This is a genomic window from Flaviaesturariibacter aridisoli (assembly GCF_004343705.1).
In the GTDB taxonomy this organism is placed as follows: domain Bacteria; phylum Bacteroidota; class Bacteroidia; order Chitinophagales; family Chitinophagaceae; genus Flavisolibacter; species Flavisolibacter aridisoli.
Genome location: NZ_SKFH01000003.1, coordinates 57672 through 173014 on the forward strand (window position 1 = coordinate 57672; position 115343 = coordinate 173014).

The window sequence follows — 115343 nt, forward strand, 5'->3', positions numbered from 1 at the left end:
TTCGGGGCGGCTCCGGTCGAGCACTTCGGCGAAAGCGGCTTCCACCTCGCCCGTGGACAGGATGCCCAGGCGGTGGGCGTCTTCCATATCCACGATCGAATAGCAGATGTCGTCAGCGGCCTCCACCAGGTATACGAAGGGATGGCGGCGGAAGATCACGGGGTCCTCCCCTTCGCGGATCATCCCGCAGCCTTCGGCGATCTGCAGTACCGTTTCCTTCTCACTTTGGAAGAAACCGTACTTCTTGCGGTGCTTGAAGGCTTTGTCCACGCACACCGATTCGCAGGGATATTTCAGGATGGCGGCGATCGTGGTGTAGGTCAGCCCGAAGCCGCCCGTAAAGCGGCCTTTGAACGTATGGGTCAGGATGCGGATGGCGTTGGCGTTGCCTTCGAAGGCGGTAAGGTCCTGCCACTCGCGGTCGTTGAAGAAGGAGCGCAGCGGGCGGCCCTCGATGAGTGTTTGCTCGTTGTCGACAAAGTAGGCGGAGATCGCTTTCTCGCCCGAATGGCCGAAGGCGGGGTTGCCGATATCGTGGGCGAGGCAGGCCGCGGCGATGACGTTGGCCAGCTCGTAGCGGTAGAATTCGTAGGCTTCGTCGTTGGTCCCCTTGTAGCGGTTGGAGAGCTCCTCCCCGATCATCTTGCCCAGCGAGCGGCCCACGGAAGCCACCTCCAGCGAGTGCGTGAGGCGGTTGTGCACGAAGGCCGTCCCCGGCAGCGGGAACACCTGCGTCTTGTTCTGCAGGCGCCGGAATGCCGACGAAAAGATCAGGCGGTCGAAGTCGCGCTGAAAGCCCGAGCGCGGCCCCTCCGGTATTTTATCGGACCCGACGCGGCGGTGGGTGAAGATGGAGTCGAAAGACATCGCCATGGGGCGAAGGTAAGTTTGTAGTTTGGAGTTTGGGGTTTGTAGTTATTGAAGACTCTGCCAGCAGCATATTTCCTAAATAGGCTGCCGCGCCTCGCGCAACTACAAACTATAAACCCCAAACTACAAACTTTCTAGAGGAGGCTATCATCCTCCACCCCGTAATCCTTGCGGATCTTGCGCAGCACTTCATCCATGCTGGCGCGGTGGTCTTTCGGACTCCACTCGCCGCGCTCCCACTTGTCTAGTTCGTCGTCGATGTGTTTTTTCTGCAGCTCCGTGAGCTTGTCCACCAGCTCGCCCGACACTTCGCGCTGGCGCTCGTAGAATTTCTTTTTCTTGTCAAACAGCAGGTCGCGGCCCTTGAACAGGTCGTTCTCGGAGGCGGCCATCTGGAGCAGCTCCTCGCGGGCCAGGGCGATATCGTAGGGGCCCACGGGCATGATCAGCTTGGAGAGGATGGGGCCGGTTTCGAGCAGGATGATGAGCAGCGATACGAGCAGGGTGCTCCACCACACGCTCGGCTCTTCGTCGGCGAGGTCGGACAGGGCCTTGTTGCGCTCGAGGAAGCCCAGGTTGGCGCCCGCGGTGCCTTCGTAGCCGCGGCGCTTTTCTTCCAGCGCGGCGCGGGCAGCGGCAATGGTGCTGTCCTGCGTGCGGAGCGCAGCGGCCAGCTGCGCCTGCTCGGGCGCGTATTGCGCCTGCGCGGCCTGCCAGGCGCCCATCTTGAGGCGGGTGAGTTGCTCGATGCCGCGGCGGCCCGAGCCGCCGGTGCCGTCGGCTTCCTGCACGTAGGCGCTCTGCAGGCGGGCCAGCGAATCCTCGATCGTAGCCCTACGGGCCGTGATGCGGGCGCGCTCCGCTTCGGCGGCGGCAATCTGCGTCTTCGTTTCGAGCTGCAGCAGCGAGTCGTTGCGCTGGATCTTGCGGTGGGTGTTCTCCACCATCTTCACGTTGATCTCCTTCTCGAAGATCTTCAGCTCCAGCGGCCGCGCGATGGTGACGCCGATGAGCAGGGCCAGCGCGATCCGCGGCAGGGCCAGCAGCAGCTGCCGGCGCTTCGATACACCATATTTGCGCATCGTGCTCACCAGGAAGCGGTCGAAGTTGAAGATGATCACGCCCCACACGAGCGCGAAGGCCACGGCGTAGCCGAGGTGCCCGAAGATGCTGTACAGCGCGTAGCCCGACGAGAGGGCTGCCAGCACAAAGGTGGCCAGCAGCACGCCGCCGAGGCCGCTGTACTTGATGCCCTCCGAAGGGTACTGCCGCAGCAGCGGTGCATGCGCGCCGGCGCACCACCAGAGAAAATTGGAGTTCGAGCCGGCCGACCGGCCTTCGAAGCTGTCGTAGGTATACGCCGGCTCCTTCGTGTTGTTGTTTTCCGCCATAGGTTTCCGTTGTTGAAATAGGGTCGTTGTGGTTGAAGTTGAAACCTGCCAACAGGGAAACGTACCGGGAATCTTCCTTCGTATTTAAAGGTCGGGGTTTAACAGTTCGGCTAAGCGGGGCTATGGGATGAAAGGGTTGATAAATGGGGTGAATAAGGTTCGCTGGAATCGCGAAGGTGGCCTGAGATGAACGGGAGGGAACGGCGGCAGCTTTTGTTGCGCGGATCGGGCGGTCTATTGGCGGCAACGGCCACGGCGACGGACAAAAAAATAATCCGTTGAAAACGCACTTATGCCCAATCGTTAGTAAATTAGTATCCGTACACCTTTACTAACTTCTAAAACGCTATTCCATGGCAAATCTGACGACCAACCTGATTGACGACCGGCTGACGGCGCAAGAGGTTTCCGGCATCAACGATTTCATGACCCAGCTCGAAGCCCAATTCAACGGCAAGCTCCGCACCCTTACCAAGACCCAACGCATCGGCCTGCCGAAGATCAACGAGGCCAACGTGCCCTTCGTGAAGGATGCCATCAATGCGGGCCAGACGGCCAGCTTCCTGCCCGCTTATTTTTCGGTGGCCCGGGTGGAAAACGATTACGCCCTCTACGACCAGTACGCCGCGATCCTGCTGCGCCTGAATCAACTGCGCGAAAAGGTGCAGGACACGATGATGCTCGCCGGCTCCGAGGCCTACCAGAATGCCCTGGCCATCTACCGCATGGCGCAGGAGGCGGCCCGCAACGGCGAGCCCGGCGCCGACGCCATCGCCGACAAGCTGAAGACCCGCTTCCAGCAGGCCAGCAGCCCCGCGGAGCCGGAAGCACCCGCCACCGGTTTTACCAATGCCTGAATCCGCCATCCGTACCCTTTGTCCCCAGCGGCGCCCGAAAAGGCGCCGCTGCTTCATTATCAAGGAGTTAGCACAAAAAACGAAGTCCCGGGCAGCGCCACCGGACCTGCCGGGGTGCGCCGGCCCTCCCCCGGACAGCTTTTGCCAGGCCCGGGGGCTGCCCCGCCGGTGCCGGGAGCTTCCGCCCGCGAGCCGGGAGGGTCCGCGGACGCAGCTCCGGGGTTCGCGGGGGTACCTATAGGGGTTCGCGGGGGTACCTATCGGGGTACCCCCTTCCACCTTTTGGGCTGCGCCGGCGCGGCCCCAGGGGTGAAGTCGTCCCCCTTCCCCCCGGGAAGGGGTTAGGGGTTGGGCCCGGCGGCACCCGCCTTCGCTAAAGCTCCGGCGGGCGGGGAACGAAAAGAGGGCGGAACTCACGTCCCGCCCTCTTTTCTTAATCACCACGAAAAACCAACACGCCTCTTTGTACTGTTCCGTCAAATGTTTTGTACGCCACTCCCGAAACAGTCCAGTGTAAGCCGCGTTCTGATTCTTCTATCCGAAAATGATACCAGTTTATCCACAAGGCGGCAGGCTCGTCTGTGTAAGCTTTGCGCGGGGCAGGGCCGCCTCGTTCAACAACGACAGTTGTAGATTTACGGCTACAGGCGTTGCCATACCGCGTAGCCCCAGGGGCTTAAGTGGCGCGGCCCCGCGAGGCTGTCGGTGGAAAAGCCGTCCAGCACTTCCGTCCAGCGACCGGCCGGAAGCCCTTCGGTCACTTCAAACAGCTGCGCCTCGGCGCTGAGGTTGAGCAGCACCAGTACCGGTGCCTCCTCCGTTCCGCGGAGGTAGGCCAGCACGGCGTCGCCGGCCGTAGTGGACAGCGGGCGGCAGGGGGCGTCGGAAGCCAGCGCCGGTGCTTCACTCCGCAGCCGCAGCAGGGCGCGGTAAAAGCCGTGAAGGGCCGGTCCTTTCGTCCAGTCGAGCGGATCTTTTTCAAAAAACTGCAGCCGCTTCCGGTTCGGAAGCTCCTGCCCCGAGTAAAGCAGCGGCAGGCCGGGCCAGGTGCAGCTGAACACGGCCAGCAGCGCGGCCATCGGGCCGTATTTTTCATACTCGGTGCCGTTCCAGCTGTTTTCGTCGTGGTTGGCGGTAAACCAGGCCGGGATGCCGGGCGCAGCGCGGTAGCGGTCCAGCAGGGCGATCCATTCGGCGCGCGGCAGGCGGCCCTGGAAGAACTCCTGGGCGGCGTGCATCCAGCTCCAGGTATAGGCGGCGTCGAACACGTCCATGTACTCGGGGTGCGTCAGCGGGTCGAGCTCGCCGAGCCAGAGCAGGGGCTTTTCGTCGGCCAGCGCGGCCTTTACCTCGATCCAGAAGTCCACCTCCACCCAAAAGGCCAGGTCGCAGCGAAAGCCGTCGATACCCGTTTCGCGGATCCAGAAGCGCATCGCGTCGATCTGCGCCCGGCGCATGTCGTGGTTCGCGAAGTCGAGCTCGATGATGTCGTCCATGCCGTGGGCGGGCACAAAGCCGCCGTCGGGGCCGTGCTCGTACCAGTCGGGGTGCTCGCGTGTCCAGCGGTGGTCCCAGCCGGTATGGTTGGCCACCCAGTCGATCAGCACGCGGAAGCCCATGGCGTGGGCCTCGGCCACGAAGGCGCGAAACTCGTCGATTGTCCCGAACTCGGGCGAAAAAGCGGTAAAGTCGGAACAAGCGTAGTACGAGCCGAGGGAGCCCTTTTTGCGTTCCTGCGCGATGGGGGTCAGCGGCATGAACCAGAGTGTTTCCACCCCCATTTCCCGCAGCCGGGGCAGGTGGGCCCGGAAGGCGGCCAGCGTGCCCTCGGGCGTATACTGGCGGAGGTTTACTTCATAGACGTTCGTCCGGAGGATCCAATCTTTTGGGGACATGCGTCAAAACTAAGGTTTCGGAAGGTTCCGGAGGGTTACGGGGGTTGGAAGGCGCCGGTCATCCTTCGGCTGCGCTCAGGATGACAGGCGGCCCTTCTCACGCTGAGCGCAGCCGAAGGATGACAGACGGCCGTTGTCACGCTGAGCGCAGCCGAAGCGCCAACTACAAACCATAAACTACAAACTACAAACCTCTCTCAAAAGGCTATCTTTGCGCCGGCCGCAAGGCCTTTAAACCACCTGACGCAGTATGCAGTCCATCCACAATTACATGGGGAATTACGCCGGATTCCTCCAGCGCTTTTTAGACCAGGGATACGAATTCGTATTCTTCAGCGAGCTCAACAACCCCAACGGCCAGATCGCCCTGCGTCACGATATCGACTTCGACACGGAGTATGCGCTCCGCAGTGCCGAGGTAGAGCATGCGCTGGGGATCAAAAGCGTGTACTTCTTCCTGCTGCGCCACGAGTTTTACAACCCCTTTGCCGGTGAGGCCTACCGCCACATCACCGCTATCCGCGACATGGGCCACCAGGTGAGCGTCCATTTCGACCCTACCCTTTACGAAGACTTCGAAACGGGCCTGGCCGAAGAGTGCCGCTTCTTTGAAAACGTGTTCGGCAGCAAGGTGTCCCTCATCTCCTTCCATCGCCCCGCCCCTGCCTTCCAGAACCTCGACGCCCCCATCGGCGGCGTGGACCATACCTACCGGAGCAAGTGGTTCAGGGACATTAAGTACTTCGCCGATTCCACCGGCGCCTGGCGCTTCGGTCACCCGCACGATTCCGAGGAATTCGCCGTGGGCAAAACGATGCAGATCGTGACGCACCCCATCTGGTGGTTCGTGGAAGGTTCCAGCAATCTCGAAGTGCTCAAATCCTACTACTACCGCAAGCAGACCCTGCTGAAGGAGCTCTGCGCCCAGAACTCGATCCCCTTCAAGAGCATCGTTGCGGAAATCTAAGGCAACGTTTTTAAGGTTCTTGTAGTTCTGAAGGTTTTCAGGGGGATGCTTTCGTCTCGCGAAAACCCAAGAACCTTAAGAACCCTTAAAACCTTAAGAACCCTGCGAACCCCAGCCCCGCTTTGTATCTTTGCTCCCGCATGAAGACCTTCGATGTACCCGTCAATTACCGGAGTCCGCTCATCTCGGCCATCAAGAAGCAACGCAAAGAAGCCGACCGGATGAAAAAGGATTTCACCCCCACGCTGCTCGATTTCGGGCCGCTGCGGGTGTACCTGGCCCGCCACTTCGGGTTTTGCTACGGCGTGGAAAACGCCATCGACATCGCCTTCCGCACCGTGGCCGAAAATCCCGGCAAGCGCATCTTCCTGCTCAGCGAGATGATCCACAACCCGCAGGTCAACGCCGACCTGCTCGCGGCGGGCGTCCGCTTCCTGCAGGATACGAAAGGCAACTCCATCGTTTCTTTTGATGACCTGACTGCCGACGACGTCGTGCTCATTCCCGCCTTCGGCACCACGCTCGCCATCGAGCAGCGCCTTGCCGGTATCGGCATCCGCACCGAGCTGTACAACACCACCTGCCCCTTCGTGGAAAAGGTCTGGAACCGCAGCGAAGGCATCGCTCAGAAAGGCTACAGTATTGTCATCCACGGCAAGCCCCGGCACGAGGAAACCCGCGCCACCTTCTCGCACGCCGCCAAAGACGCGCCTTCGGTGGTGGTGGAAGACATGGAGCAGACCATCGAGCTGGCGAAATACATCACGGGGGAAAAAGACGCCCCGTATTTCTACGAGGAATTCAAAGGCCAATACTCCGAAGGCTTCGATGTGGCGCGCGACCTGCAACGCATCGGCGTGGTCAACCAAACCACGATGCTCGCTTCCGACACGCAGGCCATCGCCGACTACCTGAAATCCGTAATGGTGAAGAAGTACGGGCTGACCGAAGCGGATACGCGCGAGCGCTTTGCCGACACGCGCGACACGCTTTGCTACGCCACCAACGACAACCAGACGGCCGTCACCGGCATGCTGGGCGTCAACGCCGACCTCGCCATTGTAGTGGGCGGCTACAACTCCTCCAACACCTCGCACCTCGTGGAGCTCTGCGAAGAGGCGCTGCCCACCTACTTCATCAACGAAGAGGCGAAGCTGCTGTCGAAGAACACGATCCTGCACTACAACTTCCACACGGGCCTCGAGCTCGTTACCGAGGGCTACCTGCCCACAACCGAACCCGCCACGGTGCTCCTCACCAGCGGCGCCTCCTGCCCCGATGCACTGGTGGAAGGCGTTATCCGGCGGTTGCTGTCATTCTACCCGGGCAGTAAATCGATCGAAGAAGTGGCGGCGCTGTTTCAGTGACGGCTTTCCCGAGAATAAGAACGCTGATCCGCAGGCGGGATACGCAGATCAGTTAAGATTTGTTATGATTTTCTGACGCACTGAAGTATATCTGCGTCAATCATAAAAGATCCTATAGAATCTGCGTTCTTTCTCTTCCCGCGCGCTTGCGCGTCTAAATGAAAAAGCCCCTGCATCACAGGGGCTGTTCTCTATTCATTACTGATTACTCATTTGTGTGCCTTCGTATACAGCAGGTTGTAGTACTCCTCTGCCATGCGGTTGGAGTCGAACTGCAGCTGCACGTCGCGCATGCCGTTCTTCACAATCTGGCGCCAGGTGTCGTAGTCTTCGTAGTACAGCGGCAGGATCTGCTTCGTCAGCACTTCGTAGAGCTGGTCGAGGTCGTATTGATCCTGCTCGGGCGTGCTCATCTTCGTGTAGTCGACGGGCGGCACGATAAAGCCGTTGTTGCCAGGGTGTACAAATTCGGGAATCCAGCCGTCGTTGGTGGAGAAGTTGACGGCGCCGTTCATGGCGGCGGTCATGCCCGAGGTGCCGGATGCTTCGCGGGGCACGCGGGGGTTGTTGAGCCAGCAGTCGGCGGCCTGCTTCATCCGCTTCGACAGGGCCAGCTCGTAGCCGATCAGCACAGCCATGTTCTTGTAATTCTTGCTCAGGTGCACCAGCTCGTTGAACTCCGAGATGGCGGGATAGTCGGCCGGGTAGGGCTTGCCCGCCCAGATGATCTGGATGGGATACTTCGTGTCGGCCATCAGCTTGTTGAATCGCTCGATGTCGCGCGTGATGAGGTTGGCGCGCTTGTAGCCGGCGAAGCGGCGGGCCCACACGATCGTGAATACGTTCGGGTCGAAGATCTTGCCGGTCTGGTCGGCCACGAGCTCGAAGGCGCGCTTCTTCATCCAGGTCTTGCGGTCGTCGAAGCCGGCGTCGTTGCCGTCCTCGCGGAAGCGGTACAGGGCCTTGTCGGCCCAGTAGCGCCAGTTCTGTGCGTTGGTGATGGCGAGGATCTCGCAGATGTTGTCATACTTGGCCCACATGTGCCGGCTCACTTCGCCGTGTAGCTGCGACACGCCGTTGGCGATGCGCGCAAAGCGGAGGGCGGCGAGCGAGTGGTTGAACTGGTCGTCGGGCATGCCCGTCAGGTGCTTCACCTCTTCGACGGTGAGGCCGCAGAAGTAGCTCATTTTATGACAGAGGTAGATGTCGTGCTTCTCGTTGCCGGCCTCTTCGGGCGTGTGCGTGGTAAACACGAGGCGCTTCTTCACCTCTTCGGCCTTGCGTCCGAATTTATTATACAGGTAGAAAGCGGCGGACAGGCCGTGTGCTTCATTGAGGTGGTATACTTCGGGGTGGAAGCCGATCTCGTCGAGCAGCTTGGCGCCGCCTACACCGAGCAGGATGAACTGCGCCACCTTCGTGGCCACGTTGGCATCGTAGAGGCGGTGCGTGATCGTCTGCGATACGTAGTCGTTCTCGGGAATGTCGGTGGTCATCAGGAACATCGGTGCCGACTGGAACACGTTCGGCGGGAGGTACATGACCTTCACCCATACCGGGTGCTCGTGTACCGTGATCTCGAACTTGATGCCCGTTTCTTCCAGGAAGCCGTAGATCTTCTCCATCCAGGTCACCTGCAGGGTCTGGTCCTGGTTGCGGGCCTGGTCGTAGTAACCGTATTTCCACAGGATGCCGATGCCGACCAGGTTCTGACGCAATTCAAAGGCCGAGCGCATGTGCGAGCCGGCGAGGAAGCCAAGGCCGCCGCTATAGATCTTCAGCGGCTGGTGAATGGCGAATTCCATCGAGAAATAAGCCACGCGTTTTTTGAAGCGGTCGTCAACAGGATAAGGGACCTGGAAAGATCGGAAGTTCATGTTCTTATTCATGGATTTAGCTGCGCAAGATAAGGAAAACGAAAGATCGTGTATTCAAGACACAATTGTACGGCGGTAATCTACTTTTTGGACTTTTTCTTTGCCGTTGTTTTCGGTGAAACCGGCTTTTTCCGCGGGAAGGATCCTTCAAAGACGCACTGAACGCCGCGGCGCGAACCGCAGCCTTCCATTTCGCGCAGCGTCACGTTATTGCCCTGGAAGGTGAGCTCCAGCACGCAGGGATCGCCCCCCTGGCGGTACACCGCCGTCTTCGAGGAAGTGAGCAGCGCCGTGCCTTTGAGCTCGCCAACACACGTATTGTCTTCTTCGCCGGTTTCAAAGTGTACGAAGAAGTTGAGTTCGCTGGGGTTGCGCGCGTCGCGGATGGAGACGAAGTTGCGCGCGTTCTTGACATAGTCGCCGGCCAGCGGGTGCGTGCGGGCAAAGGTGTCGAGCGGGTTGAGCACGTCCTGGTTGTCTTCGAGCGGGTCGGCGCCGATGAGGGTGAAATTCTTTCCCTCGGTATTGTACATAAATACTTCCTTGCCTTCGGCAGTTTGCTCTTTGGGCAGCTTTTTGGTGATGCCGCGCGTGATGGCCCCGGCGCGGTCGATGGTGGATACCTGCGCGGTGGCCGGGTCGGCATCGGGCACGAGCAGCGGAAAGACGCCGGCGGGATTGCCTTTCTCGAAGCGGTACAAAAGCGCGGCACGGTGGCTACCGCTGCTGGCGCGCACGCTGAGGTAACGCACCTCCTGCGCTCCTTCGATGCGGGCAAGCGGAGTAAAGCGCACTTTGCCGCCGCCGAGCAATTGGGTGCGCAGCGAATCGGGCAGCAGGGAGGAGAATTCGGCCGCGCTGAGCGCAGCGGTGTCCTTCGTATTCCATACCGACGAATCGTTGAGACTATAGGGCAGCGGCGCGGCGGAGAAGGGCGCCGACAGGGCTGCGAACGAACCGCCGGCGGGCTCCGCTCCTTTCGCACCGGGCTCCTTTTTCGGATCACCCGAGCAGGCAACAAATCCGAGCCACAACAAGACACATCCGGGCAGGCGCATAGTCGGTTTTTGCGGTAAATAAACGACAATCCCGTCAATAGTATCCGGCCGGGGTTGGGTGCCGCCCCCTATTTTTGTTCCATGACCTCTTCTTCCACCGACTCCTCGCTGAGTGAAGTGCATGGCAGTGTGGATACGACCGCCGGCGCCGGAAAGCCGCTCTGGCGCCGGGCGCTGGTGTATTTCGGGCCGGCCTACTTAGTCTCGGTCGGGTATATGGACCCGGGCAACTGGGCTTCCGACCTCGCGGGCGGCAGCCGCTTCGGTTACCAGCTGGTGTGGGTGCTGCTGATGAGCAACCTGATGGCACTGCTGCTTCAAAGCCTCGCCGCCCGCCTCGGCATCGTGCGCGGCCGCGACCTCGCACAAGCCAACCGCGAAGCCTTCCCGAGATCGCTCAACCTCGTACTCTATATTCTCGCCGAGATCGCCATCGCCGCAACCGATTTGGCGGAAGTGTTGGGCATGGCCATCGGCATTCAGCTGCTTACCGGCATCCCGCTGCTCTGGGCGGTGCTCATCACCCTTTGCGATACGTTCCTGCTCCTGCTGCTCCAACGCCTGGGCATGCGTAAGATGGAGGCGTTTATCATCGGGCTCATCGCCGTCATCGGCATTTCGTTTCTCGTGCAGCTCGTCATGGCGAAGCCCGACCTGGGGCAGGTAGCCCGGGGCCTCGTGCCGACGATCCCCTCTTCCGCAGCGTTGTTCATCATCACCTCCATCATCGGCGCCACCGTGATGCCGCACAACCTGTACCTTCATTCGGCGCTGGTGCAAACGCGCAAGATCCGTCGCGACGATGCCGGCATCCGGCGGGCGCTGAAGCTCAATTTCATCGACAGCACCATCGCCCTCAATGCCGCTTTTTTCGTCAACGCCGCCATCCTCGTGCTGGCCGCATCTGCCTTCTATTATAAAGGCATTCCCGTGGAAGGCATCAAGGAAGCCCACCGGCTCCTCGACGGGATGCTGGGCAGTAAGCTCGCACCGATCCTCTTTGCCGTGGCGCTCATTGCGGCGGGGCAAAGCAGCACCATCACCGGCACCCTGGCCGGGCAGATCGTGATGGAAGGCTACCTCAAACTCCGCATCGACCCCTGGGTGCGCCGCCTGCTCACGCGCCTGCTGGCCATCGTGCCCGCGGTGATCGTGATCCTTGTCAGCGGCGAGCACGGCACCGAGCAGCTGCTGCTGTTCAGCCAGGTGCTGCTCAGCCTGCAACTGGGCTTCGCCATCATCCCGCTGATCCACTTCGTGAGCGACAAAACCACGATGGGCATCTTCGCCATCCCGCGCTGGGTGCAGGTGCTGGCCTGGATCATCACCATCATCCTCGTATACCTCAATGGCCGCATGGTAGCCGAGCAACTCCTCGAATATTTCCGCGGCGGCAGCAACCTGCTGCTGATCCTGCTGGCGTCGGCGGCGGCCCTGTTCTTCGCCGGCCTGCTCGTATATATTACCATCTACCCGATGCTGCGTCGCCGCAAGGCGATGCCCGCGCCGGCACTCGTGGTGCACCCGCAGGCGGTGGAAGCCATCGGCCTGCCCATCGTGCCCGCCTATTCGGCCATCGCGCTGGCACTCGATTTCAGCCGCTTCGACCAGACGCTGCTCGCCCACGCGCTCGGCCATGCCCGCGCCGACACGCGCTTCGTGCTGATCCACGTGGTGGAAAGCGCTTCGGCCCGCATCCACGGGCAGGAGTCGGACGACCTCGAAACCCGCAAGGACCTCGAGCAACTGGAAGCCTACGCCACGCAGCTTCGTACCCTGGGCTTCGAAGCGGGTACGCTGCTCGGCTACCACAGCCGCGCCAAGGAGATCGTGCGCCTCGTGAAAGAATCCGGCGCCGACCTGCTCATTATCGGGGCACATGGACACAAGGGCATGCTGGACTGGATCTACGGGCAGACCATCGACAGCGTACGGCACGCGTTGAAGATCCCGGTGCTGATTGTCAGCGCGTAGGGAGATGTCGGATGTCTGATGTCTGATGTCGGATATCTGATTTAAATACAAAATTTGCTTACGATATGAGGTTTCCCATCCTGTTCCTGGTTTCCTTACTTTCCGTTTTTGCGTCGGCTCAGGTTCCCAAAGTTTCCACGGGACGCATCGTACGGATCGATTCGTTCCGGTCGAAGTTTGTGACGGCGCGCAACGTCGACGTGTGGCTGCCGCCGGACTATCCTTCCGCGGGGCGTTACGACGTATTATATATGCACGATGGCCAGATGCTGTTCGACAGCACGATCACCTGGAACCGGCAGGAATGGCGGGCAGATGAGACCGCGGGCGCGCTGATCGCCCACCAAACAAGGCCCTTTATCATCGTAGGGATCCACAACAACGCGCGCCTGCGCCTGGCGGAATATTTCCCGGAAAAGGCAGCCCAAAATCTCCCCCCTTCGGAACGCGATTCGCTGCTGAAAGAGGTCGGCGGGCAACTGCTGGCGGACGAATACCTGGCGTTTGTTACCAAAGAGGTGAAGCCCTATATCGATTCGGCATTCGCCACCAACCCGGCACCGGCCCACACCTTCATCGCCGGATCGAGCATGGGCGGACTCATCTCGCTGTACGCGGTTTGCGAATACCCGCGCGTTTTTGGCGGCGCGGCCTGCCTGTCAACCCACTGGCCGGGCTCCTTCCGCGGGCTCAACGATGGCGGGCAACTATTCGGGGCTATACGCGCCTACCTGGAGCGGCAATTGCCCGATCCGCGTGTCCGGAAGAAACCGGCCACAGCGCCCCGCCTCTATATGGACTACGGCAACAAAACCCTCGACTCCTTTTACACCCCGCTGCAGCCGCAGATCGACGCGATCGTTCGGAAAAAAGGCTACCGCGACGAGCAGTTCTCGAGCCGCTTCTTCCCCGGCGCCGACCACTCCGAGCGCTCCTGGGCCGCCCGGCTCAGTGAACCGTTTCGATTCTTATTCCGGAGAGCGCGCTAACCACCCGACCGCTGGAGTCAAGACCTCTTACGCACCGTCCCGGGCCGCGAAGGGGCTATGGTTGTCGCAATAACCGCGTCGGGCTGAAACAAACCCCAAATAATCGCTATTGTGCAACCGAATTGTCCCTGGCAGGATAAAAAACAGTTGTTTTTGGAGCGTCACGGCTCGTTTTCGGATAAAAACACTTGTTTTTGGGGTAGCAGCCGGACCGGAAGGCTCAAAAACAGGTGCTTTCGGTCTTTCCAAGCATCCTTCCGGGTCAAAAACAGCTGTTTTTGGCTTTTGCCGGCTACTTCCGCTTCGAAAACAACTGTTTTACGTTTGGAAGCTTTTTAATTGATTGCCCGTGCAAAAAAAACGGATCGCGATGCGATCCGTTTTCCATATCAGACATCAGCCATCAGCCATCAGACATCGCTCCCCAGCTCGTGCCCGAGCTTGTCGCGCTTTGTCTGCAGGTACCGTTCGTTGTGCGGGTTCGCGGTGATCTTGAGGGGAACGTTGTCCACCACCTCGAGGCCGTAGCCAATGAGCCCGACGCGCTTGCGGGGGTTGTTGGAGATGAGCTGCAGCTTTTGGATGCCCAGGTGGCGCAGGATCTGGGCGCCCACGCCGTAGTCGCGCTGGTCCATCTGGAAGCCGAGGTGGAGGTTGGCCTCTACGGTATCCATTCCTTCTTCCTGCAGGCGGTAGGCCTTCAACTTGTTGACGAGCCCGATGCCGCGGCCTTCCTGGTTCATATACAGGATGGCGCCCTTGCCGGCCTCCTCCACCATTTTCATGGCGCCGTGCAGCTGCTCGCCGCAATCGCAGCGGAGCGAGCCGAGGATATCGCCGGTAAAGCAGGAGGAATGCACGCGCACGAGCACGGGCTCTTCCTTTTCCCAGCTGCCCTTGATGAGGGCGAGGTGCTCGTTGGACGAGCCTTTCTCCTGGAAGGCGACCAGCTTGAAATGGCCGTAGCGGGTGGGCATGTCTACCCGTACAATCTCTTCGATGAGCGAATCGCGCTGCACGCGGTACTCGATAAGGTCTTTTATGGAGATGATCTTGAAGTCGAATTTCTCGGCCAGCTCGAGCAGTTGCGGCAGGCGGGCCATGGTGCCGTCCTCATTAAGGATCTCCACCAGCACACCGGACGGTTCGAAGCCGGCGAGGCGGGCGAGGTCGGCGGCGGCCTCGGTGTGGCCGGCGCGGCGGAGAACGCCGCCCCGCTTGGCGCGGAGGGGGAAGATGTGGCCCGGGCGGCCCAGTTCTTCGGTACGGGTATCGGGATTGATCAGGGCTTGCACGGTGGCGGACCGGTCGTGGGCCGAGATGCCCGTGGTGCAGCCGTGGCCGAGGAGGTCCACCGACACGGTAAAGGCCGTTTCGTGGAGGGCGGTGTTGTTGTTGACCATCAGCTCCAGTCCGAGCTCGTCGCAGCGGTCTTCCAGCAGGGCGATGCAAATGAGGCCGCGGCCGTGCTTGCTCATAAAGTTGATCACTTCGGGGGTCACGTTGCGGGAGGCCGTGATGAAGTCGCCTTCGTTCTCGCGGTCTTCGTCGTCGACAACGATCACGATCTTACCCTGGCGGATGTCTTCAATGGCGCTTTCAATGGAATGGAGCATAAGAAAGGTTCTCGTGCAAAGGTACGGCGCGAACAGGGTTCCGGTTGTCTGTGGCATCAGCAACGTCGCAGGCGGCCGGTGCTAACGGGGTGTCGTTGACGGTCGTTGCAACACCCGGAGTCCGGGGCGTGGCAGCGGCCTGCGCAACCGGCTTAACAGGCTTCATTTTGTGTTAATATCCTGCTAATAAATGTTGGCCTTTTTTTCTTTCCTTTGCACTCGAAAACCTATAATACTTAGTTTATGCTCAAGAGATTATTGTGTCTGCTTACAATCGCCTTGCTAGCATCGCCCGTGCTCTTCGCCCAGGTTACCACGAGTAGCCTTACCGGCGTGGTGCGCGACGCTGCCGGTAATGCCACGTTGTCGGGGGCTACGATCACGGCTACCCACACACCGTCGGGCACCCGTTATTCCACCAGCTCCCAGGCCAACGGCAACTACCGCATCGACAACATGCGCAGCGGCGGCCCCTACCTGGTTGTATTCACCTATGTGGGCTACGACCAGCAACGCTTTGACGACATCAGCCTGCAGCTGGCCGAGGCCACCGTGCTCAACGCCAACCTCGCCAAGGCGAATACCACGCTTGAAAACGTGGTGGTTGTCGGCGCCGGCCGCAACCGTGTGCTGAACGCCAGCCGTTCGGGCGCCGTGACCAACATCGGCCGCACCGAGATCCAGCGCATGCCGTCGATCACCCGCTCCATCAACGACCTGACCCGCGTTACCCCGCAGGCCAACGGTACGTCGATCGGCGGCGGCAACTACCGTTCGAACTTCATCACGGTGGACGGTTCCGACTTCAACAACCAGTTCGGCATCGGCACCAACCTGCCGGCCAACGGCTCGCCGATCTCCCTCGACGCCCTCGGCGAGGTGTCGGTGAACGTAACGCCTTTCGACATCCGCCAGTCGGGCTTCACCGGCGCTTCGGTGAACGCCGTGACCCGCTCGGGCACCAACAACTTCGAAGGCTCGGTATACCGCTACTGGCGCACCGAGCGCCAGCAGGGCAACAAGGCCGGCAGCGTCACCTTCGCCCCCGTTCCCTTTACGTTCGACCAGTACGGCGCCCGCTTCGGTGGCCCGATCGTACGCAACAAGCTGTTCTTCTTCCTCAGCTACGAGCAGGACAACCAGCCCAAGATCGTACAGAGCCGGGTTGCCTCCACGCCCAACGCTCCCTTCGGCAGCGCGCCCAATATCGCCCGCCCGACGCGTGAAGACCTGGACTCTTTCAGCTCCTACCTCTTTAACAAGTATGGCTACGTAACCGGCCCGTACGACAACTACAGCACCTCCATCGAGCGCAAGAAGTTCCTTGCCCGCGTGGACTGGAACATCAACCGCAACCACCGCTTCAACGTGCGTTACAACCAGGTAGAGGGCGGTGAGCCCAACCCGCCGAGCACCTCCCGCTCGCCTCTTTCGGGCTTCGGCGGCGGCAACCGCACCGACATCAACGCGATGTGGTACCAGAACTCCAACTACTTCCAGGGCGCCAATTTCTACTCCCTCGCCGCCGAGCTCAACTCGAACCTCGGTAACCGGATGACGAATACCCTGCGCGGAACGTATACCTACCAGAACGATTCCCGCACCACCACGAGCACCGACTTCCCCTTCGTGGACATCCTGAAGGACCCGGGTAACCAGCCCGAGACGCCTTATGTTTCCTTCGGCCACGAGCCCTTCTCGAAGGGTAACCTCCGCCAGGTAAAGACCTATTCTTTTGTGGATAACTTCACCTGGACCGTCGGCAAGCACAACCTGCTGGCGGGTGTTCAGTACGACCACAGCACCACGGTGAACGGCTTCCAGCGCTTTGCCACGAGCTACTACACCTTTGCTTCCTGGAACGATTTCGTAACGGGCCAGCGCCCGGTTGCCTTCGCCCAGACCTATACCCTGAACAAAGACTTCTCGCAGGTGTTCCCCACCTTCGAGTTCAACCAGTTCTCGGCCTACCTGCAGGATGAAATGACCCTGTCGCCGCACTTCCGCCTCACGGTGGGTCTGCGTGCCGACCTGCCCACCTACCCCAGCGTTCCGGAGATCCAGACGCACCCGCTGGTGGACAGCCTGACCTTTATCGGCGGTGAGAAGATCAACACCGGCAACCTGCCGAAGTCGACCGTTATGTTCTCGCCCCGCATCGGCTTCAACTGGGACGTGAACGGCGACCGTTCCTTCCAGGTCCGTGGCGGTACGGGTATCTTCACCGGCCGTATTCCTTTCGTGTGGATCGTGAGCCAGTCGGGTGATGCCGGCCTGCTCCAGATCACGGAAGCTTACTCGGGCTCGCAGGTTCCGGCCAACATTACGGCCTTCAACCCCGACCCCGCTGCTTACCGCCCGACGGTAGCACCCACGCCCGGTACGTCGATCCCCACTTCGGTGACGGCGATGGACCCCAACTTCAAATTCCCCCAGACCTGGAAAACGACCCTCGGTTTCGACCGTCGCCTCGGCAAAGGCTTCGTGCTGTCGGTAGAAGGTATCTTCAACAAAGACCTGAACACCGCCATCTTCCGCAACCCGAACCTGGTGGCTCCGCAGAACCTGAACGTTGCCGGTTACCCCGACAGCCGTCCGATCTACCCGTCGAACATTCGTGACCGCTTCCTGTATACCCTGACGCCCGGTGGCAACCCCACGCCGACCAACCCGCGTCCGAACTACCCGATTGCCAACGGTGTGAGCGTTGCCAACCAGCAGGCTTTCAACCCGATCGTGATCGCCAACGGCAGCAAAGGCTACAGCGCTTACTTCACGATGAACCTGCAAAAGCAGTTCAGCAACAACTGGTACGCTACCGTAGCCTACACCAAGGCCTGGGGCGCTAACCAGTACGACGGTTCCGGCGACCAGCCCCTGTCGGCCTGGCAGGCTACAGCGCAGGTGTACGGTCCGAACGACTACCGCCTGGACTACAACGGCAACATTCTCTCCGACCGCCTCATCGCCTCGGTATCTTATAAGAAAGAATACCTGAAGCATCTCGGAACGACGCTCTCGCTGTTCTACGAAGGATCCACCGGCAGCCGTTACAGCTACACCTACAGCGGCGACTTCAACCGCGATGGTGTATCGGGCAACGACCTGATCTACATCCCCAAAGACGCTACCGAGATCGACTTCGTTTCGCAGACGATCAATGGCGTTACCTATTCGCCCGCACAGCAGTCGGAACTGTTCTTCCGCTTTGTGGACCAAGACCCCTACCTGCGCAAGCACAAGGGTCAATATGCCGAGCGCAACGGCGCCCGCTTCCCCTGGCGCAACCAGTTCGACGTGAAACTGCTCCAGGATGTGTTCGTGAACGTGGGCAAGCACCGCAACACGATCCAGCTTAGCCTCGACATCTTCAACTTCGCCAACCTGCTGAACGCCGACTGGGGCCTGATCCGTACCCAGAATTCGTTCTCGCCGCTGGTACCCACCAACCAGAACAACCTGGTTTCCGGTGGCACCACGCGCCCGACCTTCCGCCTGGCGATCGACCGCAACGCCCCGCTGACGGAAACGTTCCGCGACAACACCACGATCACGTCTACCTATTACATGCAGATGGGGATTCGTTATATCTTCGGAAACTGATAATGTGAAGCGTGAGGCGTGAACCGTGAGTTCGCGATACACGATAACAGAAAAGGCAGCCATTGGCTGCCTTTTCTCATTTAGAATCGCCTCTCAAGGGCTGACGCTTGACGCCTCACGCCTCACGACCCGAACGCCCACTCCAGGAAATGCGGGAAGGCCCGCCCCCAGGTTTCCACGTCGTGCCGGCCGTCTTCGTAGTTGACGTAGCAGATATCGTCGTCGGTGTAGCCTTTTCCCTTCAGTTCCCCGATGAGCGACAGTGTGTCGTCGATCGAGTCGATAACGCCGTTGTGGTTGCGGTCGGAGGTTTCGTCGAGTGAACCCGTGGTGAAGTAAAAGCGTTGTCCTTTGTGAAACTTGCCTTTGCGCACCTGGCTGTGCATGATGCGGTCGGTTTCTTCCACGTAGCCATCTTCGAGGTCGCGGGTGCGCCACCAGAGCGATCCGGAAAAAACACCCGCAATGCGAAACTGCTCGGGGTGGCTCCAGGCGAGGTCGATGGCACTGAGGCCGCCGAGCGAAAAGCCGGCGATCGCCTTCTGGCGAAAGGCGGGAATGCAATAATCGCGGTGCAGGTGTGGGATCAGTTGTTCCCGCAGGAAGCGGTCGTAGGCGGCCGCCTTGGCGCCGCGGCCCTTGAAATCGAGCACCTTGGCGGTGCCGTATTCCATCTTGCGGTCGGGGCCGCCGTGCACACCTACACAGAGCAGCGGCCGGAGGCGGCGCTCCTCCATCAGCCCGTTGAGGAGCGTATCGAAACGCATCTTGTCCAGGTCCTGCCCGTCGTTAATCAGCAGCAGCGATAGCGATGACGGATCGGCGATGAATTTCGGAAGATAAAAATCCACCGTCACGTACCGGCGCAGGTCGGGTGAGTAAAGCAGTTTGCGCTCCACGATCAGGCAGTTGAGATCGGCTAATTGCATGGCGTCAAAAATAGCGGAAAGGGCCGCCAACAGGCTTGCTAAAAACTTTTTGGCAGAAAGGTTTATGTCGTACTTTAAGGCTTCTGGAACGCAAACCAACCATTATGAAAAAAATCGGAATTCTATTCGGCAAGGAACGCTCTTTTCCTACGGCAATCATTGAACGGATCAACAGCAAGGGCATTGAGGACATCGTAGCCGAACCGGTACGGATCGACAAGGCCATGCAGGGCGAGCCCTCGGGCTATGCCGTCATCATCGACCGCATTTCGCAGGATGTTCCCTTTTACCGCACCTGGCTTAAGAACGCCGCCCTGCGCGGCACGGCGGTCATCAACAACCCCTTTTGGTGGAGCGCCGACGAGAAGTATTTCAACAACTGCCTCATGACGCAGATCGGCGTGCCCGTGCCCAAGACGGCCATCATTCCCTCGTACGAAAAGCCGACCGACACTTCCGATGAATCCTTTTCCAACCTCGCCTACCCGCTCGACTGGGAAGGCATCTTCAGCTACGTGGGCTTCCCGGCGTACATGAAGCCTTTCGAAGGCGGCGGCTGGAAGAATGTATACAAGCTGCGGAACAGCGAGGAGTTTTTCCAGAAGCACGCCGAGACCGAGCAGCTCGTGATGCTGTTGCAGGAAGAGATCGTGTTCACCGAATACTACCGCTGCTACTGCATCGGCCGCAAGTATGTCAAGATCATGGGCTACGAGCCCCGCAACCCGCACCATCTTCGTTACCAGCACGACTTCAGCCCGAGCCCCGAGCGCCTGAAGCAAATGGAGGACATCGTGCTGCGGATCAACAATTACCTGGGCTACGACTTCAACACCGTGGAACTCGCCATCCGCGACGGCGTTCCTTATGCCATCGACTTCTGCAACCCCGCTCCCGACGCCGACCTCGCATCGGTAGGCGAAGAGAACTTCAACTGGGTGGTGGAAAACGCCGCGAACTACGCCATCGAGCGCGCCCTCGCCCAGAAAGACGGTCAGGACAACCTGAGCTGGGGCGAATATATCAAGCGCAGTACCGCCAGGCAGAAACTCGTATAGAGGGTTTGTGGTTTGTAGTCGGTTGTTTGTAGTTAAGCAAACCACGATGCACCTTCTAACCACAAACTACAAATCACAAACTACTAACTAACTGACCCACATGCTACTTGAAACAAGCGAACGAATTACGATCAACAAACCCGCATCCATGGCGCATTTGAATTTCAAGACCTTTACGCTTGGCGTGGAGGAAGAATATATGGTTCTGGACCCGGCGACACGCGAGCTCAAAAGCCATGAGCAGAAGATCGTGCACGAGGGCCAGAAGATGATCAAGGACAAGGTGAAGGCCGAGATGCACCAGGCCGTGGTGGAAGTGGGCACCGACATCTGTGCCGATGCCGATGAAGCCTGGACCGACATCAGTACCCTGCGCCGCACGATCTCCGACATCGCCCGCGGTCTCGGCTTTGCAATGGGCGCTTCGGGTACCCACCCGTTCAGCCACTGGGAAAGCCAGCTGATTACCGACCACGTTCGCTACAATGAGATCGTGAACGAGCTCCAGGAAGCAGCGCGCAGCAACCTCATTTTCGGGCTACACGTACACGTGGGTATGCAGTCGCGCGAGATGGCCAACCACATCGCCAACAGCACCCGCTACTTCCTGCCGCACGTCTACGCACTCAGCACCAACTCGCCCTTCTGGGAGGGCCGCAGCACGGGGTACAAGTCGTTTCGCACCAAGGTATTCGACAAGTTCCCGCGCACCGGCATCCCCGAAACCTTCGAGAACATCGAGGATTACGACAACTACGTCAAGATCCTGATGAAGACGAACTGCATCGACAACGCCAAGAAGATCTGGTGGGACCTGCGTGTGCACCCGTTCTTCAACACCGTGGAATTCCGCATCTGCGATATCCCGATGACGGTCGACGAAACGATCTGTATTGCGTCGTTGTTCCAGGCCATCTGCGCAAAGATCTATAAGCTGCGCTCGCAAAACATGAACTTCATCCAGTACTCACGCGCGCTGATCAACGAAAACAAATGGCGCGCGAGCCGCTACGGCATCGATGGTTACCTGATCGACTTCGGCAAGCAGGAAGAGATCAACACCCGCGTGCTGATCTACGAGCTGCTCGACTTTGTGGACGACGTAGTAGACGAACTGGGCAGCCGGCACCGCCTGCAGTACGTGCACCAGATGCTCGAGCAGGGCACTGGCGCCGACCGGCAACTGGCCGTATACGGCCGCAACAAGAGCATGACCGACGTGGTGGACTATGTGCAGTCGCAGTTCCTGCACGGTATCTAATGCCGGTCTAATGCCGCCATTGCAGATATAAATGAATTGTCGTATATTTAGGGTAGAAACGCCACCGCGCTTCTACCCTTTTTTTTATGGCCCGCATCTTTACCATCGAATTCGCCTACGAAGGAATCCTGTACAACGCCCTGGTCACCGAGCGCGCGCAGCCTTTTGCCACCGAGTACCGCCTGTCGATGCTCTCTGGCGAGCTGGAGGATTTGCTGAGCGCACGTAAAGTACTCCTGTCACCTACCGGCGTCCTGGCCTTTTCCCAAAGAGAGGGCCTGCCCGGCCGCCTTATGGAAAGCGTCCTGCAGGCCATCGCCCTTCATGTAGGCACACCCGCCTGACGGCCAGCACCGTCCCGGCCGCGCCTTTCCGATTACGGAAAGAAGTCCCTTTTTTTCTTGCCGGAACCCGGCTCAGTAGTATTCGTAAACGCGGGTATACTGCGTGTAAATGTGGTCTTCCTCATCCTCGCCCGGGGCATAGGACACGCTCGAGCACTTTGTCCAGTTGTTCTGGCTGCCGTAGGTATACGTGTAGTTGCTGATGTCGTCGAGCGCCCCTTCGTTATTGTACCGTTCTTTTTTCTGCCGGTCGCCGCTGCGGTTGTATTGATAGGCTTCCGATGAATAATACTTCCGGTGGGCTTCGGCGTCGTCCTTGTAAAAGCGCTTCTGCACCTGTCCATCCCCGTTGTATTCATATACATACCGGTTGCGGTACGTTGAATGCCCGGCGCCATAATATTTCGTCTCCGTTACCCGCCCGTTGCTGAGCGTTCGTGCTTCCAGCAGGTCGCCATCCCCGTTCCGGACGAACACCTGTGACGCTGAGTAGCTGAAGACATTCGTATAGGGATTTACATACGCCTCCTTGGTATTTATCCGGCTCACTTTGTCGCCGACATAAGTGTAAGTAGACGTCCGTTCGAGTTCCTCGCCCGATTTCAGCTCGAACACCTGAACAGAAGTAAGTCGCCCGCTAGCATCGAAATCGTAGACGTACTTCATTTTCTGCTCGCCATTATTCACGCGGCCTTTTTTGTCAGTGTACACCCGGACTTCGGTGATCCGTTTTACTTTACCCTTCACATTCATGTCACTGGCCGAATAGGTGTCGATCGGGTAGTCGTATTGCGCCTGCCCGGATTCAGCAAGCAAAAGCGATAAGATCGCGAGGATGACCGTTTTCATAATTACCTTTTTGATTTTCGTTTCGGGGTTTAAGCCAGGCCATCATTTCCTGAAGCCTGGACCGCAATACTACCCCGTCGCAACCGCCTGCGAAATACTCTGTTTTAGGTAATTACGAGGAACGGGGCTATTTCCCCGCGTCCACCTTCCGGATCCAATCGATGACCCCGGTCATGAACACTTTCTGGTCGTCCCACATCGCCATATGGCTGCCGTTGGGACAGTATAAATACGAGCCGTTTTTCACTTGTTTGCTTTGCTCCTCCATCACCTTCGGGTCCATCGTGTCGTACCTGGCACCCACCATCAACGTGGGCACGTTGATATTTTTCAGATCAGCCTTGCGGTCCCAGTTGGCGAGGCGGCCGGATGCCCCGAACTCAGATGGTCCCTGCATCATCGTATAGATCTCCTTGTTGTGATGCCTGAATGAACGCAGTACCGGCTCGGGCATCGGGTTGATGCGGCAGATATGCTGCGCGTAAAAATTCGGCCCCAGCAGTTCTTCGTAGCGCGGGTTATCGAAATCGTGCTTCGCTTCGATGGCGCGGATCTCCGCGAGCACTCCGGAGTCCATCTGGGGCGCCAGTACATTGTTGGCGTATTGCACATAATCGGGTATCGACGCCACCATGTTGGCCACGATGAGGCCCTTCATATGCTGTTGGTATTTGAGCGCATACTCCATTCCGAGCATACCGCCCCAGGAGTTTCCGAGCACGTAAAAATTGGAACTATCGGCGCCGATGGCTTTCCGCACCTGCTCCACTTCTTCCACGAAACGCTCCGTGGTCCACAGCGACGAGTCTTTGGGCTGGTCGGAATAGTACGAGCCGAGCTGGTCGTATTCGTAAAATTCGAAACCCTCCCTGGGGAAAAAGCTCTCGAAGCACTCCATGTATTCGTGCGTGAACGAAGGGCCGCCGTGCAGCAGGAGCACTTTGATGCGCGGGTTGTTGCCGAAGCGTTTCGTCCAAACGTTGAACGTACCTCCCGGTGTCTGGATCGGAATGAGCCGGATGCCCGCGGTTTGCACACCGGTGTCTCCGTAGTTGAAATATTCGCGGACTGTGGGGCCATCGCTTTCGTTCCGATCACCGGCAGTGATGGTCGGCGTGCACGCATACAGTAGCAGGGCAAGGACGAAAAAATAACAGTGGCGCATAAGGTTAAGTTGTCCGGAAAAGATACGTGTTAATGCCCTAATTTGGCGCTTCACCCCTAACCTTCCGCTATGAAAAAACTATGCTGCGCACTGCTGTTGGTGGCCGGGGCCGCCTCAGCGCAAACGCGCCCCGATTCGATTCGCCTTGCACGGCAAATCGCACAGTGGTACGACCTCCGGTTCACCGATGCCGAAGCCGACTCCCTGCTTGAAAGCCTGCAGGAGTACGGCGAAACCTACCGGTCGATGCACGTGCCATTGCCTCCCAACAGCCTCCCCTACCCGTTTGCTTTTACACCGGGCGCCTTCGGCACCACCGTACCGCAAGGCCAAAAGACCATCAACTGGGTATTACCCGACCAGCAACTGCCCGCCAACCGGGTCGAACTCGCGTTCTACTCGATACCGCAATTGGCTTCGTTGCTCAGGAGCAAGAAGATCAGTTCCCTGGAACTGACGCAATTTTTCATGGCACGCCTCCGGAAATGGGGCGACACGCTGCAAAGCGTGATTACGCTCACCGAAGAGCGGGCACTGGAAGAGGCCCGGCAGGCCGACGCCGAGATCCGCGCCGGCAAGTGGCGGGGACCATTGCACGGCATTCCTTATGGCCTGAAAGACCTGTTTGCCGTTAAAGGGTATAAGACCACGTGGGGCTCCGCGCCGTATAAGGAACAGGTGCTCGAAGAAGACGCGTTTGCCTACACACAACTCAGGAAAGCCGGTGCCGTCCTGTGCGCAAAGCTGTCGCTCGGCGCGCTGGCGTACAACAACAAATGGTTCGGTGGGGAAACGAAGAATCCCTGGGACCTGACGCAGGGCTCCAGCGGATCGTCGGCGGGTTCAGCGGCGTCGGTTGTTGCCGGCTTGCTTCCCTTTACCGTCGGTACCGAAACACTCGGGTCAATCGTGTCGCCGTCGGCACGCTGCGGAGCTACAGGGCTGCGGCCCACGTTTGGCACCATAAGCCGCAGCGGTGCCATGGCACTTTGCTGGAGCCTCGACAAGATCGGGCCCATTTGTCGCAGCGCGGAGGACGACGCGATTGTATACTACTACCTCAAAGGCACCGACGGGCGCGACCCCGGCGCTACCGACCACGCCTTCAACTTCGACCCGAAGGGCGACGTGAAGAAGCTGCGTGTGGCCTATGCCGCCAATTACTTCCGGCGGCTGCCGGCCGGCGCGCCCGAATGGAAAGTGCTCGACACCTACCGCGCGCTGGGCGTGGAGCCTGTTGCCGTTCAGTTTCCCGACTCGGCCGCATACCGCTACGATATGGTGGGATTGATCCTTGCCGCGGAGTCGGCCGCCGCCTTCGACGGGCTCACCCGCAGCGACCGCGACAGCCTCGTGGAGCGGCAGGACAAGGATTTCTGGCCAAACATCTTCCGCGGCGCCCGCTTCATTCCCGCTGTGGAATACATCAATGCGAACCGCTGGCGGTATGAACTGGGACGGCAAGTGCAATCATTCATGAAGGACTGGGACGTAGTGATCACGCCTTCGTTTGCGGGTCGGCAGTTGTCCATTACCAACCTCACGGGGCACCCGGCCCTCTGCATGCCTATTGGCTTTAATAAAGAAGGGCGCCCTCAAAGCATCACGCTGCTGGGCAACCTGTACGACGAAGCCGCTATCTTGCAGGCTGCCAAAGCTTACCAGGAGCGCACCGGCTACCACCGGCAGCACCCGGCGCTCTTCCGGCAGTAAATAAATCGTTATGAAGCAATTCTTCCTGCTGGCTGCGCTTGCCCTAGGCATGACTGCCGACGCCCAGAAGATAAAGACCGACCTGCTGCTGTACAATGCTCGTATTTATACGGTCGACTCCGCCTTCAGCATCGCGTCGGCCATGGCCGTCACCGGCGGCCGCATCAGCGCCGTAGGCAGCAGCGAGGAACTACTGCGCAAATACGACGCTACCGAAAAAATAAATGCGCGGGGACGCTGTGTGTATCCCGGCTTCATCGACGCCCACGCCCATTTCGTCAACTATGGCTTCAGCCTGCAGCGCGTGGACCTCACCGGCACCACCAGCTGGGACGACGTGCTCCAGCGCACCCACGACTTCGTAAAAAAGCAGGGCCTTTCGAAGGGCGCCTGGATCCTCGGCCGCGGCTGGGACCAGAACGACTGGAAAGGAAAGGCCTACCCCAACCGTAAGCGCCTGGATGCACTGTTTCCGGACAACCCGGTGTTGCTCACCCGTGTAGACGGCCACGCGGCTATGGCCAACGCCGCGGCACTACAGGCCGCCGGTGTAGATGGACCAGTTACGCTCACCGGTGGTTCCGTAGAAATACAGGATGGCCGACCGACCGGCATGCTTATCGATAACGCCGTTGGCCTCGTGAGCGCGCGGATACCCGCTCCTACTGCAGCCCAGGCCCGTGCAGCGTTGCTGGCCGCCCAGGCAAAATGCTTCGCCGTTGGCCTTACCACGATCGACGACTGCGGCCTCGACTTCGACGCGGTAGAATTCATCGACTCCCTCCAGCGCGCCGGCGACCTGCGTATGCGGATTTATGCGATGCTGAGCGATGCCCCGAAGAACTACGACTGGGCGTTCCGCCGGGGCCCCTACAAAACCGATCGCCTGAACGTACGTTCGTTTAAAGTGTACGCCGACGGTGCGCTGGGATCGCGCGGCGCCTCGCTTCTGCGGCCGTACAGCGACAAGCCGGGCTGGAGTGGCTTCCTGCTCAGCAGTCCCGCCCATTTCGATTCGGTCGCCGCACTGCTCTATGCCCGAAATTGGCAGATGTGCACCCACGCGATCGGCGATTCCGGCAACCGGACCATCCTGAACATTTACGGCAAATACCTGCGGGGCCCCAACGACCGGCGCTGGCGCATCGAGCACGCACAGGTAGTAGCACCCGGCGACTTCGCACTTTTTCACCAATACACGGTCATACCCTCCGTGCAGCCCACGCATGCCACCTCCGATATGTACTGGGCCGGCGAGCGCCTCGGCGCAGAACGGTTGAAAGGCGCCTATGCTTACGGCCAGCTGCTGCAGCAGAACGGCTGGCTGCCCCTCGGCACCGACTTCCCTGTAGAGGACATCTCCCCCTTCAAGACCTTTTACGCCGCCGTGGTGCGCAAGGACGCGAAGGGCTACCCCCGTAACGGCTTTCAAAAGGAGGCCGCGCTGAGCCGCATCCAGGCGTTGCGCGGAATGACCATATGGGCTGCCCGAAGCAATTTCGAGGAGACGGAGAAAGGTTCGCTGGAGCCCGGCAAGTGGGCAGACTTCATCATTTTGGACCGCGATTTGCTCGCAGAGGGTGAAAACAGGATCCTGTCCACAAGGGTCTTGGCGACCTACGTGGGCGGCACGGCGGTTTTTGCCGCCAATAGATGAGTTTTACCCTTATGTTTGTCACTTGCAATTGAGGATGGAAATGGTACGTATTGCGATTCTGGACCTTTATGAAGGGCAGCCCAACCAGGGCATGCGCTGTATCCGAGAGATCATCAACGCCTGGGGCGAATTCCACGGGCTGAACCTGAGCTGGGATGAGTTCGACGTGCGCCAGAAGATCGAGCTGCCGGACCTTTCCTACGATATCTACCTCTCGAGCGGCGGCCCAGGCTCGCCGCTGGAAAGTGAAGGACAACCCTGGGAGATCGCCTATTTCAACTGGATCGGCGAGGTGCTGGCACACAACGAGAACCCACTCAATGAAGACAAGAAGCACGTCTTCTTTATTTGCCATTCCTTCCAGATGGCTTGCCGCTACTTCGGCATCGGCAAAGTGACGCGCCGTAAGTCGACGGCCTTTGGCGTATTCCCCGTGCACGTGCTCAACGAAGGTCAGCAGGAACCTGTATTTCACGGTCTGAAGGATCCGTTCTACGTAGTGGACAGCCGCGACTGGCAGGTGATCGACCCCGACTTCGACCAGCTCAAATCGATGGGCGCCCAGGTGCTTTGCATCGAAAAATATCGACCCCACGTTCCCTACTCACAGGCCGTGATGGGGCTTCGCTTCAACCCCTGGATGATCGGCACGCAGTTTCACCCCGAGGCGGATGCGTTGGGTATGCGGATGTACCTGCAGCAAGCCGACAAAAAACAGAACGTCGTGGAAAACCACGGCCTCGAAAAATGGGAAAGCATGATCGAGGGGCTTTCCGCCCCCGACAAGATTATGTGGACGTACAGCCATATCGTCCCCAACTTCCTCACCATTGCGGCGCACCGGCGCATTCTGCAGCCAATGTGATCGTGCGGATCGTCAACACAGGTACGACGGCTTTGACGATTGCCCGCTCCTGCTTATCTTGAAGCCAAACGAACCAACGATGATCCCGGCTTTGCGACAGGCATACAATGCAGCTTTTTCCCAGGAGAAGTACCAGGCTTTTATCCAGGAACTTTCGAATGTGCATCCCGGCCAGCTTGACTTCCGGGTAGCCGAAACGCCCATCTTCGTGCCGCGTGCCTTTAAGGAGCAGATGCTGTCTGCCTGCGAAAGCATCATCGACGCGATCCAGGCTCCCGCCTACCCTGCACAGAGCGAGAAGGCCATCCCGCCGAAGCTGCATGTGCCGGATGAAGACGGCCACCCGCAATTCATTGCCTTCGACTTCGGCATTTGCCATAGCGCCAACGGCGGCCTGGAACCTCAGCTGATTGAGATGCAGGGCTTTCCAAGTCTCTTCGCATACCAGGTGCTTTTTCCCGAAGTGCACGAGCGGCATTTCGGCAAGCCGGAAGGATTCAGCACTTACCTGAACGGCTTTGACAAAGCAAGCTATATCGCTGCGCTGCGCCGCCTCATCGTAGCCGATGAAAAACCGGAAAACGTCGTGCTGCTGGAGATATTCCCCGAGCAGCAAAAAACGCGCGTCGACTTCGCCGCCACCAAACAATACCTCGGTATCGAAACCGTTTGCCTGACGAAACTGATCAAGGAAGGAAAGAAGCTGTTTTACGAAAAAGATGGCCGCCGCATTCCGATCCACCGGATCTACAACCGCCTCATCTTCGACGACCTGCACCAGCAGCCGGCCGAAGTGCAGGAAAAAGGCCGGTTATTCCAGGAAGAACTGGACGTTACCTGGGTACCGCATCCGAACTGGTTTTATCGCCTCAGCAAATTCACCCTACCCTTTATCGACCACCCGTTTGTGCCGCAAACGCGCTTCCTCAACGACGTAACCGAGCTGCCGCAAGACCTCGGGAATTACGTGGTAAAGCCGCTGTTTTCGTTTGCGGGCCAGGGCGTGATCATTGATGTGACGGAGGAAGCCATTGCCGCCATTCCCGACCCGGAGGCGTGGATCTTGCAGCGCAAAGTCCCCTACGCTGCTGTCATCGAAACACCCGACGAACCGGCGAAAGCGGAGATCCGGCTTTTCTATTTCTGGGAACCGGGCGCGGCACGTCCTGTTGCCGCCGGCAACCTCGCACGCCTCAGCAAAGGCAAGATGGTTGGTGTGCGCTACAATAAAGACAAGGAATGGGTAGGCGGAACTTTCTGTTACTTTGAAGAATAGCAACGAACACGACGGATACTGACGTTGCCTAACCAACTGCTTCGCGTTGCCCTTCTCCTGTTTGTGATGCCATGGCCCGGGAATACCTGCGGCAGATCGTTCGCGCGTGCAATGAAAACAGGGACTCCTGGCAGCCTAGTCCCACTTCAGACGCACCCCGGCAAACACACGCCGTCCCTGGTTGGGAGCATAAACATACGCCGGGTCGAAGGTCAGCTTGTACGGGTTTTCCGCGGTGGCCTTCACCTGCCCGCCGGCATCGTATTGCACGTTCTTATCGAAAGGATCGTGCGCCCGCGCGATCAGGAAGGGATTTCCCCGGTCGGGTGTCCAGTTGAGCAGGTTCTTGACGCCACCATACACTTCCACTTTCTTAGAGAGCCACTTGGTGACCTGCAGGTTTTGAATGCTCCATACCGGCGAGTACGGCTTGCGGGGATCGAGGTCGGAGATCAGCGGCAGCCGCATCGGCCCGTAGACATTCCCGGTGTAATCGATGCTCAGACCGGCCATAGGAAAGGAATACGTGAGCGACCAGGTGCCGCTGAAACGCTCAGTAAGCACGGGGCGCTCCCGTTCTGCCTTGCCATTGCGCGCACGCACCGTCGCCACGTCCTGCAGGGTCACTCCAATGTTGCCGCGCAGCCGGTTGCGCCAGTTGCCCTCCAGTGCCATGCTGATCCCTCTCGACTCCGCGTGACCGTCGAGGTTGGCATAAATGATCTTGTTGGGATCGCTGTCGTAATCGGGTTGTATGCGGTTGTAGAAATACGTATACCAGGCCGAAACATCAAGTGTAAAAGCACGACCGGCGCGGCCGAAGGGCAGCGTGTAATTGAGACTACCGTTGTAGCTCGTTTCGGGCTTCAGCGCCTCCCGTATTTCTACGGTCCGGGCACCGGTCAGTGCGGCGTGTTCTTCGGTAAAGATGCTGACCACCCGAAACCCGGTGCCGGCATTGAGGCGCAGCACCTGCTGCCGCGGGAGCAGCCACTTCCAGGCGGCGCGGGGCGTGAAGATACTGCGGTGCAGCGGGTGATGGTCCCAGCGCAGGCCGAGCAATACAGTGTGCTTCGCGGCCAGCTTCCACTCGTCCTGCACGAAAAGCCCCGGCAACAGGGTCTTCTCCGGCCGGTTTACCCCGCTCAATGTATCGCGCGTGGCCGTCGAATTATCGTCGTAAACAGTATGCCGGGTAACGGCGCCGGCCAGGAGGCCATGTTTGCCCGCCGCCCAGGCGCCCGTCAGCTGGCCGTATAGGATGCGCTGGTCGCCATCGAACGGCATTGAGCCATAAGCGGCGTCCTGATGGTGGCCCGTGGCGCTGAACGCAAAATGCCATTGGCCCGCGACGGGCAACTGGTACCGGCCGATCAACTCCCACCGGCTGGTGTAAATACTCTCGCCATACACCTCCTTTCCCCCGCGGTACTTGCGCGACCAGCCCAGCTCGCCGCCCCAGCGGTCTTCGTAAAAGTAGCGGGCCGCTAACGTGGCCGTGCGCCCGGCGCCACGCGCCAGCTGCCACTTCTGAAACAACGACACGCGGTGTTGCAGCGTCACATCGGTAAAGCCATCACCGTTACGGTCTTGCGGCGTTTGGTAATTGAAATAGTGCAGGCCCGTCAGCACCGATGCCTTCCCGAGCCGGAAGCGTGCGCCCGCGTCGAGGCTGTGCTCGCTCCAGCTCGTGCTCATCAGGTTCATCGAAAAGCGCGGCGCCTTTGCCGGGTCGCGGGTAATGACATTGATAAGGCCGCCGATCGCTTCCGAGCCGTATAAGCCCGAGGCCGGCCCCTTGATCAACTCTACTTTTTCGAGCAGTTGGCTGGGAATGCCGAATAGCCCGTATACGGAGGAGAGACTGCTCAGGATGGGCATCCCGTCGATGGTGACCATCGTGTAGGGCCCTTCGAGCCCGTTGATGTGAATGTCGCCCGTGTTGCACACGCTGCAGTTGATCTGCGGCCGCACGCCGTTCACCTGCTGCAGCGATTCAAACAGGCTCGGTGCGGGGTTCTTCCGGAAAAATTGCGCGGAATAAACCTCTACCGCCACCGGGCTTTCGAGCCGCCGCACGGGCTTCATGGTACCCGATACCACCACTTCTTCCATGGAAGACTTGAAGAGCGTATCCTGCGCGCCCGCAGCGGCGGGCAGGAAAACAACTAGAGCGACAAGGGTACCACGCATAGGTTTCTTTTATACACCAAAGGTAGTTTATTTGGGATACCAAATATTATTGGTACGGAATACCTGCTATTTTTGGGCCATGTCGCATTTTACCCACCACTACGAGGAGAACTACCTGAAAGCGATCTATAAGCTGCAGCAAAAGGGTGGCAAGGTGAACAATATCGCCCTGTCGCGCTACCTCGACCTGAACCCCGCCTCGGTGCTGGAGATGGTGCGTAAAATGAATGAAAAGGGTCTGGTTCAGGCGCAACCTGACAAGTCAATCGCACTGAGTCGCGGCGGCGAGCGCCGGGCGCTGGCCATTATCCGTCGCCACCGGCTGTGGGAAGTGTTCCTGGTTGACAGGCTCGGCTACCAGTGGCATGAGGTCCATCACCTGGCCGAGCAGCTCGAGCACATCGACTCGGACGACTTGGTAGACCGGCTGGAAGCCTTCCTGAAGTTCCCCCTTGTGGACCCCCATGGCGACCCTATTCCCGATAAGAACGGCCGGGTGCCCGAAAGCAACGCGGTGCCCCTCACCGAAGCGGCCGTCGGCCGGAGCTACGTGATCCGCTCCTTTGCCGACACCGACGATTCCTTCCTGGACTACCTCGGAAAGCTGCAACTAAGGCCGGGTACGCGGATCAAGCTGCTGGAACACCTTGAATACGACGGCTCCTGCCAGGTGCAGGTGCAAAAGGTGACGCTCCAGCTTTCCGAGAAAGTTGCCGGAAATATCCTCGTTTCGCAGCCCTGAGCCGTTTCTGGCACGGCCTTTCGCTCTACAGCTTATAGAGTGCCCCATGAAACAAATACTTGTCTTACTCCTCAGCTTCGGCCTTGTTGGCGCCGCAGCTGCGCAAAGCACGGACTGCGCTTCGAAACTGGATGCGATCAACCGCAGCTACGAGGAACAGGAAAAAGCGATCAGCAATAATCCGAAGGTGAATGCCATCGACCGCGAGTACCGAACGCTCATGCTGTATTTCTACCGCACGGACCGGCTGAGCGCACAGGAAAAGGCCTGTGCGGGCGGATCCCGGTACAAAAGCTGCCTGGCGCAGGCCAACGTGCTGAACGAATCGTTCAACCGGCGCCTGAGCGAACTGCGCAACCGCCGCATGAATATGACAGAGCGCAGCACCGAAACCGACCGATTGAACACCGAACGAAATGAGCGGCTGCGTGACCTACGGGATACCTGCAGCCGTTAGTTAGGTACCTTTTAACGAATACTTGGCCCAAACCCGGCCGTTTGGCACGCATTTTTGAATGGTGCCTGTAAATCGAAGCGTATGAAAAAGCTATTCACTCTTCTCGTCTGCACCGGCCTTGCCTCCGCCTCCTTCGCCCAAAGCGACCGCGATCGCGCAGCCGACGTCATTCTCCGGGGCGGCAACAACAGCAGCACTGCCTCCTACCCCACCGGCGGCAGCAATTGCCAGGATCAGATCAACGCCGTCAACCGCAATTACGATGCTCAGGTGGCAGCCATGCGCGCCAACGGCAACTATACGGCGTCCGAGCGCGACTACAAGATCAGCCAGATCGAGCAGGCCCGACGCACCCGCCTCAATGAAGTGCGCCGCCGCTGTGGCGTTACGCACAGCGGCACCCACGGCCGGACCTATAAAGGCAATAAAGCCAAGGTGAAAGGCAATAACGGCAACCACTATGGTTGGGAAAAAGGGAAAGGCAACCCGCACCGCTCGGGTGGAAAGTGGAAAGGAAAAGAGGACTAAGGCAGTACTTATAACGAAACGGGCCCCGTATTTCTACGGGGCCCGTTTTTTTGCCCGCCTGGGCGGCACTTATTTCATCTGGAAGCCTTCCAGGAACTTCGTGTTGAAGTCACCCGAGCGGAAACGCTCGTCCTGCATCAGTTGCAGGTGGAAGGGAATCGTCGTTTTTACGCCTTCGATCACGTACTCACTCAGGGCGCGGTACATAGTGTCGATGGCCTCTTCGCGGGTTTGCGCCACAGTGATCAGTTTGCCGATCATCGAGTCGTAATAGGGCGGGATCACGTAGCCGGCATATACGTGGCTATCCACGCGTACGCCGTGGCCGCCGGGCTGGTGCAGCACGGTGATCTTGCCGGGCGAAGGACGGAAGTCGTTGTAGGGATCTTCGGCGTTGATGCGGCATTCAATAGCGTGCATCGTAGGCTCGTAGTCGCGTCCCGAAATACGCTCGCCCATAGCGATCTTGATCTGTTCCTTGATCAGGTCGTAGTTGATCACTTCCTCGGTTACGCAGTGCTCTACCTGGATCCGGGTGTTCATCTCCATGAAGTAGAAGTTGCGGTGCTTGTCCACGAGGAATTCGATCGTGCCTACGCTTTCGTAATTGATGGCCCGGGCGGCCTTCTTGGCGGCCTCGCCCATGGCGTGGCGCAGTTCGGGGGTCATGAAGGGGGAAGGCGATTCTTCCACGAGCTTCTGGTGGCGGCGCTGGATGGAGCAGTCGCGCTCGGACAGGTGACAAACCGTTCCGAACTGGTCGCCGGCCACCTGGATCTCGATGTGCCGGGGCTCCTCCACGAACTTCTCCATGTAGATGCCGTCGTTCTTGAACGAAGCGCCGGCCTCGGCCTTGGCCGTGCTGTAGGCGCGCTCCATCTCCTCGTCGCTCCAAACCACACGCATACCCTTGCCACCGCCGCCGGCCGTAGCCTTCAGGATGACAGGGAAGCCCATGTCTTTGGCGAGGCGGCGTGCCTCTTCGAGGCTTTGCAGCAGGCCGTCGGAGCCCGGGATGACCGGTACGCCGGCTTTGATCATTGTTTCCTTCGCCGTGATCTTATCGCCCATGGCGTTGATCATTTCGGGCGTGGGTCCAATGAACTTGATGCCATGGTCGGCGCAGATCTTGGAGAACTTGGCGTTCTCGGCCAGGAAGCCGTAGCCGGGGTGAATGGCGTCGGCGTTGGTGATCTCGGCCGCGGCCATGATGTGGGGGATGTTGAGGTAGGAATCCGCGCTCTGGGGCTTGCCGATGCACACCGCCTCGTCGGCGAACTTCACGTGCAGGCTGTCCTTGTCGGCGGTGGAGTATACAGCAACCGTTTTGATGCCCATTTCGCGGCAGGTGCGGATCACGCGAAGCGCAATCTCGCCGCGGTTGGCAATCAGTATCTTTTTAAACACAATCTTTCTTTTGGTGAAAACAATTAAGCGGGCTCGACCAGGAACAGGGGTTGATCATATTCAACCGGGGAAGCGTCTTCCACCAGGATCTTAACGATCTTGCCTTTCACTTCGCTTTCGATCTCGTTGAACAGCTTCATCGCTTCGATGATGCAGACCACCTTGCCGGGGCTCACGTCGTCGCCTACTTCGCAGAAGTTGGGCTTGTCGGGCGAGGGACGGCGGTAGAACGTACCGATCATCGGGCTCTTGATGGTGATGGTGTTTGCCGGAGCGGCAGCCGCGGGCGTGTGTCCGCCTGCGGGAAGGGCGGCGGGTGCAGCCGGGGCGTGCATTTGCTGCATCGGCAGCTGCATCTGCGGCATCGAGGCGGCCATCACCTGCGTGATCTGCTCTTCCTTCTGACGGATCGTGATCTTGAACTCTTTCTGCTCAATAGTCACTTCACCGATATTAGAGTCGTTGACCAGCTGGATCAACTCCTGAATTTGCTTAAAATCCATGTGCTTCAATTTGAAAAGGTTTTGGTTGAACAGGGGGCTAAGATAGGGCGAAAATAAGGTTTAGACAGGTTTAGAAAGGTTTAAGGGTTTCGGTTTTACGGTTGCAGTTTGCCGTACAATACTAAGGTCAGCTTCCACATTCGCTGGCAGCTCCTTAATCAGCAGGTCCGATTTACCCATAAACGAATAAACCAACAAAGCCTCCTTGCGGAGGCTTTGCGTATTCGGATGTCCGTTATTCTTTCACGCGCTCTACGTATTCACCGGTCTTGGTGTTTACGCGGATGGCATCGCCTTCGTTCACAAACAGGGGCACCATTACCTGGGCGCCGGTTTCGATCGTGGCGGGCTTCAGCGTACGGGTCGCGGTATCGCCTTTCATACCCGGCTCGCTGTAGGTGATCTTGGTAACGATCTTCTCGGGGAGTTCCACGGTCATGGGCAGCTCGGTTTCCGTGTTCACCAGCACGGAGCAAACCATGCCTTCCGTGAGGAACTTAGGGGCGTCTACGAGGTTCTCGGAAACGGCCACCTGCTCGAAGGTCTCGTTGTCCATGAAGTTGTAGCCCGTATCGTCCTGGTAGAGGTACTGGAAATCGCGACGCTCCACGCGTACGGGGAAGATGTTTTCACCGCTGTTCCAGGTTTTTTCGATGGTCCGGTTGTTGTCCACACCCGCGAGCTTCGCCCAAACCTTGGCGGCCGCACGGGCGGTCTTGTTTTCACCGTATTCCACTACTTTGTACAAACTGCCGTCCAGCTTGATGATCAAGCCCCGGCTGATATCTGCGGTCGTTGCCATGGTAATAAATTAAAGAGGCGGCAAATATAAGGGATTAGATGGTTTAAGGGTTTAGGGGGCAGGGGTTCAGGGAGCTCAGCTGATTTGCGGCCTCTCCGACATCCGGGATCCGGCATGCGCCCGCCGGCATCAGGATACCGGGGTCCTGTATCCCTCCTGTGGCATCGTTTTTTTAGCCAGCTTCCGCAGAAACCGGCATTATGGACCTAAGCTCAGCACTCAGCGCGCGCAGCCGCGCCCTTCTCCTCATCGCGGCAACCCTCCTGGGCTTCGCGCCCTCGCTCTCCGCCCAGCAAAGCACGATCACCGAAGGCCCCACGGGGCAACCTCCGCGGGCTCGTGTAATAGCCGGGCCGGAGTATAAGGCCGGCAGTACGAAGCGCGCCTTTCTCGGCCGGCACTACCGCGCCGAATGGACGGAGCCGGTGTGGGTGCCGGTGCTCAACCTCGACACGCTCGGCGGCCTGACACCGGTGCAACAGGGCGGCGGGCGGCAAACGCGAACCCTCCGGCTGAAGGACGCGCAGGGCCGGCAGTATGTGCTGCGCTCTGTGGACAAAGACTATGGCGGCGCCCTTCCCGAAGTGACCCACGGCACCTTTATTGAGAAGCTCGGCAAAGACCAGGTATCAAGCGGCCATCCCTACGCGGCACTCACCGTGCCCCTGATGGCGGAAGCGGCCGGCATTTACCATACCCGCCCTACGATTGTGCTGGTGCCCGACGACCCGCGCCTCGGCGAATACCGGGCGGCATTCGGCAACCTGCTTTGCCTGTTCGAGGAACGGCCCGACGACAACGAGTCGACGGCGCCCAATTTCGGTAATGCGAAAGATGTAATCGGCACCGAAAAGCTCTACGAGCACCTCCGCAGCGATCCTACCCAGCAGGTGGACCAGGAAGCATTTGTCCGCGCCCGCCTCTTCGATATGTTCCTCGGCGACTGGGGCCGCCATGACGACCAGTGGCGTTGGGGCAAATTCACGGAAGGCGGCCATACCGTATACCGGCCCATCCCCCGCGACCGCGACCAGGCCTATGCGCTTTTTGATGGGGTCATTCCCTGGATCGCCACCTCGCCCGAGCCGCTCGAAGTGTTGCAAACGTTTGGGGGAGACATCAAGAACCTGAAGAAATACAATTTCCCCGCACGCTATATCGACCGCCAGCTGACCAACGAAGTGCCGGCCGAACGCTGGGTGGCCATAGCACGCGACCTGCAGCAGCGGCTGACCGACAGCGTGATCGAAACATCGGTGCGGCAGCTGCCGCCGGAAATCTTCCAGCACTCCGGCGAAACGATCATTGCCAAGCTGAAAAGCCGCCGGGGGCACCTCGAAGGCTATGCGCAGAAATATGCCCACTACATCAACGAGCAGGTGGAGATCGTGGGCACCAAGGGCGCCGATCGCTTCGTGGTGCGGCCCGCCGAAGGCCGCCAGCTGGAAGTACAGGTATTTGCGCCGGGCGCAACAGCGCCGCACTACAACCGCCGCTTCGACCCGCACGAAACCAACGAGATCCGGCTCTACGGCCTCAGCGGCGCCGACGCCTTCGACCTGCAGGGCGCGCGCAGCATCAAGGTGCGCATCATCGGTAGCGCCGACCCCGATTCGGTGACGGTTGCTGGCGGTGGACGCAAAGTGATCGTATATGACAACCCGGGCGATGCCATTGCGGGCCCTGCGCGCGTGAAGCTGTCCACCGACACGGCGATCAACCGCTACGAATACCGCGCCTTTATTCCCAATACCGGCCACACCATCAAGTTCCCGAGCTACAGCAACCTGCGCGGCATTTACTTCAACCTCGGTTATATCTACCGCAAATACCAGTTCCGTAAAGTGCCTTTCAGCTGGGAGCAGCGGCTTCGCTTCAACTATTCCTTCTCGCGCGGATCGGTGGGCGGCGACTACTACGGTATTTTCAACCAGGTGATCGGACGCTGGAACCTGCTGCTCAATGCCCGTTACGACCAAAAGCTGAAACACTATTTCTTCGGCATCGGCAACGAGACGGTTGTGGTGAACAAGGCCCGCAATTATTACCAGCTCCTTACCGAGGAAGGATCCGCCAGCGCCGGACTGGAGCGCCCCCTGGGCAAGCACCACCGCGCCGGGTTTACCTTCGGCTACGACAACATCCGCGTGCTCGCCGACACAGGTTACTCGGGCAAAGTGCTGCCGCTGACGCAAAGCCAAACGTTGCAGCACCAGTCGTTCGGCAACGTGGCCCTGTATTACGGCTTCCGCGCCGTCAACAACGACGTGGTACCCACAAAGGGCTTTTCGTTCGACGCCCTCGCGCGGCATACGGTGAATACGAACAGCACCGACCGTTCCTTCCAGCGCTACGAGGCCACCGCTACGGCTTACTTCCCGCTGACAAACGTCATCTCCCTGGTGATCCACGGTGGAGGTGCTACGGTGGAGGGCGATCCCGAATTTTACCAGCTGGCCACACTCGGCGGCGGTGCTTCCCTGCGAGGTTATAAGCGCGAGCGTTTTTATGGAAAGACCGTCGCTTTCAACCAGAACGAGTTGCGTTTTCTCTGGGACCTGCGCAGCTGGCTGTTCAACGGCAAGGCCGGCGTCATCGGCTTCTTCGACCAGGGCCGCGTGTGGAACCCGGGTGAAAAATCCAGCCTCTGGCACACCGGCTTCGGAGGGGGCATTATGATCGCGCCCTTCAACCGTACCGCCATCACCCTCGCATACGGCATCACACCCGAAGACCAGGTATTCAACCTGCGCCTCGGCACCAAGGTTTTCTGATTGCCCACCTGAGCACCAGCATTTTCGAGAACGCCCCGGCGTTAAGGCTCCGTTATTCCGGCCAGGGGCAGGCGCGGCCTGGTTTATATTTGACCGATGAAGCGATTCCTGTCCCTGGTCCTGCCCTTCCTGATCCTGGCCGTTGCCGCAGCGGCGCAACCCGATACCGCCACCCTTCCCTACAAGCGCTTTCCGGAGCTGCCCCCGCTGCAGCTGCTACTCGGCGATAGCAGCACGATGCTGACCAAAGACAAGCTGCCGCGCAAAAAGCCGACACTTATCTTCTTCTTCAGCACCGGCTGCGGACACTGCCAGCATACAACTGAGGAATTGGTGCAATACTGCGACAGCCTGCCCAATATGAACCTCGTGATGGCCACCTTCGCTTCGGTTTCGGAGATGAATGCATTTCGCCAACGGTATCACACGGACAGCCTTCCAAATGCATTTGTAGGTAAAGACGTGCACTTCCTGCTGCCGCCTTTTTATGGCATCGCCAACCTGCCGTTCCTTGCCTATTACAATAAGAAAGGCGAGTTTGTCGACATCATCGACGGTGGGCTACACGTGCCGCAGATCGCGGCGCGCATCCGCGAGCTGGAGAAACGCGGGCGCTGACCGGCGCCCCCGCCGTATGACGCCAGCACCTATCTTCGCAGCGCAAAACCATTTTTGACCCAATAAATCATTCATCCATGAAAATTACGGTGGTAGGCGCCGGCGCTGTAGGCGCAACCGTGGCCGACAACATTGCCCGCAAGGAACTGTGCGAAGAACTGGTACTGCTTGACATCAAGGAAGGTCTCGCTGAAGGCAAAGCCCTCGACATGACGCAAACCGCGGCCCTGCTGGGCTTCGACACCCGCATCACGGGCAGCACCAACGATTACAGCAAGACCGCCGGCTCCAGCGTGGTGGTGATCACCTCGGGCATTCCCCGCAAGCCGGGTATGACCCGCGAAGAACTGATCGGCACCAACGCTAACATCGTAAAAGGGGTGACCGAAAATATATTGAAGCACTCGCCCGACGCCATCATCATCGTCATCTCCAACCCGATGGACACGATGACTATGCTGGCCCTGCAATCGAGCGGACTGCCGAAGAATCGCATCATCGGCATGGGCGGCATCCTCGACAGCGCCCGCTTCAAGTGCTACCTGAGCCAGGCCCTCTCCTGCTCGCCCAACGACCTCAACGCCATCGTGATCGGCGGCCACGGCGACACCACGATGATCCCGCTGATCCGCTACGCCACCTGGAACTCCGCTCCCGTCAGCCAGTTCCTGAGCGAGGAGCAGCAGCAGAAAGTAGTATCCGACACCATGGTGGGCGGCGCTACCCTCACGAAACTCATCGGCACTTCCGCCTGGTACGCTCCCGGTGCTGCCGGGGCCGCTCTCGTGGAAAGCATCGTGCGCGACCAGAAGCGCCTCTTCGCCTGCTGCGTGTCGCTCAACGGCGAATACGGGCAGAACGACATCTGCCTGGGCGTTCCGGTGATCATCGGTAAGAACGGCTGGGAGCAGATCGTGGATTACAAGCTCAACGCCGACGAGCAAGCGCTGTTCAACAAAAGTGCCGATGCCGTGCGCAGTATGAACGACGTGCTGAAGACCCTGTAAGTAGTACAAGGTTCGGAACCGCATCGAAGTGAATAACCGTTTCGCGAAGAGATAACAACGTCCCGCCATTGGCGGGACGTTTTCGTATGAATGACTACTCAGCGCATCAACTTCACTTCTTCCTCTATTAGCGGAGAAAACATACTTACACCTCCCGCGCTTAATACACAACGAGCTTCCGTAGATCTACAACGCCACTCTCGCTGGTGAATCGCACAAAATACAGGCCGGAAGGTAAAGCCGGTAACGGCACCGGCGTGGTCAACGCGTTGAGCGCATTCCTGTATAGCTCACGACCGGTTGCGTCCACCACCTGCACTGTGTAGCGCCCGGGCTCATTGCTGTACACCGTCACCGGACGCCCCTGCGGCACGGGGTTGGGAAACACAAGCACCGGGAGGCCCGGGAAATAGTAGGCGGTAACCAGCTCGCTATAAAACACAGCACCACCGGCGAGTTGCAGTTGCAGGCGATAGCGATTGATCCCCTCGTGCAGCCCGGTATCGGCCAGGAGGAAGTTGGTGCCCGACAACGGCGAAAGCGTTTGGCGTGTTACGTAGGTGGATCCTTCCTGGCGCTGGAGCACCAATGCCGTAACACCGAAGGCGGTGCCGATGCTGGCCGTAAACTCAGCGCGGTTGCCCGCCTGGTTGCTCAGGTAAAAGCTCCGGAAATAACATTCCACGCCCTGCGCGTCGTACTTTAATATAAAGCTGCGTTGTCCCGGGCGGCCAGCCACGAGAGGCGCAACGGCATAGTACAGGGAGGGGTGGTCAGACTTGCGCAACAGGGCGAAGCTATCCGTAGAACTACGGAAACCGGCAAGGTAGCGGTCGGCGAGCTCGTACAGGCGGTAGTTCTGCGGCGGCACATGGTTCCAGAGCAAAAGGAAGGAATCGCTGCAATTAAAACCGGTGCCCAGGTTGATGCGTCGGCTGATGACCGTTTCATCGGAAATGGCGTCAGGGCCGGCCCCACGCAGGCGAAACCGAACAAGCCCCGTGGTATCGGGCGCCTGCCAGGCAAAAAACGACGTCGCCGGATCAACCGAAGAAGCGATCGGCTGCCAGGCACCGCCGTTGAGGCTCCATTCGAGCGTGCCACTGCCGCTGCGGTTGGAAAGCCAGCGGAGCACCGTTCTACTCCCTGCGCTCAGCGGATCACCGGCGCCCGGGAAAGTCCATTGAAAACGGCTGGCGGTATCGAACTGCCAGGCCAGCGAAAAAACCTGGCGGCCAACTACGCGGCTGCCCTGCACCCGTACCGTATAAATACCTGCCGACGGATTGTCTACTGTAACCTGCTCCTGGTTGTTGAGCGTATCGAGGCCGCGCCGGGCAGCCTGCGAAAGTGTAGCAGCGTTGGCTGCGGGTTGGAGTACCCAGGGCTGGGTAATGGCGGAGGCGCCGTCTTCCAGCTGCAGGTCCAGGTCGTTAACGAGTGCTTTCGCAGCACCGGGCGCAGCAGGTGCATCCGTCCAGGCCGCCAGCACACGCAGCCGGCTGAGACTTGCCGGAACATTGATCGTAAAGATCCGCGTTTCCCCCTGCGCCAGCGAGTCGATGCGGTAGCGACCTTCCTGGATCGTTTGCACGGCATCCCAGGCATTGAGGCGCCCGTAACCATATTGATAGTCGACCTGACCAGGGCCGGCATCCTCGGCACTGTTGAGCAGCACGGCCCGGAGCAGCGAAGAAGGCGGAAGGGTTCCCGTGCGCAAGCGATAGGCCTGCTGGAGCAGGAGTGCCGTACCCGAAACCAGTGCCGACGCACCGGAAGACCCGTCTTGCCCGAATGCTGTGAGCTCGGGCTTTACACGCCCGTCGTGCGCGGGACCACGCGAACTGAGGGCTTCCAGCACACCCAGCGAATCGGCGGCACCAACCACCAGTACGTTCTTCGCATTTTTAAAGTTTCCGGTCAGATTGGACCAACCGCTGAGCCCCGCATAGGGTCCACCCGCCGGGGCGGCTGTGCCGGAGTTGCCCGATGAAAACACAAAAGCCAGCGAAGAGTTGCGTACCGCGGCGGAATCATAGGCCGCAGCTTCATTACCATACACACTTTCTACGATCGACCCGTAGGAATGATTTTCCACGGTGATGCTGAGACGGCGGTAAAAACTGTCGGGCTCAGGAAACAGCGTGCCGAAACTGACGGACGTCAGCAATGCGGCGGGCGCTGCGCCGAACGCAAAAGGCGAGCTGTTGCCGCCTCCGGCGATGATCGTGGCCATCAGCGATGCATGCGATGTGGCGGTGGCTGCGGCCCGGCTGCTCGTGAGGATGCGCCCTTTCAGGTCGATGTCGGAGGTATCGAAGGATTGCTCCTTTACTGCTGCGGTGAGCGAATCCCCGCGCAGCGACGGGTAGCGGTCCTGCACGAGGTTGATGCGGTTCAGTGAGCGGTCGAGGAAGCCACTGGTCAGCTCTTCGTTTGGGGGCGGCGGATTCGTTTGTGCATGGGCGTGAGCAGCCGAAATCAGGAGTAGAAGGAGCAGTCTAAGGGCGGGTCGGAGCATAGGGCAGGTTTCGCTTACGAAGGTGGGGATTTTTCCATCGTGCGCCGCGACCCGCTGCTGTGGCCATTTTCTTAGACGAAAAGCCTCGTTGGAAACCTAAGGGGCACTAAGCGTTTCTCAATATTTTTTCTAAAGGCTTAAACTTGATTGCAACGTTGTTTAAAAAATTGTGAAGAAATTGTTAAGCAGGCCGCTCTAACTTGACACTTCTCGTACCCCTCTTCATTTTTTCAAAAAACACACACAAATTCATGAAGAAAATCAGCACCTCGATCCTGCTTGCCGCCATCGCTTCGATGAGCCTTCTGTCCTGCAAAAAGGAAGCAAAAGAAAGCAACGCAATCCCCACGGAAACCCTGAACCAGATCCAGCGCCTGGGCTTTAGCACGGACAATGTGCAACGCAGCAACGGCGGCTTCCTGGTAGAAGGCGACATCGTGCTCCGTGAGTCGGACCTGAGTGCCAACCCGAGCTCGCCCAACATGGTCATTGCTCAGGAAGAGCAGTACCGCACATTCAACCTGGTGAGCCCCTCCAAGCACCCGGTGATCAAGATCGCACTGAACAACAGCTCGGCCGCACACGAAGCAGCCTTCTCGGCCGCCCTTGATGAAACAGTGCGCCGCTACAACGCTGAAGGCCTGACGATCAGCTTCCAGCGTGTAACCACGGGCGCCGACATCTCCATCGTAGCTTTCTACGAAGTGAGCAACACGCTCGGCTCCTCGGGCTTCCCCAACACCACCGGCGACCCGTACAACGAGGTAAAGATGAACACCTACTGGTACAGCTCGGGCACCGATGCCACCAACACCAACTACATCGCGACCATCATCGCGCATGAAGTGGGCCATTGCATTGGCTACCGCCACACCGACTACTTCAACCGTGCCTACAGCTGCGGCGGCCGCAAGTCGAACGAAGGACAGGCCACGAATGGCGTAGGCGCCGTTCAGATCCCGGGCACTCCCTCGGCTGGCGATCCGAACTCCTGGATGCTCGCTTGCATCGGTTCGAACGTCAACCGCTACTTCAACGCCAACGACAAGATCGCCCTGTCGTACGTTTATTAAGACATCAGTGCACATGAGACAAAGCGCCGCCTCCGGGTGGCGCTCTTGTTACCAGTCATGCGCCATCGTATTTTTACGGTCATCCGTAAGCGCATTTACGCATTGCCTGTTGCGTATTTAACGCAAGGCTTTACCGAAAGCGCACACAGATCTCACAGGTTGCGGCACAACTTGCTATATTGAAATTGTCTCACCCCAAAACCCACACACACATGAAACGTTTTGCATGGACGCTGGCAATCGCCGGCATGGCCGTCATCGGCATCACCTCCTGTAAGAAGAACACCAAAGAATCCGCCGGCGCTCCGGCCGTATCGCAGGAAGCACTGGCACAGATCCGCGCGTTGGGCTTCAGCGACCAGAATGTTCAGAAGGTTGCCGAAGGCTACCTGGTAGAAGGCGATATCGTACTGACGCCCTCCGAACTGCAGCAGCGCGCTACATCGCCCGAGCTTATCTATGCCCAGGAAGAGCACTACCGCACCAACAACCTGGTGAACACGGGCTCCTATCCCACCATCAAGGTGGCGCTGAACAACAGTTCGTCGCAGCACCAGGCCGCCTTCTCTGCAGCACTGGATGAGGCCATCCGCCGCTACAACGCGGAAAACCTGACGGTGAAGTTCCAGCGCGTGACTTCGGGCGCCAACACCACAGTGGTAGCCTATTACGAAGTGAGCAACACACTTGGCTCGTCGGGCTTCCCCACTTCTTCCGGCGCTCCGTACAGCCAGGTAAAAATGAATACTTACTGGTACAGCACGGGCACGGGCACGACCAACATCAACTACATCGCTACCATCATGGCGCATGAGCTCGGCCACTGCATCGGCTTCCGCCACACAGACTACATGAACCGCGCTTACAGCTGCGGTGGCTCTGCTGTGAATGAAGGCTCCGCCGGTGTGGGTGCCGTATACATCCCGGGCACGCCTTCCGGTGCCAGCGCCAGCTCCTGGATGCTCGCCTGCGTAGGCAGCAACCAGAACCGCCCCTTCACTTCGGCTGACCGCACTGCTCTGAATTACATTTATTAAGACCGCTTCGCCGCAACCGGAAAGCCGCTGCTTCTGCAGCGGCTTTTTTCGTAATCAACCGGTGGGCTTTTCGATGCGGAAGCAGTAGCGCTGCAGCTTCCCGGCGAAGTCGAAGGGCGTGGTGGCCCTGGTGATGTCTTTGACCAGCGGCGATTCAACGCGGTGGACATCCAGCTGGAAGCGCGTGTAGTTGGTGCTAAAGAAAAGAATGCCGCCCGGGCGAAGCAGGCGCAGGGCGCCGTTGATCATCGCCACATGGTCGCGCTGTACTTCGAGCATATCGTCCATGCGCTTGCTGTTGCTGAACGTAGGCGGATCAAGTACAATAAGGTCATAGGCCGGCTCGCGGGCATCCAGCAGCAGGCGTAACGCATCGGCATGGATGCTTTGGTGCCGGCTGCCGGCGTCGGGGAAGTTGAGTGCTACGTTGCGATCGGTCCAGGCCAGGTAGGTCTTCGAAAGGTCTACCGAATGCACGCTCCGCGCGCCCCCGGCCAGGGCATACACCGAAAAGGAGCCCGTGTAGCAAAACAGGTTTAGCAGGTCCTTGCCGTCGGCGAGATCCCGCACCAGCCCGCGGGTAATGCGATGGTCGAGAAACAATCCTGTATCGAGGTAGTCGGTCAGGTTGACGAGGAACGACAGGCCGCCTTCCGAAACGGCGAACTCGTGACGCTGCTCATCGAGCTTCTGGTATTGACCCTGCCGCCCTTCCTTGCGCTGCCGGAGCTTTACGTGGATCGCCTCCGGGGCCACACCGGTCACTTCCGACACGATCCGGAGGCATTCCTGCAGCCAGGCGGCGTGCGCATCGTCATCGAGGCCGTGGCGGCGCTTGTATTCGGCCACATACAGCCGGTCGCCATAGCGTTCAATCAGCAGCGGCGCCTCGGGCAGGTCGTGGTCGTAAATGCGAAAACAGCTGATCCCCTGCCGTGCCGCGCTTTTGCCCAGGTGCCGGAAAACCTTGTCGAGCCGGTTGCGGAACATTAAAAGTTTGTCAAAGGATTGCTGCATTGCTAAATTTTTTAGAACTTCGGGGCCCTGTTCAAGCGCCAAAAGTACTGAAGTGGAGTATGCGATCGTGGATATCGAAACAACGGGCGGCTATGCGGCCGGCAACGGGATCACCGAGATCTCGATCCAGGTATTTGACGGCCGTCGCGTGATCGACCGCTACGAATCGCTGGTCAACCCCGGTATGTCGATCCCGCGCTACATCCAGGGCTTCACGGGTATCGACGACGAAATGGTGCGCCGGGCGCCCTTCTTCGAGGAGATCGCCGAAGACGTTTACCGCTATCTGGACGGCCGCGTGTTTGTGGCGCACAACGTCAACTTCGACTATTCTTTTGTAAAAAGCCAGCTGGAGCACTGCGGCTATGCCCTGCAGGGCAAAAAGCTGTGTACCGTGCGCCTCGCGCGCCAGATCTTCCCGGGCCATCCTTCCTACAGCCTCGGCAATCTTTGTCACACACTTGGCATCGAGCTCCAGAACCGGCACCGCGCCGGCGGCGACGCCGCCGCTACGGCGGAATTGTTCATCCGGCTCATTGAAGCCGACGAACGCGGCGTCATCGATAAAAGCCTGAAGAAGACCTCCAAGGAGCAAACCCTTCCGCCGCACGTGCCGGTCGAGGACTTCAAGGCCCTGCCCGGCTGCCCAGGCGTTTATTATTTTCACGACAACAAAGGCAAGGTGGTCTACGTGGGCAAGGCTAAGAATATCCGCAGCCGCGTCAACAGCCATTTCAGTAATAATTCGGACAGCCGCCAGAAGCAGAATTTCCTGCGCAGCGTGCACCGCATCACCTGCCAACCAACCGCCACCGAGCTGATGGCGGCCATCCTGGAATCTACCGAGATCAAACGCCTCTGGCCCGCCTTCAACCAGGCGCAGAAAAAGCCGGAAGACACCTTTGGCATTTTCGCGTATGAAGACCAGGCCGGCTACCTGCGACTGGCAATCGAAAAGCGCCGGCGAAACACGAATCCCATCTACACCTTTCATTACAAGGTAGACGGGCAAGGCGCCATCCGCCGGCTGGTGCGCGAATTCAGCCTGTGTCCGAAGCTCTGCTTCCTGCAAACCGACAACGAGGGATGCCATGGAGTAACTGAAGCCTGGTGCCAGGGTGCCTGTGAAAAGCGCGAAGCGCCAACGCCGTACAATGAACGCGTGCGGGAAGCGATTGCCGCGCTGACAAGACGCCCGTCCTATGTCGTGATCGACCAGGGGATGAACGAGGAAGAGTCATCCTGCATCCTGGTAGAGCGCGGTGATTTTTTCGGCATGGGCTACCTGCCCCGCGACCTTCAGCAGATGAGCCTTGAAGCATTAAAGGAATACCTTCAGCCCTACAAAGACAACAGCACCATCCGGACACTGCTCAACAGTTACATCGTGCACAACCCCGCGCAGGTGCATCACCTCGACAGTTGATTTCCTCGCTTTTCTTAACTTTTCGACTACATTTCTGAGCGCCTCCCCGTTTACCGTATTTCTACGGAAGGGCTTCATTTGTTAAATCCGTGCAAACGCAACTCTGCCGTAAGTTTGCGCCGACTACCATTCATCATATTTCACCGGTAAAAACACCGCGGTTGACGATAACGGTAACCAATCCCCTACTGCTAAGAGTATCTTCGGATTCCAAACAGTTAACCATGTCAAACGCCCTTTTTACCAAACCGTCCGCCCTTGCTTTTGTTGCTTTTCTAACCTTTGCCGCCACGTCGTGCAGTAAAAAAGACGTCGCCGCCCCGGCCCCTGTGCAAACCGAAGCGGCCGCGGCTCCTGCTGAAAGCATATCCGCTGCCGAGGTAGATGAGCTGACCACCTTTATCCGTTCTACTACGGGCGAAGAGCATGTAACGTTTGATGCCGCAACGCGAAACTTCGTGATCGCCGGCGACGCGGCGATGAGCCTGGATGAAGCCCGTTCGCACAAAGAAAGCCGCACGGTAGGCGCACAAACCGAGCACCGCAAGGCCTACTACGTGGTGGCCCGCAACAAAGCCAACGTGATCAAGGTGTACGCAGATGCAACTGTTCCCGCCGTATGGCTGACCGCCCTCGACCGTGCCATCGCCAACTGGAACGCTTCCGGCAGCTACCTGCGCGTTTCGCGCGTAACCACCTATGCCACCGGCACCCTGAAAGTAACAGCGGTGAATAACGGCGCCACCGGTGTGATCGCCACCACCTACTACCCCGATTACAGTGGTAACGTAGGTCGCAGCTGCACCATTAACACCAACTATAACTACCTGAGCTCTGGCCAGCAGACCTTCGCTATCACCCACGAGTTGGGTCATGCCTTCGGTTTCGGCCATACCAACAGCACCTACGGAACGCTGGTAACGGGCACGCCCAATACCGACGGCAGTTCGGTCATGAACTCCGTATGCCTTACCTGGAGCGCGTTTACGACGTACGATAAGCTTGCCATTAAAACGGTGTATCCCCTCTAATTGTTTTGCCAAACACACCTGCCAAGCCTGCTCTTCTGAGCGGGCTTTTTTGGCTGCATCCCGCCCTAAACCCTTCCCGAAAGGAAGGGGAAATAGAAAAGTCCTGACCATTGCTTTGGGTCGTATTAGAAACCTACTGCTCTAACGTAAGATTGACGTTGTAAAGACGCTTCGATAGAAATGCCTCCTTGTGGGGACAAGGGGGCGGCCCTATTGCCACTCGAAGTCGCCGGTCTTGGGCATGCTCTCGAAAATGTGGTGCACATTATCGGGCGGCGTACACAGCTTGCGCTGGCGCACGTCCATCCAGGCACCATCCACCACGAGGGTGGCAGCAAGCGTGTCGCCGTTTTTGATGATCTCGTGGCGGAAGCTCCAGCGTGAAAAGTCGCGGCGGCCACGCCACAGGGCGAGGTTGATCTTTACTTCGTCGCCGGAGCGTATCTCGCGGCGAAAGGTGCACTCCTCGCGAAACAGGATCGGTCCGATACCGAGCTGCTGCATCATTTGTGCATTGAGGCCGTGCTCGTTGAGAAACTCTACGCGGCAGTAGGCGCCCCAGTCGTAATAAACAGAGTGTCGCAGGTGAAAATTGGGATCCAGGTCCGACCAGCGCACCTGCAGTATGCGTTCGAATGTGGGCATGTTGCGAATTTGAATTGCTAAAATAAGCCGCACCGGAGGGCGCACGGCCCGAAGACCTTATTTTTGTTACCATTCAAACTCGACGCATGAAAAAAATCTTCCTCGCTACCGTTCTCGTGGCTTCTCTAGCGGCACAGGCCCAGAAAAAGCCCGCTGCCAAGACCGCCGTTAAATCTGCTGCCGGTGGCGCCGTCCTGAAAACCACCACCGACTCGCTGTCGTACGCCATCGGTGTCAATGTGGCGAACTTCTACCGCCAGCAAGGCATGAAAGGCATCAACCCTACGATGGTTGCCAAAGCGATCAACGATATAGTAAACGGTAAAACGCCCCTCCTGAACGACAACCAGGCCAACCAGGTAATGATGCGCTTCATGGCCAAGGTGCAGGAAGAACAAGGCCGCGAGCAGGCACAGAAAGCCGGACCGACCATCGCCGCCGGCGAGCGCTTCCTGGCTGAGAACAAGAACAAGCCCGGTGTCAAAACCACGGCTTCCGGCCTGCAATACGAAGTCATCAAAGAAGGCACCGGCGCCAAGCCCGCCGCTACCGACCAGGTGATCGCCCACTACGCCGGCACGCTCATCGACGGCACCAAATTCGACAACTCTTACGACCGCGGCGAACCGATCACGATCGGCCTCAACCAGGTGATCAAGGGCTGGACGGAAGGCCTGCAGCTGATGTCCGTCGGCTCCAAATACCGCTTCTTCATTCCCTACCAGCTGGGCTACGGCCTCCAGGCAGCCGGCACCATCCCCGCCGGTTCGGCACTGATCTTTGAAGTGGAACTGATCGACATCAAGAAGTAATTTTCACAAACCATAGAAAAGGGGCGTCCGCCAGTATGCGGACGCCCCTTTTTGTTTTCACAGGTAATCATTTATTGCCAGAAGCTACAGCAGCGGCGCAGCAGTGAGCGGGTTCGCGCCGATCCATGCGCAGGCTTGCCCCGCTTACCTAGGGTTAAAAAAGGTGCCAGAAATAAGCCCTCCCGTATTTCTACGAAAGGGCCTTGGATAATAGTATTTGGGAAATGGCTTGCGCGAGGCTTATTTGCCTTTCTTTCCGGCTACGGCAGCTTCTACAAGGTGCAGCGCCTGGCGGAACTGCTCAGATTCGGTGAGACGTGTATTATCGAGCACGACCGCGTCTTCAGCCTGCCGCAGCGGGCTCACTTCGCGGTGCGAATCGATATAGTCGCGCATCTCGAGGTTCGACTTCACTTCCTCGAGCGTTACATTCGGATTCTTCTCATACAACTCTTTAAAGCGGCGCTCCACGCGCACAGCATTGTCGGCCGTCATGAAGATCTTCAGCTCGGCATCGGGAAACACCACGGTACCAATGTCGCGACCGTCCATCACGATGCCCTTTTGCAGCCCCATTTGTTGCTGCTGCGCCACGGCAAAGGAGCGTACTTCTTTGATGGCAGCCACTTCGCTTACTTTTTCAGCCACCACGAGGTCGCGGATCACGTACTCCACATTTTCGCCATTGAGGAAGATCTCCGACTGACCGCTTTTTTCGTTGGGAACAAATTCGAGGGAAATGTCCTGCAGGGCTTGTTCCACCTGCGCCGTTTCCGTCCAGTCCACGTGGTTGCGTAAAAAGAAAAGCGTGATGGCACGGTACATGGCGCCGCTGTCTACATAGATATAGCCGAGGCGGCTCGCCAGTTGCTTGGCCAGTGTGCTTTTGCCGCAGGAGGACCAGCCGTCGATGGTAACAATAATCTTCTTCATGGGAACGCGGCAAATTTGAGCAAGATGCGCCGAACCAACAAAAAAAAGGCGGCTCCCCCGGGGAGCCGCCTAATCGAAAAACAGAACAAGCCTAGTTGCGGAAGTAATTCTGCGTATAGAGCAGGCCTCCTTTCGGATTGCGTACTTCGATGCGGTAGTTGCCGCTTGTCAGCGCATCCACGTTCAGGCGCAGGTTATTGGCACCCTTGCCGGCCGTGACCTGCTGCGTGGCGATCACCTGGCCCACGCCGTTGCGCACGTCAATGAACAGCTGCGCATGCTCAGGCGCGTCTACAGACAGGTAGGCAGCGCCGCGACCGGGGTTGGGATAGACCGGTGTAAAGGTCCAGCCGCTTTGCTGCGCTTCGGCGGTCGCTTCCGGGCTGCGCGTGATGGCCGACGCACGGGCACCCAGCGCGTAGTAGGCACCCACATAATAGGTAAACGTAATCGTATACGAAGCACCTACGCCCGGGATTTCCGTATACACCGGCACATAGCGGCGGGTGTTGGTGGATGTAGCCAGGTTGTACGAGGCCGCATTGACCTGGAATACCTGGAAGTTGGCGCGGTTGGTACCGGTGGCCGTTTCGAGCGCAGCCAGTTGGGCATTCGTATAGAAGAAAGTCACCGTGCTCGACACCACGAGGTTTTCGGCGGGCGTCAGGCGCATCACTTTATCCGAAACCTTCCAGGTGTTCGAAGCATCGCTGTAGAGCGTAAAGGTGCTGTTGCCGCTTTTCTGCAGGCGCGCCGCCACGCATCGGTAGCTCTTGGTGCTGCTGTTGTTTTTAAAGCGTGCCATCACCTGTCCGTCCTGGTAGCTGTAGATATACACATCGGCATTGGGATAGCCGTTCTCGCCGCCGGTAGCGTCCACGTCGTTCTCCAGCGCGCGCGGCGTGCCTTTTACCGCCAGGTTGTCTACTTCCACGCTTACGGGGCCGCCGGCGTTGCCGTCATTCACCCAGCGAAAGGCGAGGTAGAATTGCTTGTTGGCCAGCGAAGGCGGCAGGTTGACACTGTAGGTACCGCTGGCGGGCGTAACCGAAGCAAATTGCCGGTAACCGTTACCACCGAGCTCGGTGTAGTTGACGCCATCGAGCGAGTAAGCCAGTGCCATATAGTCAAACACGGGCAACCGGTCGATGTTCGGGTCGGCGGGATCCACGCTTTGCACATCCACCTCGCCTTGCACGCGGTAGTCGAAGCTCAGGCTCACCTGTCCCAGTCCGCGCGCGTCGATGCGTGGCGAGCGAATCAGCGTGCGGCTTTCGCTGTTTGAATTATACGTGCCGCCCGGAAGCGGTGTATCGGTGAGGCCATCCTTACCGGCGATCGCCAGCTTGTTGTTGAAGATGCCCCATTGGTTCTTTCCCGTCGCCAGCGGATCGCCGCTGGTTTCGGGCGTTTCCAGCGTTTCGGCCCAGCCATCGGGATCGGCAAAGCCATCGGCCCGCGTAAAGGTTTCGCTGAGCAGCGTTTTCTCACCCGTACCGATCACCGGCACGGCGTCGTCGTCGAGGATCGTAACCGTGTATTGATTGTTGATCGGGCTCGCCAATCCTCTCGAGAAGGTAACACTGAGCTGGATCGTCTCGTCGTTTTCCACGGTACCATCGTTGAAGATGCGGATGGTGTAATTCTGCTTGCTGACGCTGTTGGTGCTGTTGGTCAGCTTGAGGATGTTAACCGTCCAGTCTACGTTATACGTAGCAGTACCGCTGTAGTTCAGGTATGCTGTCGTATTGGCGGGAATGAGAACCGGGATGGTCAGGGTACGCTCTTCGTTGCATCCGGTGGCGTTGGTGGCTTCGAGCACCGTTTCGCCGGGCGTATACACAAAGCCGTAGCGTACCACGCAGGGCGCCTGGAAGGCAGCACCGACACCCACCGCATACCAGGCGTTGGTAACGCTGGCTACGAGGCCGCTGCAGGGATCGCCCGTAATGGCGGTGGCCACCTGGATCGATACATCACGGGCTTCCGTATACGTTGCATTGGAGCTGAGGAGCGATTCCATCAGGAAGGTCACCTGCTCGGCCTGGTCGAAGCCCACGCCGTTCACGCGGTAGCTGTTGCCCAGGTCATTGAGTTCGTCGTCAGAGTCGGCCCGGTAGTACCAGTCGGCATTCAGGCCTGCGGGGCGGGTGCCGTTGAGCGAGCCGGCCGTGAGCAGGAAGAACCAGTGGTTGATGACGCCGCTATTGGTATGCACCCCGCACTGGTCGTTGGCCAGCGTGGGCGTACAGGTCGGGTTCACCCAGTTGGTGCCGCCGTAGGTGTCGGGGTTGCCCTGTGCCTTCGGATTGTCCATACGGCGCAGGGGCGCGTCGGCGTTGGCGCCGATCTGCTCGCCGATATAAAACGGACGGTAGGCGCCCGTAGGCACCGTGCTGCCGCTGCGCACCATGGCAAAATGCTCGATACAGGCCGCCCAAATGTCGCTGAGGCCTTCGTTCATAGCACCCGATTCGGAGGCATACACCAGGTCGGAGGTAAAGGAGCAAACGCCGTGACCGATTTCGTGGCCGCATACATCCAGCGAGGTCAGGGCCTTGAAGCCCGTAGCGGTGGGGCCAGAGCCGTCGCCGTAGGTCATCGCCGAGCCGTTCCAGAAGGCGTTGTCGTAGGCCGGACCGTAATGGATGAAGCTTTTGATCTTAGCATTGTTGCCGTCGTAGCTAAGGCGGTTGTGTTTCGCCAGCCAATAGTCGTATACCACTTCGGCGCCCCAATGGGCATCCCAGGCGATGTCGTCATTCTCGGCCTCAAAAGGACCGTCCTGGTTGCTGCCACTGCGCTTGTGCTCGGCCACCGACCAGTTATTATCCATGTCGGTAAAGCTCTTCCCCTGCAGGTAAAGGCTCGGAACCGAGATCGGCAGGCCGCCGAGGCCATTGAGGTCGTACGTTTCGATGCCGCCGCCGCGGGTGTCGTCGATCAGCGCGTAGGTAGCGCCGCCCGGGGTAAACAGCAGCTCCGAAGTGGGGTGGCTGCTCGTGAGCGGCAGACCCGAGTTGGGGTCATTGCCACTGATCATTTTGGTTTTGATCACCTGTGTGCCGGCATAACGCGTTTGTACCGTCGCATCCACCGATGCGGGTGGTGTCGGGTTCTTTCCATCCACGTGCTTGATGATCTTGTCTACTAGCAGCGTGTGGCCGTCCTGTGCGTCGATATACACCCAGGCGCGGAACAGCGGCTCGGCCGCATAGATATTGAATTTCCATGCCAGGCGCGGTTGCGCTTTGCCGGCAGCGGAAAAGTCCTGCACGACCACCAGCTCGCCTCCGGGCTGCACGGCGGCCAGCTCGGCTTCCAACGCCGCACGCTCATGGCTGTTGCTGCTACGCTGCAGGCGTTCCTCGATGGCTTCCCAGGCAAACTTGCGTCCGCCGGAAAGGGTTTTGGCGCGGCCCAGCGCCGTGGAGCGGTCAAGCGCCGGCTGCAGCGACAGACCGGCCGGCACGGGGTACCAGGCGCCGTTGTAAAAGCTTACGAGGCCGTTGCGCACGAGGGCTTTGTAGCCGGCGCGGTCTACCTTGATGCCGCGGTAGTACTGGGCGAACTCGATCACCTCAACGTTGCCGCTGGCGGCCACTGTGCGCCCGGGCTGCAGCGCATCGATGCCGCTGCGAACGCCTAGGTACTGACCCAGCGCCAGTTGCGCCTCGCCGCGCTTGACGCCCTGGCGGGCCTTTAGCACGATCATCGAGGGGCTTTGCCGTTGCTCGCTGAATTTGAATTCCTGGACGCGCGGATCACTTTCGATCCGCTTGCGGCTTTCTTCAAAAGCACGCTCGTCCTGTTGTGAAAAAACCAGTTGGGGGAGGAGTGCCAGGGACAACAGCAAGGTTGCACCCCGGAGTGTGTGTAGAACAGGTTTCATACGGAAAGGGCGGGTTTATGGGGATAATTAAAAAAAGCTAGGTCATGCGCATGGCTTTGTATAGGTAAGGTGTTTCCCCGGGTAGCAGGTTGGCTGTGTTATCTCTTGCGTGTTGGACGATCTGCCCGAAAACTCAACAATTCCTGTGCCACTGTTAAGGAAATGCTAACGAAACGGAATACTACGATCAACATCGCAATTCGGCTCCGGCTGAGCTCAAAAAAAAATTCCCCGCAAGTACTTGCGGGGAATCCGTTATCCGTATTTCTACTTATCAGGCTTTCGTCTCTTCTTCCTTGGTGCTTTCCTTCAGGGTGAATGTCAGCTTGCCGTTGGGCTCGTCGAGGTCGGCCTGCAGCACGTCGCCGTTTTTGATGTTCATATTGAGGATCTCTTCGGCCAGCGGGTCTTCCAGGTACTTTTGGATAGCGCGGTGCAGCGGGCGTGCACCGAACTGCTGGTCGTAGCCCTTGTCGGCGATGAAGCTTTTCGCCGCCTCGGTCAGCTCCAGGGAGAAGCCGAGGTTCTGGAGGCGCTTCATCACGCCTTTCATCAGGATGTCGATGATCTCAAAGATGTTGTCCTTCGACAGCGAGTTGAAGATGATCACGTCGTCGATCCGGTTGAGGAACTCGGGCGAGAACGTCCGCTTGAGCGCTTTTTCGATCACCGCCTTGCCGGCCTCGTCGGCGTTCTGGATGCGGGCCTGGGTGGCAAAGCCGACCCCTTCCCCGAAGTCCTTCAGCTGGCGTACACCGATGTTGGAGGTCATGATGATCATAGTGTTCTTGAAGTCCACCTTGCGGCCGAGGCCGTCGGTAAGCTGTCCGTCGTCGAGCACCTGCAGCAGGATGTTGTAGATATCCGGGTGGGCCTTCTCGATCTCGTCGAGCAGGATCACGCTGTAAGGCTTCCGGCGTACGCGCTCGGTGAGCTGACCGCCTTCTTCATAACCCACGTATCCGGGAGGCGCACCGATAAGGCGCGACACCGTGAATTTCTCCATGTATTCCGACATGTCGATGCGGATCAGCGCATCTTCGGAGTCGAACATATGGCGGGCCAGGGCGCGGGCGAGCTCGGTCTTGCCGACACCCGTGGGACCCAGGAAGATGAACGTACCGATGGGCTTCTTCGGATCTTTCAGACCGACGCGGTTGCGCTGGATGGCCTTCACCACCTTCACGATGGCTTCGTCCTGTCCAACCACCATACCTTTCATCTCGTCGGCCATTTTGCGCAGCTTCTGCGTTTCGGCCTCCACCATGCGCTTCACCGGGATGCCGGTCATCATCGAGATCACTTCAGCGATCTCTTCTTCGCCGATGGGGTAGCGCTTGTGCTTGGATTCCTCCTCCCACTGTGCTTTGGCTTTTTCGAGCTCTTCGCCGAGGCGCTTCTCCGTATCGCGGAGGGCGGCGGCCTCTTCGAACTTCTGGCTCTTCACCACGCGGTTCTTTTCCACCTTGATGTCTTCGATCTTCTGCTCGAGGTCGAGGATGTTCTGCGGCACGTTGATGTTCTTCAGGTGCACGCGGGCACCTACTTCGTCCATGACGTCGATGGCCTTGTCGGGCAGCAGGCGGTCGGTGATGTAGCGGTCGCTGAGCTTCACGCAGGCATCGATGGCCGCATCGTCGTAGTTAACGTTGTGGTAGTCCTCGTATTTCGACTTGATGTTGTTCAGGATCTTGATCGTGTCTTCCACGCTCGGCGGGTCGACCATCACTTTCTGGAAGCGTCGGTCGAGGGCACCGTCTTTTTCGATGTACATGCGGTACTCGTCGAGGGTGGACGCACCGATGCACTGGAGCTCACCGCGGGCAAGGGCCGGCTTGAAGATGTTGGAGGCGTCGAGCGAGCCCGAGGCACCGCCGGCACCCACGATGGTGTGGATCTCGTCGATGAACAGGATCACGTCCCGGTTCTTCTCCAGCTCGTTCATGATGGCCTTCATGCGCTCCTCGAACTGGCCGCGGTACTTCGTACCGGCCACGAGGGCGGCGAGGTCGAGGGAGATGACGCGCTTGTCGAACAGCACGCGGCTCACCTTGCGCTGCACGATGCGGAGGGCCAGGCCTTCCACAATGGCGGTCTTACCCACACCGGGCTCACCGATGAGAATGGGGTTGTTCTTTTTACGACGCGAAAGGATCTGCGACACGCGCTCGATCTCTTTTTCGCGGCCCACGATCGGGTCGAGGGTGCCGCTCTCTGCGAGCTTCGTGATGTCGCGTCCGAAATTGTCCAGCACCGGGGTCTTGCTCTTGGCAGCAGCGCCGCCACGTGATTTGGAGCCGGAGAATTTCTTTTCGTCGTCGAAGTCGTCGTCGTTTTCTTCCTGGTACTCTGCCCGGACATCGTTCGATTTCACAATGCCGAGTTCCTGCCTGAATAGTTCGTAGTCCACGTCAAACTGATTTAGGATTTGTGTTGCAATGTTTTCCTTGTTCTTAAGGATCGACAACATGAGGTGCTCGGTTTCGACCGTAGGGCTTTTCAGCGCCTTCGCTTCCAGGACCGTGACCCGGATCACCTTCTCAGCCTGTTTGGTCAGCGGCAAGCTGTTTATGTTGGCTATGTTTTTACCAGTTTTGTCCTTCACGGCCAGTTCTACTTCCTTGCGCAACTCATAGAGGTCGACGCTGAAACTCTTCAAGATTCGTACCGCGGTATTATCGCCTTCCCGAATGAGTCCCAGTAGCAGGTGTTCCGTGCCAATAAAATCATTTCCTAAACGCAATGCCTCCTCCCGACTGAACGAGATGATCTCTTTTACCTGTGAGGAGAAATTATTGTCCATTTTGTTGATTAAGCGGGTGAAAGATGGTTGTTACAATAATAACGAATAAATATTTGCTAGGTTTACGCCCAAAGTGTTAATAAATACACGAGTTTCCTATGGAGGTCAAAACTAGTACCAAAGAGCGATTTACTGTCATAAGTGGTCTGCCCGGGCAATTACCTGTTACTATGACAGAAGAACTTTGCCGCCACCTGACAACGTACCTCCGGCAACCGGTTAAAAACATCGTGCTTAACATGGAGGGCGTACAAGGCATCGATGAGGCGGCCGCGGAAAACCTCGTACGAACCCAGCAGGAATTTTACGAGGCGGGCGCCTCCTTCGTGATCTGCGGGATGGAACCCTCGCTCGAAGCACAGCTCGACGGGCTGGACCTGCTCGAACTGATGAACGTGACCCCGACGGAAAGCGAGGCCTGGGACATCGTACAGATGGAAGAGATCGAACGCGAGCTCCTCGACGATGAAGAACCTGAATAATTGCGTCTCGTGACCACAGCAGCCATAGCGGCAGCGGTCGCTGAAAGACGCGTCGACCCCGTCGTTGCCGAACCCGTAATGGGCGGCAGCTGCAACAGCATTGGGCGCCTCCGCCTGCCCCACGGAGGCTCCTTCTTTTGCGAACCGAATAGTGCGCCGAAATTTCCCCAATTGCTCAGCCTTGAACGGGATGGCCTGAAATTAATAGGCGCCGCCCAACTCATCCGTACTCCCGCCGTGACCGGTCTCCGGGAGCGCGCGGTGCTTCGCCTGAATGCGGAGTTGTGTACAGGGCACACTTCCGACTCCCGACTTCCGACTTATTGACTGCTCTTACCTATTTTTACGGGGATGTTATCGGTGACGATCCTGGGAAATAATTCTGCCGTGCCTGCCTTTAACCGCCACCCTACCAGCCAGGTGGTGACGCAGGATGGAACCAACTTCCTGGTCGACTGCGGCGAGGGCACACAGATCCAGATGATGCGCTACAAGATCCGGCGGGGAAAGATCACGCACATTTTCATCTCCCACCTGCACGGCGACCACTACTTCGGGCTGATCGGCCTGCTCAACTCGTTCAACCTGCTGTCGCACAAACAGGAGCTGCACGTCTTTGCACCGGCGCCGCTGCAGGAGATCATCGAGCTGCAGCTGAAGGTGGCCGACTCGCAGCTTTGCTATCCCCTGCATTTTCATACGCTGACGGGCCCGGGTGTGCTGGTGGACAATGCCAAGATCCGCATCAGCGCATTCCCCGTTACGCACCGCATCGAGACCTACGGCTTCCTTTTCGAAGAAAAGGAAGGCAAGCGCAAACTGCTCATCGAGCAGGTGCGCAAGCACCGGATCCCGATCTCGTTTTACAGCTCGCTGCAGGCCGGTCTCGATTATATCACCTCGCGCGGCGAAGTGATCCGCAACGAGCGCGTGACGGCGCCACCGGAGCCGGGCAAGCGTTATGCTTTTTGCGCCGACACCCGGTACGACGAAGGGATCATCCCGTACATCTACGGTTGCGACCTGATCTACCACGAAACCACCTACCTCGACAACATGCGCGACAAGGCCGACCTGCGCTTCCACTCCACCACGAAGCAAGCCGGCGAACTTGCCCGGAAGGCCCGCGTCAAGAAGATGCTCATCGGGCACTTCAGCTCCAAGTACGCTGTGCTGGACCAGTTCGAGGAAGAGGCCCGGGAAGTGTTTCCCAATACCGAAGTGGCGCAGGAAGGAAATACCTACGAAGTCCATTGACCGGTTGTCCAATGGCCCTACGAAAAGCCCGGATCGTTCAGCGATCCGGGCTTTTCGTAGGGGGTTGACGCCAGCCGTTATTAAAACTTCGGCCCGTTCTTCTTTGGTTCCCTTTTCGTTACGAAACGGATAAACCCGGGAAACTCCCGGCGCCAGGCCGCTTCGGTATGGCGCGCTTCGGCGCGGATGACCGTCTGCATTTTTGCGTGCGACAATTGGTGGAGGAGCCCGTAGATCTTCATCATGTCGATCACCATCGAATCGCTTTCCGCCTCACCGGCGTAAAAGAACACTTTGCCCGTTACGTAGCTTCCCTGCCGCAGCACGTCTTTGCGGATGTCGGGCGCCACCCAGAAGGCGGGCGAAAAAACACCGCTGCCGCCAAACACCTGCGGGTAGCGCAGGTGCGCATACAGGGAGATCAGTCCGCCCATCGACGAACCGGCGATCCAGGTATTGGCGCGGTCTCGGCGGGTGCGTAGGGCGCTGTCCACAAATGGCTTCAGCGTATGCACCAGGAAGTCGGTGTAGGCCGCTCCTTCGCCCTTGCCGAAACGCTCCATATCGTAAGGGGAATATTCGTTGATTCGCTTGTTGCCACCGTGCTCTACCGCCACGATAATGATCCCGCCCACTTCCTTTTCCAGTGTATCCATCGCTTCGTCGATACCCCACTCGCCGTAGGCGGTAATGCTGTCATCGAAGAGGTTTTGCGCGTCTTGCAGGTACAGCACCGGGTAGCGCTTGTTGCCGGCCTCGTAGTCTTTGGGCAGGCATACCCACACCCGCCGGCTGCGCGCGAGCTGCGGCATCCAGAAGCTGTCGCGAAGCACCCGCACGGTAGGCAGGGCAGTGCGTACTTTGGGTTTGGCCACGTAGCGGTCTTTCCACCCGGCTACGTCCACCACGATCGTAGTATCGCCGTGCACCTTCAGGATGCGGTTGAGGACGTCGCCTCCGGAGGCCGTCGTTTCCACCTTATCCCAGCTGCCGCGGGTAAGCTTGAACGTGAGCATGCCGGCGGGACCGTGCAGCACCAGTTTTCCCGGCCCGGCCCCATCGCTTGTAAAACGCCGGGCGCTGTCGCCCGGCTTCCAGTCGTTGATGTTTCCGGCGAGGTACACCGAATCGGCCGTCGTATTGCCCGGCAGCTTCCCGAGCTGCAGCACGACGGTATATTGCGCGGCGGCCGGCAAGGTGCCGGCCAGCGCGAGGAGTAGGAACAGCTTACGCATGAATGCCCGGTGCGCCATGAATCTTTTTGAGGTAGTTGCGTACCTGTGCGTGAACGCCCTCGCTGAGGGGCACCAGCGGCAGGCGCAGGTAGTTTTGGATAACGCCGAGCTCGGCCAGGAATGCCTTTACGCCGGCCGGATTGTTTTCGGCAAACAGCAGGTCGTAGCCTTCCAGCAGTTTGTTGTTGATCGAGCGCGCCTCGGCGAAGTTGTTTTCGAGGGCAAAAGCGATCATGCGGGTAAAATCTTTGGGGAAGCAGTTGGCGGCTACGGAGATGACGCCGCCCATGCCGCAGGCCACCTGTGCCATCGCCAGGTTGTCGTCGCCGCTCACCACGAGGAAGTCGGGCGAAACGTCGCGCAGGATCTGCATGCACTGTGCGAGGTTGCCGCTGGCTTCCTTGATGCCGTGAATACCGTCCACCTCGTTGGCAAGCCGCACCGTTGTGGCGGCCGCGATGTTGGAACCGGTGCGCCCCGGCACGTTGTACAGGATAATGGGACGCGCCGTGGAGGCGGCGATCGCTTTATAATGCTGGAAGATGCCCTCCTGCGAGGGTTTGTTGTAATAAGGAGAGGCCGAGAGGATGGCCGCCGCCTTCTCGACCGGGAAGGCTTCGATCTCTTTGATTACGGCCGCGGTGTTGTTGCCCCCGGCGCCGATCACCACGGGCACGCGGGCCGATACGGCCGTGAAGGTGCACTGCAGCACCTCGAGCTTTTCTTCGCGGCTCAGCACGGGCGTCTCGCCGGTGGTACCGAGCGACACCACGTAGCTGACGCCGCCTTCGATCACGAAATCGATCAGTTGCTCCAGCGCCTTGAAGTCTACGGCGCCGCTCTTATCGAAGGGAGTGACCAGCGCTACACCGGTGCCCCGTAACAAATCTCTCAGCATGGAGGGTGTTTTAAAATGAAGGGTTAATTACAGGGCTCAAAATGAGTTCCGGAATGCCCGTTCCCAGCAGATTCCTGGCTTTGACGGTAAAATAATCAGCGCGCTCAGGATACAGGCTCGGCCGCCGGCAGCTCTTCCCAGAAGCCCATCTTGCCGAATTTTTCGATGCGGCTTTCCACACGGTCGTTGGCCGGCACCGACTTCACCTCTTCGATGGCTTTAAGAATGGCTGTTTTAAGGAATTGCGCAGCGCCGTCATAGTCCCAATGGGCGCCGCCAGCGGGCTCCTGCACGATCGTGTCCACGAGGCCGAAGGACTTCATATAATCTGCGGTGAGCTTCAGCTGCTCGGCGGCGATCTCTTTCTGGGCCCAGCTGCGCCACAGGATGGTGGAGCAGTTTTCGGGCGAGATCACGGTATACCAGGCATTTTCCATCATCAGGATGCGGTCGCCGACGCCGATGCCCAGGGCTCCGCCCGAGGCGCCTTCGCCGATGATGCATACGATAACGGGCACCTTGAGGCGGATCATTTCGTAGATGTTGCGGGCAATGGCCTCGCCCTGCCCGCGCTCCTCGGCTTCCAGGCCGGGATAGGCGCCGGGGGTGTCGATGAGCGTCACCACGGGCTTGTTGAATTTTTCGGCGAGGCGCATCAGACGGAGCGCCTTGCGGTAGCCTTCCGGGTTGGCCATACCGAAGTTGCGCAGCTGGCGCGTCTTCGTATTGATGCCTTTTTGCTGGCCGATCATCATAACGGTCTGCCCGTTGAGCTGGGCAAAACCGCCCACCATCGCCTTGTCGTCTTTGACGTTGCGGTCTCCGTACAGCTCCACGAAGTTGGTGGTCATCTTCTCGATGTATTTGAGCGTATAGGGGCGATCGGGGTGGCGGCTCAGCTGCACCTTTTGCCAGGAAGTAAGGCTTTGTGTGATGGCCGTACGGCGCTCCAGGATCTGGGCTTCAAGCTTTTCGATCTGGTCGGTATAGTCGATCTTCTTCTGTTCACCGGCATGTCGGAGGCGCTCGATCTCGTCGATCAGGTCTTTGATCGGCTTTTCGAAATCGAGAAACTGGCGGTTCGCATTCTGGGGCATAGTCGGAATATGTGGCGGTAAAAATAGGGAATGGCCCGGAAACGTGAGGCGCGAAGCGTGAGCCGTGGACTCCACCGGCATGGCAAAACGAAAGGAGGCCTGTGGCTCCCGGATTCTTTTCGAGGGATTGGCGCTCCCGGTTGACGGCTCACGGCTGACGATGGCCGCCAGCTATTCAGAATTGACGATTCACGATTGACGTCTATATTTGCCCCAAACTGATTGGCTGATGTCCAAACCAATTGAAGACTTTGATGCGAACCTGGCAGGTGAGGAAGGACCGACTGAAGAAACGAAGAACAGCTGGTTCAAACGCCTGAAAAAAGGCATCACGACGCCTTCTTCGGAGAAAAAAGAAACGCCCGAGGGCCTGTGGGCCAAATGCCCGGAGTGCAACTATATCTGCACCGTCAACGACCTCCGCGAGCAGCTGTTCGTTTGCCCCAAGTGCAACTACCACCACCGCATCAGCAGTCGTGAATACTACGACCTGCTGTTCGATAACGGCGAATTCACCGAGCTGTTCGAAAACATCCGCTCCAAGGATGCCCTCGGCTTCACCGACCTCAAACCCTACGGCAAGCGCCTCGACGAGATCTGGGCCAAGACCGACCTGAAAGACTCGATGCGCGTAGCCACCGGCAAGGTGGACGGCCAGGGTATCGTGGTGGCCTGTATGGACTTCGAGTTCATCGGCGGCTCGCTGGGCTCGGTGATGGGGGAGAAATTCTCCCGCGCCGTTGACTATTGTATTGCGCACAAACTCCCTTATATGGTGATCAGCAAGAGCGGCGGCGCCCGGATGATGGAAAGCGCCTTCTCGCTGATGCAGCTGGCCAAGACCTCCGGCAAGCTCTCGCAGCTGTCCGATGCCGGTCTCCCCTACATCTCGCTGCTCACCGATCCCACCTTCGGCGGTATCTCGGCCTCCTTCGGGATGCTGGGCGACCTCAACATCGCCGAGCCCGGCGCCCTCATCGGTTTCGCCGGCCCGCGTGTGATCAAGGAAACCATCAAGAAAGACCTCCCGGAAGGCTTCCAGCGCTCCGAGTTCATCCTCGAGCACGGCTTCCTCGACTTCATCGTCGACCGCAAAGAACTAAAAGGGAAGCTGGCCAAAGTGGTGAACCTGTTTGCCAACTGACCGGAACGTACGATACGAAGAAGAGCGGCCACCGGCCGCTTTTTTCATTTAATCCCTATCTTACGGAGATCGCACCGCTTATGTCCAGCTGCCTGCGCCTCCTCCTCTGTCTTTTGTATTTCCTGCCCGCCACTGCCCAGCGCCGTGCCGCCCAATACCCTATGTCGGTGCGGCAGGTGCTGAAAGCCGAGATCCTGCCCGCAGGCCGGCAGGGCTTCATCCTCACCTTCGTGGAGCGCGAAGCGGTCAACCGCATCTGGCAGGAGCCCGGCAAGGAACCGGTGTACCTGCTCCACCAGAGCGATGCCACGCAGGTGCCCGATTACCGTGTCAACAGCGACTTGTCGCGGCGGCTGCTCCGACTCTATCGCAATTCGATCTACTGGGGCGGAAGCTATGGCGAACGCCGACTGCAGGAAGTGCTGCGTGACCCGCAAAGCTACCACCTCTATTTCGTGGAAACCGACCTCGCCACCGGCGCCGTGGCGGTGACCGACACGATCCGCAAGCGGCGCGAGGAGGTGAAGGTGGCGGCCTGGCGAAGCGCCGACGGGCTCTGCCTCGTTACCTGCGCGCACCGCGAAAACCGCTTTTTCTTTTACTGTAAAAAGCCGGGACGACGCGTGGAGTGCCACGAATGGAGTATTTCCAACGAAGACATGAAGCGGATGGGCCGCGGCGAGGAGGCCGTGGACTGGTTCCGCGAGTCGAACGACCACTTTTACGAAAGCGGTGCCCGCTACGACGTGCTGAACGCCTTCGAGCGCTGCAAAGTATACCACCGCGGCGACGGACTCCAGCTGCTGGTCACGGCCGACGACCGGAGCAACTGGCGCCTGGCCCTACACCCCGACGGCTATGAACTGAGCCAGCTGGCGCCAGCGCCGGGCCGTGGCCCGGGCCGCATTACCCCCGCCGTGCTGGTCGACAGCCTGCTGGTAGCAGCACAGGTTGACAGCGACGCCCTGCAGCTGCGCTTTTACCGTGCAAGCGATGGTGCCCTGTTGAAGGAAACGCGCATCCACAGCGGCAATCTCGGCGAGTGGAGCAGCGCACCCATCGAAAAGCACGGTTCCTTCTGGTCGCCCTCCGACCTGGACAGCGCCGTCTTCAGTGAATTCTTACGCCGGGCGCGCAGCAACGGCCTCGGGCTTACCGGCTATGGCGAGGACGGCCGCCTTTACCTCGCCTTCGGCGCCCTGCACAAGCCCGTGCTCACCGCCACCCGCCTGCTCGACCTGCTGGTGACCGCCGGCGGCTCCTATGCCCTCAACGCCTCGCCCGGAACCTCGGGCTATATGGTGATGGTGCACTATGGCGGCACGCCCAACCACTTCGAGTTCGGCAGTACCGTGAACAGCCGCTTCGAGCCGTTGCCGGACCTCGCCGATTACAGCGTTTGGGAGCGCCTGCGGCTCTTTTTATCGGCCAACCAGGTGGAAGCCGGCGCACTTTCATTTTTCTATATGGACGGCAGCTTCTATCTTGGCGGTTTTTTCAGCAGCGACCGCTACTCGGTCTTCCGTTTCCCTGAAAAAGCCCCAAAGAATGGAAAGTAAAAACCGATCGGCCTGGCACGACTACTTCATCGACGACAGTTATGTCGCCGGGATCGCCTTGCTGGGTACCGAGGTAAAGGCCCTGCGCGCGGGCCGCGCGTCGTTCAACGACGCGTACTGCCAGTTTCATAAGGGCGAGCTCTGGCTGAAAAGCCTGCACATCTCCGAATACAGCCACGGCACGGTCAACAACCACGACCCGCTGCGCGACCGCAAACTGCTGCTGCAAAAGCGCGAGCTCAAAAAGCTGGAGGCCAAGATGAAGGAAAAAGGCTACACCATCGTGCCCCTGCGGATCTTTACCAGCGAGAAAAACCTCATGAAGGTGGAAATCGGCCTCGCCCGCGGTAAAAAGCTGCACGACAAGCGTGATTCCATCAAACAGCGCGACACCGAGCGCGAAATGAAGCGGTACCTGAAATAAGGTCCCTGCTAAAAACGTTATCCCCCACCATGAAGCACCTGCGAACCACCCTCCTCTTTCTCCTCCTTTGCGGCAGCGCCACCGCCCAGGACCTCAATGGTTACTGGTACGGCTCCGGCAACGTAGCGAACGGCGGCTCTTCCAACAACTATATGTTCGAGCTCCTGCTCGAGCAAAAAGGCACTACGGTGAAGGCCATCGTCAACTACTATTTCAAGAATGCCTTCCGCTCCTTCAAGCTCAATGGCAACTACAACTCGCTGAGCCGCACCGTGACGCTGTTCAACCTCCCGGTTACCTATTACAACTCGCCGGTGAACCTCGAAGTGGATTGCCCCATGGACTTCGTAGGCCAGGTGCGGATAAGCCGCGTGGGCGCCAACATCAAAGGCTCGTTCGCAGCCAAAGGCAGCTACCGCAACACCTGCCCGCCGCTGTACTTCGATCTGAAGCAAAACAAGGACGCCGGCAACCGCGATTCGGTGCTGCAGGCCATCGCCCAATTCAAGGAGCAACGCCAGTACTGGACGCCCGGCGCCGACGATACCCTGGTAGCCGTAAATGTGCAGCAGCGGCCCGTGGTCAACTACGTGGTCAGCAACGAATTCACGAAACGCAGCAGCGAGCTGGTGGAGACCATCGAGGTGGATGCCGATTCGGTGAGCGTGGACTTTTACGACAACGGCGAGATCGACGGCGATTCGATCTCGGTTTTTTACAACCAGCAACTCCTCACCTTCAACCGCCTGCTCAGCACGCGGGCCATTCATTTCACCGTCGGTCTCGACCCGACGCGCGACTACAACGAGGTGAGCATGTTTGCCAACAACCTCGGTCGCTACCCGCCCAACACCGCGCTAATGACGGTTTGGGACGGCAGGCAGCGCCACGAAGTGCGCCTGTCGAGCAACCTCGAAAAGAACGCCATGGTGCGGATCCGGCGAAAGAAGCCGAAACCCAATCCCTGATCGTGCAAAAGGCCCCAAGGGCCTTTTTTTATTCTATGAAAACGAACCGGTTTACACACCGGCCATCGCCCCCTCCCGGACCGCCGGCTTCGGATCGAGTTCGGGGTAATAACTCTTGTATCCCAGCATACGCGCCAGAGGTAGCAGCAGGAAGCCAGTGAGCTTCTGTATCAATGCCGGCGGTCCTTCCACGATGGTGGCGTTGAAGCCACCAGCCTGCAGCAGCGCCATCTGCAGGGCCATCCGCGGTGAATGAGCCAGCGCGGGATCGCGGTCGATGATGCCGTAGATCTGGCACAGGTTGAACGCAAATTTTTCCGGGAAGGCAACAAGGCCTTTTACTTCGATGCGCTCACCGGTTTCGTTGAATGGCTTGTGGGGCACACCGCGCGGAATCAGTACTTCCTGCCCGGGCCGGATTTTTTTCACCTGCCCGTCGATCCACAGACTCAGCTCACCGTTGGCAACGGCGAAGGTCTCTTCGAAGTCAGGATGCACGTGCTTCGGCGGGCCGGGTGCATAGGGTTCGATTTGGGCAGCGCAGTAAACGATCCCGTTCTCCTGGTGATGTACCGTTTGGATGGCGCCCTCCGCTTCGCTGCGAAAGACCTGCCCGGGTTTGAAATAACGGGAGATGTCCGGGCGCTTTTCCGGGAACAATACATAGTGACCCAGATAGCCGAGAATGAGGTAGCTGCCGAGGCAATAAAGGATGATCATGGTTTCGAATTTCCAGCAAAGCTCCCGCGCCGGGCCGGCTGAAAATTGTACGTATCGGACATGTTGCTTAAAAGAGATGGAAGGGCAGCGCGCTGCGACGCCGGCTGTACTCCAGTGGCGTCATTCCCGAATAGGATTTGAAGACCCGGCACCAATGCGCCTGGTCGCAAAAGCCGGCTTCGTAGGCCACGCCGGCAAGCGACCGGTGCGGCCGGTGGAGTGCCCGCACCGACTCCACGAATTTCTTGTAGCCGGTGAGCGTCTCGGCCGGAAGCCCGAACAGTTGCTTGCTCAGCCGCCCCAGTTGCCTGGTGGAATAGCATACTTCGCGCGACAGCGCATCCACGCTCTGGAACGACGACACGTCGCCTTCGGTAAGCAGCCGCGCCAGTTCGGCCGTGCGCGGACTGTCCGATGCCGGCAACACGGGCAGGTCGGTCTGCAGGATGGCGAGGCGTGCTTCGAAATGAGGGGCTTCGGCAAGCCGCTCCCAAAGGGCCCGGAAGCGTGGCTGTACGAGTGTGAGGTCGGTGGCGCAATCGAGAAATTCGGAAGGCCAGTAGCCAAGCAACGCGCGCACGCGGTGTGCCTGCAGCTGCAGGCCCATCAGGTGTTGCCGGCCGGGGTAATAGCCGCGGATGGGATTGGTGTTGAGGCCCTGGATAAAGCAGCGCGGAATGACCACGGCTTCGTCGCGGTGCGGCAGGTACCCCTCCAATGGCTCATCAAACTGGAAGATGATCTCCACGATGCCGCGCGGAAGAATGGTTTCCCGCACACCGGCAGGCGCGTTCACTTCCCAGATGAGAGAAATATATTCGGCCAGGGGCCCCGTTTGCGGAATATGGAAGCGCGGTTCGGTCATGCGGTTCGAAAGTAGCCGACAGCGCCGGCCTGCGTGCCGGGAAAAAGCGTCAACTGTTTTTAGTCCCGCATGGATTGTGCCCGATCAACGGGCAGGGACTTCGTCGAGCCACAAAAGACGCAGGTCTTTGCTGAGTTGCAGGATGTAGCGATGTGCGCCCGCGTCGGCAATGAGCAACGGCTCCTCGATGTCGAAGTTGATCACCGACCAATAGTAGTCGAGCTCCTGGTACGTGGCCTTGCGCAAGGTGTAGGGCTGGTCTTTCACCTCGGCGCGTACCTGGTTCCACACTTTCAAAAAACCATCCTTGTCTTGCGTCATCTTGCCGCTCAGCTTCTCGCCGTCGAAGAGGATCGTCATATTTCCGCCGGGAATGGCCGCAAGCGCCGCAATGCGGCCATAGCGTTGCCAGAGGCCGGGGCCGATGAAGAGCACGCCTTCGGCCAGGCTGTAGTCGGCCGTACCGGACAACTCGCGGCGCAGCTTCGCCTTGGCCTGCTCCACCAGTGCGGGCGCCGAATATTTATACACGACGCGGGCGGGCACCTGGATGCTGTCTATGGCCTGGGCACCGCCGGCAAACGGGAGCGCCAGCGCGAGCAGGAAAAGGACATTTTTCATAACCAAATCTATTCAAAATGACGTGCCAGCCCCGCTAAAGCAAAACGTCAGCGGGGATCTGCAGACTGTTTGTGCCGTTTGGCGGAATGTACGCGCTCTTCAGCAGACCGTCAGCGGCGTTTGGCAGAATGTACGCGGCATTTGTCAGAATGTACGCGGCGTTTGGCAGAATGTACGCGGCGTTTGGCAGACTGTCTGCGGCGTTCAGCAGGATGTCTGCACCGTTCAGCAGACTGTCTGCGGCGTTCTGCAGGATGTAAGCGGCGTTCTGCAGGATGTCTGCGGCGTTCAGCAGACTGTCTGCGGCGTTCTGCAAAGGGTAAATTATCGGTCCAAACAATTGATAATCAACCTGCAAATGTTGTTCGACAGGACCCAAACCTGCCGACGACGCCCGTTAGCGACGTGGGTAGTCTTACCTTGCAGCCCTATGGCATTCCTGGAGGCATTGGAGCTCCGCAAGCGGGTGAGCGCAGACTTTGAATTACAGCCCCTCAGCCTGGCGTTGGAGCCGGGCGAAAAGTGGGTGGTAGCCGGATCTACGGGGTCGGGAAAGAGTACGTTGCTGAAAATGATGGCGGGCCTGGAGCAGCCCGACGGCGGCGAGGTGCGCTTTGAAGGCAAGCGCGTCAAGGGGCCGGCCGAGCGCCTCATTCCCGGGCATGAAAAGATCGCCTACCTGTCGCAGCACTTCGAGTTGCGGCACCATTACCGGGTCGAAGAGTTGCTCGACCGCGTCAATGCCCTCCCCTACCGCGAGGCCCTCTGGATCTACGACCTGTGCCGCATCGCCCCGCTGCTGCACCGCAAGGAGCACGAGCTTTCGGGCGGCGAGCGGCAACGCGTGGCCACGGCCCGCCTGCTGGTGCAACGCCCTTCGGTGCTGCTGCTCGACGAGCCCTTTTCGAACCTCGACCGCCACCACAAAACGATCATGCAAGCCGTCATCGCCGACATCGGCGCCGAGCTGGCCATCACCTGCCTGCTCGTGACCCACGACCCGCTCGACGCGCTTTCCTGGGCCGACCGCATCCTGGTGCTCCGCGCTGGGCAGGAGGTGCAGCGGGGACGGCCCGAAACGCTCTACCGCCAGCCGGGCTCGGAGTATGTGGCGGGTCTTTTTGGTCCGTACAACCTGCTTACCGCCGCTCAGGTGGCGGCTTTTTCCGACAGCATGGCCTTCCGCGTGGGGCGCCACGACATCGGTGTGCGTCCCGAAGGCCTGCGGCTGGCGCCGCCTGCCGAGGTCGGCGCCCGGGGCACTGTGTCGGCGCTGTATTTCTACGGGAGCCACTACGAGGCCGATGTACGTGTGGCCGGCGACCCCGTGCGGGTGCGGATCCACGGCGACACGGCCGCCCCGGGCCAGGAGGTCAGCGTGCAGGTCGACCCGGCGCAGGTGTGGTACGTGTAAGCGTCAGCGCGCGCTTCCTCCGGTTGGCGGCACTTCTTCCGGCAGCCGGTCATAATCCCCCTTCCAGGCATACCACCCGAAAATGGCCAGCCCGATGGCGATGGGCGTAAACACCGCGATGATGATGATCCAGGGCACCGGCTTGTTGATATCCTTGCTTCCCGTTACATCGATATGCGTCACCGCGCCCGACAGCAGCAGGAGTAGCAACGCCGGCGCCAGCAGCAGCCAAAGCAATCCGAAGTATCTTTTGACCGTATTCATGGTTGATTGGTTAATTCGTTTATTGGTTAACTGGTAACCTGTTCGGCGCAAACCTTACTCATTACTCATTATTCATTACTCATTACTCATTACTCATTATTCATTTCCTGGGCAGGTACAACGCGCCGACCAGGAAGCAAAGGGCGGCAACGCCGATGGGATACCAGAGCCCTACCAGCGGGTCGGACGGGTACGACGCACTGAGCAGCAGGCCGATAAAAGGCACGAGTCCGCCGAAGATCCCGTTGCCGATATGGTAGGGCAGCGACATGGACGTGTAGCGGATCCGCGTGGGAAACAATTCCACCAGGAAAGCCGCGATGGGACCGTACACCATCGTTACAAACAGCACCTGTAGAAATACAAGGAAGATGAACAGCCGGTGCGTAGCGGGCGGCAATACCTTGTCCTTATAGGTTGCCCGGGCATAGTGCGCCAAAATGGGGGTCGGATGAAAAGCCGTATCGGAAAGCACGCGCACGCAGCTCAAGCCACTGCCCAGGCGGAGGGTATCGATGGTACTGCGCACGGTACCGCGACCGCCGCTCAACTCCTCTATGTGCGTAACCGCGGCGCTTTGCCGGGCGATGCCTTCTGCGGCGATGCGCCCGGGGCTGACGGCCGCCTCGCGCACCAGCGTATTGTAGATGCCCCACTGCTTGATGCCGGGCAGGTCGCGGTAGCACAGCACCCCCAGCAGCATCCCCGTCAGCATGATCCACTTGCGGCCGATACGGTCGCTGAGCCAGCCGAAAACCACGAAGAAGGGCGTAGCGAAGGCGATGGCCCACAGCAGGATGCTCCGGCTCTCGAGGAAGCCGAGCCGCACGTTGGTTTCCAGGAACGACTGTGCGTAAAACTGGCCGGTGTACCAGATCACCCCCTGCCCCATCACGGCGCCGAACAGCGCCAGCAGCACCATCTTGAAGTTAACGCGATGGCCGAAGCTTTCCTTCAGCGGGTTTTTCGAAGTAGTGCCTTCACTTTTCAGTTGGGCAAACAGCGGCGATTCGGCCATCCGCATCCGTATAAATACGGACACCGCCACGAGCAGCGCCGAGAGCCAGAAGGGATAGCGCCAGCCGCCCCATTCGGCATTGAAGGCCGCATCGCTGCTGCCGCTCTTCACCGCCATGATCACACCCAGCGCTAAAAAGAGGCCGAGGGTGGCCGTCGTCTGGATCCAGCTGGTGAAGTACCCGCGCCGCCCCGGCGGCGCGTGTTCGGCCACATAGGTCGCCGCACCACCGTACTCCCCGCCGAGGGCAAGTCCCTGCAACAGGCGCAACAACAGCACGAGCAAGGGCGCCGCGAGGCCTATGGTCTTGTACCCGGGCACCAGGCCGATGAGAAAGGTGGCGCCGCCCATCAACACGAGCGTGAGCAGGAAGGTATGCTTGCGTCCTACGCGGTCGCCGAGGCGGCCAAAGACGAGGGCGCCGAAGGGACGAACGAGGAAGCCGGCGGCGAAGATGGCCAGCGTGCTCAGCAGCGCCGCCGTTTCGTTGCCCTCGGGAAAGAACTGCGTGGCGATGGTTTTGGCCAGCATGCCGAAGATGTAAAAGTCGTACCATTCGATCATCGTGCCTACCGACGAGGCGGCGATCACGGTAACGAGGGTACGGCCCGAAGCGTTGTTGGGGGTCATGTGTGGAAATTAGGGAAAATAGCGAGCACTCCATTTCATTAACTTGGAGCCTCAATCGACCTTATGGCTTATCCCTACCAGATCACCTCATTGGAACAATACCACAACGACTACCGCCGCAGCGTCGAAGACCCGGAAGGATTCTGGGGAGGCATTGCGGAAAATTTTACGTGGCGCCGCAAATGGGACCGCGTGCTGGAGTGGAACTTCCGGGAGCCGCGCGTGGAATGGTTTGCCGGCGGGCGCCTCAACATCACCGAGAATTGTATCGATCGCCACCTAAAAGACAAAGGGGAACAGGCCGCCTTTATCTGGGAGCCCAACAACCCCGAGGAGCGGGTGCGCGTGGTGACGTACAACCGCCTGCACAAGCGGGTGTGCCAGGTGGCGCAGATGCTGACCAACCTCGGCGTAAAAAAGGGCGACCGCGTGTGTATCTATATGGGCATGGTCCCCGAACTCGCCTACGCGGTGCTCGGCTGCGCGCGCATCGGCGCCATCCATTCGGTCATCTTCGGGGGCTTTTCGGCCCAAAGCATTTCCGATCGCCTCGACGATGCGGGGGCTGAATTCATCATCACCTGCGACGGCGCCTTCCGCGGCGACAAAGTGATCCCCCTCAAAAGCGTGATCGACGACGCGCTTGTTGGCAACAAGACCGTTAAAAAAGTAGTGGTCTATACCCGCACGCGTACCGCCGTGTCGATGCTCAAGGGCCGCGATGTGTGGTGGGAAGACGAAATGGAGTTCGCCGAAGGCCAGGTGGAAAAGGATGGCGTCGTGCACTTCCCCGCTACCGAGCTCGATGCCGAAGACCCGCTGTTCATTCTCTACACCTCCGGGTCCACGGGTAAGCCTAAGGGCGTGGTGCACACGGTGGCCGGTTATATGCTGTGGACGAATTACACCTTCATCAATGTATTTCAATACCGGCCCGGGCAGGTGCATTTTTGCACGGCCGACATCGGCTGGATCACGGGGCACAGCTACATTGTGTACGGCCCGCTCAGCGCCGGCGCCACCTCACTGATGTTCGAAGGCATTCCCACCTGGCCCGACGCCGGCCGCTTTTGGGAGATCGTGCAGAAACACAAGGTCAATATTCTTTATACCGCACCGACCGCCATCCGGTCGCTTATGGGCTTCGGCACCAAACCGCTGGAGGGCAAAGACCTCAGCTCGCTGGAATTGCTCGGCACCGTGGGTGAGCCGATCAACGAAGAAGCCTGGCACTGGTACGACGAGCACATCGGCGGCAAGCGCTGCCCAATCATCGACACCTGGTGGCAGACCGAAACCGGCGGCACCCTCATCTCCAACCTGGCAGGCGTCACCCCCGCGAAGCCCGGCTGGGCCACCCTGCCCATGCCCGGCGTGCAGCCGCTGCTGGTAGACGAGAACGGGCAGGAAGTGACGGGCAACCCCGCATCGGGCAACCTGTGCATCCGGGCGCCGTGGCCCGGGATCCTGCGCACCACCTGGGGCGACCACGAGCGCTGCCGAACCACCTACTTTGCCACCTACGAGAACCTGTACTTCACCGGCGACGGCGCCCTGCGCGACGAGCAGGGCAACTACCGCATTACGGGCCGTGTAGACGATGTGCTTAACGTAAGCGGCCACCGCATCGGCACCGCCGAAGTGGAGAACGCCATCAACATGCACAGCGACGTGGTGGAAAGCGCCGTGGTGGGCTACCCGCACGACATCAAGGGGCAGGGCATCTACGCTTATGTGATCTGTCCCCACTTCCACGGCAGCGAAGAAGAAACCCGCCGCAACATCATCCAAACCGTATCGCGCATCATCGGCCCCATTGCCAAACCCGACAAGATCCAGTTCGTGACGGGCCTGCCAAAGACGCGCTCCGGCAAGATCATGCGCCGCATCCTGCGGAAGATCGCCGAAGGCGAAACGGCCAACCTCGGCGACACGACCACGCTGCTGGACCCCGCCGTTGTGGAAGACATCAAAAACGGACGACTGTAAATGGATATCGGAGGGCAGGTTGAAAATGTACGCTTATGACCATAGAAATGAAGCCGGTGGCCTGGGTACGCAACCGGCGCGAAAGACCGGAGGATGATTATTGGGGCGAAATCATTTCGGAGATCGAGCTTGCGGAAGGGATACCCGAAGCAGCATTCGACGGCATCGACAGCTTTTCGCACCTCGAGATCATTTATTGTTTCAACCAGGTGAACGCTACTGAATTCCCTTTTACCCGTCACCCGCGTGGCAATAAGGACTGGCCGCTTGCAGGCATCTTCGCCCAGCGCAACAAGGACCGGCCCAACCGTATCGGGCTGGCCACCGTAGAACTACGGGAGCGCCGTGGACGCAGCTTGCTGGTCAGTCGCCTCGACGCCATCGATGGTACACCCGTTCTGGATATCAAGCCCGTATTCCGCCAGTTTGGGCCGCAGGGAGCCGTTAAGCAGCCCGAATGGGTGGATGAACTCCTTGAGGATTACTGGAAGTGAAAGGCGGAGGGTTCGCTTTGCGTGCCCTCCGCCAGTGCGAGCGCAGCATCCCGAAGCCCCCGGGGCGCTGCGCTCGCAAAAACAAAAGCCCTTCGCGATGCGAAGGGCTTTTGTATCCATCGGAAACCTGAGCAGATTAAAACAGGTCTGCCTGCTTTGCTTCTTCCTTTACTTCCCAGGCAAGCTCGGTGCTCTTGGCGAAGTCGATGAGCTTGGCGCCTACGGCCTTCCAGCCCATAACCTCCACCAGGTTTCCTACTTTAAACCGGGCTGCGCGCTGCTGGGTGCCCTTGCCGGTATTGACCAGCAGGATCGGGTCGGGCTCGGTGGAAACCGCTTCCAGCTTGTTGTTCTTGCCTTCCTTGATGAAAGTGAACTTGGTCTTCAGCGTTTGCGTTTCGATCCGGAAGCGCTTTACGTTGAACTGCGCCTTGTCGGCATCAAGGTAGACGGCGGTGATGATGCGCTGGGGCTCGAATTTTTCAACCAGCCACACTTCCTCGGGGTTGAAGCGTTGCGTCAGCTCCTGGTCGGTGATCTCGTAGGAGCCGTCGGCATAGATCACGAGAATGCGGTCGTCCGCGTCGAAGTCGCCGAGGTCGATGCCCTTGCCCTCGTGGTTGAGGCGACCGAACTTATCGTCGAACCAAAGGCGGATCGATCCCAGCGTGGCGACGCCGGCCTCTTTGAAGCGCACCTGGCGCACCGGGTATTTCGTTACGATGTTGCCCATCGAACCGCGGCTCTTGATCTCGATCTCCTCGAAGAAGAAGTCCAGCTCTTTCTTTTTGGCTGTGCAGTTGGGGCTCAGCACCACGCGCACCACCTCGGCTTCACCGTTGGGGTTCACGGAAAAGTAGTGCACCTTGCTCTTATCGTGGCCTTTTGTCAGGTCGTATTCCTTGTCGCGGGTGATGCCCGTTACGTTGAAGCGCTTGGCATAAGTGGTACCGCTGTCGCCATCCGTGTACACCATATTGTAGGTGGTGCGCTCGTCGCCCTTGCGGAAAACGGCGGCGTGAATGATGTCTTTACCGATGAACACCTTGTCCTGCACCTTCACCACTTTCATGATACCGCGCTTCGTGAACGCGATGATGTCGTCGAGGTCGGAACACTCCACGAGAAACTCGTCCTTTTTCAGCGACGTACCAATAAAGCCTTCGGCGCGGTTCAGGAAGATGCGGGTGTTGGCGATGGCCACGTGCTTGGCCTCGATCACCTCGAACACCTTGAGCTCGGTCTTTCGCTCGCGGCCCTTGCCGAACTTCTTCAGCAGGTTCTCGTAGTAGGCGATGGCGTATTCGTTGAGGTGCGCCAGGTCGTGGTTCACCTGCTTGATCTCGGCCTCGAGGCCGCGGATCTGCTCTTTCAATTCGTCCACATCCAGCTTATAGATGCGGCGCACGGGCTTCTCGGTCAGCTTCAGGATATCCTCGCGGGTAATGGCGCGGCGAAGCTGCTTTACAAAAGGCTGGAAAGCCTTATCGATGGCGAGAATCACCTTATCCCAGGTCTCGTGCTTCTTCTCGAGCTCTTTATAGATCTGCTCCTCAAAGAAGATCTTTTCCAGCGAGGTGTAGTGCCATTTTTCCTGGAGCTCGCCGAGGCGGATCTCCAGCTCTTTCTGCAGCAGGTCTTTGGTGCGGTCCACCGAAATACGGAGCAGCTCCTGCACACCGATGAACACCGGCTTCTGGTCCACGATCACGCAGGCGTTGGTGGCTACCGACACTTCGCAGTCGGTGAATTTGTACAGCGCATCGATGGTGATGTCGGGCGAAATGCCGGGCGCCAGGTCGATCTGGATCTCCACTTCGGCAGCCGTGTTGTCGGTCACCTTCTTGATCTTGATCTTGCCGGCGTCGTTGGCCTTCACGATCGAGTCCATGAGCGAAGAGGTGGTCACGCCAAAGGGCACGCTCCTGACCGCCAGCGTTTTCTTGTCGATCTCCTCGATGTGGGCACGCACTTTCACGCGACCGCCGCGGAGGCCCTGGTTGTAGTCGGTCACGTCGGCCATGGCGCCGGTGAGGAAGTCGGGGTACAGGTCAAACTTGCGCCCCTTGAGGTATTTAATTGCCGCCTCGCAGAGTTCGCAGAAGTTGTGCGGAAGGATCTTCGTGGCCAGGCCCACCGCGATGCCTTCGGCGCCGTGCGCCAGCAGCAGCGGGAACTTGACGGGCAGGGTCACCGGCTCGTTTTTGCGGCCGTCGTAGGAAAGCTGCCAGTTGGTGGTTTTGGGGTTGAAGACGATCTCGTGGGCCAGCTTGGAAAGGCGTGCCTCGATGTATCGGGAAGCGGCGGCATCGTCGCCGGTGCGCACATCGCCCCAGTTGCCCTGGGTATCGATCAGCAGGCCTTTCTGCCCCATGTTTACCAGCGCGTCGCCGATGGAGGCATCACCGTGGGGATGGTACTGCATCGACTGCCCGATGATGTTGGCCACCTTGTTGAAGCGCCCGTCGTCCATCTCTTTCATGGCGTGCAGAATGCGGCGCTGCACGGGCTTCAGCCCGTCTTCGACCGCCGGCACGGCGCGCTCCAGGATCACGTACGAAGCGTAGTCCAGGAACCAGCTCTTATACTGGCCGTTGATACCGTGGTCGGTCTGAACGTGTTCAAAATTCTTGTTCTTCATAGTATGCGTAGTGCTCGTTAAAAACGTTTATTGGTCTATTGGTTAATTGGTTTATTGGTAACCTGTTACCTACCACCGTCCGCCGTAGCTTTAGCGAAGGCGGACAACCTTAAAAACCCTAAGAACCTTAAGAACCCTGGGAACCCTCCGAACCGGTCCCCGGCTCCTGGGCTACGCCCTCGGCATGGTCCCCTTCGGCTGCAAAAGGCAATCCTCCCCCCGGCAGCCGCACGTCGAATTCTTTCCAGCCCTTCGCCGGGTCGCCGTTCAGATCGAGGGCGCCTTGCCCGGCCAGCGTGCGCATGCGCCAGAGCAGGAACAGGTCGCCGGTCTTGATCTTCATTTTACCGAGGATCGTACTCATGGCCTTGTTGCCCTTTTGGGGGTCCTTCGTCAGGTTTTTGAGTATGTCGTCGTCGTAGAAGTCGTCGCCCTTGCTGGCGATCTTCTTGCCGCCTTCGAGAATGCGCACCAGCGCGTTTTCGGAAACAAGCCGCTTCCACTCGTCGGGGTCCACTTCCAGCTCGCTCAGCGTCACCTTGCGGCAAAGTTTCTTGGCCTTGCGAAACTCGGGCGCCGGGATCTCGAAAAGGTATTGCGGGTAAAAGATCCCACCCTTTTCGTTGATGAAGGGCAGGTTGTTCATATACAGCACAAAAACGCGGCCCTGGTAGTCCTGCAGCTGCGAAATGAGCCAGTAGTAGCCGCACACGTCGTGGGCGTTCTGTCCCATCCAGATCCAGAGCTCTTCTTTCGGCTCTTCGTCGAGGCTGCGCTTCAGCCCGTGCACGGTCATCTTGTCGTCCACCATCGGCAGGGTCTCTGCGGCGCCGTAGGGCGATGCTTCCCAGAGGCCTTTCCACCAGTCGCGGCGTGCCTGCCAGCTTTCCTCGTCGTTGCCATACAGCGGCCCGACGGCGTAGTCGTCTTTTATTTCGACGATCGACCCTTGCAGGCTTTCGTCGAGTTCCATAGCCTTCTGCAGGATGGCTGCATCGGCGGGCTGAAATACTAAATGCGTCATAATCGTATGTCCGTTTGCTATAAAAAAACGACCCTGAAGCGAGGCATCAGGGTCGTCCAAATATCCTAAAAAAATCTGCCTTACTGGTATTCGATCACCAGCTTGGGGCGAAGCGACGCGTTGGCGTGTGCGGAAGAGGCGAACAGGCGGCTTCTCAGCGGGGTTTCGTCCTCAAGCTTCAGGAAGAAGCCGTAGTTGCCGCTTTGCAGCATATCCGACACGAGCGCGGTTACGTTGGCGTCGATGGTGAGGCGCGACAGGGACGTGTGCGGTACTACCGTGCGGTTCACCGTCGTGGTGGCGGGCTGATTGCTCCAGTTGGCGCCGGTTGCCGACCAGGGCGCGGTGATGCGCAGGATGGAAAACGCGTTGTTCCAACCATAGTTTGCATCGGCCAGGTTGCCGTTGTTGGGCGTCGGGGCCGAGTACAAATACAAAACAGCGCTGCGCACCGTGGCGCCGGCCGGGATGCTGCTCATGTCGAACCGGAGGGCCGAGCGGCTCTTGAAGTCTTCCCCTCCCGAGGTCCAGGCAGCCACAATGTTCTCCGGCGACGAAGAGGTGCTCAGGTCGGTGTAGCCGAGGATGCTGATCTGGCGCTCCAAAACCGGCGTAAGCGTTACCGAAGGATAAGCCGGGGCCGGGGCGGGCAGTACGCGCATAGTTACCGTATCGACACCTGTCGCGCCCTTGTTATCGGTTACCGACAGGCGGAACAGGTAGTTGCCCTGCACGAGGCCCGTAACCGGGGTCGTCGGATCGGCCGCGTTGTCGAAATGAGCGTTGTTCGGACCCGACACCTGCGACCAGGCAAAGGTGGCGACATCGCCATCTACGTCCCAGCCGTTGCCTTGCAGCACCAGCTGGTTGGCGGGCAGGGTAATGGTTTGCGATGGGCCGGCTTCGGCTACCGGAGCCTGGTTGAGCGCCTCCTCATTCTTCTTGCTGCAACTCCAGGCAGCTGCGGTGAAGGCAGTGATGACAAAGAACTTTTGGGTGGTCGAAGCGATGCTGCGTGTTTTCATGGGCGCGAATATATAAGTCACTACCTATATATAACCCATTGGAAACTTGCTATTTCAGCGATCTACCCCGAAAATACCTAACCAGCAGCCACGGCCTCTTCATCGACCGTATCGAGCTCCACACGCAGGTTGTTGATGATAAATTCCTGTCGTTCCTGGGTGTTTTTGCCCATGTAGTATTCGAGCAGGTGGTTGATATGGTCGCCGTGCTCGAGGATCACCGGGTCGAGACGCATCTCCTCTCCGATAAAGCGTCCGAACTCGTCGGGCGAGATCTCACCGAGGCCTTTGAAGCGGGTGATCTCGGGCTTGTTGCCCAACTTTTTCACGGCCTTCTGCTTCTCGGATTCCGAGTAGCAATAAATCGTCTCCTGCTTGTTGCGCACGCGGAACAGCGGCGTCTGCAGGATGTATACGTGGTTATTCTTTACGAGGTCGGGGAAGAACTGGAGGAAGAAGGTCATGATCAGCAGGCGGATGTGCATCCCGTCCACGTCGGCGTCGGTGGCAATCACGATGCGGTTGTAGCGCAGGCCGTCCATCCCTTCCTCGATGTTGAGGGCGTGCTGCAGCAGGTTGAGCTCTTCGTTTTCGTATACGATCTTCTTGCTCATGCCGAAGCAGTTGAGCGGCTTGCCGCGCAGCGAGAAAACGGCCTGCGTATCCACGTTGCGAGCCTTGGTAATAGAGCCCGAAGCCGAGTCACCTTCCGTAATAAAGATGGTGGTGTTTGCCTTCGTGGTGAAGTATTCGGGCTTCGCCTTCGGCGGTGTTTCCTCGTTGAGGTGCACCTTACAGTCGCGCAGCTTTTTGTTGTGCAGGTTGGCCTTCTTGGCCCGTTCGTTGGCGAGCTTCTTAATGCCGGCCAGGTCCTTGCGCTCGCGCTCGCTCTGCTCGATCCGCTTCTTCATGGCCTCGGCCACGGCGGGGTTCTTGTGCAGGAAGTTGTCGAGCTCGCGGCCCAGGAAATCGTTGATGAACTGGCGCATCGACGGGCCACCTTCGTCTACGTTGAGCGAGCCCAGCTTTGTTTTCGTTTGCGATTCGAACACCGGTTCCACCACGCGCACCGACACGGCGGCGACGATGGACTGGCGGATGTCGGAGGCATCGTAATCCTTCTTGAAGAATTCGCGGATCGCCTTCACGAAGGCCTCGCGGAAGGCCGCCTGGTGCGTACCGCCCTGGGTGGTATGCTGGCCGTTGACGAAGCTGTAATAGTCCTCGCCATAGTCGTTGTTGTGGGTAATAGCCACTTCAATATCCTCGCCCTTCAGGTGGATGATGGGGTAGCGCAGCTCGTCGGCGTTGGTATTGCGTTCGAGCAGGTCGAGCAGGCCGTTCTTGCTTACGTAGTTCTTGCCGTTGAAGTTGATGCGCATACCCGCGTTGAGGAAGCAATAGTTCCAGATCTGCTTCTCCAGGTATTCGGGAATGAAGTGGTAGTTCTTGAAGATGGTCTCGTCGGGGGTAAAGGTGACAAAGGTGCCGTTGGCCTCGGAGGAGGCGGCTTCTTTGTGCTCTTTCACCAGGTTGCCGCGCTCGAATTCAGCGGTCTTCTGGCGGCCGTCGCGAAAAGCGGTGACCTTAAAGTAGTTGGACAGGGCGTTGACAGCCTTCGTACCCACCCCGTTGAGGCCCACCGATTTCTGGAAGGCTTTGGAGTCGTACTTGGCGCCGGTGTTGATCTTGCTTACCACGTCCACGACCTTTCCCAGCGGAATGCCGCGGCCATAGTCGCGCACGGTCACGATCTTGTCGGAGATGCTTACCTCCACCGACTTGCCGTAGCCCATCGTGTATTCGTCGATACAGTTGTCGATCACTTCTTTCACCAGCACATAGATACCATCGTCGGGGCTGGAGCCGTCGCCCAGTTTGCCGATATACATGCCCGGGCGGAGGCGGATGTGTTCTTTCCAGTCCAGGCTCCGGATACTGTCTTCGGTGTATTCGGCGCCGTTTTTCTTAGGATCTGCCATCAGTTCGTCCATTCACTTTTTTGGTAAAAATAATGGTTACGGACAGGATTGACCCGGCTCAGTGGCAGCAGCGGCCTCCTGGAGGCCCTACCCCTCGTTCGTAACCGCCTGAGGGTTAGTGCAAAGGAGCTTGAAAAGGGAGCAAAAAGATGCGCCTACGAGGGGCAAAACGGTCCGTAAACTCAGCGGTCAAATATACGGTGATTTTTCCGGATATGTGCTAAATATTTTAGTTTTCTAATATGTTCCGCAGGCCGACAAGGGCTTTGTAACTATTTGTTAATCAATTTGTTACAAATAAACACCGGATAAAACAAATTTTTAGTAATTCAAAATTTATTTCGAACCAAAAGCCCCTAATTTTGACCCGTGAAAGGCCCCTGACCCAGGCTTTCACAAACCCACCCCATTAGATTCGGAAGTTCACTTACTGACCCATACATCGTGTAGATTTTAAAAAGAGGAGTTGCGTATGTATTCGTATGGATTACTGGAACCCGGCTGTTATTACCTGATCCAGGAGAAAAAAGAAGATTCGATCCGGCTGATCCGTGTCGCCAGCGAGACGGACCATTGCCTGTATGTATTTTATTACGACGACCAGCTGGCCACCGGCTGGCGCCGGAAGTCCGATGCCATCCACGACATCGTGGAATGCCTGAGCGATGCCCAGGTAGCGGACTGGGACAAGCAGTACAATGACACCAGTTCCACGCAGGAGCAGGACTCGTATCATGAAGACGAGGAGTAAGCCCCCTGTCCCCCCAAAAGGGGCACTTAGGCGGGAGTAACTTCTGTATCATCAATAGGTCGTAGCCGGATTAAGCGGCCCGGATCGCCATGTGATCCGGGCCGCTTTCTTGTTCGCTCAACCAGTACAGGCCGGCCCCAGGGATGCTGTTCGATCTAAATGCCCCCTTAGGGGGACAGGGGGCCTTTTCGAACTCTTCTCAACTCCAGCAGGTTCAAGGCGTTGGCCGGCAACCCCTGCACAGCGGGCTGCACGAGGTGCACCACCATGTCGTACCACAACGGCACCACGGGCGCATCGGCGAGCATAAGGGCGTCGGCCTGCCGGTAGAGGCGGAAGCGCGCCGCCTCGTCGGGCTCGGCCAGGGCCGCCTCGAACAGCGCGTCGAAGGCGGCGCTGCGGTACCGTGTATAGTTCGGCGGCGCGGGATTCTTTGAATAAAAAACGGAAAGATAGTTTTCCGCATCCGGGTAATCGGCGATCCAGGAGCCCCGGAAAAAGAGGGCCTTTCCATTCGCCGTCATGTCGAGGAGCAGCGACTTCTGCACCACGTCCACCTGCACCGGGATGCCTACTTCCTCCAGCTGCCGCGCCACGTAGTTGCCGATCTCCGCGTAGGCAGGGATCGTCTCGAGACGGATCTTCGGCAGCGGCTTGTTGGCAAAGCCCGCTTCGGCCAGCAGCCGCCGCGCCCGCGCCGGGTCATAGCCATAGCCTTTTACGGCCTCCGCATCGAACGATGGCATGCCCACCGGCACGAATCCGCTCTCCGCGGGCGTGCCCAGCGAGTTGCGCAGGTAGCGTACCAGCCCCCGCCGGTCGATGGACCAGTTGATGGCCTGACGCACCAGCCGCTGCGCCGTCGGCGAGCCGTGGAGCACAGTGCTCGCTGTATCCATCAGCAATCCCAGGTATTCGATATTGAGATAAGGCTGCTTGTCCAGCCGCACCCGCCCGGCCCACTCCGGCCGCAGCTCGCCCTTGCGCGACAGCACTTCGTCCTTGAACGAGGCGTCGATGTCGTTGAGAAAATCGAGCTTGCCCTGCCGGAACAACAGGAACTCCGTGGCCTTGTTGTCGGCAAAGGAAACCCGCACGCCGTCGAGGTAGGGCAGCGGGGACCCCTGTGCGTCTCTTTCGAAATAGCGGGGATGCTTTTTCAGAATGAGGGCCTGCCCTTCGTCCCAGGCCACGAAGCGGAAGGGCCCGGTGCCCACGGGATGTTTGCGAAATGTGGTTCCGTAGTGCGCCACCGCCTCCTTCGGCACGATAGAGCAATATTGCATGGAAAGGATGCCCAGCACCGGCCCGTAGGGCTTTTTGAGTCGGAGCTGAAAGGTGCTGTCGTTCACCGCCGTAAACGGCTGCAGCGAATCGACCTTGTCCTGGAAGATCCAGGCGCCCGGCGAAGCCACGGAGGAATCGAGCAGGCGCCTGAAGCTGTAGGCCACATCGGCGGCTCGCAACAGGCGCCCCTGGCCGCCGGGGAAGCAGGCATCATCGTGGAAATACACATCGTTCCGTAAATGAAAGGTGTAGAGAGTCCGGTCTGCGGACAGCTCCCAGGTTCGCGCCAGCGACGGCGCGAGGTGGAGGGCTGAATCGGTTTCCACGAGTGTGTTGTACAACTGGTGCACCGCCCACATAATGCTCTGGTTCTTGGCGAAGGCAGGGTCGAGGGAGGCGATGCCCGTAGCCTCGTTGTAGCGGAACACGTTCGCCGCCTCTTTGCCGCCGGAGTAGCAGCCGGCGCAGAAGAAGAGAATTAGCCAATATTTATGCAAACGGTTCATGGGGAAGCCAAAAGGAGTCTAATTTAGGCGCAGAAGCCCGAAAACAGGCATACTGCATGAAACTATTCACAAAGCTTTTTTGCGCCGCCCTCCTTACCGGCAGCGCCGCCGGCGCCCAGCCGCTCCACGGTCAACGCGAATTCACGCACCAGGATACGCTCCGCGGCACCCTCAACCCCTACCGCACCTGGTGGGATGTACAGCGCTACGAGATCGAAGTCACACCCGACTTTGACAAGCGCAGCATCGCGGGCGTGGTAACGATCGACTTCACGCGGAGTGGCACCAACCCGGGCACGATGCAGATCGACCTGCAGGACCCGATGACAATCGACCGGATCACGGCGTCCAATGCCGGGAGCAAGGTGGTGAACCTTACCTACCAGCACCATGGCAATGCGTGGCTGGTCAATACGGAAGGGTTATCGCCCGAAGCCGGAAGACTGCGGATTGAATACCACGGCATCCCCCGGCCGGCCGTCAACCCGCCCTGGGACGGTGGTTGGATTTGGAAAAAAGACAAGCAGGGCCGCCCCTGGATGACGGTAGCCTGCCAGGGCCTCGGCGCCTCGGTGTGGTATCCCTGCAAAGACCACCAGAGCGACGAGCCCGAAGGCGGCGCCCGCCTGACGATGGTGGTGCCCGACACGCTCGTAGCGGTTGGCAACGGCCGGCAGGTAATGGTCAAGCGGGAGGCCCGCCCCGAATGGGCCGGCAAGCGCGTATTCGACTGGGAGGTCAAAAACCCGATCAACAACTACACGATCATTCCCTACATCGGCAAGTACGTCAACTTCACCGACACGCTGATGGGCGCCGGCGGTAAGCTTGATCTCTCCTACTGGGTGCTCGACTACGACCTCGATAAAGCGAAAAAGCAATTCGAGCAGGTAAAGCCGATGCTCCGCGCCTTCGAATACTGGTTTGGCCCCTACCCTTTCTACGACGATTCGTACAAGCTCGTGCAGGCCCCGCACCTGGGCATGGAGCACCAGAGCGCCGTGGCCTACGGCAACCAGTTCAAAAACGGCTACCTCGGCTCGGATCTTTCCGGCTCGGGTTACGGGAAAACGTGGGACTACATCATCGTGCACGAAAGCGGCCACGAATGGTTCGCCAACAACATCACCACCAAAGACATCGCCGACATGTGGGTGCACGAAGGCTTCACCACCTACTCGGAAGAACTCTTCGTGGAATACTACCAGGGCAAGGAAGCCGGCAATGCCTATGTACAGGGCCTCCGCCGCAACGTGTCGAACGACAAGCCCATTATCGGTCCCTACGGCGTGAACCAGGAAGGCTCCGGCGACATGTATTTCAAGGGCGCCAATATGATCCACACGATCCGCCAGGTGATCAACGACGACAAGCTGTTCCGCGAGATCCTGCAGGGTCTCAACCGCGACTTCGGCAAAAAGACCACCACGAGCGCCGAAGTAGAACAGTACATCATCCAAAAAAGCGGCAAGGACCTCTCGAAGATCTTCGATCAATACCTGCGCACAATAGACATCCCGGTGCTGGAGCTGAAGATCAAGGACGATAAAATGGAATGCCGCTGGACCAATTGCGTGAAAGGCTTCAACATGCCCGTGCGCCTGAGCAACGGGCAGTGGATCCAACCCAGCACCGGCGAAACCAAGATCAAGACCGACGGCGGCAGCTTTGAAGGCGTTACCGTTGACAAGAACTTTTACATAACGGTGAGCAGGTAAGGGAGCAGGTTCCTATGAACATTCCTTTTCAAACCATCGACTGGTCGGCTATCGAAAAGACCGAGCTCCGGGGCGAGCGCGGCACATCGTGGTGGCAGACGCAGCAGTTCGGCGGGCTCCGGCTGCGCCTGGTGGAGTATTCAGCCGGCTACCTCGCCGACCACTGGTGCCGCAAAGGCCATATCGTGCACTGCCTGCAGGGCAGCTTCGTGAGCCAGCTGGAAGGCGGTGGCGAAGTACTGCTGACCGAGGGACAGACCTACGTGGTGAGCGACGAACTAAGCAGCCATCGCTCCCTGGCGGAAGCGGGCGTGCGCCTGCTCATCATCGACGGCGACTTCCTGCGCTGGCAAAGCCCCGGGCACCTCCCCGACTCCGTTGCTACGGCCCGCCTCCGACTCGATGTGCTGCAGACGGCCGACAGCGCCTTCATCCACCGCCTGGTGAACACCGAAGGCTGGCTGCGCTTTATCGGCGACCGCGGCGTGCATTCCGAAACCGACGCGGTGGGTTACATCCAGCGCCTGTTGCATAGCCCGGACGCCACGATTCACGTTATCCGGCTGCGCGACGGGAAAACGCCCATCGGGATCACCACCCTCCTCCAAAGACCTTACCTGCCCGCACCCGATATCGGCTTTGCGCTGCTTCCCGAATTTGAAGGCCAGGGCTATTCGCAGGAAGCGGCCGGCGCCCTCCTCGACGTGCTGGTTTCCGCAGGCACGCTCCCCGAAGTGCTGGCGATCACCCGGCCCGGCAACAACCGCTCCATCCGCCTGCTGGAGCGCCTCGGACTGCGGCAGGACCGCCGCGAAACGGTCAATGACGAGGAGCTGCTGGTCTTCCGCAGGCAATTAGAAAAAGAACGCTGATCCCGCAAGCGGGATACGCAGATGATTATGATTGCTTATGATTTTGCTGACTTTAATAAATGAACACCTGCTTCCATCTTAATCATCATAAAAAATCCGCGTTCCTTCTCTCCCGTCGCTGGCGACGCTATCTTCGCCGCCATGAGCACCATCCGGAAGCAAAGCCTGATCTCGTCGGCCATCGTGTATGCCGGCTTTGCCCTGGGTTTTTTCAACACCTACCTGTTCACCCGCGAAGGCGGCTTCACCAAGGAGCAGTACGGCGTCACGCAAACCTTCCTGGCGGTGGCCGCCGTGCTGTACTCGATGGCCAGCCTCGGCTCCTCGGCCTACATCGGCAAGTTCTTTCCCTACTACGAAGCGCACCTCGAGCGGCGCCGCAACGACCAGCTCTCCTGGGCACTGCTGCTGCCGGTGATCGGCTTCGGCGTCGTCAGCATCCTGGGCCTGCTGTTCAAGGTGCCGGTGGCCAACCGGATGTTCAACAACTCGCCCGAGCTGCTCCGGTATTACTACTGGCTCTTCCCCTTCGGCTTCGGCTTTACGCTCTACCTGATCTTAGAATCCTACGCGTGGATGCTCGGCAAGTCGGTGCTGTCGAACCTGTTCAAGGAACTCATCTTCCGCCTCCTGTTCACCCTGCTTATCGCCCTCACCTACTTCGGGGTGATCCGCAACTTCGACACCTTCATCCACCTCTTTTCGTTCCTGTACCTCGTGCTGGCTCTGGGCCTGCTGATCGTGTTTTACCGGCAGGGACGCCTGAATTTCCACCTGCGCGCCAGCAAGGTCACACGAAGGCTGCGGCAGCGGATCCTGGCGCTGAGCGCCTACTTCTGGGGCAGCGGCATCCTGTCCAACATCGCGCAGCAGTGCGACAAGTTGATGATCGCCGCCATCCTGCCCAACGGGATGGCCATGGCCGGCATCTACTCATTGGGAGAGATCCTGTCGGGGCTGATCCAGGCGCCGCAACGCGCCGTGGTGTCGGCCTCGGTGTCGGCGCTGTCGCACGCCTGGCGCGACAAAGACCTGGAGCGCATCAAACGCATCTACCACCGCTCGGCGCTGAACCAGCTCATTTTCGCGGTGTGCATGTTTGGAATCGTGTGGCTCAACTTCAAAGACGCGCTGCACACCTTTCACATCCAGAAAGATTTTTCGGCCTCGTTCACCGTCTTCTTTTTCCTGGGGCTGACCCGCATCGTCGATATGGGCACGGGTGTTTCGTCGCAGATCATCCTGACCTCCACGCGCTGGCGCTTTGAATTCAACAGCGGGATGCTCCTGCTCGTGGCGTCGCTGGGAATCAACTACCTGCTCACGAGCCGCCTGGGCATCCTCGGCCCGGCCCTGTCGAACCTGATCGCATTCACAGCCTACAATACGGTGCGCTTCGTGTTCCTGTGGCGCCGCTACGGCATGCAGCCCTTTTCGAAAGAATCGCTGTATACCCTGCTGCTCGGCGCCGCCGCCTGCTGCGCGGCCTATTTCCCCTGTAAGGACCACACAGGCTTTGGCTGGCTGATCCTGCGCGGTATGCTGTTCTGTGCCGTGTTCGTTCCGGGCGTCGTTTTGCTGAAGCTCTCCCCCGACGTGGCTCCGATCTGGGCTACCGTGCGGAAGCGGATCGGGTTCGGGAACCGGCAGTAAACAGCCAGGCGGCAGGCACCGGAAAGGGGATGGCAACGGGAAACGAGCACCCGCACGCGCAACTCATTGATTTTGACTGAAAAGAATGATTTCGCTAAACGAGACACGCCAGCTTAGGGGGAGGCCAGGGTGTTCCGCCGGCCGCGACAGGATAGTTTAGGGGTAAGCCGGATGTTTCGCCGGCCGCGACAGGGTAGTTTAGGGGTCAGCCAGGGTGTTCCGGGCAGCGCGGCAGGGTAGTTTACCGGAAAGCTACCTTGTTTCGGCAGGCGCGGCGGGGTAGCGTCCCGGCAAACTACCTTGTTTCGGTAAGCGTAGCGGGCCCCTGTCCCCGGAGAAAGCGGCAGCGCCGCAGGCGATCGTCCACAGCAACGCCGCTTCGAGGCCCCCTCAAACGGTAAAAACCTCAATACCTTATTGCAGCCGTCCCGCCCCGGCAAAGCGCGCCTGCCAGTAGCGGTCGTTCAGGTCGGAGATGGTGACTCCCTCCGATGTGGAAGCGTGCACGAACTTATTGTTCTGCAGGTAAAAGCCGACGTGGGTGATGCTGGTGCCGGTGGTAAAGAATACGAGGTCGCCTTCGCGGAGGTCGGCGGGCTCGATGCTGCGCGTTGCCTGGAATTGCTCGCGGGCGGTGCGGGGTAATTGCGTTTGAAACAGGTTGTTGTACAACATGCAGGTAAAACCGGAACAGTCGACGCCGCTGCGGTCGTTGCCGCCGAGGCGGTAGCGGGTGCCCCACCAGTCGTCGATGAGCACCAGCAGCGGCAACTGCGGCACGCGCTCCACTTCTACGTTGAGCAGCAGGGCGAACTTGAGGTGCAGGGTGCCGGCGTCTTCAATGGACAGGGTGGCGGCGTGCGGAGCGGGCGAGCCGGTGCGGACCGGTTCCGTGGCCCGGCTGACGGCGGGGGCCGTTGTTCCCTGGGCTGGGGCCGTGGTAATGACCGTTCCTGAAACGGCAGGACGTGCCTGCGGCGTTTCGAACCCGACTTCGATATGCTCGATAAAACGAACCGATGTAGCGGCGGGTGCCGTCTTGGGACCGCTCTGGGCGGCCGCTCCGGCGCCGGTGGCGGCAGCCGAGAGAAGCAGGAGCAAATTGCGGATCATAGGACGCGTTTCGGTGGAAAACGAAAATAGGGATTTTTTGCACACCTGTGGATAACAAAGAGCCGGTTAAAGTGCCCCTTCATGCCGCCCGAAGGGTGTAAATTGCGAGCCGGCCCCGGCACTTGCTCCGGGAGCTTTATGGGACCAGACACTATGAAATTTTCGCACCTACACGTTCACACGCAGTACTCGCTCCTTGATGGCGCCGCCTCCATCTCCTCGCTTTATAAAAAGGCGATCGCCGACGAAATGCCCGCCCTGGCCATCTCCGACCACGGCAACATGTTCGGCGTCTTCGAATTCGTGGCGCAGGCCTACAAGCACACCGACGCGGACGGCAAGCCGAAAGTGAAACCCATCGTCGGCTGCGAATTCTACCTCGTGGAGAACCGCTTCGCCAAAACCTTCACCAAGGAGGTCAAAGACCGCCGCTTTCACCAGATCCTGCTGGCCAAGAACGAAGAAGGCTACAAGAACCTCGTGAAGCTCACCTCCCTCGGGTTCATCGAAGGGATGTACTCCAAGTACCCGCGAATCGACAAAGAGCTCATCTTAAAATACCACAAGGGCCTTATCGCCACTACCTGTTGCCTCGGCGCCTCGGTGCCCCAGGCAATCCTGAATAAAACGGAAGCCGAGGCAGAGACCGAATTCAAGTGGTGGCTCGACCTGTTCGGCGACGACTTCTACGTGGAGTTCCAGCGCCACGGCATGGCCGAGCAGGACAAGGTGAACAACGTCCTCGTGAAATTTGCCAAGAAGCACAATGTGAAGGTGATCGCCTCCAACGACTCGCACTACACCGACGTGGAAGACTTCAACGCCCACGACATCCTGTTGTGCATCAACACCGGCGAGAAGGTGGCTACGCCCGCCCTGCGCGAGTTCAACGACGACGACGTGAACACGAAGAACATGCGCTTCGCCTTCCCCAACGACCAGTTCTATTTCAAGAAGACGGAGGAGATGATCAAGGTGTTCCAGGACATTCCCGAGGCTATCGACAACACCAACGAGATCGTGGACAAGGTGGAGCTGCTCAACCTGAAGCGCGACATCCTCCTCCCCGCCTTCCCGCTGCCCAAGGAATTCCAGGTGCACGACGATTCGAACCTGAACCAGTGGGAATACCTGCATCACCTGACCTATGAAGGCGCCCGCGCGCGCTACTCGGAGATCACCGAAGAAATACGGGAACGCCTCGACTTCGAGCTGTTCACCATCCGCACCATGGGCTTCGCCGGTTACTTCCTCATCGTGTCGGACTTCATCAAGGCCGGCCGCGACCTCGGCGTGTTCATCGGCCCCGGCCGCGGCTCCGCGGCGGGCTCGGCGGTGGCCTATTGCATCGGCATCACCAACATCGACCCGATCAAATACAAGCTCCTGTTCGAACGCTTCCTGAACCCCGATCGTAAGTCGATGCCCGATATCGATACGGACTTCGACGACGAAGGCCGGCAGAAAGTGATCGACTACGTGGTGCAGAAATACGGGCAGAACCAGGTGGCCCAGATCGTAACCTACGGTACCATGGCCGCCAAGTCGAGCATCAAGGATGTGGCCCGCGTGATGGACCTGCCCCTCGCCGACTCCAACGCGCTGGCGAAGCTCATTCCGGAAAAACCCGGCACGAAGCTGTACCGCGTGCTCCACGCCCCCATCACTGCTAAGGAAGGCGACAAGCCCCTCGAAGACGAATACGGCCAGGACGATATCGAGAACATCCGCAAGGTGCGCGAGATCTACAACGGCAAAGACATGCCGGCCGACGTGCTGCGCATCGCCGAGAAGCTCGAAGGCTCCGTGCGCAACACGGGTATTCACGCAGCCGGTATCATCATCGCCCCGAAAGACCTGACGGAGCTCATTCCCGTATTTACGGCGAAAGACTCCGACCTGTTCATCACCCAGATCGAAGGCTCCATCATCGAAGACTCGGGCGTTATCAAGATGGACTTCCTGGGTCTGAAGACCCTCTCCATCATCCGCGACGCCCTCCTTATGATCAAGGAGAACCACGGCGTGGACATCGTGATCGACGACGTGCCGCTGGACGATGAAAAGACCTACGAACTGTACCAGCGCGGCGACACCATCGCCACGTTCCAGTTTGAAAGCCCCGGCATGCAGAAGTACCTCAAGGAACTGAAGCCTGACCAGTTTGCCGACCTCATCGCCATGAACGCCCTCTACCGCCCGGGACCGATGGCCTACATCCCCCAATACGTGGACCGCAAGCACGGCCGCGAGGAAGTGGTGTACGACCTGCCCGAGATGGAGGAATACCTCGAAGAAACCTACGGCATTACGGTATATCAGGAACAGGTGATGCTGCTGGCGCAGAAGATCGCCGGCTTCTCTAAGGGCGACGCCGACGTGCTGCGCAAGGCCATGGGTAAAAAAGACCGGAAGACGCTCGACAAGATGAAGAGCAAGTTCGTCGACGGTGCCGTGGCCAAAGGGCACAATGCCAAAGTGCTCGACAAGGTGTGGACCGACTGGGAGGCCTTCGCCCAATACGCCTTCAACAAATCGCACTCTACCTGCTACGCTTTCGTGGCCTACCAGACCGCCTACCTCAAGGCCCACTACCCCGGAGAGTATATGTCGGCGGTGCTCAACCACGCCAACGCCCTCGACAAGCTGACGTTCTTCATGGAAGAATGCAAGCGGATGGGCCTGAAGGTGCTTGGTCCCGATATCAACGAATCGAAGAAAGGCTTTGCCGTGAACGAGCAGGGTGATATCCGCTTCGGGCTCGGCGGCCTCAAAGGCGTGGGTGAGAATGCGGTGGAAAATATTATCGACGAGCGCAAAAAGGACGGCCGCTATGCCGATCCTTATGATTTCATTAAGCGCATCAACAGCCGCACGGTAAACAAGCGCACGCTGGAATGCCTCGTGCAGGCCGGCGCCTTCGACTCCTTCCCGCAGCTCCACCGCGCCCAGTATTTCTGTGTGCCGGAAAATGAGACGCAGAACGGACTGGAAAAGATCATCAAGTTCGGGCAGGTGGTGCAGGCCCAAAGCATCAACACGAGCAACACGCTCTTCGGCGACCTGCCTTCGGTGCTCGACATCAAGCCACCGCAGATACCCAATTGCCCGCCCTGGAGCCTCACCGAGCAACTCGAGCGCGAGAAGGAAGTGGCGGGCATCTACCTCAGCGGCCACCCGCTGGATCACTACAAATTCGAAATGCGGCACTACGGCATTACTTCCGTGGCCGACTTCAACGACAGCAAGGATTCAAAGCTGCTGGCGGCGCAGGGCCGTTCCTTCAAGCTGCTTTGCCTCGTTACGAGCGCGCAGCAGCGGATCTCGCGGCAGGGCAACAAGTTCGGCTCCTACGTGATCGAGGATTATTCGGGCAAGACCGAGCTGGTGCTTTTCGGCGACGACTACATCCGCTTCAGCCCCTACCTGCAGCTCGGCGCGGCTGTGTTGCTGACGGGCTCCTTCCAGAAGCACCGCTTCCGCGACGAGTACGAGTTCAAGCCGGGCTCGATCAACCTCGCCGAGAACATCAAGCGGCAAATGACCCGGAGCCTGCAGCTCGAGCTCGACGTGCGCAACCTCGAGCCCGGGTTCATCGACTTCCTGGACGAGAACATTAAAAAGTTCCCGGGCAGCACGGGCCTCAAGATCCTGGTACGCGAGCCCAAGGAAGCGCTGAAGGCCGGCTTCTCCACGCTCGGCAGCGGCTTCGAGATGAACTGGGACCTCATCCAGTGGCTCGATGGCCGACCCGAGATCGATGTGAAAGTGCAGACGGCCTGACGGAGTAACCTGACCTTATCGACACTACCGATACAGCCATCAAATCTTTCAATAGCCGCGGCGGCTGACGGAATGGCCGGGTAATGGTTCCGGAACTAAATTTGTTCTTTCAATCTGAAACTTTAAACAAACGAATCATGGCACAAGCATTTACGGACGCGAACTTTCAGAACGACGTACTGAGCTCCGATAAACTTACGGTAGTAGACTTTTGGGCAGAATGGTGCGGTCCCTGCCGCGCGATCGGTCCCGTCATCGACGAGCTGTCGAAAGACTATTCGGGCCGCGTCAACATCGGTAAGGTGAACGTGGATGAGAACCCCCAGGTGAGCATGAACTACGGTATTACATCGATTCCCGCCATCCTCTTCATCAAGAACGGCGAAGTGGTGGACAAGCTCGTCGGCGCCCAGCCGAAGGCCAACTTCGTGAAGAAGATCGAAGCGCACATCTAACACAACAATGGACTATTTGAATAAAGGCCTCCCGACCGGGCGGCCTTTTCCTTTGTTGCGGAACCTGCATCCAGGCCTGGAACAAAAAACCCTCCCGCGCTGCGGGAGGGTTTTTGTTTTGAAGCCCTGTTTAATGGGCCACCTGCATCACGGCCTTGGGATCGTGTTTGTGCCGGAAGAGCAGTACGAACAGGAGGGCCACCACGAGCGCATAGGCAGAAAAGGATAGCCAGATCTCGTGCCACTGCTTGTGACCGTCGACGGTGAAGAAGCGGTCGATGACGTAGCCACTCACCGTGCTGCCCAGCCAGGCGCCGGCGCCGTTGGTCATCATCATGAACAAGCCCTGCGCGCTGGACCGGATGCCGGGGTCGGTGGTCGTTTCCACAAACAGCGATCCGGAGATATTGAAGAAGTCGAAGGCCATGCCGTATACGATACAGGAAAGAACGATCATCCACAGCCCATCGGCAGGGTTGCCGTAGGCGAAGAGCCCGAACCGCAGCACCCAGGCCAGCATCGAGAAGAGCATCACGTTCTTGATGCCGTAGCGGCGGAGGAAGAACGGAATCGTAATGATAAAGACCGTCTCGGAGATCTGCGAGATCGACATGATGATCGTAGAGTACTTCACCACGAAAGAATCGGGGCCGTACAGCGGGTTGTTCTTGAAGTCGTCAAGGAAGGTATCACCGTAGGCGTTGGTGAGCTGCAGCGCAGCGCCGAGCAGCATCGAGAACAGGAAGAACAGGGCCATCTTATAATTACCGAACAGCTTGAAGGCCTTCAGTCCGAGTTGCTCAACGAGTGAGGCATCCTTGGCGATCGTGCGCTGGGGTGGGCACTTGGGAAGGGTAAAAGAGAACAGTCCCAGCAGCACCGCGGCAGCGCCGCCGATGAGAAACTGGTTGGTGTTGGCCTTGCTGCCGGTGAGGTTGGTGATCCACATCGCCACGATAAAGCCGATGGTGCCCCAAACGCGGATAGGCGGGAACACCTTCACCACGTCGTATCCTTCGCGTTTCAGGATCGAATAAGCGATGGAATTGGAAAGCGAGATCGTGGGCATGTAGCAGATCATGGCGCCCAGGATCGTGTAGTAAAGCTGGTCGGCGGTTTTGGCCTGCGGCACGAGGAAGAGGAAAGCGCCGTAGAGAATGTGCAGGATGCCGTAAAGCTTTTCAGCGTCCATCCATTTATCGGCAATAATGCCCGTGATGGCCGGCATGAAAAGGGAGGAAAGCGCGAGTGTTCCGAAGATAGCACCGAACTGCGCGCCGGCATTCGGGTTGTTGGCAACGAAGGCCGGGTTGTTGAAATAATAAGTGGCGATGGTGATCAACCAGGCGCCCCACACGAAAAATTGCAGGAAGCTCATCACCGTCAGTCGCATTTTGATATTCATCAGCAAGTCATTTGGTTAGAGGCGGAAAGATAGCCTTTTTCGGCAACGCGCCAAGAAGGCAGGAGCTTGTTTACAGGGCCTGTGGGCAACCCGGAACAGGACGTTTGCGTATTTGAAAAGCGTCGGAAAAAACACTTAAATATTCTTCGGGTTTCGCTAATTTTAGGGGCCTATTCACTTTTTGATAACATAAAACTAAACTGCTTTGAAAAAATTTACCCTCCTGCTTTTAGGGTTAAGCTTTGTGGGCATTGCGCTGCATGCTCAAAAAACGGAGCCCTCAGCCGTAAAACCGATTCGTTGCGGAACCATGGAGGCCATTGAAGAACGCCTCCACGCAGACCCGGCTTTCCGGGCTGAGTGGGAACGTAACCAGCGCGCGGGCGTTGCTCCCGGAACGGCGCGCACCAACGCTACTCTACGCACGACGACCCTGACCGGACCGGTGACGATCCCGGTAGTGGTGCACGTGGTCCTTCCCGATCCCAACCAGATCACCGAAGCGCAGGTCGACTATTTCCTGGACCGTCTCAACCTCGACTTTTCGGGTCTGAACCCGGACAGCGCGAATGCCGGTACGGCTTTCATGCCCCTCCGTGGTCACTCCCTGATCCGCTTTACCCGTGCCCGCCGCACCCCGTCGGGCCAGCTCACCAACGGCCTCGAGCGCCGCGTGGGCAGCGTGCAGATCGGCACCACCACCTACCAGGCCATCAAGCACGCCAGCGCAGGCGGTCTCGATCCCTGGGACGTGACGAAGTATTATAACCTCTGGGTAGGTATCGGTGCCGGTGGCCTGCTCGGCATCGCCCCCAATATCGGTCCCGGCAACGCCACTGAAACGACCGGATCCTCCATCGGTATCGATGGCGTTTGCGTGGACTACCGCGGCTTCTCCAACGGTTGCTTCTCCTTCCCCGAATTCAACCTCGCACGGACGGCCGTACACGAGATCGGTCACAACTTCGGCCTCTACCACAGCTTCACCGGCTGTGCCGCAGGCGCCGACTTTGCCCAGATCACGCCGAACTTCGCCGACGCCAGCCTCTATGGCGCCGCCGCCGACGATACCCCGGGCCAGTCTACGGCTACCTCGGGTTGCCTCACCGGCATTGTCGCCTCCAACTGCGCCGGTGTACCCAACCCTCCGGGCAAAATGTACCAGAACTATATGGACTATACGGATGACCGCTGCTACTCGATGTTTACCATCGGACAGGTGCGCCGTATGCACGCCGTTCTGGAGCTCATGCGCCCCGGTTACCTGACCACCGATGGCGCCACGCCGCCCGCCGGCACACTGGCGCTGGACGTTACGCCGACGGCGCTCATCGCTCCCGGTGGCTCGGAGTTCAACAACACTACATGCGCATCCACGACCTACCCGACGCCTACCTGCGCCGGAGCCGTGGTTCCCCGCGTAATGGTTACCAACGCCGGTACGAGCACCATTACTTCGGTAACGGTAACGGTAAGCAACAACGGCGGCGCCCCTGTCAGCACAACTGTTACGGGCCTGAACATCCTGACGGGCTATGGTGCGTCGGTGGCCCTGCCCTCGATCAACCTCGTAACCGGCACCAACACGCTGGTATTTACGGTATCGAATCCCAATGGCAGCGCCGATCAGAATGCGGCCAACAACACGTTCACCACGAGCGTTGTGATCAACGGCGGCTCTGCGCCCCCGCTGACGGAAAACTTCGTTTCGACGACGTTCCCGCCCGCCAACTGGACGATCTTCAACCCGAACGGCAACTTTACCTGGCAGCGTTCCGCCACCGGTAACGGCAATGCCGGGTCGATGTTCTTCGACAACTTTAACAACAGCGCCGGCGGCCAGATCGACGAGCTGCGCAGCATGCCTGTTTCGGTGGCTCCCACCGACCAGATCAGCGTTGCCTTCGACGTGGCCTACCGCCCCTACAGCCTCACCACCAACCCCGACACGTTCGCCGTGCTCGTCTCGAACGACTGCGGTGTGAACTGGACCGAGATCTATAAGAAGTGGGGCGTTAACCTCGCCACGGTGGCCGGTACGATCACCGCCACGGGTTATGTGCCCACCGGTGCCGCCGACTGGCGCCGGGAGAACATCACGCTGTCGCCCGCCCTGCTCAACGGCGGCAACATCCAGGTAGCGTTCCGCTCGCGCGGCCGCTTCGGCCAAAACGTATACGTAGACAACATCAACGTATCCAAAGTGGTCGCCCGCGACCTGGCGCTCACCACCCTGGTAGCTCCCGGCACGCAATCCTGCGGACGCACCATCACGCCGCAGATCACCGTGCGCAACAACGGTGTTGAAACCGTTACGGCATTCAACGTGAACTACAGCATCGATGGCGGCACCCTCACAACCCAGACCATCACGGCACCCCTCGCTGCCGGCGCCAGCACCACGCTGACCTTTGCCACGCCCACTACGGTGGGAAGCACCGGCAACCACACGATCGCCGCTTACACCAGCGACCCGATCACGGCCGGCGGTATCGGCGACCTGACCCCTGCGAACGACACGGTACGCCGTACGTTCAACATCATCAATCTGGCTGCTACCCCGCTGGTGGAAGGCTTCGAAGGCGCTTCCTTCCCGCCTCCCGGCTGGACGATCAGCAACCCCAACGGCGACATGACCTGGGAAGCCCGCTCCCCCGGCCGTAACAGCCTGAAGTCGATGTTCATCGACAACTGGAACAACACCGACGGCCGCCTCGATGAGATCCGCCTCCCGGCCCTCAACATCGCGGGCGCCGACTCCGTGGCCATCTCCTTCGACGTAGCTTACAAGGCCTACACCGGCTCACCCGACACGCTGGGTGTATACGCTTCGGCCGACTGCGGCAACAGTTTCACCGCTGTGTACAAGAAGCAAGGCACGACGCTGGCCACTGCCGGCACTGCTACCACCGAGTACACCGCACCGGCTTCCGGCGACTGGAGAAGAGAGCGCACGCTGATCAGCAGCCCCGCACAACTGGCCTCGGGCAACATGATCCTTTACTTCCGCAACACAAGCCGCTTCGGCAACAACCTGTTCGTAGACAACGTCAACGTCGAGCCCTACTTCGGCCGTGACCTCTCGATCGTTTCGGCGCTCCCCGCCTTTACGATCTGCGAACCCGCCACGACACCCTCTGTTGTGGTGCGCAACGAAGGCACGCAAACGATCACTTCCTTTAAAGTAGCCTACAGCATCAACAACGGTACGCCTTTGGTGCAGACGGTGAATACCAACCTGGCGCCGAGCAGCACCATGACCGTGACCTTGGCCGGCGCCACCTTCCCGGCCGCAGCCACCACGCCCTTCAAGGTGTGGGTAGCCGACCCGGTTTCCGCCAGCGGCACCGGCGACGCCCGTCGCAGCAACGACACTTTGAACCGTACCGTAACCGTTGCTTCGAAAGTGAACGCACCGCTGGTTGAGAACTTCAGCGCCAGCAGCGCCACTTCCTTCCCGCCCTCCGGTTGGACCGTAGTGAACAGCGACAACGCAACCACCTGGACCTGGAGCGTAGCCGGTAACGGCAACGCCGGTTCGGCCTTGCTGAACTCGTTCAACTACACCGGAACCGGCCACGAAGACGGCCTGGTAACCCCCGTCGTTCAGTACAGCGGCGCTGACTCCGTCACCCTCGCCTTCGACGTAGCCGCCGGCTCCCGCCTCTACCCGGGTTCCACGGTTCAGTCGCTCGACACCCTCGAAGTGCTGGCCACCGCAGACTGCGGCGCCACCTACCAGAGCGTGTACAAGAAATGGGGCCAGGAACTCCAGACCGTTCTGGAGAACGCAGCCGCCAACTTCCCGCAGGGTACCGGCTTCGCACCGAATGCCACGCAGTGGCGCAGTGAGCGTGTTGACGTGAGTGGCTTCACCACGCAGCCGCAGGTACAGTTCCTGTTCCGTGCCCGTTCGAACAACGGCAACAACATCTACATCGACAATGTTAACGTATCGGCCCGCACCCTTCCGGCCAACCTGAAGGCCAATGGCTACGTGATCACGCCGAACCCGACGTCCGGTAACACGTTCCGCATCTGGCACCTGCGCCAGCCGACGACGCTGCGTTATGTTAATGTTTACGATGCGAAAGGCGCCTTGGTATGGACGAAGTCGTACAGCAAGAACGCCGAAAATGTTATTACCGTAGATTTGTCGGGTAAACCGGCAGGCGTGTACATGGTCAGCCTTGGCTATGACGACGACTACCGTAATGTAACCGAACGCGTCATCAAGCAATAATGAACACCACATCTGTCGAAAGATTAATTACCGAACAAACCCGTGAACTGAAAGAAATAGGCGAAAAAGTAATCAATCATACTCGGCTTACAGATGAAGACGGACTGCTCCTTTTTGAAAGGGGCAGTCTTTCTTTTATCGGGGCCCTCGCCAACCACGTACGGGAAGAAAAACACGGCGACAACACGTATTTCAACCGCAACTTCCACATTGAGCCGACGAACGTATGCGTGTTTTCCTGCCACTTCTGCTCCTACTCCCGCCTCTATGCGCACCGCGAGGAAGGCTGGGAGCTGAGCATGGACGACATGCTCCAAATTGTGAAGAAATACGACGGCCGACCGGAGACGGAAGTGCACATCGTAGGCGGCGTGCACCCGAAGATGAACCTGTATTTCTTCGTGGACCTGCTGAAGGCCATCAAGGCACATCGCCCCGACCTCCACATCAAAGGCTTTACGGCCGTGGAGCTCGATTATATGTTCCGCAAGGCCAAACTGTCGGTGGAAGAAGGCATGAAGGTGCTGCACGAAGCCGGCCTCGACTCGCTGCCCGGCGGCGGCGCCGAGATCTTCAATGAAGAAGTACGCCGGAAGATCTGTCCCGACAAGGTAGACGCCGATGGCTGGCTGCACATTCACGAAACGGCGCACAACCTGGGTATGCACAGCAACGCCACGATGCTCTACGGCCACGTGGAGACCTACGCCGACCGCATCGATCACATGAGTCGGCTGCGGGCCCTCCAGGACCGCACAGGCGGCTTTAATACATTCATCCCGCTGAAGTTCCGCAACGGTGGCAACGACATGAGCCACGTGCCCGAGTGCAGCCTTGTGGAGGATTTCAAGACCTACTCGGTAGCGCGCCTGTTCCTGGACAACTTCCCCCACCTGAAGGCTTACTGGCCGATGCTGGGCCGCAAGAATGCCCAGCTCTCCCTGGCCTTCGGCGTCAACGACATCGACGGCACCATCGACGATACCACCAAGATCTACTCGATGGCCGGCTCCGAGGAGCAAACCCCGGCGATGAGCACCGAAGAGATCGTGACCCTGATCAAACAGGTGCGCCGCAAACCGGTGGAGCGGGATACGCTGTACAACGTGATCACCGCGTACTAACAACCGGCCAACCGCTTAATACGGTCATAATAGAAACGCCGCTCCTCCCGGGGCGGCGTTTCTATGATCAGGCCACTAACTTATTAACCGGTCAACCGGTTATTTCGCCATTTTGGCTTTCAGGTTCTCGTCGATCGCATCCAGGAACTCCTCGGTGTAGAGGTAGTCTTTGCCGTGCTCGGCCTTGCCCGGGTTGATGGTGAGGGCGAGGTCCTTGGTCATCTTGCCGCTTTCAACGGTTTCGATGCATACGGCTTCGAGGGCGTTGCAAAAGTCGATCAGCTCCTGGTTGCCATCGAGCTTGCCGCGGAAGGCGAGACCGCGCGTCCAGGCGAAGATGGAGGCGATGGGGTTGGTTGACGTCGGGCGACCCTTCTGGTGCTCACGGTAGTGACGCGTTACGGTGCCGTGGGCAGCCTCGGCTTCCATTGTCTGGCCGTCGGGCGTTACGAGTACCGAAGTCATCAGGCCCAGCGAGCCGAAGCCCTGGGCAACGGTATCGCTCTGCACGTCGCCGTCGTAGTTTTTACAAGCCCATACGAAGTTGCCGTTCCACTTGAGGGCGGAGGCCACCATGTCGTCGATGAGGCGGTGCTCGTAGGTGATACCGGCGGCTTCGAACTTCGACTTATAATCGGCCTGGTAGATCTCTTCAAAAATGTCTTTGAAGCGGCCGTCGTATTTCTTGAGAATGGTGTTCTTGGTCGAGAGGTACAGCGGCCAGCCTTTGCTCAGCGCCATGTTGAAGCAGCTGTGCGCAAAGCCGCGGATCGACTCGTCGGTGTTGTACATAGTGAGGGCTACACCGTCGCCACGGAAGTTGTACACCTCGTGCTCGATCACGGTGCCGTCTTCGCCTTCGAACTTCACTGTCAGCTTGCCTTTACCTTTCGTTACGAAATCCGTAGCGCGGTACTGATCGCCGAAAGCGTGGCGGCCAACGATGATGGGCGCATTCCAGTTGGTTACGAGGCGGGGGATGTTCTTGATCACGATCGGCTCGCGGAACACGGTGCCGTCAAGGATGTTGCGGATGGTGCCGTTGGGGCTCTTCCACATCTGCTTCAGCTTGAATTCCTCCACGCGTGCCTCGTCGGGGGTGATGGTGGCGCACTTGATGCCCACGCCGTATTGCTTAATGGCGTTGGCGGCGTCGATCGTCACCTGGTCGTTGGTCTGGTCGCGGTATTCCACGCCGAGGTCGTAATACTTGATATCCACTTCCACGTAGGGAAGGATGAGTTTATCCTTGATGAATTTCCAGATGATCCGGGTCATTTCGTCGCCGTCCAGTTCTACCACCGGGTTGGCCACTTTGATCTTTTGGGTCATGAAGCAGGGATTTTTAGTCAAAAAATAGGCGCCGAAGGTACGCATTGAACCAATTCCGGCTTGGGAATTAGCGGGAACGTTTGCGCCTTCGCTGCGGTGATACGGACAGCCCCCGGCCCTTCGGCCCATTCCCGGCTTCCACTCCCGCTCCCGCCCCTGACTCCACGGCAGCCTGGAACGACTCCCTCTCCCGCTGCCTCTGGGCCCGCTTCACCTTCGACTCGGCGAACCTGCACGATGTGAGCGGCCACAACCGTCACCTCCGCGGCTTCAACGGGATTGCGACGGGCAGCGACCGCAACGGCGCTGCCGGGAAGGCTCTCGCCTTCAACGGCGTGAACCAGTACGCCCTCCTGGACAGCGGCATCCATTTTCCCGCCGGCGATTTCACGCTGGCCTTCCAGATGAATTCGGAGCTGAACGGCGACCGCCGCATCTTCAACAAGGCCGACATCAACTCGGCTCAAAGCCCCTCGCTTACCGTCGGCTTCAACTCCAACTATGCCAACCAGCTCTCCATGGCCATCGCCAGCCATAACCTGTGCGGCGGCTACGGCGATTTCAACCCTGTAAGGAAAAGCCGGAACATAAAAAAAGGACGCCCTTGGGCGTCCTATTTTAAGTCGGTACCGCTACCCTTAGAATTCCTTCTTCGGTGCGTTGATCGCGTTGCCCACATGGCCCTTATTCACCTGGTCGTTGCCCAGGTTGTCGAGGATCCAGTTGGTCATCTTGCTCCAGATATGGAAGGTGGTATTGTCGGCGCCACCGGAGATGCCGTGGTTCTTGTTGGGATAATACATCGTTTCGAAGTCCACGTTGGCCTTCACCAGCGCCGAGATCATCTGGGTGCTGTTCTGGAAGTGCACGTTGTCGTCGGCGGTGCCGTGGATGAGCAGGAACTTACCCTTGATGCGGTTCACGAAGTTGATGGGCGCATTGTCGTCGTAGCCCGATTTGTTTTCCTGGGGTGTACGCATGTAGCGCTCGGTGTAGATATTATCGTAAAAGCGCCAGGAGGTCACGGGCGCCACGGCCACGGCCGCCGAGAAGGCGTCGTTGCCCTTGGTGATGGCCAGCGAGCTCATAAAGCCGCCGAAGCTCCAGCCCCAGTGCCCGATGTTCTTCGGGTCCACGAACGACTGCTTCGCGAGGTATTTGGCCGCGTCGATCTGGTCTTCGATCTCAAACTTGCCGAGCTGCAGATAGGTCTTTTTCTTGAACTCTTCGCCGCGGAAGCCGGTGCCGGTATTGTCTACCGATACCACGATAAATCCTTTCTGGGCCAGCATCTGGTGCCACATCGAAACAGCACCGAATCGGTTGGCCACCTGCTGCGAACCGGGGCCGCCGTAGTTACAAAACAGCACCGGGTATTTTTTGTTCGGGTCAAAGTTGGCGGGCTTCAGCATCCAGCCATTGAGCGTGTCTCCCTTGCTGTTGGGGATGCGCATGAATTCAGCCTGGCCGATGCCATATTCTTTTATGGTTTGCTTCAGCTTGCTGTTTTCGCCAACCGGTTTAATGAAGGTCGCCTTGTCCTTTTTCAGGTTGTAGAGCGAAACCGTCTGCGGCGTATTGATGTTGGAGTAATAGTCCATGAACTGCGTGTAGCTATCGTTCAGCTCCACACGGTGCCAGCCGGTGCCCTGTGTCAGCTGCTTGGTGTTGCGGCCGTTGAGATCCGAAACAAACAGGTTGCGGTCCATCGGCGTGGGGTAGGCCAGCGTATAATAAACGAGTCCGTTCTTTTCGTCTACACCGTTGATGTCGGCGATGTCGGCCTTCATCTTCGTAATCTGGATCTTTTTCTTTCCGTCGATGCTGTAGCGGTACAGCTGCGTAAAGCCGTTCATCTCGGAGGTGAACAGGTAGCTCTTACCATCCTTCAAAAACTGCCAGTTGTCGTTGATCTCAACGAAGTATTTGTTCTGCTCGCGGTACAGCTCCGTAGCCGTGCCCGTAGCGGGGGCGGTCAGCAGAAGGCGCAGATCGTTCTGGTGGCGGTTGAGCCAGAACACCACGAGCTTCGGGTTCGCGTCGCGCGTCCACTTGATGCGGGGAATGTAAATGTCGCCCTGCTCGTACTGGGCCGCCACGTCGTTGCGGCTGGCTACGTCGTAGAGACGGATCTGCACCTTGGAATTGCTTTCGCCAGCCTTGGGATACTTGTAGCCATACTGGCGGTTGTAGGCGCTGTCGTACATCGTGAACTGGAATTCCTTAACCGCAGCCTCGTCGAACTTGTAGTAAGCGATGTACTTGCCGTCGGGGCTCCATTCAAAGGCGCGGCTGAATTCGAATTCTTCTTCATACACCCAGTCGCAGTTGCCGTTAATGACCTGGTTCCACTTACCGTCGGTGGTGACAGCGGTGGTGGCCGCCGAAGCGATATCGTAGATATACAGGTTATTGTCGAACACGTAGGCGATCTTGCTGCCGTCGGGCGAGAAGGTCGGGTGCAGCACCTTACCGTTGTTGAGGCGCACAGCTTTCTTACCGGCGAGGTCGTACACATAGGCCGTCGCCTTCGAGGAGCGGCGGTAGATAGGCTCGCGGCCGTTGAAGAACAGGACGCGCTTGCGGTCGGAAGAAACCTGGTAGTCGACGCTGCTGACCACCTTGCCGGTTTCGTCCTTTACGTCGGAGGGATTGAACAGCGAGTCGTCGGAAGTGCCGGCAAAGCCTGGAACGAATTCACTGCGGAAGGTGCCTTTCTTGTAAATGTCTTCCATGGTGATCTGCTTCGTCTGGGCGACGGCCAGGAAGGGCAGAAACAGGAACAGAAATAGGATGCGCATGTGCATTTTGAATTTGAGGGCTAAATATAATATAGGAAAACTGCGCGGGGCGCGCCTTTTGAAGAGCGGCAAATACTTTAACGGAGCGGAAAGCGCTTCGGCTGCTCTCAGCGTGACAAGGAGGCTAAGGTGAAAAAGGTTTTTCACCGCTAAGAAAAGAAGGTGGTACGCAACAATGAAAAACAAAATGGACCCGCTGAATGCGGGTCCATGTATTTTCTGCGCGAAACGCTTATTCTCTTTTTTTCTTTCTCCGACCGCCAAAGCTTTAGCGTTGGCGGAGTGGTTCCGATGCTTTTTCCCTAACCTTCTTAAGCTTTCGCATCAGCCATGTCGGGGATGGCCTCTACCTTGTAGGCACCGGCGTCGAGCTTGGCCTTTGTTTCAGAGAAGGCGTTCAGCGTTGCCTCGATGTCGGCTTCGGTGTGCGAAGCAGTCGGAATGAGGCGGTAGATGATGTGGCCCTTCGGGATCACCGGGTATACCACGATCGAGCAGAAGATGCCGTAGTTTTCGCGAAGGTCCATCACCATGGCGGTGGCTTCTTCCACGCCGCCCTTCATGTACACGGGCGTCACCATCGTATCGGTGTTGCCGATGTCGAAGCCGCGCTCCTTGAGGCCGGCCTGGAGTGTACGAGCGTTGTGCCACAGCTTCGCGCGCATTTCGGGCATGTTGCGCAGCATTTCCAGGCGCTTCAGGTTGCCGATCACGATGGGCATAGGCAGGCTCTTGGCGAAGATCTGCGAGCGGATGTTATAGCGGATGTAGTCTACGATCTGGCGGTCGCCGGCCACGAAGGCGCCGATGGAAGCCATCGACTTGGCGAAGGTGGAAAAATACAGGTCGATGCCGTCCTGTACGCCTTGCGCTTCGCCGGCACCAGCGCCGGTGTCGCCGAGGGTGCCGAAGCCGTGGGCATCGTCCACCAGCAGGCGGAAGGAATATTTTTGCTTCAGGTCAACGATCTCTTTAAGCTTGCCCTGGTCGCCGGCCATGCCGAACACGCCTTCGGTGATCACCAGGATACCGCCCTGCTTGTTTTTTTCCACCAGTGCGGTGGCGCGCTCCATCTGCTTTTCGAAGTCTTCCAGGTCGTTGTGCTTGAATACAAAGCGGTGGCCGGCATGAAGACGGAGTCCGTCGATGATGCAGGCGTGGTCTTCGGCGTCGTAAACGATCACGTCGTGGCGGGAGCAAAGCACGTCGATGATGCTCACCATGCCCTGGTAACCGAAGTTGAGTAGGGCGGCGTCTTCCTTACCCACGAACTCGGCGAGTTCGCGCTCGAGCTGCTCGTGGTAGTTGGAGTTGCCGCTCATCATACGGGCGCCCATGGGGTAGGCGAGGCCGAACTCCTCGGAGCCGTCGGCGTCAGCCTTGCGCACATCGGGGTGGTTGGCGAGGCCCAGGTAATTATTGAGGCTCCACACGATCACGTCTTTGCCCCGGAATTTCATGCGGCTGCCGATCTCGCCTTCCAGCTTCGGAAACGCAAAATAGCCGTGGGCGCGCTCGCGGTGCTGACCGAGCGGGCCGTAATTTTTTACCAAACGCTCAAAAATATCTGCCATGTAACGGAGGTTTTAAAATTCGCGCGAAGGTACGGAATTATAAACGAAGCAGCACCACGGCGAGTCTCCAGCCACCGGGCTCGTGGCGCCACAGGCGCACGAACGGCTCGGGTTCGCCCTTGGCATTGGGCGTGGTGCCGTAAACCAGCGCCAGGTCGCCGGAGGGCGAAAGGAGCCGGCCCAGGGTCGTCGCCTCGATGTGCTGGGGCAGGGCTTTGAGCCACTTTTGCTGCTGACCCGGCGTGAGGGCGTACGATTGGCCGGTACGCAGGAGCACGCTGGTGACCGACAGGAAGCTGCGGTGTGCCGCACGGGCGTCGCTACGGAGCACTACCGTAAAGGCACTGTCGGCCAGCTGCAGCGAGGCTTCATCGCCGCGGGACTTGCTGGCCTGGAAGGGATAGAGCACCTGCAGCGGCTCGGGGCCCTCGTCGGTGCCGCAGTCGAAGAGGAACTTCCACTGGTTATCGGCCTGCCGGTGCCAGATGGTAAAAAAGTGCCCGCGAGCCGACACCGAATCGGCTTCGGTGGAACGATAGGTCCAGGGGCCCGTGGAAAAGCCCCAGTCGCCGGAGTTGGCCAGCTCCGCCACCACGGGTTTCCAATGGAGCAAGCCAGGGCGCTTTTCCTTGGCCTGCCATTCGGCGTAGCTCTTTTGAAAGGCGTTCTTGCGGTACATCACAGCGGCCGTATCCATAAAGGCGAGGAAGGCGTCGCGGGTGTTTTCGCGCACCGACTGTGCGGCAAAGCGGTTTTCGGCGGCCACCATGTCCTGCAGCGCGGGCGGCTGCGCGTGGCACCAGCCCCCCGCAAGGAGCGCCGCCACGAGTAAAAGATGCTTCATCGCCCCAAGATATAATGCATTTTTAAAGAGGCGCTGCCGCCGGTCCTTTTTTGAGCCGTAATTTTGCCGCCTTAACCCCGATCCGGATATGAAGCGTTTGGTTTTTGCCTTGTTCTTTTTCAGTTTCCTCATCCCCGCCGGCGCCCAGATGCCCGAGCGGCCCAAGCTGGTGGTAGGCCTTGTGGTGGACCAGATGCGTTGGGACTACCTTTATCGCTACGCCGACCGCTACGGCAAGGACGGCTTCCGCCGCCTGCTGCGCGAGGGCTTTTCCTGCGAGAATACCTTTATCCCCTACACGCCGACTTATACGGCGCCCGGCCACACCTGTATTTATACGGGCAGTGTGCCCTCGCTGCACGGCATCATTTCCAACACCTGGTGGGACCGGCGCACCGACACCACGATGTACTGCACCGAAGACAAGTCGGTAAGCGGCGTCGGCAGCAACAGCGTCTGGGGGCAAATGTCGCCGCGCAACCTCTGGGCCAACACGATCACCGACGAACTGCGGCTCGCCACCAACTTCCGCAACAAGACCATAGCCATCGCCCTCAAGGACCGCGGGGCGATTCTGCCGGGAGGCCACACGGCCAACGGTGCTTTCTGGTTCGACAACGCCTCGCACGGCTGGATCACGAGCACCTATTACGGCAACAGCCTGCCGGGCTGGGTACAGGCGTTCAATGCCAGGGCCCTTCCTGATGCGTACCTGAAACAAAACTGGAACACCCTCTACCCCATCGCCACCTATGCCCAGAGCAGCCCTGACGCGCAGCGCTGGGAGGGCGTTTTGCCGGGCGGCACCAATACCTTTCCACACCGCACCGACACACTGCGCGGCGATGTGGCCATGAACGCCTTCCGTACCTCGCCCTGGGGCAATGCCTATACGTTGGAATTCGCCAAGTCGGCCATTGCCAACGAGCGCCTCGGCAAGACCGCGTTTACCGACTTCCTTGCCGTGTCACTCTCTTCAACTGACTATATTGGCCACACTTTCGGTCCCAATTCGATCGAAGCCGAAGACTGCTTCCTGCGGCTCGACCAGCAGCTGGCCTCCTTCCTCAAATACCTCGACGAGCAGGTGGGCAAGGGCAATTACCTGTTGTTTCTCACCGCCGACCACGGCGCCGCACACACCCCGGGCTTTACTGCCGACCAGAAGATCCCTTCCGGCCGCGTGGACGACCGGGCCCTTCAGGACAGCCTCAATGCCGCCGTGTCGCGTGCCTTCGGGTTCCCGCGCGTGGTGCGCTCCCTGATCAACTACCAGGTGTACCTCGACAACGAGGCCATTCGCCGCGCCGGCGCCGACCGCGTGGCCGTCAAGAACTTCGTAATGGCCGAGCTGATGCGTCACCCGGGCGTGTCGAAGGTGGTGGACCTCGAAAACCTCACCGGGGCCACGCTGCCGCCGCGGATCAAGGATATGGTCATTAACGGCTACAACCAGCAGCGCAGCGGCGATATCCAGTTCGTGTTTCGCCCGCAGTGGTTCGACTGGGGCGGCAATACGGGCACCACCCACGGCGCCCCCTACCCCTACGACGCACATATCCCGCTGCTGTGGTTTGGCTGGAAGCAGAAGCCCGGACGTCTCGTACGCGAAGTGTACATGACCGACATCGCCGCCACGCTGGCCGCCCTCCTGCATATCCAGATGCCCAATGCCAGCCTGGGCAAGCCCATCGAAGAGGTGGTCCGCTAGGGATGGTTTGTATTTTGGGTTTGTGGTTGAAAGTCGGCTATCATCCGGATAATTCACCCGTCTGCCGATTATCCCATCAGCCCATCACCCCATCAGCACATTCGCTCTTTGGCAGTCTGCCCGTTTTTCCGGAATTTCGCGTACTTTATTTAACTACATCTACCCTCATATGTGCGGAATCGTCGCTTACATCGGCCCTCGCGAAGCCTACCCCGTTATTCTGAAAGGTCTCAAAAGGCTGGAGTACCGCGGCTATGACAGCGCCGGCGTGGCTTTGCTGGACAAGGGCCTGAACGTATATAAGAAGAAAGGCAAGGTTGCCGAACTCGAGGAAAGCCTCGTGGGCAAGAACCTGCACTCCCATATCGGCATCGGCCACACCCGGTGGGCTACCCACGGCGAGCCGAACGACCGCAACGCACACCCCCACCTGTCGGCCTCCGGCCGGCTGGCGATGATCCACAACGGCATCATCGAGAACTATGCCCAGCTGAAGGAAGACCTTGCCCGCAAAGGCTACACCTTCAAGAGCGATACCGACACCGAGGTGCTGCTCAACTTCATTGAAGACATCCAGAACAACCTCGGCTGCCCGCTGGAAGAAGCGGTGCGCGTGGCCCTCAAGCGCGTCGTTGGCGCCTACGTGATCGTGCTTATGGACCAGGACAACCCCGACACCATCATCACGGCCCGCAAAGGCTCGCCGCTGGTGATCGGCATCGGCAAGAACGAGCACTTCCTCGCCTCCGACGCCTCCCCCATCATTGAGTATACGAAGGAAGTGGTCTATGTGAACGACTACGAGCTCGCCATCATCAAGGCCGATGAGCTCATTCTGAAGAACCTGGGCAACGAGCGCCAGACGCCGTTTATCCAGAAGCTCGACATGGAGCTCGCCGCCATCGAAAAGGGCGGTTTCGATCACTTCATGCTGAAAGAGATTTTTGAGCAGCCCCAGACCATTAAAGACTGCCTCCGCGGCCGCCTCGACGCCGAAAACGGCACCATCACCATGAGCGGCATCTCCAAGTACGCCGAGCAGCTGATGAACGCCAACCGCATCGTAATGGTCGCCTGCGGCACGAGCTGGCACGCAGGCCTCGTGGCGGAATACATTTTCGAAGAACTGTGCCGCATCAACGTGGAAGTGGAGTACGCCTCCGAGTTCCGCTATCGCAACCCGGTGATCCAGCCCGGCGACGTGATCCTCGCCATATCGCAGAGCGGTGAGACCGCCGACACGCTGGTGGCCATCGAAAACGCCAAGAAGCAGGGTGCCATCATCATGGGCATCGTGAACGTGGTCGGCTCTTCCATTGCCCGCCTGTCGGATACCGGCGCCTACACCCACGCCGGCCCCGAGATCGGCGTAGCTTCCACAAAAGCCTTCACCGGCCAGCTCGCCGTGCTCACCATGGTAGCGCTGAAGGTGGCCCTCGAAAAGGGCACCATCACCCACGAGCGCTTCCTGCAGTTGGTGCGGGAGCTCGACGCCATCCCGGAAAAAGTGGCTAAGATCCTCGAGCAGGACGACGCCATCAAGGCCCTCGCCGAGAAATACAAGGACGCGTCCAACTGCCTCTACCTCGGCCGCGGATACAACTTCCCCGTGGCCCTCGAAGGCGCGCTGAAGCTGAAAGAGATCTCTTACATCCACGCAGAAGGCTACCCCGCCGCTGAAATGAAGCACGGCCCGATCGCGCTGGTGGATGCCAACCTGCCGGTTATTTTCATCGCCACGAAGGATTCCTACCACGAAAAGGTCATCTCCAACATGCAGGAGATCAAGGCCCGCAAAGGCCGCGTGGTGGCCATCATCAACGAAGGCGACACGCAAAGCACGACGCTGGCCGACGATGTGATCGTGGTGCCCGAAACCGACGAGATCCTTGCGCCGATGCTGAACTGCATTCCCCTGCAGTTGCTGGCCTACCACATCGGTGTGGCCAAAGGCTTCGACGTGGATAAGCCGCGCAACCTGGCGAAGAGCGTGACCGTGGAATAAACCCGCACGCCGATAAACACCTATAAAAGAATACCCGTCGCCCAGCGACGGGTATTTTGCTAAAAAAAGGCATACCTGCGCCATCCGCGCGCTCTGCCTGCCCCGCCCGGTGGGCGTTCGGCGTTCGTTATTAACCCGACACTCGCTAATTTCGTCAGATGAACGACATCCGGAAGATCGCGCTGCCTTCGATCGGCTACGGCTTTGTAGACCCGAAGTACCTGCCCGAGGGCGCGGACGAATACTACCTCCGCAATATGCAGAACCGCAGCGGCATTGAGTACCGCAACCTGACGGCCTACGAGATCGAGGTGCTCGTGCGCAACAACAACCGGTCCGACGACTGGAACAAGATCCAGGTCTCGGATGCCTTCAACGCCGACCTCGTGCGCAACTGCAAGTTTTTCGGGCTGGTGCGCATCGGCAAACTGGAAAGCGTGGCCCTGCGCCACCACAACGTGACCCACCCCGTGGGCCTCTACAACAGCACCATCATCTCCTGCGACTTTGGCGACAACGTTGTTGTCGACAACGTGAAATACCTGGCCAACTACATTACGGGCAACGAAGTAATGCTGCTCAATATCGACGAGCTGCACACCACGCAGGCCGCCAAGTTCGGCAACGGCATCCTGAAAGACGGCGAAGACGAAAGCATCCGCGTGTGGCTGGAAGTATGCAATGAGAACGCCGGCCGCAAGATCATTCCCTTCAACGGGATGTTGCCCGGCGATGCCTGGCTCTGGGCCAAGTACCGCGCCGACGGCGTTCTCATGGAGCGCCTCAAGGAGCTGACGCAGCTGCGCTACGACGCCCGCCGGGGCTATTATGGCAAGATCGGCGACCGTACCGTGATCAAGAACACCAGCATCGTCAAGGACGTGTGGGTGGGCTCGGACGCGTATATCAAAGGCGCCAACAAGCTGAAAAACCTGACCATCAACTCCGCCCCCGACGCGATGTCGCAGGTGGGCGAAGGCTGTGAGCTGGTGAACGGCATCGTGGGCTACGGCTGCCGCATCTTTTACGGGGTAAAGGCCGTGCGTTTTGTAACGGCTTCGCATTCACAACTCAAATACGGCGCGCGCCTCATCAACTCGTACCTGGGCAACAATGCTACGATCTCCTGTTGCGAAGTGCTCAACTCGCTCATCTTTCCCGCGCACGAGCAACACCACAACAACTCCTTCCTGTGCGCTGCGCTGGTAATGGGCCAAAGCAATATGGCTGCCGGCGCCACCGTGGGCTCCAACCACAACAGCCGCGCCGCCGATGGCGAGATCGTGGCCGGCCGCGGCTTCTGGCCCGGCCTCTGCGTGAGCCTGAAGCACAATTCCAAATTCGCCTCCTTCGCCCTGATCGCCAAAGGCGACTACACGAGCGAGCTCAACATCCCGATACCCTTCAGCCTGATCTCGAACGACGAAAGCAACAACCGCCTGCAGGTGATGCCCGCCTACTGGTTCCAGTACAACATGTACGCGCTGGCCCGCAACGCCTTCAAATACGTGGACCGCGACAAGCGTACGCGCCGCAGCCAGTATATCGAATACGACTACCTCGCACCGGATAGTGTGAACGAGATCTTTACGGCCCTGCGGCTGCTGGAACGCTTTGCGGCCCTGCACACGCGCGGCGGCGACGCGGGCGGCCTTTCGGAAGAAGCGCTCGAGGCCGAAGGCAGCCAGCTGCTCCAGGAGGGCAAGCTCGATGCGAAGGCCGGTATCCGCGCCTATGGCTTTGAGAACAACGCCCGGCAAACGATCCTTACCAAAGTGCCTGAATCCTGGCGCATCTTCCGGCAGCTGATTCACTATTACGCCGGCATTCAGCTGCTCCAATGGTGGGAGGAAAAAGGATTCCGCTCCTTCGCCGACCTAAAGGCCACCCTTCCAGAAACCGTGGTGCGCGGCGACTGGCACAATGCCGGCGGCCAGCTGATGCCCGACACCTCCGTGCAAACGCTCATTGAAGGCGTCAAGAGCGGCGACTTCCGCAGCTGGAGCGAGGTGCATTCCTATTATGAATTGAACAGCGCATTATATCCCGAACAAAAGCGCAACCACGCGCTGGCGTCTTATTTCGAGCTGTGCGGCATCGACCGCGAAGGATTCGGGGAAACCGAGTTCCGGGAACTGCTCGGGCAGACGCTCGCCGTAAAGGAATGGATGGTCGCCGGCATTCGTAATGCGCGTGCGAAGGACTACGAGAACCCGTTCCGGAAAATGGTCTATGAAAGTGAAGCGGAAATGAACGAGGTTGTGGGCAAGCTCGAAGAAAACAGCTTTATCCGCCAGCAGGGCGAAGAGCTCTTGGCGCTGCGCCAGCAGGTTGCGCGCATCGTGAAGGAAGGCACCCTCGCAACAGCCTGATCCCGGACCTATATAAATGGAAAAGAGCCCTTCGTAAAGGGCTCTTTTCGTATCGTCAACCAACGAGAATTAGTGCTTCTCGGTAGAGGTCGTCGTCGTCGTCGAAGTGGTCTTCGTCGTGTCAACACCAGCTTTCATAGCGGTGTCGCCGGTTACGGGAGCAGCCATAGCCGTGTCGGGCGTTACGGGGGCAGTAGTAACGGTGGTCGTGTCAGCGTGTACAGTCGTGTCAGCGGTCGTCTTGTTTTCCGAGCTGCTGTTGCAAGCTACCAGGGTAGCGGCGATGGCGATAACGCCAAATACTTTTTTCATTTTGCGTAGCGGTTTTTAGTTAACTAATGGGCGCAAAGGTAATCGTCCGGGCGGATCTACCAAATGCGCGCCGCACTAATTTTTCCACAGCTATTTTTTGCGGAAGAAAATGCGTACCGGGACACCTGTGAAATCAAAATTCGAGCGCAGCTGATTCTCCAGGTAATTCTTGTACGGCATTTTTACTTCTTCGGGGAAGTTGCAGAAGAAGGCGAAAGAAGGAACAACCGTGGGCAGCTGCGTTACGTACTTGATGCGCAGCGTATGCCCGCGGATCACCGGGGCGTGGTAGGCCTCCACCGCCTTGAGCATCACGTCGTTAAGTTTAGACGTAGCGACCCGACGTTGGCGGTTTTCGTACACTTTCAGCGCCATCTCGATTGCCTGGTAGATGCGTACTTTATCCTTGGCCGAAATGAACAGAATGGGCACGTCGTTGAACGGTGCCAGGCGCTGCTTCAGCACTTTCTCGTAATCGCGGGCCGTATTGGTTTGCTTTTCAAGAAGGTCCCACTTATTGACCAGGACCACAAGGCCTTTACCCTTGCGGGCGGCGAGGCTGTAGATGTTGAGGTCCTGGGCAGCGATGCCTTTTTCAGCGTCGAGCAGCAGGAGGCACACGTCGGCTTCATCCACCGCCTTGATGGCGCGGATCACCGAGTAAAATTCGAGGTCCTCGTGCACCTTTGTTTTGCGGCGGATGCCCGCCGTATCGATCAGCACGAAATCTTTTTGGAAAAGGTTGTAGCGGGTGTGGATGGTATCGCGGGTGGTGCCGGCAATTTCGCTGACGATGGTGCGTTCGGCGCCCACCAGTGCGTTGAGCAGCGACGACTTGCCTACGTTGGGCTGACCGATGATGGCGAACTTGGGCACGGCGTCTTCTTCGACGTTTTCCTCTTCAGCGGGGATCAGCGCGGTCAGGTCATCGAGCAGGTCGCCGGTACCGGAGCCGCTGATGGCGGAAATGAAGTGCATACGCTCGAAGCCGAGGCTGTAGAACTCGGAGGCCTCCAGCATGCGGGCGTTGTTGTCTACCTTGTTCACTACCATTAACACGGGCTTCGTGCTGCGGCGCAGCAGGTCGGCCATCGACTCGTCGAGGTCGGTAGTGCCGGTGGCGGCATCCACCACAAAGAGGATAGCGTTGGCTTCGTCTACGGCGATGCCCACCTGCTTGCGGATCTCGCGCTCGAAGACGTCTTGGGAGTCGGGCACAAAGCCGCCCGTATCGATCACGTTAAATGTCTTGCCGTTCCATTCGGCGACCCCGTACTGGCGGTCGCGCGTCACACCGGGAATGTCTTCCACGATGGCTTTGCGCTGCTCAAGCAGGCGGTTGAAGAAGGTGCTCTTACCGACATTCGGCCGGCCTACGATTGCTACTGTAAAACCCATAACTCAATTTCAGATTTCAGATTCCAGATTCCAGATTCAATCTTAAATCCGACATCCGAAATCTGACATGTTTTAGTATCCGTATTCTTTTAACAACAAATCGTTCTCGCGCCACTTGGGCCGCACTTTTACGAAGAGCTCGAGGAAGATCTTCGACTGGAGAAACTTCTCAATCTCCGTGCGCGCCTCCGAGCCGATCCGCTTGATCATCTTGCCACCCTCGCCGAGAATGATGGCCTTCTGCGATTCGCGCTGTACCACGATGATGGCGCCGATCTTAATCAGCGTGCTCTTGTGCTTGAACTCCTGCACCAGCACGGTGGCCTCGTAGGGAATCTCGTCCTGCAGGTACTGGAAGATCTTTTCGCGCACCATTTCGGCCACGAAGAACTTCTCCGGCAGGTCGGTCATTTCATCTTCTGCATAGAAGGCCTCCCCTTCGGGCAGCAGCTCCGTGATGGCATCGAGCAGTGTAGGCACACCGTTGTGGGTGAGCGCCGACAGGGTTACGATCCGCTTCGCGTAGGGCTT

General features: G+C 58.9%; 86 protein-coding genes (2 of these 86 cut by a window edge). 44 read left to right on the top strand and 42 right to left on the bottom strand.

The window, feature by feature from the left end:
- Both dgt and E0486_RS03225 read right to left on the bottom strand, forming a co-directional pair.
- A protein-coding gene (dgt, locus tag E0486_RS03220) for a dGTP triphosphohydrolase (protein WP_243697361.1) crosses the window boundary here: on the bottom strand, window positions 1–873 show its 5' portion. Its footprint begins 513 nt before the window's first position; 873 of the gene's 1386 nt are visible here — the first part of the coding sequence; the start codon lies at window positions 871–873; its stop codon lies off the left edge, out of view.
- Between the two features lie 131 nt (window positions 874–1004).
- A complete protein-coding gene (locus E0486_RS03225; protein ID WP_131850699.1) occupies window positions 1005–2261 on the bottom strand; it encodes a DUF4407 domain-containing protein in 1257 nt (418 codons plus the stop codon).
- Between the two features lie 353 nt (window positions 2262–2614).
- Between E0486_RS03225 and E0486_RS03230 the strand changes: the two genes are divergently transcribed.
- Entirely contained in the window at window positions 2615–3118 is a 504-nt protein-coding gene (locus tag E0486_RS03230) for a hypothetical protein (RefSeq protein WP_131850700.1), read from the top strand.
- Between the two features lie 641 nt (window positions 3119–3759).
- Here E0486_RS03230 and E0486_RS03235 read toward each other — a convergent pair.
- A complete protein-coding gene (locus E0486_RS03235) occupies window positions 3760–5013 on the bottom strand; it encodes an alpha-amylase family glycosyl hydrolase (RefSeq protein WP_131850701.1) in 1254 nt (417 codons plus the stop codon).
- Window positions 5014–5263: 250 nt separating this feature from the next.
- Here E0486_RS03235 and E0486_RS03240 point away from each other — a divergent pair, with 250 nt between their 5' ends.
- Complete coding sequence (locus E0486_RS03240; protein ID WP_131850702.1) at window positions 5264–5980, top strand: hypothetical protein; 717 nt, start codon at window positions 5264–5266, stop codon at window positions 5978–5980.
- 140 nt (window positions 5981–6120) lie between these two features.
- Window positions 6121–7347: a 4-hydroxy-3-methylbut-2-enyl diphosphate reductase gene (locus tag E0486_RS03245; RefSeq protein ID WP_131850703.1), complete on the top strand. Its 1227-nt coding sequence runs from the start codon at window positions 6121–6123 to the stop codon at window positions 7345–7347.
- Window positions 7348–7556: 209 nt separating this feature from the next.
- On the opposite strand, the gene glgP is transcribed toward E0486_RS03245, so the two are convergent.
- Window positions 7557–9236, bottom strand: a complete 1680-nt coding sequence (gene glgP, locus E0486_RS03250; RefSeq protein ID WP_131850704.1) for an alpha-glucan family phosphorylase — start codon at window positions 9234–9236, stop codon at window positions 7557–7559.
- A gap of 68 nt (window positions 9237–9304) precedes the next feature.
- Window positions 9305–10282, bottom strand: coding sequence for a hypothetical protein (locus tag E0486_RS03255; protein ID WP_131850705.1), 978 nt, complete (start codon window positions 10280–10282; stop codon window positions 9305–9307).
- Between the two features lie 81 nt (window positions 10283–10363).
- Between E0486_RS03255 and E0486_RS03260 the strand changes: the two genes are divergently transcribed.
- Together E0486_RS03260 and E0486_RS03265 are read left to right on the top strand one after the other, a co-directional pair.
- Entirely contained in the window at window positions 10364–12256 is a 1893-nt protein-coding gene (locus E0486_RS03260; RefSeq protein ID WP_131850706.1) for an Nramp family divalent metal transporter, read from the top strand.
- Window positions 12257–12321: 65 nt separating this feature from the next.
- Window positions 12322–13245: an alpha/beta hydrolase gene (locus E0486_RS03265; protein ID WP_131850707.1), complete on the top strand. Its 924-nt coding sequence runs from the start codon at window positions 12322–12324 to the stop codon at window positions 13243–13245.
- A 410-nt stretch (window positions 13246–13655) separates the two neighbouring features.
- On the opposite strand, the gene E0486_RS03270 is transcribed toward E0486_RS03265, so the two are convergent.
- Window positions 13656–14861 (bottom strand): bifunctional 3,4-dihydroxy-2-butanone-4-phosphate synthase/GTP cyclohydrolase II, encoded by a 1206-nt coding sequence (locus E0486_RS03270; protein ID WP_131850708.1) that lies wholly within the window; start codon window positions 14859–14861, stop codon window positions 13656–13658.
- Window positions 14862–15104: 243 nt separating this feature from the next.
- Here E0486_RS03270 and E0486_RS03275 point away from each other — a divergent pair, with 243 nt between their 5' ends.
- On the top strand, window positions 15105–18464 hold the full coding sequence (locus E0486_RS03275) for a TonB-dependent receptor (RefSeq protein ID WP_131850709.1): 3360 nt from the start codon (window positions 15105–15107) through the stop codon (window positions 18462–18464).
- A gap of 122 nt (window positions 18465–18586) precedes the next feature.
- On the opposite strand, the gene E0486_RS03280 is transcribed toward E0486_RS03275, so the two are convergent.
- On the bottom strand, window positions 18587–19393 hold the full coding sequence (locus E0486_RS03280; protein WP_131850710.1) for an alpha/beta hydrolase: 807 nt from the start codon (window positions 19391–19393) through the stop codon (window positions 18587–18589).
- Window positions 19394–19497: 104 nt separating this feature from the next.
- On the opposite strand from E0486_RS03280, the gene E0486_RS03285 reads away from it, so the two are divergent.
- The 3 genes from E0486_RS03285 (at window position 19498) to E0486_RS03295 (ending at window position 22056) form a co-directional block, all read left to right on the top strand.
- A complete protein-coding gene (locus tag E0486_RS03285) occupies window positions 19498–20451 on the top strand; it encodes an ATP-grasp domain-containing protein (RefSeq protein ID WP_131850711.1) in 954 nt (317 codons plus the stop codon).
- Between the two features lie 148 nt (window positions 20452–20599).
- On the top strand, window positions 20600–21712 hold the full coding sequence (locus E0486_RS03290) for a carboxylate-amine ligase (RefSeq protein WP_131850712.1): 1113 nt from the start codon (window positions 20600–20602) through the stop codon (window positions 21710–21712).
- Between the two features lie 86 nt (window positions 21713–21798).
- Window positions 21799–22056 (top strand): hypothetical protein, encoded by a 258-nt coding sequence (locus E0486_RS03295; protein WP_131850713.1) that lies wholly within the window; start codon window positions 21799–21801, stop codon window positions 22054–22056.
- A 72-nt stretch (window positions 22057–22128) separates the two neighbouring features.
- Here the strand turns inward: E0486_RS03295 and E0486_RS03300 are convergent, their stop codons facing one another.
- Both E0486_RS03300 and E0486_RS03305 read right to left on the bottom strand, forming a co-directional pair.
- Entirely contained in the window at window positions 22129–22905 is a 777-nt protein-coding gene (locus tag E0486_RS03300) for a hypothetical protein (RefSeq protein ID WP_131850714.1), read from the bottom strand.
- A 127-nt stretch (window positions 22906–23032) separates the two neighbouring features.
- A complete protein-coding gene (locus E0486_RS03305) occupies window positions 23033–24070 on the bottom strand; it encodes a proline iminopeptidase-family hydrolase (RefSeq protein WP_131850715.1) in 1038 nt (345 codons plus the stop codon).
- A gap of 69 nt (window positions 24071–24139) precedes the next feature.
- On the opposite strand from E0486_RS03305, the gene E0486_RS03310 reads away from it, so the two are divergent.
- The 4 genes from E0486_RS03310 to E0486_RS03325 all read left to right on the top strand — a co-directional run bounded on the left by E0486_RS03310 (window position 24140) and on the right by E0486_RS03325 (window position 29581).
- Window positions 24140–25783 (top strand): amidase, encoded by a 1644-nt coding sequence (locus E0486_RS03310; RefSeq protein ID WP_131850716.1) that lies wholly within the window; start codon window positions 24140–24142, stop codon window positions 25781–25783.
- A 10-nt stretch (window positions 25784–25793) separates the two neighbouring features.
- Window positions 25794–27440, top strand: a complete 1647-nt coding sequence (locus E0486_RS03315; protein WP_131850717.1) for an amidohydrolase — start codon at window positions 25794–25796, stop codon at window positions 27438–27440.
- A gap of 40 nt (window positions 27441–27480) precedes the next feature.
- Window positions 27481–28305 carry a type 1 glutamine amidotransferase gene (locus tag E0486_RS03320; protein ID WP_243697362.1) on the top strand — a complete coding sequence of 275 codons (825 nt, stop codon included), beginning with the start codon at window positions 27481–27483 and terminating at the stop codon, window positions 28303–28305.
- A 79-nt stretch (window positions 28306–28384) separates the two neighbouring features.
- On the top strand, window positions 28385–29581 hold the full coding sequence (locus E0486_RS03325; protein WP_131850719.1) for an ATP-grasp domain-containing protein: 1197 nt from the start codon (window positions 28385–28387) through the stop codon (window positions 29579–29581).
- A gap of 135 nt (window positions 29582–29716) precedes the next feature.
- Here the strand turns inward: E0486_RS03325 and E0486_RS03330 are convergent, their stop codons facing one another.
- Complete coding sequence (locus E0486_RS03330; RefSeq protein ID WP_131850720.1) at window positions 29717–31774, bottom strand: TonB-dependent receptor plug domain-containing protein; 2058 nt, start codon at window positions 31772–31774, stop codon at window positions 29717–29719.
- Window positions 31775–31853: 79 nt separating this feature from the next.
- Here E0486_RS03330 and E0486_RS03335 point away from each other — a divergent pair, with 79 nt between their 5' ends.
- The 3 genes from E0486_RS03335 to E0486_RS03345 all read left to right on the top strand — a co-directional run bounded on the left by E0486_RS03335 (window position 31854) and on the right by E0486_RS03345 (window position 33501).
- Entirely contained in the window at window positions 31854–32516 is a 663-nt protein-coding gene (locus E0486_RS03335; RefSeq protein WP_165917172.1) for a metal-dependent transcriptional regulator, read from the top strand.
- Window positions 32517–32562: 46 nt separating this feature from the next.
- Window positions 32563–32973 carry a lysozyme inhibitor LprI family protein gene (locus tag E0486_RS03340; protein WP_131850722.1) on the top strand — a complete coding sequence of 137 codons (411 nt, stop codon included), beginning with the start codon at window positions 32563–32565 and terminating at the stop codon, window positions 32971–32973.
- A gap of 81 nt (window positions 32974–33054) precedes the next feature.
- Entirely contained in the window at window positions 33055–33501 is a 447-nt protein-coding gene (locus E0486_RS03345) for a hypothetical protein (RefSeq protein WP_131850723.1), read from the top strand.
- 69 nt (window positions 33502–33570) lie between these two features.
- Here E0486_RS03345 and accC read toward each other — a convergent pair whose 3' ends face one another.
- From accC to efp, 3 genes are all read right to left on the bottom strand, one after another.
- A complete protein-coding gene (accC, locus tag E0486_RS03350) occupies window positions 33571–34908 on the bottom strand; it encodes an acetyl-CoA carboxylase biotin carboxylase subunit (protein WP_131850724.1) in 1338 nt (445 codons plus the stop codon).
- Window positions 34909–34931: 23 nt separating this feature from the next.
- Window positions 34932–35411, bottom strand: coding sequence for an acetyl-CoA carboxylase biotin carboxyl carrier protein (gene accB, locus E0486_RS03355; protein ID WP_131850725.1), 480 nt, complete (start codon window positions 35409–35411; stop codon window positions 34932–34934).
- Between the two features lie 235 nt (window positions 35412–35646).
- Window positions 35647–36213: an elongation factor P gene (efp, locus tag E0486_RS03360; RefSeq protein WP_131850726.1), complete on the bottom strand. Its 567-nt coding sequence runs from the start codon at window positions 36211–36213 to the stop codon at window positions 35647–35649.
- A gap of 200 nt (window positions 36214–36413) precedes the next feature.
- Here efp and E0486_RS03365 point away from each other — a divergent pair, with 200 nt between their 5' ends.
- The 3 genes from E0486_RS03365 to mdh all read left to right on the top strand — a co-directional run bounded on the left by E0486_RS03365 (window position 36414) and on the right by mdh (window position 40612).
- Window positions 36414–38987, top strand: a complete 2574-nt coding sequence (locus E0486_RS03365) for a BamA/TamA family outer membrane protein (protein WP_131850727.1) — start codon at window positions 36414–36416, stop codon at window positions 38985–38987.
- Window positions 38988–39083: 96 nt separating this feature from the next.
- Window positions 39084–39605 carry a TlpA family protein disulfide reductase gene (locus tag E0486_RS03370; RefSeq protein ID WP_131850728.1) on the top strand — a complete coding sequence of 174 codons (522 nt, stop codon included), beginning with the start codon at window positions 39084–39086 and terminating at the stop codon, window positions 39603–39605.
- A 77-nt stretch (window positions 39606–39682) separates the two neighbouring features.
- Window positions 39683–40612 (top strand): malate dehydrogenase, encoded by a 930-nt coding sequence (mdh, locus tag E0486_RS03375; RefSeq protein ID WP_131850729.1) that lies wholly within the window; start codon window positions 39683–39685, stop codon window positions 40610–40612.
- Between the two features lie 160 nt (window positions 40613–40772).
- Here the strand turns inward: mdh and E0486_RS03380 are convergent, their stop codons facing one another.
- Window positions 40773–43133 carry a S8 family peptidase gene (locus tag E0486_RS03380; RefSeq protein ID WP_131850730.1) on the bottom strand — a complete coding sequence of 787 codons (2361 nt, stop codon included), beginning with the start codon at window positions 43131–43133 and terminating at the stop codon, window positions 40773–40775.
- Between the two features lie 251 nt (window positions 43134–43384).
- Here E0486_RS03380 and E0486_RS03385 point away from each other — a divergent pair, with 251 nt between their 5' ends.
- Together E0486_RS03385 and E0486_RS03390 are read left to right on the top strand one after the other, a co-directional pair.
- Window positions 43385–44206: a M57 family metalloprotease gene (locus E0486_RS03385; RefSeq protein WP_131850731.1), complete on the top strand. Its 822-nt coding sequence runs from the start codon at window positions 43385–43387 to the stop codon at window positions 44204–44206.
- A gap of 212 nt (window positions 44207–44418) precedes the next feature.
- The gene (locus E0486_RS03390; RefSeq protein ID WP_131850732.1) at window positions 44419–45243 is read left to right on the top strand and encodes a M57 family metalloprotease; all 825 of its coding nucleotides are present in this window, start codon (window positions 44419–44421) and stop codon (window positions 45241–45243) included.
- Between the two features lie 54 nt (window positions 45244–45297).
- On the opposite strand, the gene E0486_RS03395 is transcribed toward E0486_RS03390, so the two are convergent.
- Window positions 45298–46260: a class I SAM-dependent methyltransferase gene (locus E0486_RS03395; protein WP_243697363.1), complete on the bottom strand. Its 963-nt coding sequence runs from the start codon at window positions 46258–46260 to the stop codon at window positions 45298–45300.
- Between the two features lie 52 nt (window positions 46261–46312).
- On the opposite strand from E0486_RS03395, the gene E0486_RS03400 reads away from it, so the two are divergent.
- Both E0486_RS03400 and E0486_RS03405 read left to right on the top strand, forming a co-directional pair.
- Window positions 46313–47686 carry an exonuclease domain-containing protein gene (locus E0486_RS03400; protein ID WP_131850733.1) on the top strand — a complete coding sequence of 458 codons (1374 nt, stop codon included), beginning with the start codon at window positions 46313–46315 and terminating at the stop codon, window positions 47684–47686.
- Window positions 47687–47910: 224 nt separating this feature from the next.
- Window positions 47911–48717 (top strand): M57 family metalloprotease, encoded by an 807-nt coding sequence (locus E0486_RS03405; RefSeq protein ID WP_131850734.1) that lies wholly within the window; start codon window positions 47911–47913, stop codon window positions 48715–48717.
- Between the two features lie 210 nt (window positions 48718–48927).
- Here the strand turns inward: E0486_RS03405 and E0486_RS03410 are convergent, their stop codons facing one another.
- Entirely contained in the window at window positions 48928–49362 is a 435-nt protein-coding gene (locus E0486_RS03410; RefSeq protein ID WP_131850735.1) for an acyl-CoA thioesterase, read from the bottom strand.
- Window positions 49363–49448: 86 nt separating this feature from the next.
- Here E0486_RS03410 and bamJ point away from each other — a divergent pair, with 86 nt between their 5' ends.
- On the top strand, window positions 49449–50174 hold the full coding sequence (gene bamJ / locus E0486_RS03415) for a BamJ family beta-barrel-assembly machinery protein (RefSeq protein WP_131850736.1): 726 nt from the start codon (window positions 49449–49451) through the stop codon (window positions 50172–50174).
- 240 nt (window positions 50175–50414) lie between these two features.
- Here bamJ and cmk read toward each other — a convergent pair whose 3' ends face one another.
- From cmk to E0486_RS03430, 3 genes are all read right to left on the bottom strand, one after another.
- A complete protein-coding gene (gene cmk, locus E0486_RS03420) occupies window positions 50415–51107 on the bottom strand; it encodes a (d)CMP kinase (protein ID WP_131850737.1) in 693 nt (230 codons plus the stop codon).
- Between the two features lie 91 nt (window positions 51108–51198).
- The gene (locus tag E0486_RS03425; RefSeq protein ID WP_131850738.1) at window positions 51199–54999 is read right to left on the bottom strand and encodes a M4 family metallopeptidase; all 3801 of its coding nucleotides are present in this window, start codon (window positions 54997–54999) and stop codon (window positions 51199–51201) included.
- A gap of 274 nt (window positions 55000–55273) precedes the next feature.
- Window positions 55274–57802, bottom strand: coding sequence for an ATP-dependent Clp protease ATP-binding subunit (locus E0486_RS03430; RefSeq protein WP_131850739.1), 2529 nt, complete (start codon window positions 57800–57802; stop codon window positions 55274–55276).
- 98 nt (window positions 57803–57900) lie between these two features.
- On the opposite strand from E0486_RS03430, the gene E0486_RS03435 reads away from it, so the two are divergent.
- Complete coding sequence (locus E0486_RS03435) at window positions 57901–58284, top strand: STAS domain-containing protein (RefSeq protein WP_131850740.1); 384 nt, start codon at window positions 57901–57903, stop codon at window positions 58282–58284.
- A gap of 351 nt (window positions 58285–58635) precedes the next feature.
- A complete protein-coding gene (locus tag E0486_RS03440) occupies window positions 58636–59541 on the top strand; it encodes a ribonuclease Z (protein WP_131850741.1) in 906 nt (301 codons plus the stop codon).
- A gap of 80 nt (window positions 59542–59621) precedes the next feature.
- Here the strand turns inward: E0486_RS03440 and E0486_RS03445 are convergent, their stop codons facing one another.
- From E0486_RS03445 to E0486_RS03455, 3 genes are all read right to left on the bottom strand, one after another.
- Entirely contained in the window at window positions 59622–60776 is a 1155-nt protein-coding gene (locus E0486_RS03445) for an alpha/beta hydrolase (RefSeq protein WP_165917173.1), read from the bottom strand.
- Window positions 60769–61674 carry a 4-hydroxy-tetrahydrodipicolinate synthase gene (gene dapA / locus E0486_RS03450; protein ID WP_131850743.1) on the bottom strand — a complete coding sequence of 302 codons (906 nt, stop codon included), beginning with the start codon at window positions 61672–61674 and terminating at the stop codon, window positions 60769–60771. The genes E0486_RS03445 and dapA overlap by 8 nt, the downstream gene beginning before the upstream one ends.
- Before the next feature lie 104 nt (window positions 61675–61778).
- Window positions 61779–62771 carry an acetyl-CoA carboxylase carboxyltransferase subunit alpha gene (locus E0486_RS03455; RefSeq protein WP_131850744.1) on the bottom strand — a complete coding sequence of 331 codons (993 nt, stop codon included), beginning with the start codon at window positions 62769–62771 and terminating at the stop codon, window positions 61779–61781.
- A 229-nt stretch (window positions 62772–63000) separates the two neighbouring features.
- On the opposite strand from E0486_RS03455, the gene accD reads away from it, so the two are divergent.
- The 4 genes from accD to E0486_RS03475 all read left to right on the top strand — a co-directional run bounded on the left by accD (window position 63001) and on the right by E0486_RS03475 (window position 66866).
- On the top strand, window positions 63001–63915 hold the full coding sequence (gene accD / locus E0486_RS03460; RefSeq protein ID WP_131850745.1) for an acetyl-CoA carboxylase, carboxyltransferase subunit beta: 915 nt from the start codon (window positions 63001–63003) through the stop codon (window positions 63913–63915).
- 80 nt (window positions 63916–63995) lie between these two features.
- The gene (locus tag E0486_RS03465; RefSeq protein WP_131850746.1) at window positions 63996–65474 is read left to right on the top strand and encodes a hypothetical protein; all 1479 of its coding nucleotides are present in this window, start codon (window positions 63996–63998) and stop codon (window positions 65472–65474) included.
- The gene (smpB, locus tag E0486_RS03470; RefSeq protein WP_131850747.1) at window positions 65464–65898 is read left to right on the top strand and encodes an SsrA-binding protein SmpB; all 435 of its coding nucleotides are present in this window, start codon (window positions 65464–65466) and stop codon (window positions 65896–65898) included. The genes E0486_RS03465 and smpB overlap by 11 nt, the downstream gene beginning before the upstream one ends.
- A gap of 29 nt (window positions 65899–65927) precedes the next feature.
- Window positions 65928–66866 carry a hypothetical protein gene (locus E0486_RS03475; protein ID WP_131850748.1) on the top strand — a complete coding sequence of 313 codons (939 nt, stop codon included), beginning with the start codon at window positions 65928–65930 and terminating at the stop codon, window positions 66864–66866.
- Window positions 66867–66917: 51 nt separating this feature from the next.
- Here E0486_RS03475 and E0486_RS03480 read toward each other — a convergent pair whose 3' ends face one another.
- The 4 genes from E0486_RS03480 to E0486_RS18730 all read right to left on the bottom strand — a co-directional run bounded on the left by E0486_RS03480 (window position 66918) and on the right by E0486_RS18730 (window position 69388).
- Window positions 66918–67586: a cupin domain-containing protein gene (locus E0486_RS03480; protein WP_131850749.1), complete on the bottom strand. Its 669-nt coding sequence runs from the start codon at window positions 67584–67586 to the stop codon at window positions 66918–66920.
- 67 nt (window positions 67587–67653) lie between these two features.
- Window positions 67654–68451, bottom strand: coding sequence for a helix-turn-helix domain-containing protein (locus E0486_RS03485; RefSeq protein ID WP_131850750.1), 798 nt, complete (start codon window positions 68449–68451; stop codon window positions 67654–67656).
- An 84-nt stretch (window positions 68452–68535) separates the two neighbouring features.
- The gene (locus E0486_RS03490) at window positions 68536–69072 is read right to left on the bottom strand and encodes a hypothetical protein (RefSeq protein ID WP_131850751.1); all 537 of its coding nucleotides are present in this window, start codon (window positions 69070–69072) and stop codon (window positions 68536–68538) included.
- Window positions 69073–69106: 34 nt separating this feature from the next.
- Window positions 69107–69388 (bottom strand): hypothetical protein, encoded by a 282-nt coding sequence (locus tag E0486_RS18730; RefSeq protein ID WP_165917174.1) that lies wholly within the window; start codon window positions 69386–69388, stop codon window positions 69107–69109.
- 114 nt (window positions 69389–69502) lie between these two features.
- Between E0486_RS18730 and E0486_RS03495 the strand changes: the two genes are divergently transcribed.
- Window positions 69503–70486, top strand: a complete 984-nt coding sequence (locus tag E0486_RS03495) for an ABC transporter ATP-binding protein (RefSeq protein ID WP_165917175.1) — start codon at window positions 69503–69505, stop codon at window positions 70484–70486.
- Between the two features lie 3 nt (window positions 70487–70489).
- On the opposite strand, the gene E0486_RS03500 is transcribed toward E0486_RS03495, so the two are convergent.
- On the bottom strand, window positions 70490–70750 hold the full coding sequence (locus tag E0486_RS03500) for a DUF6814 family protein (protein WP_131850753.1): 261 nt from the start codon (window positions 70748–70750) through the stop codon (window positions 70490–70492).
- Window positions 70751–70850: 100 nt separating this feature from the next.
- Window positions 70851–72398, bottom strand: coding sequence for an MFS transporter (locus E0486_RS03505; RefSeq protein WP_243697366.1), 1548 nt, complete (start codon window positions 72396–72398; stop codon window positions 70851–70853).
- 63 nt (window positions 72399–72461) lie between these two features.
- On the opposite strand from E0486_RS03505, the gene acs reads away from it, so the two are divergent.
- Both acs and E0486_RS03515 read left to right on the top strand, forming a co-directional pair.
- A complete protein-coding gene (gene acs, locus E0486_RS03510; RefSeq protein ID WP_131850754.1) occupies window positions 72462–74387 on the top strand; it encodes an acetate--CoA ligase in 1926 nt (641 codons plus the stop codon).
- A gap of 35 nt (window positions 74388–74422) precedes the next feature.
- Window positions 74423–74881 carry an SAM-dependent methyltransferase gene (locus E0486_RS03515; RefSeq protein ID WP_131850755.1) on the top strand — a complete coding sequence of 153 codons (459 nt, stop codon included), beginning with the start codon at window positions 74423–74425 and terminating at the stop codon, window positions 74879–74881.
- A gap of 136 nt (window positions 74882–75017) precedes the next feature.
- Here the strand turns inward: E0486_RS03515 and E0486_RS03520 are convergent, their stop codons facing one another.
- The 4 genes from E0486_RS03520 to E0486_RS03535 all read right to left on the bottom strand — a co-directional run bounded on the left by E0486_RS03520 (window position 75018) and on the right by E0486_RS03535 (window position 81565).
- On the bottom strand, window positions 75018–77522 hold the full coding sequence (locus tag E0486_RS03520; RefSeq protein WP_131850756.1) for a DNA gyrase/topoisomerase IV subunit A: 2505 nt from the start codon (window positions 77520–77522) through the stop codon (window positions 75018–75020).
- A gap of 127 nt (window positions 77523–77649) precedes the next feature.
- Window positions 77650–78546, bottom strand: a complete 897-nt coding sequence (locus E0486_RS03525; protein ID WP_131850757.1) for a DUF1835 domain-containing protein — start codon at window positions 78544–78546, stop codon at window positions 77650–77652.
- Window positions 78547–78626: 80 nt separating this feature from the next.
- Window positions 78627–79571, bottom strand: a complete 945-nt coding sequence (locus tag E0486_RS03530) for a DNRLRE domain-containing protein (RefSeq protein ID WP_131850758.1) — start codon at window positions 79569–79571, stop codon at window positions 78627–78629.
- Window positions 79572–79648: 77 nt separating this feature from the next.
- Window positions 79649–81565 carry a DNA topoisomerase IV subunit B gene (locus E0486_RS03535; RefSeq protein WP_243697367.1) on the bottom strand — a complete coding sequence of 639 codons (1917 nt, stop codon included), beginning with the start codon at window positions 81563–81565 and terminating at the stop codon, window positions 79649–79651.
- Between the two features lie 460 nt (window positions 81566–82025).
- Here E0486_RS03535 and E0486_RS03540 point away from each other — a divergent pair, with 460 nt between their 5' ends.
- Window positions 82026–82304 (top strand): hypothetical protein, encoded by a 279-nt coding sequence (locus E0486_RS03540; RefSeq protein WP_131850759.1) that lies wholly within the window; start codon window positions 82026–82028, stop codon window positions 82302–82304.
- A gap of 167 nt (window positions 82305–82471) precedes the next feature.
- On the opposite strand, the gene E0486_RS03545 is transcribed toward E0486_RS03540, so the two are convergent.
- Window positions 82472–84097, bottom strand: a complete 1626-nt coding sequence (locus E0486_RS03545; protein WP_131850760.1) for an ABC transporter substrate-binding protein — start codon at window positions 84095–84097, stop codon at window positions 82472–82474.
- 56 nt (window positions 84098–84153) lie between these two features.
- Here E0486_RS03545 and E0486_RS03550 point away from each other — a divergent pair, with 56 nt between their 5' ends.
- The 3 genes from E0486_RS03550 (at window position 84154) to E0486_RS03560 (ending at window position 88340) form a co-directional block, all read left to right on the top strand.
- Window positions 84154–85815 (top strand): M1 family metallopeptidase, encoded by a 1662-nt coding sequence (locus E0486_RS03550; RefSeq protein ID WP_131850761.1) that lies wholly within the window; start codon window positions 84154–84156, stop codon window positions 85813–85815.
- A gap of 14 nt (window positions 85816–85829) precedes the next feature.
- A complete protein-coding gene (locus tag E0486_RS18735; RefSeq protein ID WP_165917176.1) occupies window positions 85830–86687 on the top strand; it encodes a DHCW motif cupin fold protein in 858 nt (285 codons plus the stop codon).
- A gap of 141 nt (window positions 86688–86828) precedes the next feature.
- Window positions 86829–88340, top strand: coding sequence for a lipopolysaccharide biosynthesis protein (locus E0486_RS03560; protein WP_131850762.1), 1512 nt, complete (start codon window positions 86829–86831; stop codon window positions 88338–88340).
- Between the two features lie 414 nt (window positions 88341–88754).
- Here E0486_RS03560 and E0486_RS03565 read toward each other — a convergent pair whose 3' ends face one another.
- Window positions 88755–89453 carry a C40 family peptidase gene (locus E0486_RS03565; RefSeq protein WP_131850763.1) on the bottom strand — a complete coding sequence of 233 codons (699 nt, stop codon included), beginning with the start codon at window positions 89451–89453 and terminating at the stop codon, window positions 88755–88757.
- 153 nt (window positions 89454–89606) lie between these two features.
- Between E0486_RS03565 and dnaE the strand changes: the two genes are divergently transcribed.
- Both dnaE and trxA read left to right on the top strand, forming a co-directional pair.
- Window positions 89607–93236, top strand: a complete 3630-nt coding sequence (gene dnaE, locus E0486_RS03570) for a DNA polymerase III subunit alpha (protein ID WP_131850764.1) — start codon at window positions 89607–89609, stop codon at window positions 93234–93236.
- A gap of 137 nt (window positions 93237–93373) precedes the next feature.
- Window positions 93374–93691, top strand: a complete 318-nt coding sequence (gene trxA / locus E0486_RS03575; protein ID WP_131850765.1) for a thioredoxin — start codon at window positions 93374–93376, stop codon at window positions 93689–93691.
- Between the two features lie 130 nt (window positions 93692–93821).
- Here trxA and E0486_RS03580 read toward each other — a convergent pair whose 3' ends face one another.
- Complete coding sequence (locus E0486_RS03580; protein ID WP_131850766.1) at window positions 93822–95096, bottom strand: nucleoside permease; 1275 nt, start codon at window positions 95094–95096, stop codon at window positions 93822–93824.
- 310 nt (window positions 95097–95406) lie between these two features.
- Here E0486_RS03580 and E0486_RS03585 point away from each other — a divergent pair, with 310 nt between their 5' ends.
- A complete protein-coding gene (locus E0486_RS03585) occupies window positions 95407–99339 on the top strand; it encodes a T9SS-dependent choice-of-anchor J family protein (protein ID WP_131850767.1) in 3933 nt (1310 codons plus the stop codon).
- A complete protein-coding gene (gene mqnE / locus E0486_RS03590; protein ID WP_131850768.1) occupies window positions 99339–100463 on the top strand; it encodes an aminofutalosine synthase MqnE in 1125 nt (374 codons plus the stop codon). The genes E0486_RS03585 and mqnE overlap by 1 nt, the downstream gene beginning before the upstream one ends.
- Before the next feature lie 99 nt (window positions 100464–100562).
- On the opposite strand, the gene E0486_RS03595 is transcribed toward mqnE, so the two are convergent.
- From E0486_RS03595 to E0486_RS03610, 4 genes are all read right to left on the bottom strand, one after another.
- Window positions 100563–101795, bottom strand: coding sequence for an NADP-dependent isocitrate dehydrogenase (locus E0486_RS03595; protein ID WP_131850769.1), 1233 nt, complete (start codon window positions 101793–101795; stop codon window positions 100563–100565).
- 638 nt (window positions 101796–102433) lie between these two features.
- Window positions 102434–104596, bottom strand: coding sequence for a S9 family peptidase (locus E0486_RS03600; protein WP_165917177.1), 2163 nt, complete (start codon window positions 104594–104596; stop codon window positions 102434–102436).
- Window positions 104597–104907: 311 nt separating this feature from the next.
- Window positions 104908–106170 carry an aminotransferase class I/II-fold pyridoxal phosphate-dependent enzyme gene (locus tag E0486_RS03605; protein WP_131850771.1) on the bottom strand — a complete coding sequence of 421 codons (1263 nt, stop codon included), beginning with the start codon at window positions 106168–106170 and terminating at the stop codon, window positions 104908–104910.
- Window positions 106171–106207: 37 nt separating this feature from the next.
- A complete protein-coding gene (locus tag E0486_RS03610; protein WP_131850772.1) occupies window positions 106208–107014 on the bottom strand; it encodes a YybH family protein in 807 nt (268 codons plus the stop codon).
- 88 nt (window positions 107015–107102) lie between these two features.
- Here E0486_RS03610 and pafA point away from each other — a divergent pair, with 88 nt between their 5' ends.
- The 3 genes from pafA (at window position 107103) to E0486_RS03625 (ending at window position 113102) form a co-directional block, all read left to right on the top strand.
- Window positions 107103–108725, top strand: a complete 1623-nt coding sequence (pafA, locus tag E0486_RS03615; protein WP_131850773.1) for an alkaline phosphatase PafA — start codon at window positions 107103–107105, stop codon at window positions 108723–108725.
- A 169-nt stretch (window positions 108726–108894) separates the two neighbouring features.
- Window positions 108895–110730, top strand: a complete 1836-nt coding sequence (gene glmS, locus E0486_RS03620; protein ID WP_131850774.1) for a glutamine--fructose-6-phosphate transaminase (isomerizing) — start codon at window positions 108895–108897, stop codon at window positions 110728–110730.
- 158 nt (window positions 110731–110888) lie between these two features.
- Window positions 110889–113102 carry a DUF4954 family protein gene (locus E0486_RS03625; protein WP_131850775.1) on the top strand — a complete coding sequence of 738 codons (2214 nt, stop codon included), beginning with the start codon at window positions 110889–110891 and terminating at the stop codon, window positions 113100–113102.
- A 69-nt stretch (window positions 113103–113171) separates the two neighbouring features.
- Here the strand turns inward: E0486_RS03625 and E0486_RS03630 are convergent, their stop codons facing one another.
- The 3 genes from E0486_RS03630 to era form a co-directional block, all read right to left on the bottom strand.
- The gene (locus E0486_RS03630; protein WP_131850776.1) at window positions 113172–113414 is read right to left on the bottom strand and encodes a hypothetical protein; all 243 of its coding nucleotides are present in this window, start codon (window positions 113412–113414) and stop codon (window positions 113172–113174) included.
- A 90-nt stretch (window positions 113415–113504) separates the two neighbouring features.
- Window positions 113505–114812, bottom strand: a complete 1308-nt coding sequence (gene der / locus E0486_RS03635; RefSeq protein WP_131850777.1) for a ribosome biogenesis GTPase Der — start codon at window positions 114810–114812, stop codon at window positions 113505–113507.
- 72 nt (window positions 114813–114884) lie between these two features.
- Window positions 114885–115343, bottom strand: the 3' portion of a protein-coding gene (gene era / locus E0486_RS03640; RefSeq protein ID WP_131850778.1) for a GTPase Era. It continues 411 nt past the right edge of the window; 459 of the gene's 870 nt are visible here — the last part of the coding sequence; its start codon lies off the right edge, out of view; the stop codon is at window positions 114885–114887.

Bases quoted from the DNA above. Each gene is read 5' to 3' on its own strand.
- E0486_RS03380 (WP_131850730.1), bottom strand. From the start codon at position 43,133: ATGCTCCGACCCGCCCTTAGACTGCTCCTTCTACTCCTGATTTCGGCT.
- E0486_RS03270 (WP_131850708.1), bottom strand. From the start codon at position 14,861: ATGCTCCATTCCATTGAAAGCGCCATTGAAGACATCCGCCAGGGTAAG.
- smpB (WP_131850747.1), top strand. From the start codon at position 65,464: ATGGAAAGTAAAAACCGATCGGCCTGGCACGACTACTTCATCGACGAC.
- E0486_RS03240 (WP_131850702.1), top strand. From the start codon at position 5,264: ATGCAGTCCATCCACAATTACATGGGGAATTACGCCGGATTCCTCCAG.
- E0486_RS03365 (WP_131850727.1), top strand. From the start codon at position 36,414: ATGGACCTAAGCTCAGCACTCAGCGCGCGCAGCCGCGCCCTTCTCCTC.
- E0486_RS03260 (WP_131850706.1), top strand. From the start codon at position 10,364: ATGACCTCTTCTTCCACCGACTCCTCGCTGAGTGAAGTGCATGGCAGT.
- E0486_RS03385 (WP_131850731.1), top strand. From the start codon at position 43,385: ATGAAGAAAATCAGCACCTCGATCCTGCTTGCCGCCATCGCTTCGATG.
- E0486_RS03540 (WP_131850759.1), top strand. From the start codon at position 82,026: ATGTATTCGTATGGATTACTGGAACCCGGCTGTTATTACCTGATCCAG.
- E0486_RS03300 (WP_131850714.1), bottom strand. From the start codon at position 22,905: ATGAAAACGGTCATCCTCGCGATCTTATCGCTTTTGCTTGCTGAATCC.
- E0486_RS03500 (WP_131850753.1), bottom strand. From the start codon at position 70,750: ATGAATACGGTCAAAAGATACTTCGGATTGCTTTGGCTGCTGCTGGCG.
- E0486_RS03430 (WP_131850739.1), bottom strand. From the start codon at position 57,802: ATGGACAATAATTTCTCCTCACAGGTAAAAGAGATCATCTCGTTCAGT.
- E0486_RS03280 (WP_131850710.1), bottom strand. From the start codon at position 19,393: ATGCAATTAGCCGATCTCAACTGCCTGATCGTGGAGCGCAAACTGCTT.
- E0486_RS03275 (WP_131850709.1), top strand. From the start codon at position 15,105: ATGCTCAAGAGATTATTGTGTCTGCTTACAATCGCCTTGCTAGCATCG.
- E0486_RS03625 (WP_131850775.1), top strand. From the start codon at position 110,889: ATGAACGACATCCGGAAGATCGCGCTGCCTTCGATCGGCTACGGCTTT.
- E0486_RS03475 (WP_131850748.1), top strand. From the start codon at position 65,928: ATGAAGCACCTGCGAACCACCCTCCTCTTTCTCCTCCTTTGCGGCAGC.
- E0486_RS03290 (WP_131850712.1), top strand. From the start codon at position 20,600: ATGGCGCATTTGAATTTCAAGACCTTTACGCTTGGCGTGGAGGAAGAA.
- E0486_RS03235 (WP_131850701.1), bottom strand. From the start codon at position 5,013: ATGTCCCCAAAAGATTGGATCCTCCGGACGAACGTCTATGAAGTAAAC.
- E0486_RS03560 (WP_131850762.1), top strand. From the start codon at position 86,829: ATGAGCACCATCCGGAAGCAAAGCCTGATCTCGTCGGCCATCGTGTAT.
- E0486_RS03480 (WP_131850749.1), bottom strand. From the start codon at position 67,586: ATGATCATCCTTTATTGCCTCGGCAGCTACCTCATTCTCGGCTATCTG.
- E0486_RS03310 (WP_131850716.1), top strand. From the start codon at position 24,140: ATGAAAAAACTATGCTGCGCACTGCTGTTGGTGGCCGGGGCCGCCTCA.
- trxA (WP_131850765.1), top strand. From the start codon at position 93,374: ATGGCACAAGCATTTACGGACGCGAACTTTCAGAACGACGTACTGAGC.
- E0486_RS03345 (WP_131850723.1), top strand. From the start codon at position 33,055: ATGAAAAAGCTATTCACTCTTCTCGTCTGCACCGGCCTTGCCTCCGCC.
- E0486_RS03520 (WP_131850756.1), bottom strand. From the start codon at position 77,522: ATGAAGAACAAGAATTTTGAACACGTTCAGACCGACCACGGTATCAAC.
- bamJ (WP_131850736.1), top strand. From the start codon at position 49,449: ATGAAAAAAATCTTCCTCGCTACCGTTCTCGTGGCTTCTCTAGCGGCA.
- E0486_RS03285 (WP_131850711.1), top strand. From the start codon at position 19,498: ATGAAAAAAATCGGAATTCTATTCGGCAAGGAACGCTCTTTTCCTACG.
- E0486_RS03585 (WP_131850767.1), top strand. From the start codon at position 95,407: ATGGAGGCCATTGAAGAACGCCTCCACGCAGACCCGGCTTTCCGGGCT.
- E0486_RS18735 (WP_165917176.1), top strand. From the start codon at position 85,830: ATGAACATTCCTTTTCAAACCATCGACTGGTCGGCTATCGAAAAGACC.
- E0486_RS03315 (WP_131850717.1), top strand. From the start codon at position 25,794: ATGAAGCAATTCTTCCTGCTGGCTGCGCTTGCCCTAGGCATGACTGCC.
- E0486_RS03410 (WP_131850735.1), bottom strand. From the start codon at position 49,362: ATGCCCACATTCGAACGCATACTGCAGGTGCGCTGGTCGGACCTGGAT.
- E0486_RS03605 (WP_131850771.1), bottom strand. From the start codon at position 106,170: ATGGCAGATATTTTTGAGCGTTTGGTAAAAAATTACGGCCCGCTCGGT.
- accB (WP_131850725.1), bottom strand. From the start codon at position 35,411: ATGGATTTTAAGCAAATTCAGGAGTTGATCCAGCTGGTCAACGACTCT.
- E0486_RS03335 (WP_165917172.1), top strand. From the start codon at position 31,854: ATGTCGCATTTTACCCACCACTACGAGGAGAACTACCTGAAAGCGATC.
- E0486_RS03325 (WP_131850719.1), top strand. From the start codon at position 28,385: ATGATCCCGGCTTTGCGACAGGCATACAATGCAGCTTTTTCCCAGGAG.
- E0486_RS03630 (WP_131850776.1), bottom strand. From the start codon at position 113,414: ATGAAAAAAGTATTTGGCGTTATCGCCATCGCCGCTACCCTGGTAGCT.
- E0486_RS03340 (WP_131850722.1), top strand. From the start codon at position 32,563: ATGAAACAAATACTTGTCTTACTCCTCAGCTTCGGCCTTGTTGGCGCC.
- E0486_RS03440 (WP_131850741.1), top strand. From the start codon at position 58,636: ATGTTATCGGTGACGATCCTGGGAAATAATTCTGCCGTGCCTGCCTTT.
- E0486_RS03320 (WP_243697362.1), top strand. From the start codon at position 27,481: ATGGTACGTATTGCGATTCTGGACCTTTATGAAGGGCAGCCCAACCAG.
- E0486_RS03405 (WP_131850734.1), top strand. From the start codon at position 47,911: ATGTCAAACGCCCTTTTTACCAAACCGTCCGCCCTTGCTTTTGTTGCT.
- E0486_RS03490 (WP_131850751.1), bottom strand. From the start codon at position 69,072: ATGAAAAATGTCCTTTTCCTGCTCGCGCTGGCGCTCCCGTTTGCCGGC.
- E0486_RS03455 (WP_131850744.1), bottom strand. From the start codon at position 62,771: ATGCCCCAGAATGCGAACCGCCAGTTTCTCGATTTCGAAAAGCCGATC.
- E0486_RS03600 (WP_165917177.1), bottom strand. From the start codon at position 104,596: ATGCGCATCCTATTTCTGTTCCTGTTTCTGCCCTTCCTGGCCGTCGCC.
- E0486_RS03505 (WP_243697366.1), bottom strand. From the start codon at position 72,398: ATGACCCCCAACAACGCTTCGGGCCGTACCCTCGTTACCGTGATCGCC.
- E0486_RS03425 (WP_131850738.1), bottom strand. From the start codon at position 54,999: ATGAAACCTGTTCTACACACACTCCGGGGTGCAACCTTGCTGTTGTCC.
- acs (WP_131850754.1), top strand. From the start codon at position 72,462: ATGGCTTATCCCTACCAGATCACCTCATTGGAACAATACCACAACGAC.
- dnaE (WP_131850764.1), top strand. From the start codon at position 89,607: ATGAAATTTTCGCACCTACACGTTCACACGCAGTACTCGCTCCTTGAT.
- E0486_RS03535 (WP_243697367.1), bottom strand. From the start codon at position 81,565: ATGGACGAACTGATGGCAGATCCTAAGAAAAACGGCGCCGAATACACC.
- E0486_RS03550 (WP_131850761.1), top strand. From the start codon at position 84,154: ATGAAACTATTCACAAAGCTTTTTTGCGCCGCCCTCCTTACCGGCAGC.
- E0486_RS03395 (WP_243697363.1), bottom strand. From the start codon at position 46,260: ATGCAGCAATCCTTTGACAAACTTTTAATGTTCCGCAACCGGCTCGAC.
- glgP (WP_131850704.1), bottom strand. From the start codon at position 9,236: ATGAATAAGAACATGAACTTCCGATCTTTCCAGGTCCCTTATCCTGTT.
- E0486_RS03370 (WP_131850728.1), top strand. From the start codon at position 39,084: ATGAAGCGATTCCTGTCCCTGGTCCTGCCCTTCCTGATCCTGGCCGTT.
- E0486_RS03515 (WP_131850755.1), top strand. From the start codon at position 74,423: ATGACCATAGAAATGAAGCCGGTGGCCTGGGTACGCAACCGGCGCGAA.
- E0486_RS03485 (WP_131850750.1), bottom strand. From the start codon at position 68,451: ATGACCGAACCGCGCTTCCATATTCCGCAAACGGGGCCCCTGGCCGAA.
- E0486_RS03390 (WP_131850732.1), top strand. From the start codon at position 44,419: ATGAAACGTTTTGCATGGACGCTGGCAATCGCCGGCATGGCCGTCATC.
- E0486_RS03305 (WP_131850715.1), bottom strand. From the start codon at position 24,070: ATGCGCCACTGTTATTTTTTCGTCCTTGCCCTGCTACTGTATGCGTGC.
- E0486_RS03225 (WP_131850699.1), bottom strand. From the start codon at position 2,261: ATGGCGGAAAACAACAACACGAAGGAGCCGGCGTATACCTACGACAGC.
- E0486_RS03255 (WP_131850705.1), bottom strand. From the start codon at position 10,282: ATGCGCCTGCCCGGATGTGTCTTGTTGTGGCTCGGATTTGTTGCCTGC.
- E0486_RS03230 (WP_131850700.1), top strand. From the start codon at position 2,615: ATGGCAAATCTGACGACCAACCTGATTGACGACCGGCTGACGGCGCAA.
- E0486_RS03545 (WP_131850760.1), bottom strand. From the start codon at position 84,097: ATGAACCGTTTGCATAAATATTGGCTAATTCTCTTCTTCTGCGCCGGC.
- E0486_RS03445 (WP_165917173.1), bottom strand. From the start codon at position 60,776: ATGCGTAAGCTGTTCCTACTCCTCGCGCTGGCCGGCACCTTGCCGGCC.
- E0486_RS03330 (WP_131850720.1), bottom strand. From the start codon at position 31,774: ATGCGTGGTACCCTTGTCGCTCTAGTTGTTTTCCTGCCCGCCGCTGCG.
- E0486_RS03525 (WP_131850757.1), bottom strand. From the start codon at position 78,546: ATGACGCATTTAGTATTTCAGCCCGCCGATGCAGCCATCCTGCAGAAG.
- E0486_RS03495 (WP_165917175.1), top strand. From the start codon at position 69,503: ATGGCATTCCTGGAGGCATTGGAGCTCCGCAAGCGGGTGAGCGCAGAC.
- mqnE (WP_131850768.1), top strand. From the start codon at position 99,339: ATGAACACCACATCTGTCGAAAGATTAATTACCGAACAAACCCGTGAA.
- dapA (WP_131850743.1), bottom strand. From the start codon at position 61,674: ATGCTGAGAGATTTGTTACGGGGCACCGGTGTAGCGCTGGTCACTCCC.
- der (WP_131850777.1), bottom strand. From the start codon at position 114,812: ATGGGTTTTACAGTAGCAATCGTAGGCCGGCCGAATGTCGGTAAGAGC.
- glmS (WP_131850774.1), top strand. From the start codon at position 108,895: ATGTGCGGAATCGTCGCTTACATCGGCCCTCGCGAAGCCTACCCCGTT.
- E0486_RS03530 (WP_131850758.1), bottom strand. From the start codon at position 79,571: ATGAAAACACGCAGCATCGCTTCGACCACCCAAAAGTTCTTTGTCATC.
- E0486_RS03565 (WP_131850763.1), bottom strand. From the start codon at position 89,453: ATGATCCGCAATTTGCTCCTGCTTCTCTCGGCTGCCGCCACCGGCGCC.
- efp (WP_131850726.1), bottom strand. From the start codon at position 36,213: ATGGCAACGACCGCAGATATCAGCCGGGGCTTGATCATCAAGCTGGAC.
- E0486_RS03610 (WP_131850772.1), bottom strand. From the start codon at position 107,014: ATGAAGCATCTTTTACTCGTGGCGGCGCTCCTTGCGGGGGGCTGGTGC.
- E0486_RS03580 (WP_131850766.1), bottom strand. From the start codon at position 95,096: ATGAATATCAAAATGCGACTGACGGTGATGAGCTTCCTGCAATTTTTC.
- E0486_RS03245 (WP_131850703.1), top strand. From the start codon at position 6,121: ATGAAGACCTTCGATGTACCCGTCAATTACCGGAGTCCGCTCATCTCG.
- E0486_RS03435 (WP_131850740.1), top strand. From the start codon at position 57,901: ATGGAGGTCAAAACTAGTACCAAAGAGCGATTTACTGTCATAAGTGGT.
- mdh (WP_131850729.1), top strand. From the start codon at position 39,683: ATGAAAATTACGGTGGTAGGCGCCGGCGCTGTAGGCGCAACCGTGGCC.
- E0486_RS03265 (WP_131850707.1), top strand. From the start codon at position 12,322: ATGAGGTTTCCCATCCTGTTCCTGGTTTCCTTACTTTCCGTTTTTGCG.
- E0486_RS03465 (WP_131850746.1), top strand. From the start codon at position 63,996: ATGTCCAGCTGCCTGCGCCTCCTCCTCTGTCTTTTGTATTTCCTGCCC.
- cmk (WP_131850737.1), bottom strand. From the start codon at position 51,107: ATGAAGAAGATTATTGTTACCATCGACGGCTGGTCCTCCTGCGGCAAA.
- E0486_RS03595 (WP_131850769.1), bottom strand. From the start codon at position 101,795: ATGACCCAAAAGATCAAAGTGGCCAACCCGGTGGTAGAACTGGACGGC.
- pafA (WP_131850773.1), top strand. From the start codon at position 107,103: ATGAAGCGTTTGGTTTTTGCCTTGTTCTTTTTCAGTTTCCTCATCCCC.
- accD (WP_131850745.1), top strand. From the start codon at position 63,001: ATGTCCAAACCAATTGAAGACTTTGATGCGAACCTGGCAGGTGAGGAA.
- E0486_RS03295 (WP_131850713.1), top strand. From the start codon at position 21,799: ATGGCCCGCATCTTTACCATCGAATTCGCCTACGAAGGAATCCTGTAC.